Genomic DNA, 84,716 nt, shown 5'->3' with positions numbered 1-84,716 from the left:
CGAGCGCGTCGAAGCGCGCGCGGTCCGCCGCCTCCAGCGCATCGAGGTCCAGCACCGTGCCGTAGCCCAGCACGTCCGGGTCCTGGGCGTGCGCCTGCGCCCGCGGCGACAGGACGATGTTCGCCACGACCATGGCCCCTTCCTTCGCGGACGCGTTGTAGGGGATGGCCAGGAAGCTGGCATTGCCTATGGTCCCGCCGTCGAGGACGTAGGTGCGCACCGTTTCGGGCAGTTGGAAGTTGGCGATGGCGGTGCTGGCTTCGCCGGGCGAGAAGCTGAACGCGAGGTCGGCCTCGCCGTCGTTGATCAACTGCAGCATGCGGGGCCCCGTTTCCGGATAGGCGCGGCCCCCCCGCCACAGGAGCGGCGTCAGCTCGTCCAGGAACGCCCAGAGCGGTTCGGTCACGGCGGCGTAGTCGTCGCCCGCGGGGTCCTGCAGGATCGCCGGGTCGGGGACCAGCTCGATCAGCATCTGCTTGAGGAACGTGGTGCCCAGGAAGTCGGGCGGCTGCGGATGGGTGAACCGCCCCGGGTTTTCGCGGGCCCAGTCCAGGAGGGCCACGGCGCTGCGCGGCGGGTCGGACAGGCGGGCGGCGTCGTGGACCATGACCAGCTGGGCCATGGCCCAGGGGGATTCGTAGCCTTCGGTCGGTATGGTGAAGTCGGTCGTGACCCCCTTGCCGTCCACGTCCACGTAGCGCCAGTTCGGCAGGGATTCCGCCCAAGGACCGAACAGAAGCCCTTCGGCCTTCATGGACGCGAAGTTGGCGCCATTGATCCAGATCAGGTCGACGGAGCCGCCCGCGTCGCGGCCCGCCTGGCGTTCGGTCAGCACCGCGCCGACGGCGTCGGCGGTGTCGGCCAGCTTGACGTGCTGCAGGGTCACGCCGCGTTCGGCCGCCCGTTCGGCGATCCAGGCGATGAAGTCGTTCGTAGCCCCCGAGCCGCCCCAGGCGTGCCAATAGACGGTCTGCCCTTCGGCCGCCCGGGCGACGGCGTCCCAGTCGGACGGGTCGGGGTCCCCCTGCGCGGCGGCGGGCCCGCCGAGGGCGGTCAGGAGGGCGAGGGTCGTGAGCAGTCGCATGGGGCGGGTCCGGGTCGATGGCGTGCGGGCGGACACAGACCACACCCGCGCCGGCGGGGGAAGCGCCCCGCACGCAAGCGTGACGCGCCCGCGAGCGGGGACGTCATCGCCCGTCGGGCAGGATCGCGCCCGGGGCGGCCACCACGCGGCAGGCCAGGTCGTGGCCCGCCTGCATCGCGGCGTCGGGCCCTTCGCCGCGCACGATCGCGGCCAGGTACCCGGCGGCGAAGCTGTCGCCCGCGGCGGTGGTGTCCACGACGCGCACGGGCGCGCCCGTGGCGCGGTAGGGGCTGCCGCCCAGGTCGCGCGGTCCGTCCGCCCCCCGCTTCAGCGCGCCTCGGCGCACGCCCGCCCCGCGCAGGCGGGCCAGCACCGTCGCCTCGTCCGGATCGCCGTGGAGCGCCATCTCGTCGTCGAGGGACGGCAGGGCGATGTCGGCCACGGTCCAGGCCCGGTCGTTGGCGGCGCGCGCGGCGGCCGCGTCCTCCCACAAGCGGGGGCGGTGGTTGCTGTCGTAGGAGATCGTGGCCCCCCCGCGGCCCAGCCGGTCCAGCGCGTCCAGCAGGTCCGTTCGCACGGCGGGCGGCAGGATGGCCAGCGTGATGCCCGACAGGTGGATCAGGTCGAACCCGTCCAGCGCGCGGCCCACCCCGTCCGCGAACAGCGTCCGCGCCGCGCTGTCGGACCGCCAATAGCTGAACGTCCGCTCGCCTTTGGCGTCGATGTCGATGGCGTAGAGGCCGGGCATCCCGCCGTCGCGTCGCACGATCGCGTCCGTGCCGATCCCGTGGCCCCGGGCGGCGTCCAGGATGCGGTCGGAATAAGGGTCCGTCCCCAGCGCGGTGACGTAGTCGACGGAGACCCCCGTGCCCCGCAGCGCGCGGGCGAGATAGACCGCGGTGTTGAAGGTGTCGCCGGCCACGCCGAGCGACGGGGCGCCGCCCGCGGTGGACAGCTCGATCATCACCTCGCCGATGGCGGCGATGCGGCGAATGAGGCGCTTCGTCATGGCGGTCCCTGCGGGTTCGGTCGGCGCGATCCAACCGCGTCCGGCGCCGGAAGGCCAGACCCGGGCGGACGGACGGCGGACGGGGTCCCTGGGCATCGGGGGTCGGACGCGCTTATCCTTCGGGGCGGGAGGACGGACCGGATGCGGAACGGCGAAACGAGACCGGCCACGTGGTCGAGGGCGTGCGCGCCCTCGCACGACGGGGGCGAGGGGGACCGGAACCGATGCGGCTGACCTGGTTCGGGCAGGCGGCGTGCAAGCTGCAGGGGCGGGATGTCGGCGTCATCACGGACCCCTACACCCCCGACGTCCTGGGGTATCGGGCGATCGAGGAGACGGCGGACGTCGTCCTGACCTCGTCGGACGACGACGACGCGCATTGCCGCAGCGACCTGATCCCGGGCGACCCGATCACGTGCAACACGCTCGACATCGCGGGCGAGGGGCAGGGGGAGGCCGTCGTGGGCCCCCTGCGGGTCCGGGCCATCGCCGCGGAGGAGTGGGAGCACCATCCCCGCGGGACGGCGAACCAGAATGCGATGTACCGGTTCGAGATCGACGGGATCCGCATCGGCCACATGGGCGACGTGGGCAACGCGCTGAATGCTGCGCAGACCGATTTCCTGCGCGACCTGGACGTGCTGCTGGCGCTGGCGGGCGGCCCGCCGACCATCGCGCTGCCCGACCTGATGCGGGCGATCCACGTCACGGCGCCCCGGATCGTCGTGCCGATCCACTTCCGCACGCTGGCCTACCGGCCCGCGAACATCCTGTGGATCGGGGACTTCCTGCGCCACTTCAACGAGGGCGACGTCGACTTCGCCTTCGGCCCCCATGCCGACATCGACCCGCACGCCCTGCCCGACCGCACCCGCGTGCTGGTGCTGGACCACCTCCGCTAGGCCATGCGGCGTGGGGCGGGGCGGCCCGTTCCCCCCGGGCCGGACCGCTTCGATCTTGCCGGTCCGCCGCCCTGTGGTAGTTCCGGACGCGGCGGGGCGTCCGACGCGATCCGACCGGAGCGCGCCGCGCCGCGTCGACCCGAGCAACGAACGAGCGCCGTCCTTGACCGACCCCGTCACCGTCCCCGTCGATCCCTTCGCCGATGCCCGCGCGGCGGGCGACGCTCCCGCCCCGACCTTCGAGGGCGAGGCGATCCCCCTGCTGCTGGGCTGGCGGCAGGTGCGCAAGGCGGCGGCGGATCCGGGGACCTTCTCCTCCGACGCGCCCGGGCGCGTCCCCATCCCCGCGGAGGACGGCATCCGACCGTTCCGGCAATATCCCATCGAGGTCGATCCCCCCGAGCACGGGGCCTGGCGGGACATCGTCCAGCCCTATTTCCGCCGCCCCACGCAGGACGGCCCCCGGGCCCGGATCGAGGGGCTGGTGGACGACGCGCTCGACCGCGCCCTGGCCTCCGACGGCATCGACGCGGTGTCCGACCTGGCCCTTCCGCTGCAATCCGCCGCGCTCGCCGTCATGCTGGACGTGCCGCGATCGGTCGCGGACGAATGGCGGGGGTGGGGGCTGCACGCCCTGCGCACCGACAACGCCATCGACCCGGCCAAGGCGCGGCGGTTCCTGGACTTCATCGACCGAATGATCGCGCGGGGCAGGGCGGAGCCCGACTTTGGATACTTCTCCCACCTGGACCGGGCCCGGATCGACGGGCGCCCGCTGACCGACGACGAGCGGCGCGGCATCGTCCACCTGACGCTGGCGGGCGGGCGCGACACGGTGATCGCCGCGCTGTCGGGCGCGGTCGCGTGGCTGGCCGACGCGCCGGGGATGCTGGACCGCCTGCGGGCGGATCCCGCGCTGGTGGACAGGGCTGCGGAGGAATTGTTCCGCGTCCTGTCGCCCCTGCCCCTGATCGGCCGGGTCTGCCCGGCGGGGCACGCGGCGGCGGGGATCGCGCCGGGCGACCGGGCGGGCCTGGCCTGGGCGTCCGCGAACCGCGACGCCGCGATCTTCGAGGCGCCGGAGGCGATCCGCCCCGACCGGTCGCCCAACCCCCACGTCGCCTTCGGGGCGGGCGCGCATAGCTGCCTGGGCTCGCCCCTGGCGCGGTTGCTCCTGCGACGGTTGCTGTCCGGCCTCGCCCTGCGCGCGAGCGCCGTCGCGGTCACGGCGTCGAGCCCGGTCGAGACGCCCTTCGGCACCCCCTATCTGTTCGACGCGCTGCACGTGCGGCTGACCCCCCGCGGGCCGGCCGCCCCCGGCCGGTCCGCCTGACCGGGGAGGGCCGGCCCGCGGACGGTGCGCGACCGGCGCCCCCGGTCGCCCGGCGGACCCTAGCGCAGGTCCGCGGGCAGCAGCGCGTCCGGCATGTCCTGATAGCAGACCGGCCGCACGAAGCGGCGGATGGCGAGCGTGCCGACGGAGGTTGCGCCGAAGTTCGTGCTGGCTGGATAGGGGCCGCCATGGACCATCGCGTCCGCGACCTCGACCCCCGTGGGAAAACCATTGACGAGAATCCGGCCCGCCTTGCGTTCCAGGACCGGCACGAAGGGCGCCGCCGCGTCGTGGTCGGATTCCTCCAGGTGCAGGGTGGCGGTCAGTTGGCCCTGCAGCGCGCGGGCCACGTCCAGCATCCCGTCCACGCCGTCGGCGGCGACGACGATGCCCATGGGGCCGAACACCTCGTGCGACAGGCCCTCGTCCGCGAGCCACTGGGCGGCGGTGGTGCGGAAGATCGCGGGCGCGCCGTTGCGCCCCGCGCAATCGCCCCGCAGCGCCGGCGCCGTGCCGTCCGCCCCCGCCACCGCGTCCACCCCGCGACGATAGGCGTCCGCGATGCCCTGCGTCAGCATGGGCGTGCCGCCGGCCTCCCCCAGCGCGTCGGTCGCGGCCGCCACGAAGGCGTCGAGCGCGTCGCCCGCGGGCCCCACCACGACGCCCGGATTGGTGCAGAACTGCCCCACGCCCATCGTCAGCGATCCGGCCCAGCCCTCGCCCATCGCGTCGGCGCGGCGGTCCAGCGCGCCGGGCATCAGGAAGACGGGGTTGATCGAGCCCAGCTCGCCGTAGAAGGGGATCGGCTCGGGCCGGGCCGCGCACAGGTCGAACAAGGCGCGTCCGGCGCCCAGCGAGCCGGTGAAGCCCACGGCCCGGATCAGCGGATGGCGCACCAGCGCCTCGCCCAGGTCGTGCGTCGTGCCCTGGATCAGCGCGAAGGTGCCGGGCGGCATGCCCGTGGCCTCGATCGCGGCATGGATCGCGTCGGCCACGATCTCGCCCGTCGCGGGGTGGGCCGGGTGGCCCTTGACCACGACGGGGCATCCGGCCGCCAGGGCCGAGGCCGTGTCCCCGCCCGCGGTCGAGAAGGCGAGCGGGAAGTTCGACGCGCCGAACACCGCCACGGGTCCCAGGGGCCGCTGCACCATCTTCAGGTCGGGGCGCGGCAGGGGCGCGCGGTCGGGCATCGCGGCATCGTGCCGGCGGTCGAGGTAGTCGCCCTTGCGGATGTGGTCCGCGAACAGCCGCAACTGGCCGCAGGTGCGCCCGCGCTCGCCCTGCAAGCGGGCCTCCGGCAGGCCGGTCTCCGCCACGCCCAGGCGGGTGACGTCGTCGCCGCGGGCGTCGATCTCGTCGGCGATGCGTTCCAGGAAGGCGGCGCGGTCCTCGCGCGACGCGTGGCCATAGGTGGCGAACGCCGCCTCCGCGGCCCGGGCGGCGCGGTCCACCTCGTCCGGGCCCCCTTCCGCGACCGGGAACCCGTCGCCGGTGACGGGCTGGGACGCGAAGGTGGCGTTCCCCCCGACCCATGCGCCGTCGATCAGATGCTTGCCGTGCGGTTCGTAGGCCATGGACGATCCTTCATGTTCCCCAGCGAAGCGCCAACACGTCGGCGTCGCGGGCCAGTTGCAGCAGGCGGTCGCGGGTGCGCGGCGCCATCGGCGTCAGCGGGTGGCGGACGTGGTCCGACCCGATGACGCCGCCTTCCTTCATCACGACCTTGGTGGCGCGCAACCCGCATTGCCGGTTTTCGTGGTTGATGAGCGGCAGGCAGGCCGTCCAGCGCTCCAGCGCCGATGCCGCGTCGCCCGCCAGATGGTCCGTCACGATGGGCCGGATCCGTTCGGGCTGCAGCGCGGACGTCATGGTCCCCGTGCACCCGGCATCGAGGTCGGCCAGCAGCGTCGCGGCCTCCTCGCCGTCGAAGGGGCCCAGGACGTGTTCGCCCCCCGCCTCGATCAGGGCGGCCAGCTTGTCCGCGGCGAAGGGCATCTCCAGCTTGAAGTAGCCCACATGCTCGATCTCGGCGGCCATGCGGGCCAGCAGGGGCACGGGCAGGGCCACGCCGGACAGGGGCGCGTCCTGCACCATGATGGGGATGCCGCCCGCGTCGGACGCCGCCCGGAAGTGCTCGAACACGCCGTCGGGCGACGGGGCCAGGCCCACCCCGTGATAGGGCGGCATCATCATCAGCATGGACGCGCCCATCGCCGCCGCCTCCCGCGCGCGGTCGCACACGATCCGGGTCGAGAAGTGGCTGACCGTGACGATCACGGGGACGCGGCCGGCCGCATGCTCCAGCGCCAGGCGGGTCAGGTCGGCGCGTTCGCCGTCCGACAGGACGAACTGCTCGGAATAGTTGGCCAGCACGCAGATCGCGTCGACGCCCTGATCGATCATGCAATCGATCACCCGGCGCATGCCGTCCTCGTCCACGCGCCCGTCGTCGTGGAACGGCGTCGGCGCCACGGGCAGGATGCCGGAAAGGGGGGTCTTCATCGGGTCAGTCCTCGAACGGTGCCACGGCTACGCGGCGGCCCAGCGTCATCGCGTCGGCCACGAGGGTCATGGGGCGCAGGTCCATGTCGACGGCCTTCGCCGCCACCAGATCCGCCAGCCGTGCGTAGAGTCGCGGATACTCGCCCGCCAGCGCGTCCGCCTCGCCCGCCGCCGCCGTCCCGTCCACCGCCATCCGCGCGCCGCCGTCGTCGAGCGTCAGGGTGCCGTCGTCGGTCTCGGCCTCGATGCGCCAGGTCTGGTCCCCTTCGTGGCGCCAGTCGAAGACGGCCGTGACGGCGGCCGTGGGGTGGTGGAACGCGACGTCGGCGGCGATGGGCGTTTGGCGCCCCTCGGGCACCTCCAGCACCGCCGACGTGACGTGGATCGGGTCGGCCACGATCTCGGTCACGATGGACAGGGCGTTGATGCCCGGGTCGAACACGCCCATGCCGCCCGGCTCCCAGATCCAGGCCTGACCGGGATGCCAGCGGCGGACGTCCTCCTTCCAGGTGACGTGCAGGCGGCGCAGCGTCCGGTGCGCCAGCCACGCCTTCGCGGCGGGCACCATGTCGGCGTGCCGGCTGTGCCACGTGGCATGGAGCGTCAGGTCCCGCTCGCGGGCCGTGGCCTCCAACGCATGACATTCGGCCAGCGTCGCACCCGGCGGCTTTTCGAGCATCACGTGGCGTCCCGCCCGGAGCGCGCGCATCGCGTGGGCGAAGCGCGGCACCGGCGGCAGGCACAGCGACACGACGGGGATGTCCGGCCGCGCGTCGAGCATCGCCTCGATGTCGGTGAACGCCTCGACCCCCGGCACGCTGCCGTTCCGGCTGATCGTAGCGGCCAGATCCCAGTCGGGGCTGGCGGCGATGGCGGGCACGTGCTGGTCGACGGCGATCTTGCCGATGCCCATCAGGGCGATTGGGGTCATGGACCTCAGACCTTCTTCTTGTTGTAGACGTCGAAGATCACGGCGGCGAGCAGGACCAGCCCCTTGATCATCTGCTGATAGTCGATGCCGATTCCCATGATCGACATGCCGTTGTTCAGGACCCCCATCAGGAACGCGCCCACGACCGCGCCCACGATCTTGCCCACGCCGCCCGACATCGACGCGCCGCCGATGAACACGGCCGCGATCACGTCCAGCTCCAGCGCGAAGCCGGCCTTGGGCGTAGCGGTGTTCAGGCGCGCGGCGAAGACGAGGCCCGCGACCGCGGCCAGCACGCCCATGTTGACGAAGGCCAGGAAGGTCAGGCGCTCGGTCTTGATGCCCGACAGCTTGGCCGCCTTCTCGTTGCCGCCCAGCGCATAGACGCGGCGGCCCAGCGTCGTGCTCTCGGTCACGAAGGCGTAGATGACGGTCAGCACGCCCATCGTGATCAGGACGTTGGGCATGCCGCGGAAGGTCGCCAGCGAATACAGGATGAAGACCAGCACGGCGGCGATCAGGCCCACGCGGATCAGGAAGAAGGCCCGCGGCTCGTCCTCGATCCCGTAGGCGCGGTTCTGCGCCCGCTTGCGCAGGCCCGACCACACCACGTAACCCGCCGCCAGGAGCCCCACGACGAAGGCCAGGACGTTGAAGTTGCGCACCCCCAGCATGTCGGCCAGCGCGGCCCCGCCGGGAAGGACGTCGGGCACGAAGCCCGTGGCGATGACCTGGAACTCGCGCGGGAAGGGGCCGACGGACTGCCCCTCGAGCAGCCACAGCGACAGGCCGCGGAAGACCAGCATGCCCGCCAGCGTGACGATGAAGGACGGGATCCGCCAATACGCGATCCAATAGCCCTGCGCCGCGCCGATCAGGCCGCCCGTGGCGATGCAGACCAGGGCCGCCAGCCAGATCGACAGCTCCATGTTGACGATCATCACGGCGGCCAGCGCGCCGATGAAGCCCATGACGGACCCCACCGACAGGTCGATGTGCCCCGCCACGATGACGATCAGCATCCCCAGCGCCATGATGATGATGTAGCTGTTCTGCAGCAAAAGGTTGGTCACGTTGATGGGCCGCAGCAGCGTGCCGCCGGTGACGACCTGGAAGAAGCCCATCACTGCGAACAGCGCGATCAGCAGGCCGTATTCCCGCAGGTTCGACGCCAGATAGGCGCCGACGCCCGCCGCGGGGCGCGCCGCGGTCGCGGCGGTGTCGTCGATGGCGGACATCCCGGTCCCCTTCCTATTCCCTGACGATGAGCGACATGATCCGCTCCTGGCTGGCCTGGTGGCTGGGCATCTCGCCGACGAAGGCGCCCTCGTTCATCACGTAGATGCGGTCGGACATGCCCAGCAGTTCGGGCATCTCGGACGAGATCACGACCACGCCCTTCCCCTGCGCCGCCAGCTCGTTGATGAGGCCGTAGATCTCGTACTTGGCGCCGACGTCGATGCCGCGCGTCGGCTCGTCCAGGATCAGCACCTCCGGGCCCGCGAACAGCCACTTGGACAGGACGACCTTCTGCTGGTTGCCGCCCGACAGGTTCACGACCTGCTGGAAGACCCCCGGCGTGCGGATCCCCAGGTCGGCGCGGTAGCCTTCGGCCACCTCCGCCTCGCGCCGCTCGTCCAGCACGGCGCCGCGGGACACGGCCGGCAGGTTCGCCAGGGTGATGTTGCGGGTGACCGAATCCTCCAGGATCAGGCCCAGGCTCTTGCGGTCCTCCGGCACGTAGGCGAGGCCCGCCGCGATGGCGCGGCTGACGGTGCTGGTATCGACCGCCCGTCCGTGCATCTCCACCGTGCCGGTGATGCCCTGCCCCCAGGACCGCCCGAAGATCGACATGGCCAGCTCGGTCCGGCCCGCGCCCATCAGCCCGGCGATGCCCACCACCTCGCCCGCGCGGACGTCGAAGGACACGCGCCGGATCACCTGGCGGTCGGCGTGCTCCGGGTGGTGGACGCACCAGTCGCGCACCGACATCAGCGTTTGGCCGATCCGGGGCGTGCGCGGGGGATAGCGGTTCTCGATGGACCGGCCGACCATGTCGCGCACGATCGCGTCCTCCGTGATGCCGCCGCCCGCGTCGATCGTGCTGACCGACTGCCCGTCGCGGATGACGGTGACGGTGTCGGCCACGCGACGCACCTCGTTGAGCTTGTGGGAGATGATGATCTGCGTGACGCCCTGGGCCTTCAGCTCCAGCATCAGGTCCAGCAGCGCCTGGCTGTCGCCTTCGGACAGGGCCGAGGTCGGCTCGTCCAGGATCAACAGGCGGACGTCCTTGGCCAGCGCCTTCGCGATCTCGACCAGTTGCTGCTTGCCGACGCCCAGCTTCTCGACCCGGGTCGTGGCCGGATCGCGCAGGCCCACCTTGCGCAGCAGGTCCTGCGCCCGCCGGTTCGTTTCGCGCCAGTCGATCACGCCCGCGCGGGCGTTCTCGTTGCCCAGGAACAGGTTCTCGGCGATCGACAGCAGCGGCACGAGCGCCAGCTCCTGGTGGATGATGATGATGCCGCTGCGTTCGCTGTCGGCGATGTCGCGGAACTGCGCCAGGGCCCCGTCGTAGTGGATCTCGCCCTCGTAGCTGCCCGCCGGATACACGCCCGACAGCACCTTCATCAGCGTGGACTTGCCCGCGCCGTTCTCGCCGCAGATGGCGTGGATCTCGCCGCGCCGCACGGCGAGGGTGACGTCGTCCAGCGCGCGCACGCCGGGAAACGTCTTGGTGATGGCGCGCATCTCCAGCAGCGTGTCCTGCATGGGCACCCGGTATCCTGCCGTTGGGGGACGGGCCCGCGACGGCGCGCGGGCCCGAAGGGTCAGCCGATCACTCGATCTGGTCGGCGGTGTAGTAGCCGGTGTCGACCAGACGCTCGCGCCAATCGGCGGCGGTGACCTTCAGCGGCTCCAGCAGATAGGACGGCACGACCTTCATCCCGTTGTCGTAGGTTTCGGTGTCGTTGATCTCCGGCTCGCCGCCCTTCAGCAGCGCGTCGACCATGCCGACGGTCACGCGGGCCAGCTCGCGCGTGTCCTTGAAGATGGTGGAATACTGCTCGCCCGCCAGGATCGACTTGACCGACGGCACCTCGGCGTCCTGGCCGGTGACGATGGGCATGGGCGTGTCGCCCGACCCATAGCCCACGCCCTTCAGCGACGACAGGATGCCGATGGACAGCCCGTCATAGGGCGACAGCACGCCGTGGACCTCCGCGTCCGTGTAGTTGGCCGAAAGCAGGTTATCCATCCGCGCCTGCGCCACCGCGCCGTCCCAGCGCAGGGTGCCCACGGTGTCCATGCCTTCCTGGCCGGACAGGACGTTCACCCGCCCCTCGTCGATCAGCGGCTGCAGGACGGACATCGCCCCGTCGTAGAAGAAGTAGGCGTTGTTGTCGTCGGGCGAGCCGCCGAACAGCTCGACGTTCCAGGGCTCCACGTCGGGGAAGCGTTCCTCCAGCCCCGCGACCAGGGTCTCCGCCTGCTGGACGCCGACCTTGAAGTTGTCGAACGTCGCGTAATAGCTGACATGCTCGCTGTCGCGGATCAGGCGGTCGTAGGCGATGACCTCGATGCCGGCGAAATGCGCGTTCTCCAGGGCGTTGGACAGGGTCGTGCCGTCGATGGCGGCGATCACCAGGGCGTCCACGCCGTTGGTGATCATGTTCTCGATCTGCGCCAGCTGGTTGGGGATGTCGTCCTCGGCGTATTGCAGGATCGTGTCGTAGCCCGCGGCCTCGAACTGCTCGACCATCGACTCGCCGTCCGAGATCCAGCGGGCCGAGGACTTCGTGGGCATCGCGATCCCCACCAGCCCTTCGGCCAGGGCGCCGGTGGCCATCGTGGCGGCCAGCGCGGCGCCGATCAGTGTCGTCTTCAACGTCATGTCGTATCCTCCCATGCGGCGCGCGTCGGCGCCTCCCGGAAAACGTTAGCCACCGCGCGGAGGTCGCGCCAGCCCGATTTCCGGGGCCCCGGGCACCGCGCGCGCCGGCCCTACTTCACGCCCGTCTCGACGGAGGCGGACACGAAGAACCGCTGCGCCAGGGCGAACAGGATCAGGACCGGCAGGACGCTGACCGCCAGGGCGGCCTGCTGCAGGGACTTCTGGTCGAGGTCGTTGAACGTGTTCTCCAGCAGGAAGATGCCCACGGGCAGGGTCTGCAGCTCGGGCGCGGTGCGGGTGATCGTCATCGTCCAGATGAACTCGTTCCAATGATACACGAAGGCGAAGACAGCCAGCGTGGCCAGGGCCGGCTTGACCAGGGGCAGGGCGATGCGCCGGAAGATCAGCCATTCGGACGCCCCGTCCAGGCGCGCGGCCTCCAGCAGCTCCTCCGGGATCGTGGTGAAGAACTGCCGCATCAGGAACACGCCGTACCACGTCACCGCGAAGGGCAGGACCAGGGCGGCATAGGTGCCCAGCAGGCCGCTGCCGCCCTGGCCCATCAGGTCGTTGCCGCCCGCCAGGGGCGCATAGCGCAGAAGGAAGAAGATTGGGATGATGAGCAGGAAGAAGGGGAACATCTGCGCCCCCACCACCAGGCGGAACACGTTCGCGCGCCCCGGGAACTCGTAACGCGCCAGCGCCCAGCCCGCCATGGCCGACGTCACCAGCTGCACCAGCGTGATCGTCGTCGTCACGAGCACGGAGTTGAGGATCCACCGCCCCATCGGCAGCTCGTCGAAGACCCGGCCATAGACGCCCCATTGCGGATCGGCCGGGAAGTAGCGCGGCGGCGTGGCGAAGACGTCCGCCGGGCCCCGCAGCGCGCCCACGAACATGTCCGCGAAGGGCAGCACCATCAGGAGCGCGCCCAGGGTCAGCAGCACGTACTTCACCGCCGCGCCCACCTTCGGGCCGGTCCGGCGCCGGGGGCCAGGCGCGCCGGTGGCGGCGCGCGCGTCGGCCGCGACCGACAGGCCCAGGTCGGGCGCGGCGGTCACGCCTTGCGCTCCCGCAGCAGGCGGAACTGCAGGACCGTCAGCACCGCGATGATCGCGAACAGGATCAGCGCGCCCGCCGACGCCCGGCCCATGCGCAGGTCCTGGAACGCCATCTCGTACAGATACAGCGCCGTCACCTCGGTCGCGCCGCGCGGCCCGCCCCCCGTCATCGCCAGGATCAGCGCGAAGAACCCCATGCCGGAGATGAAGGACGTCACCGTGACGAAGACCACCGCGGGCCGGATGATCGGCACCGTGATGCGGCTGAACTGGATCCAGGCGGACGCGCCGTCCAGCTCCGCCGCCTCGTACAGGTCCTTGGACACGTTCTCGATGGCGGCGGAGAAGACCACCATGTTCTTGCCCACGTCGTACCAGACCATGACCATCACGATGCTGACCATCGCCATGGTGGGGTCGGTCAGCCAGTCGAAGCCCCGGAACCCCAGCAGGCCCAGCAGGCGGTTCGCCAGCCCGTACCGGTCGTCGAGCACGAACTGCCAGATATAGGCGATGGCCACGAAGGACGTGATCTGCGGCAGGTAGTAGATCGCCCGCCACGCCGCCTTGCCCCGCGCGCGGCTGAACACGAAGGCCAGCCCCAGGGCCAGCGGCACGCCGATGACGACCAGCGCGCCCGCGAAGACGAAGGTGTTCGACAGCGTGGCCCAGAACGTGTCGTCGCGCGTCAGCAGGTACTCGAACTGGCGCGTGCCCACCCAGCGCGGCTCCCCCAGGGGGTTCCAGCGGGTGAACGCCAGGTACACGCTGAACCCCAGGGGCAGGACGAGGAACAGCCCCGTGAACGCGAAGAGGGGTGCGAGGAACCAATAGGGCGCGTTGCCGCCCGGCCGCCCGAGCGCGCGCCCCGCCATCAGCGGCGGCCCCGCGCGGGGCGGCGGGGATCCGCGCCGCGACGGCCCCGCAGGCCGCCGCGCGCGTTCAGGGGCGTGCGTCGCATCAGTAGAACTCGAACAGGACGTCCTCCACCGCGCGGTCCAGGTCGCCCATCGCGGCCTCCGCGTCGGCATCGCCCGCGATCACGGAATCGATGGCGTCGGCCATCATCCCCTCGATCTCGGCGGCCTGCATGACGTTGGGCTGGCTGACCGTGCGCCCGTCGGCCAGAGCGTCCAGGAACGGCTGGGTGAAGGCGTCCGCCTCGCCCATCGCGGCGTTGTCCGACGCGTTCGCCGTCAGCGCGCCGATGGACGACAGCATCCGTCCCATGCAGGACACGCCGCTGTCGTCGGCGCTGTCGGCCGAGTTGAGCCAGCGCACGGCCTCCCACGCGGCGTCCCCGTTCGGGCTGTCGCTGTCCACGCCCATGAAGAAGGCGTATTGCAGCGTCTTCCAGTCGTCGCCGGCCGGGATGGGCGACACGACCACGTCGTCCAGGCTGCCCAGCCCATCCTCGATGGCGGACTTGTACCAGTTGGCCATGACCATCATGCCCGCGCCGCCCGCCGGGAACGCGTCGTAGGCGTCGACCGACTTCTCGGTGATCCCGTCGTCCACCAGCGTCGCCAGGTCGCGTGCGGCGGCGACGGCCTCGGGGCTGTCGAGGTTCGCTTCCGCGAAGCCGTCGGCATAGACGTCCATCCCCCGGGACGCGAGCAGGGCGTAGAACGGATGCACCACCCCGGCGCCGGAGCTAGACTCGGCGAAGGCGAAGCCCGCCGTCTCGACCCGGCCCTGGTCGTTGCGCGTGGTGATGGCCTCCGCGATCTCGCGCAGCTCGTCCCAGGTGGCGGGCGGCGCGTCGTATCCCGCGTCGCGCAGCAGCGCCATGTTCGACACCAGCATGTAGACGGACACCTCCGTCGGCACGCCGTAGAGCGTGCCGTCGATGGTCGCGGCGTCCGCGGTGGTGCCGTATTCGGCGCGGATGAAGTCGGCCAGCGCGGCGGGCGGCTCGGCCAGCACGCCGTTGTCGGCCATCTGCGCGCCCCAGATCGAGTACAGGTGATAGATGTCGGGCTGCGTCCCCCCGATGCGGCCCGTCAGGACGGTCTGCAGGTACTCGCCATAGCTGACCTGCTGGTACTCCACCGCCTGCCCCGTTTCCGCCTCGTAGTCGGCGAGGCATTCCAGCAGCGGCGCGGCCTGGTCCTGGTTGTAGTGCATCGCCATCGTCAGGGGCGCGGCGTGGCCGTCGGCGAGGGCCGCGACGGGAAGGACGAGGGCCAGGGCGGTGGTGGCGAGACGGGACATGGGCAACGTTCCTGCGGTGTCGATTTGGTTAATCCTAGGCAAGACGTCCCTTCGCTGTCCATGCCGTCCGGGCGGCGCGGTCGCCTTTGCCGCATCTCCGCCGGTCGTGACGCGGGGGCATCTGGACTTCCGGCGCGGGGGCGGTTCACTGGGGCCATGACCCGGATCGAGGACGTCCACGCCCGGTTGTTCCACGTGCCGCTGGACCGCGTGCTGGTCGACGCCAGGCACGGGGACCACACCTATTTCGAACTGGTCACCTGCACGATCCGCCTGTCCGACGGGTCGGAGGGGACCGGCTATACCTATACCGGGGGCAAGGGGGGGCACGCGATCCTGGCCGCCCTGCGCCACGACCTGTCGCCGTTCCTGCTGGGCCGCGACGGTGCGGACGTCGAGGGGCTGTTCGACGCGATGCTGTGGCACGTCCATTACGTCGGTCGGGGCGGGATCATGTCGTTCGCCATCTCGGCGGTCGACATCGCGCTGTGGGACGCGCGCGGGCAGCGCCGCGGGCGGTCGCTGCGGGCCATGGCGGGGGGTGCTGCAGCCGATTGCCGCGCGTATTGCGGCGGCATCGACCTGGGCTTCGACCGGGACGAGCTCTTGGACAGCGTCCGCGGCTACGTCGCGGCGGGGGCGGGCGGCGTGAAGATCAAGGTGGGGCGCCCGGACCTGTCCGACGACGCCGCGCGGGTGGCGGCGGTGCGCGACCTGATCGGGCCGGACCTGCCCTTCATGGTGGACGCGAACTATGCGTTCGACGTCCCGCGCGCCATCGAGGCCGCCCGCGCCTTCGCCCCCGCCCGCCCCACGTGGTTCGAGGAGCCGATCATCCCCGACGACTACGACGGGTACGCCGCGGTGGCGCTGGCGACGGGTATGCCGCTGGCGATGGGCGAGAACCTGCACGTCCTGGAGGAATTCGACCACGCCTTCGCCCGTGCCACGCTGTCCTTCGTTCAGCCGGACGGGTCGAATTGCGGCGGGATCACCGGGTTCCTGCGGGTCGCGGAACGCGCCCGCCGCCACGGGGTGACCCTGTGCAGCCACGGGATGCAGGAACTCCACGTCAGCCTGATCGCGGGCCTGCCCGGGGACGGGTGGATCGAGGTGCACTCGTTCCCCATCGACCGCTACACGACGCGGCCCCTGGCGATGGCGGACGGACGGGCCCGGGCGCCCGACGCGCCGGGAACGGGCGTGACGTTCGACTGGGACCGGCTGGCGGAGGCGGACCTGCTGCGCGGCGCCATGGCCCCGGCCCGTTCGACGGCCTGAGGGCGCCCGTGCTTCGCGGACCGCTCGCGGGTCGCCTTCGGCACCGATGCCCCCGCCGTCACCGAACCGCGCGATTCGTCCGACGCGGCGCAGACGCCCGGCAGACGCGGAGCAGACCGGCGCCTCACGCCCCGTTCCGCCCGTCCGTCGCACCCCGAAAGGGCGCGGACCGCCACGCGGACCCCTGCATGCGTTGGAAGAACGCCGCCGCTTGCGCCGCCTCCCGCTCGAACCCACACTCCACCCGTCGGCACCCACCCCATCGACCGGAACGGGACGACGTTACGCCGCAGCGCAGCGAACGGTTTACGGATCGTTCACCGTTCGTCGGCCTGACCCGTCGCCTCCAGCCGCTCGCGGGTCAGGGGGTCGCGCGCCAGTCGCTCCTCCTCCAACGCGTCCATGATGGCCAGCGCCGGTCCTTCGCGGCCCCAGGATCGCAGCAGCGCGCGCCGCCACGCCTTGCGGGCGGAGGCCGGGGACCATTGCAGGCGGGCATTGGCGAGCCAGCGGCGCAGGGCGGGGGGCAGGCGGTCGAACTCCGCCATGTTGTCGCGGCTCGCCGGTGACAGCGGCAGCCCGGTGCGCTGGTTTCCCCGTCCCATCCCCCGAAGATGGCGCGGGGGGCGGTCATTGACCAGTGGGGCGGAACCGGCCCCGCGCTGCGGCGTTCCGTTCCAGCACTTCCACCGCACACGGAGAGAACGACATGGCGGGCATCGGCTGGATCGGCAGCATCATCCTAGGCGCCCTGGCAGGCTGGATCGCCGAGAAGATCATGAAGGCCGACATGGGCCTCCTGATGAACATCGTCCTGGGCATCGTCGGCGCCCTGGTCGCCAATTTCATCCTGTCCCTGGTCCTGGGCAGCACGCTGGGCGAGGGCAGCTGGCTGATCCAGCTGATCGTCGCCGTCGTCGGCGCCTGCGCGCTGATCGGCATCGTCCGGGCCATCCGGCGATAGATTGACAAGGTCCGGGCGGGGACCCATCCCCGCCCCATGACCGAGACGAAGACCCCCAAGCCGAAGCGCGTCCACCATGCCTTCACCTTGCTGGTGGAGGTCGGCCGCAAGACCGGCGACGGCCTCCCCGACGACGCCACGGGGGCCGCGCTGATGTGCTATGCCGGGGGCGTCGACGAGGACGAGGCCGTGCGCGAAACGGTCAACGTCCTCAAGCAGGCGGACATGAACGTGCTGGAGGTGTCGGGCTACGGCACCCTCGAGGAACGGCTCGCCGAAGGCCACGACATCGCGGACGACGAACGCGCGCTGATGCGGCGGGCGCTGGACGACAACGCCGTGATCGTGGCGCAGACCACGGTGTTCCGTGATTGATCCCGTCGACCTGACCGTCCGTCTGGTCCGCTGTCCGTCCGTGACCCCGGCGGAGGGCGGCGCGCTGGTGCTGCTGCGGGACGTGCTGGAGGGTGCGGGCTTCGCCTGCACCCGCGTGGACCGCGGCGGCGTGTCCAACCTGTTCGCCCGCTGGGGCGCCAAGGGCCATCCCCGCAGCTTCGGCTTCAACGGCCATACCGACGTCGTGCCCGTGGGCGACCGGGACGCCTGGACCCACGACCCGTTCGGCGCGGCGGTGGAGGACGGGTGGCTGTACGGCCGGGGCGCAACCGACATGAAGTCGGGCGTCGCCGCCTTCGTGGCGGCGGCCTGCGACCTGGTGCGCGACGCCCCGCCCGACGGCGCGGTCCTTCTGGCCATCACCGGCGACGAGGAGGGGGATGCCCGGGACGGCACCACGGCGTTGCTCGACTGGATGGCGGCCCAGGGCGAGGCGATGGACGTCTGCCTGGTGGGCGAGCCGACCTGCCCCGAGCACATGGGCGAGATGATGAAGATCGGACGGCGCGGGTCGCTGACGGCCTGGTTCACGGTCCACGGCGTGCAGGGCCATTCGGCCTATCCCGACCGTGCGCTGAACCCCGTCCACGCCTGCGTCGCGCTGGCGTCGCGCCTGCTGGCGGAACCGCTGGACGAGGGGTCGGACCACTTCGACGCGTCCACGGTGCAGGTCGTGTCGATCGAGACGGGCAACGCCGCCACGAACGTCGTGCCCGCCATCTGCCGCGCCACGGTCAACGTCCGGTTCAACGACCTCCATTCCGGCGCGTCGGTCACGGACTGGCTGCGGGGCCATGCCGATGCGGTCCAGGACGCGACCGGCGCGCGCGTGACGATGGACGTGAAGGTGTCCGGCGAATCATTCTTGACGCCGCCGGGCGCTCTGTCCGACATCGTGGCGCAGGCCGTGGCGGTGGAAACGAACCGCACCCCCGTCCTGTCCACGTCGGGGGGGACGTCGGACGCGCGGTTCGTGAAGGACCACTGCCCGGTGGTGGAATTCGGCTTGGTGGGCCACCGGATGCACGCCGTGGACGAACGCGTCCGGGTCGACCAGGTCGAGACGCTGAAGCGGGTGTATGGCCGGGTGCTGCGGGATTACTTCGCATCGGCGTAGTCGATGCGCCCCGGGCCTGACCCGGGGTCCCGATGATCTTGGTGATGCCCAACCTGTCGAGGCCCCGGCTCGAGGACGGGGTGCAGGGTTGGCCCGCCTTAGCGGACCAGCCCCACGATGTCGTATGTCCGTTCCAGGATCGGCGTGGCGATGCCGCGCGCGCGGTCCGCGCCGCGGGCGAGGACGCGGTCGATCTCCGCCGGGTCGGCGGTCAGGCGGCGCATCTCGGCGCTGATGGGCGACAGCTTCGCCACCGCCAGGTCCGCCAGCGCCACCTTGAAGTGCCCGAACATCTCCCCGCCATGGTCGCGCAGCACCGATTCCGCGTCCACGTCCGACAGGGCGGCATAGATGTTCACGAGGTTGCGTGCCTCCGCCCGCCCCTCCAGGCCCGCCACCTCGGACGGCAGGGGGTCCGGGTCGGTCTTGGCCTTGCGGAACTTCCTGGCGATCGTGTCGGCGTCGTCTGTCATGTTGATCCGCGTGGCGTCGACGGTGTCGGACTTGGACATCTTCCGCGACCCGTCGCGCAGGTTCATCACGCGGGCCGCCACGGACTCGATCACGGGCTCCGCGAGGGGGAAGAAGTCGACGCCGTAATCGTGGTTGAACTTGGCGGCGATGTCGCGCGTCAGTTCGACGTGCTGCTTCTGGTCCTCGCCGATGGGGACGTGCGTGGCGTGGTACAGCAGGATGTCGGCGGCCATCAGCGCAGGGTACGCGAACAGGCCCAGGGATTCGGCCTCGGCGTTCCTGCCCGCCTTGTCCTTCCACTGCGTCATGCGGTTCATCCAGCCCATCCGGGCCACGCAGTTGAAGATCCATCCCAGTTGCGCGTGTTCCGGCACGCGGGACTGGTTGAACAGAACCGACCGTTCGGGGTCGATGCCGCTGGCGATGAAGAAGGCGCAGATCTCGCGCGTGGCGCGGGTCAGATCCGCGGGGTCCTGCCAGACGGTGATCGCGTGCAGGTCCACCATGCAATAGATGCATTCGTGGGTGCCGCGATCCTGCCAGTCCACGAACCGCTTCACCGCGCCGAGGTAGTTGCCCAGGGTCAGCCCCCCCGACGGCTTGATCCCGGAGAAGACGCGGGGCGTGAAGTCGGCCATGGTGTCCCCCTTCGCGTGCAGGCTGGTGCGGATGCGGGGCTTCCCGTATGCGCGCACGGCATCCGCGTCAATTCCGGGGGACCCCCGTCCGATGTACGACCCTCGTAACGAATCCCCCTTCAACGCCCTGCCGCCCGCCGTGGTCGCCCTGGCGTTCGTCATCGCGGCGGTGGAGGTGCTGTTCCAGTTCGGCGCGGCCGGGCTGGCGGGGGCCGAGGGGGGGGCGTGGCGCGGTGCGGCGGTGCGGGACTGGTCCGTGTTCCCGCCGGTGCTGGAATGGATGGTGGCCAACCGGTCGGTGCCCTGGGACTTCGCGGCGCGGTTCGTCACCTATCCGTTCATCCATTTCGGCCTGATCCATGCGGGTTTCGTGGCGGTGTTCGTCCTGGCGCTGGGCAACGCCGTCGCGCCGGTCTTCCCGGGATGGCGGCCGGTCGCGTTCTTCGTGCTGCCCGCCGTGGCCGGGGGGCTGGTCTACGCAGCGGCCTTTCCCGGGGCGGGTCCCCTGATCGGCGGCTATCCGGGGGCGTACGGCCTGATCGGGGCCTTCACGCTGCTGACGCGGCGCGGACTGACGCGCGTGCCGCCGGACCGCGCGTTCCTGCTGATCGGCCTGTTGCTGGCGATCCAGCCGATCTTCGGGCTGGCCGCGGGAGCGGGGTTCGCGTGGTTCCCCGACTTCGTGGCCGAGGTGGTGGGCGCTGCGGCGGGCTATGGGCTGGCGGCGGCGATGTTCCCCGGGGCGGCGCGGCGGTTCCGCGACCGGATGCGGCGGCGCTAGGGTCCGGCGCGGCGCAGGGCGCCCCGCAGGTCGGACGGGCGCGCGGCCCCGGTGGCGGCGGCCAGCACGGCATAGGCGGCGATCCCCACGCCGATCAGCGCCGCCAGCGCGGGGACGGCCGTGGCGCCGTCCAGAGCGGGACCCAGGAGCACGGACGCGACCCACAGGACGACGCCCAGGCCGATGCAGGCCAGCACGGTCCGCCAGGCCCGGCTGCGGGCCCGGTCGTCCAGCCGGCCCACGGGGCCCATGCGGCGCACCCCCATCCACAGCAGCAGGACCATCGCCCAGGCCGCCAGCGTCGTTCCCAGCGCGGCGGCGGCGAAGCCGATCACGGGCGCCAGCCCGATGGCGACGGCGGCGTTCACCCCCATCGAGACCAGGGCATAGCGCAGAGGCGTGCGGGTGTCCTCGCGCGCGAAGAACAGCGGCTGCAGGACCTTCTGCAGGACGAAGGCCGGCAGGCCCAGGGCATAGACGATCAGCGCCACGGCGGTCGACGCGCTGTCGTCTGGACCGAAGGTGCCGCGCTCGAACAGGGTGGTCACGATCGGCAGGGGGATGACCGCAAGCGCCACCGCGGCGGGCAGCGTCAGGAGGAGCGAGAACTCCGCCGCTCGGGAATAGGCCGCGCGCTGGCCTTCCGCGTCCGCCGCGCGCACGCGACGGGACAGGTCGGGCAGCAGCACGATGCCGATGGCGATGCCCACCACGCCCAGCGGCAGCTGGTACAGCCGGTCGGCATAGTTCAGCCAGGCCACCGCGCCGTCGAAGTAGCTGGCGACCTGCCGGCCCACCAGGAGGTTCACCTGCACGACGCCGCCCGCCAGCGCCGCGGGCGCCGCGATCACGGTCAGACGCCGCAATTCGGGCGTCAGGCGCGGGCGGCGCCGGGGCCACAGCCGGTGGCCCGCGCGGTGGGCGGCGATCCACACCAGGCCCAGTTGCGCTAGGCCGCCCAGGGGCACGGAGGCGATCAGCAGCCAGCCCACGGCGCGGGTGTGGGTCGGGGCCTGGAGCCACGCCATCACGTCGCCGGGCGCCAGGGCCGCGACGGTCATCGCCGCGATGAACACGACGTTCAGCAGGGCGGGCGCCGCGGCGGCGGCCAGGAACCGGCCGTTCGCGTTCAAGACGCCCGACACCAGGGCGGCGAGGCTGATGAGCGCGATGTAGGGGAACGCCACGCGGCCATACTCCACCGTCAGGGCGAAGCGCTCGTCCTCCGCGAAGCCCGACGCCATGGCGAAGACCAGGGCGGGCATGAGGATCACGCCCAGCACGGACACGGCGGTCAGGATCAGCACCATCCCCGCCACGGCGTCCCGGGCGAAGGCGTCGGCGTCCGCCATGCCCTCGCCTTCCAGCTTCTTGGCGTAGAGCGGGACGAACGCCATGTTGAACGCTCCTTCCGCGAAGAAGCGTCGGAACATGTTAGGCAGGCTGAAGGCGATGAAGAACGCCTCCGCCGCCGCCGACGTGCCCAGGAACCGTGCGATCAGGATGTCGCGCGCGAAGCCGATCACGCGCGACAGCAGGGTCCAGCCGCCGACGGTCAGGAAGCCGCGGATCAGGCGGGGCGCCACCGGGTCAGGCGCCCGCGCGTCGGGCGGCGCGGCCGACCGCGTCGCGCAGGCGGCGTTCCAGGGCCTGCTGCTTGCCCTTGCTCCAGAACTTCAGACCGAACAGGTCCTTGACGTAGAACACGTCCACGACCTGCGCGCCGTAGGTGGCGATGACCGCCTGGCTGATCTGGACGTTCGCCGCCGCAAGCGCCTGCGTCAGGTCGTAGAGCAGGCCTGGCCGGTCGCGGGTATCGACCTCGATGATGGTGTAGATCTCGGACCCGTCGTTGTCGAAGGCGACCGTGGTGGGCACCTTGATGGGACGCTCGCGCTTGCGGATCTCGCGCCCCTCCAGCGCCTTCCGGGTCACGACCTCGCCCCCCAGGATGCGTTCGATCATGGACTTCAGCCGCGCCAGCCGCGCGGGCGCATAGGGGTGGCCCTCGCCGTCCTGCAACCAGAACGTGCTGGTGGCGTAACCGTCCTTCGACGTGTAGGTCCGGGCGTCCACGATGTTGGCCCCCACAAGCGAGCATGCCCCGGCCAGGCGGCTGAAGATGCCCGGATGATCCTGACCCGCGAATAGGACGCGCGTGGCGTCGCGGTCCTCGTCGGCTTCCAGTTCGACCTTGATCTCGCCGTTGTCGATGTCCCCCAGCATATGGGCGAAACGGACCTGGGCCGCCGTCGGAATGCCCTGCCAATAGGGGCCGTAATGGCGCCCGATCTCGGCGCGCAGTTGCGCTTCCGTCCAGTCGGGCAGGGCGCCGCGGAACAGTCGCTTGGCCTTCGCCTCGCGCGTGGTGCGCGTCAGGTCCTCCAGCCCGTTCTCCAGGGCGTCCGCGGTGGCGCGGTGCAGGGCGCGCAGCATCTGGGCCTTCCAGTTGTTCCACACGCCGGGCCCCACGCCGCGGATGTCGCAGACCGTCACGAGGGTCAGCAGGTCCAGCCGTTCGCGCGTGCCCACCGCCTTGGCGAAGCCCCGCAGGGTGCGGGGGTCGGTGACGTCGCGCTTCTGGGCCACGTCCGACATCAGCAGATGGTGGCGGACCAGCCATTCCACCGTCTCGCATTCGGCGGGCTTCAGACCCAGGCGGGGGGCCACGTCGCGCGCGATGCGGGCGCCCAGGATCGAATGGTCCTCCGACCGGCCCTTGCCGATGTCGTGCACCAGCAGCGCGACATAGAGGACGCGGCGGTTGATCCCGCCCGCGACGATGGCCGAGGCCAGGGGCAGGTCGGCCTTCAGGTCGCCGCGCTCGATCTCGGCCAGGGTCGAGATCACCTGGATCGTGTGCTCGTCCACCGTGTAGCTGTGATACATGTTGAACTGCATCATCGCGACGATGGGCGCGAATTCCGGGATGAACGCGGACAGGACCTCCAACTCGTTCATGCGGCGCAGCGCGCGTTCGGGGTTCCCGTACTTCAGCAGCAGCGACAGGAAGATGCGGTTGGCCTCCGGGTCGTCGCGCACGGCGCGGTCGACGAGGTGGCGGTTGGCCTTCAGGAGGCGCATGGCGTGTGGGTGCAGCAGAAGGCCGGTGCGCAGGGCCTCCGCGAAGATGCGCAGGATGTTCAGCCGGTCGGACAGGAACGCATCCGCGTCGATCACGTCCAGGCGGCCCTGACGGACCTCGTAGGGGGGGGCGACCTTGCGGCGCCGCTTCAGGAAGCCCAGCAGGCCCGGTTCGGACTTCGCGTTCTCGGCCTCCAGGGCGGTCAGCAGGATGCGCGTCAGGTCGCCCACCGCGGTCGCGTGCCGGAAATAGGACTGCATGAAGTGCTCGACGCCCAGACGCCCGCCGCCGTCGGCGTACCCCATCCGCTCCGCCACCTCGACCTGCATGTCGAAGGTCAGCATGTCGGCGGCGCGGCCGGCGATCAGGTGAAGGTGGCAGCGGACGCACCACAGGAAGCGGTCCGCAGCCTCGAAGGCGGCGAACTCGTCCGGCAGGAAGACGCCCAGGGGCACCAGGTCGGCGGCGTCGCGCACGCCATAGCGGTACTTGGCGATCCAATACAGGCATTGCAGGTCGCGCAGGCCGCCCTTCGCTTCCTTCACGTTGGGTTCCAACACGTAGCGGGCGCCGCCCTGCTTGCGGTGGCGGGCGTCGCGTTCCCCCAGCTTGGCCTCGATGAATTCGGGGGCGGTGCGGGTGAACAGCTCCGACCACAGCGTGTCGCGCAGGGTGGCCGACAGGGCCGCCTCGCCGCAGACGTGGCGCTGCTCCAGCATGGCGGTGCGGATGGTCATGTCCTCGCGCCCCAGCGCCAGGCATTCGCGGACCGTGCGGGTGGCGTGGCCGACCTTCAGCTTCAGGTCCCACAGCATGTAGAGGATCGATTCCACCACCGATTCGATCCAGGGCGTGACCTTCGTGGGCGTCAGGAACAGAAGGTCCACGTCCGAGAAGGGCGCCATTTCCGCCCGGCCATAGCCGCCGACCCCCAGGATCGCGAACCGCTCGCCCTCCGTCGGGTTGGGGCAGGGATGCAGGCGGGTGACGGCCGTGTGGTGGACCGTCCGGACCAGGTTGTCCGTTAGATAGGCATAGGCCCGCGTGACGATGCGGGCGCGGCCGGGGCGGTCGGAGAAGCCCGCGGCGATGGCGTCGCGGCCGCGGGCCAGGGCCGTCCGCAGGACGCCCACCGTCGCGCGTCGCAGCGCCATCGCGTCGCCCGGCCCCATCCCGTCGGTCGCCCGGGCCAGCGCGGCGGCCACGGCGTCGGCGTCGAAGATCGCCCCGGCGGGGGCGATCAGCTCGTCGACCGATTGGTCGAGCGGATCGGAGGGGGCGGTGCGGGGTTCGCTAGAAGCCGGCGCCGCGGAGGCTGCTGGGGGCAGGGCTGACCACCTGTGCTGTTCGGTTCACGACCTGGGCGACCGCCAGCGCCCGCTGGTTCGTGCCGTCGCCCAGCAAGCGGAATACGCCGCCCGTCCCCGCGAAGCCACCCCCCGCGGTCAGCGTGGACCGGCCCACCGTCTGGCCGCGCGCCGCGATGGCGCCGACGGCGGCGATGCCGTCATAGGCCAGCCCTGCGAGCGGATGCGGCCCCCCGCCGTAGTTCGCGGCATAGCGGGATCGGAACTGCGCGGTCGCGTTCGGGTCGGGCAGGGTGAAGTATCCCCCCTGCAGGCTGGACAGTTCCAGCGCCTCGCTGGGCACGTCCCACCGGGTCAGCCCGAGATAGCGGAACGCCTCGCCCCCGATGCCCGTTTCTGACAGGAGTTGCGAGATGACGGGCAGGTCGCCCGCCGTGTTCCCCGTCAGGAAGACGGCGTTGGCGTTCGAACCGCGCGCCGCCTCCGCGATGGTGGGCACGGCGGCGGAGATGCCCGCCTGCGACAGGCCATAGCCGACCGTGCCGGTGATCTGTGCCCCCGTGCGCGCGCCCGCCTGCAGCACCGCGTCGCGGGCCACCGCGCCCGCGGCGGTGTCGGCATGGGTCAGGACCACGCGGTCCCGGCCCTGGCTGGCGGCGAAGGCCAGGATCCGGCTCGCGGTGTTCTGGAACGTGTTGCCCAGGACCCAGACGTTGCCCCCCGCGATGTCCGTGTTGTTCGAGAACGACAGGACCGGGATGCCGGATCCGGCCGCCGCCACGCCCGCCGCGGCCGCATTCTCGGCATAGAGCGGGCCCAGGATGACCTGCGCGCCCCCCGCGATGGCCTGCTGGGCCGCGGCCTGCGCGCCCCCCGGGGTGCCCTGCGTCGGGAACACGGCCAGGTTGACCGCGCCCGGGCCCAGATCGGCCACCGCTAGGCGGGCCGCGTTCTCCAGCGACCGGGCGACGGTTCCGTCCGAGCCGCGCGCCGAGCCATAAGGCACCAGCAGCGCCACCTGGACGGGTCCGTCGCCGCCGACGCCCGCGCCGCCCACCGTCCCGCGGGGCGATGGGACCTCGCAGGCCGCGACGCCCCCCAGGACCAGGACGGCCAGGGCGGCCCGGCGGAGGCGGGCCAGGAACGGTGTCCCGGCGCTGGTGGTGCGGTGCGGCATGTGCGTCTCTCCCGAACGTGATAGGGGCGAAGCTAGGCCGCCCCCGGGGCGGAGTAAACGACCCCGATCGAAAGGGCGCGCGATGACGGAAACCGGCCGATCCGCCCCCGCCGTGGAGGCCGCGCTGCACCTGGTGGCCGTGCCCATCGGCGCGGCCCGCGACATCACGCTGCGCGCGCTGGACCTGCTGGCGGGTGCCGACGTCCTGGCGGCGGAGGACACGCGCGCCCTGCGCCGGCTCATGGACATCCACGGCATCGCCCTGGGGGACCGGCCGCTCGTGGCCTATCACGACCACAACGGCGAACGGGTGCGCCCCCGGCTGCTGGGCGCTCTAGCCGAGGGGAAGTCCGTCGCCTACGCCTCGGAGGCCGGGACCCCGCTGGTGGCCGATCCGGGGTTCCGCTTGGCGGTCGACGCGCGGGCGCGGGGTGCCGCGGTGCGCGCCGCGCCGGGGGCGAGCGCGGTCCTCGCGGCGCTCTGCGTGGCTGGGCTGCCGACCGACCGGTTCCTATTCGCGGGCTTCCTGCCGCCGAAGGCGCAGGCGCGTCGCACGGCCCTGGCGGAACTGGGCACCGTGCCCGCGACGCTGGTCCTCTACGAAAGCCCCAAGCGCGTGGCGGCGATGCTGACCGACGCCGCCGCCGTGCTGGGCTCGCGGGACGCTCGCCTGTGCCGCGAGCTGACGAAGCGGTTCGAGGACGTCTGGTCCGGCGACCTGCCCACCCTGGCCGCGCGCGCGGATGCCGAGCCCCCCAAGGGCGAGATCGTGGTCCTGATCGACCGGGCCGCCCCCGCCGCCGCCACGGACGACGACCTGCGCGCGATGCTGGTTGACCGCCTGGCCACCGAGGGGACGAAGGCCGCGGTGCAGGCCGTGACCGAGGCCACCGGCGTGCCCCGCAAGCGCGTCTATGCGCTGGCGCTGGAGATGAAGGGGTGACGAAGGGGGTGAACCATCACGCCGGCCTAGCGGCGGAGGGGTCGGTCGGGCGCTGGTACGAGGCGCGTGGCCACGTCGTCCTGGCCCGACGCTGGCGCGGCAAGGGGGGCGAGATCGACCTGATCGTCGATTGCGGCGCGGAGATCGTCTTCGTCGAGGTCAAGGCGTCCGCCACCCACCATGCCGCGGCGCAGCGGATCCGTCCCGCGCAGGTCGCGCGCCTGCAGGTCAGCGCGCAGGACTGGCTCGACCGCAACGGGCGGGACGCCCTGACGCCCATGCGCTTCGACGTCGCCCTGGTGGATGGCCAGGGCATCGTGGACGTGATCGAGAACGCGCTGATGTGATGCGCGCGGATGCACGCCCGCGGGCGTGGACACGGCCCCCGCCGCGCGCCATCTAGGCCACGCAGCTCGGCGGAGGTCCCATGCCCCAATCCCTGAAGGTCGCGTTCCAGATGGACCCGATGCCGGGCGTCGACATCGACGCCGACAGCACGTTCCGCATCGCCCTGGAAGCGCAGGCGCGGGGCCATGCGCTGTTCCACTATACCCCTGATTCCATTGCCTACGTCGAGGGGCGCATCCTGGCGCGCGGGCAAGATATGGAGTTGCGGCGCGAACGGGGGAACCACGTCACGTTCGGACCCGTGCGGGAGGTAGACCTGGCGGACATGGACGTCGTGTGGCTGCGCCAGGACCCGCCCTTCGACATGGCCTACATCACCACCACGCACCTTCTGGACCGGATCCACCCCGCCACGCTGGTCGTCAACGACCCGACCTGGGTCCGCGGCTGGCCCGAGAAGCTGATGGTGCTGGACTTCCCCGACCTGACGCCGCCCACGGCCGTCGCGCGAAGCCTGGCCCTGCTGAAGGAGTTCCGCGCGCGCCATGGCGACGTCATCCTGAAGCCGCTCTATGGCAACGGGGGGGCGGGGGTGTTCCGCCTGACGCCGGAGGACCGTAACCTCGATTCGCTGCACGAGCTGTTCGCCGTGATGAATCGCGAGCCCCTGATCATGCAGAAGTTCCTGCCCGCCGTGTCGAAGGGCGACAAGCGTGTGATCCTGGTGAACGGGGAGCCGGTGGGTGCGATCAACCGCATCCCCGCCGAGGGTCAGACGCGGTCCAACATGCATGTGGGCGGGCGCCCCGAGAAGGTCGCGCTGACCGACCGCGACCGCGAGATCTGCGCCTGGATCGGTCCGCGCCTGCGCGAGCACGGGCAGGTCTTCGTGGGCATCGACGTGATCGGCGACTGGCTGACGGAGATCAACCTCACCTCGCCCACCGGACTGCAGGAACTCGAGCGGTTCGACGGCACGAACGCCGCCGCCGCCATCTGGGAGGCGGTCGAGCGGCGGGTCGGTTGAGGCGCGCAACGTCCACCGTACATACGAGGATCGCCGCTTAAGTTCGACGTGCTGTGATGCAGGACCGTTCCGAACGGGGCGTCGGGCCTAGGCCGCGCTGCCCACTACGAGGCGGTAGCTCAGCGCCTCCGCCACGTGGGCGCGGCCTATGTCGCCGGAGCTGTCGAGGTCCGCGATGGTGCGCGCAACCTTTAGCACCCGATGATAGCCGCGCGCCGACAGCTTCATGCGCGCAACGGCGCCGTCCAGCAGGTCCCGCGCGGCCGCGTCGGGCGCGGCCAGGTCCGTCAGGCGGTCGCCCGACAGGTCCGCGTTGACGCGCACGTCGTCCATCCCGGCATAGCGTTCGGCCTGCACCTCGCGCGCGTCGGCCACGCGGGCGGCCACCCGTTCGGACGTCTCGCCCGTGGGCGGCAGCGTCAGGTCGGAGACGGGAACGGCCGGTACCTCCAGCCGCAGGTCGAAGCGGTCCATCAAGGGCCCCGAGATCTTTGCCAGGTACTCCTCGCCGCAGCCGGGTGCGCGGGAGCAGGCGGCGTCGGCGTCGAACAACATCCCGCAGCGGCACGGGTTCGCGGCGGCGATCAAGAGGAACCGGCAGGGATAGCGGACATGCGCGTTGGCCCGCGCGATCACGACCTCCCCGGTCTCGATGGGCTGGCGCAGCGTCTCCAGCACGGGGCGCGGGAACTCCGGGAACTCGTCCATGAAGAGCACGCCGTTATGGGCTAGGCTGATCTGGCCAGGCCCCGCGCGGCGGCCCCCGCCCGCGATGGCGGCCACCGACGCGGTGTGGTGGGGTTCCTGGAACGGGCGGGCCTGTAGGACGCCGCCTTCGGGCAGGGTGCCAGCGAGGCTGTGGATCATCGACGTTTCGAGCGATTCGGCGGCCGTCAGCGGCGGCAGGATCGTGGGCAGGCGGGCGGCGAGCATGGACTTGCCCGACCCCGGCGGGCCGACGAGGAACAGGTGGTGGCGGCCTGCGGCCGCGATCTCTAGCGCGCGCTTGGCGCGTTCCTGACCGCGGACCTCGCGCAGATCGGCGCGCGGGGGCGGCGCGGGCAGGCGGGCGCTGGCAGCGGGCTGCAAAGGCATCCGCCCCGTCAGGTGGTCGATCAGCGCGCCCAGGGACGGGGCGGGCAGGACGTTGTCGGGATCGACCCAGGCGGCCTCCGGCCCGCAGGCGGCGGGACAAAGGAGCAGGCGACCCAGATCCTTCGCGGCCACCGCGGCAGGCAGGGCGCCGGCGACCGCCTCCAACGCGCCGTCGAGCGACATCCCCCCGATGGACAGGGCGTCGGCCACCGCATCGGCCGGCACGACGTCGAGCGCAGCGAGCAGCGATAGCGCGATGGGCAGGTCGAAATGCGCGCCTTCCTTCGGCAGGTCGGCAGGCGACAGGTTCACGATGATGCGCCGCGCGGGCAGGGCGATGCCCAGCTCCGCCAGCGCGGTCCGGATGCGGTCCTTCGCTTCCGACACGGCCTTGTCGGGCAGTCCCACGATCCCGAGATACGGCAGCCCCGGCGTGACCGCGCATTGCACGTCCACGGGCCGGGCCTCCAACCCTTCGAAGGCGACGGTGGTGGTGCGGGCGAGGGTCATGCCGGGAGGGATGGCATGGGGGGTGTTAGGGTGGGGTAAAGGGGGTGAGCCTGCGATGGGCGCGTCTGTGTCGAAACCGGGCGAATGGCTCCCGCCCTCCGCTGCTCGTCGGATGCGAAGGCATCGCGGCAGGTCCCGAAGGCGGCGTGCTCGACGGTCCAGCTCGTGAGGTATCGTCGAAGAGAACCTGTTTGACCGAAACTTCGGTGTCGGTGCTTCACTTAGGCGGTCTCGGTGTAGGCGCACACCAGCGAGCCGCGCTCAACTGCATACATGAGGGGTCGGTTCCGCTATCGTGTCTTTCGATGGCGATTGACTCAGCGAACGGGTCCACAATTCGGGAACGCGACCGACGGCTTGCCGCCGACATCGCGGAAAGGATGCTCGTCGCCGCCTCTCCGGATGACAGGTGGACGGCAATCCAGCGAACGTTGGAGGGACTGGGTGCGACAGCCGTGAACGCCGCAGCCATTTGCGAGCAGGAAGGCCGATCCTTTTGGTTTCGAAGCACGTTGGCAGAGGCGACGTTGGAAACCTACGTCGACGAGGAGTTCCATGCGTCGGACTTCATCGTCAAGCACGCCGCATGGAGCCGGCATCCTCTACGATGGCGGACTGCGGATCGTAGCATCTACGAGACGATTCCCCAGCACGGGTCTTTCGCGGGTTTCGTCCGTGATTCGGGGGAGCGTTCGATCGTGTGCCTGACCGCACGACCGACGCCGAGTTCGGGGGCGAACACGATCACCTATTGCTCGAAGCTCGAACCATCCGAGGTCATGGACACGGAGAACCTCCATCGAATAGAAACCGCGATCCGATTGCTCCTGCCGTGGCTCGACTGGCCCGAAAGTGCGTCGGCGACCGATCTCCTGCCAATCCGCAGGCGCGAACTATCGGTGCGGGAAGCCCAGGCGCTTCGGTTGCTGGCGGGCGGGATGATGAACGCGCGGATCGCCGACGCGATGGGGATCAGCGAGGCGATGGTGACGAAGCATCTGCGATCGGCACGCTGGAAGCTGAACGCGAAGACCCGAGAGGAGGCGGTCGCGAAAGCTGTCCGAGCGGCGCGAATCGGCCCGTAAAGGTATCGATTTCACGACGTAGGCGGCACGGTCACGAACGCCCATTCTAAAGCTCTGCAAACGGAGATGACGATGGGCTGCTTGTACGACGGCGAGGAATACAGCGAAGGCGCCGAGATCTGTAGGTTCGGCTCCCTCTTGCGATGCCGGAACGACGGCTGGGTGGCGGTCGGAACGTGTGCCGCCAGCGGCGAGGCACCGATCCTGCCGGTTCTGTCGATGGTCAGTCGCTACGTCAACAAGTCGCCGGAGGAAGCGTCGGCGTTCAAGGCCGATCCGACCGGCTATCTCTCGGCAAGGCTGGAAGATGTAGGCATTCCCATCCCCGATGGCTTCCACGCTCATTATGTCGATACCGACGGCGGGGACCTTTCACCTCCCGAGGATGCCGAGATCCCCGAGGGACGAGAGGTCTTCGAGATCTCGGACGGGCAGGTCTCCCTGGTGGAGCAGCGCGGCATCCGGGCGGCCTGCCAGAGATGCTATGGCATCTGCATCGTGCTCCCCCTCTGAGACGTCGGACATCGCGTCCCCGAGCGAAGGAAGTCCCCCGATGGGCATTCACGGCGGCAATTGGTCATTCGGCAGATACGATGTCGAGAGGCTCGTCGAATTCGCCCAGCAGAAGAAGCGGCGAAGGCGGCGGCGAAGCGTCTGCGCGAAGACGGCGGACGGAGCAAGACGATCCCCCGGCCCTTCAAACGCCGAACGATCCTGGACATGACGTTCAGTTCCGGGATCAGAATAAAGATGCTGGTCACCGTCCGTGCGACCGACGCGGATGGTCAGCCGCTCGACATGACGCGTATCTGGGTAACGAAGAACGGCAGGAACCGCGATATCCACCGACCCCACAAGGGCAAGGGCGAGTATGGGAACTTCGGGCCCTACTCGTTCGAGTACAAGCCCGCTTCCAGCGGACTTACGAAGCTGAAGATCCAGACCGGGGGCGATAGGCCATCGATCATCTTCTATACGGTTAAGCAGATCGGCTAACGATACGCGCGCCGGCCACGGACGCGGTCCGGAACCATTCGTGACCAATGGGTATGGTCGTGCGCCGGCAGAGTCGGCCATGACCAAAGGGTTCTCCGCTCGCGCCGTACCGATCCCGTTTCCTGCCGGGGTCCGCCGGATGGACCGGGTGGCCGAACCCGGCTGGACGCCCCCGCCTCATGCCCCCATCGGGAACGGCTTCGTCAGCAGCCCCATGTCGTAGACGTCGAGCGTGCGGTCCGCGGCTTCGCCCTCCGCGCGCCATTCGCGCAGGGGGGCGTGGGCGAGGTGGGCGTCGACGTAGGATCGCATGGTGGGGGTGGCGGGCAGGTCGTAGCCTGCGATGCGCATGGCGACGGGGGCGTAGAAGGCATCCGCGGCCGTGTAGGCGCCGAAGAGCCAGGGGCCGTCGTCCGTCGCGGTTTCCCGCGCCAGGCCCCACAGGCGGTCCAGGCGGTCGAGGTCGGCTCGCACCGCGTCGTCAGGCACGAACCCGTCCCAGGCCACGCGGAGGTTCATGGGGCAGGCGGCGCGCAGGGCCGTGAAGCCGCTGTGCATCTCGGCCACCAGCGACCGGGCCAGGGCGCGGGGGCGGGGGTCGCGGGGCCAGTGGCCGGCGTCCGGGTGCGCTTCAGCCAGGCCTTCGGCGATGGCGATGCTGTCGGTCCACACGGCGCCGTCCGGCATGCGCACGGTGGGCACCGTTCGGGCGGGGGCATAGTCGCGCAAGGCCAGCACGAAGCCCGGGTCGTACATCCGCGCCAGATGGGTGCGGACGGGAAGGTCGAAGGCGGCGAACAAAAGCCAGCCGCGCAGGGACCAGGAGGAGTAGGATCGGTCGCCGATCAACAGGTCGTAGGTCATGGCCCGTCCATGCCCCACCGCCCCCCGCGGAGGAAATCAGGATTCCGCGGCTAGGTCATCACGGAACGGCATCGACCGAGTGGGCCAAGGGGTCCGCGCCCCAGTCGATGCGCGTCAGCGATAGGGGGCGGACGCCCTGGGCCACGGCGTCGTTCGGCGGGATGCGGGCGGCTTCGGCCCACAGGCACAGGATCACGCCGAAATGGCAGACCACGATCAGGTCGTCGTGACGCGCGTAGCGGTCCAATGCCGCCGTCACGCGGGCCAGGACGTCGTGCCACGATTCGCCTCCGGGCGGGCGGACGTCGCCGGGCCGGTCGAAGAAGGCGCGCAGCAGGGGCCCGTCGATCCGCTCGAAAGGGCGATCCTCCCACGCGCCGTAGTGGAACTCGCGGAAGGCGGGCTCGTCGGGCAGGCGGGGGCGGCCGTCCTGGATGGCGTCGGCGGTGGCGCGGGTGCGGGACAGGTCGCTGCTGACGATCGCGACGCGGGGGAGGGCGGCGGACAGGCGGGCCAGAGCGTCGGTGTCCGACAGGTCGGCGGGGCGGTCGGTGTGGCCCAGCATCGTCTTGGCATGGGTCGGTCCATGACGGACGAGCCAGAGACGGGTCATTTTAGGACCTGCCCCAGGCCCGCGGTCACCAGCACGACCCGGTCGCAGGCGGCCGCCAGACGCTGGTTCAGCGCGCCCTGTTCGCGCTGGAACCGGCGGGCCAAGGCATTATCCGGCGTGATCCCCCCACCTACGTCATTTGACACAACAAGAAACCGCGCTTGCGCGGTCGTCATAGCCTCAACCATTCGGGTCAGGGATGGTTCCCATGGGGCATCGTCCATCATCGTGTTGGTCAGCCACATGGTCATGCAGTCGATCAGCACAATGCCCGTCGCCGCGGCGCAGGGGGTGGCCAGATCGGCGGGCGCCTCCACCAGGGTCCAGTCGGCGTCGCGGCGCGCGGCGTGCCGTGCCACCTTGGCCGCCATCTCGTCGTCCCCCACCCGCGCGGTGGCGACGTACGTGACCGGGCCACCTGCGCGGCGGGCCACCCGTTCGGCCCAGACTGACTTGCCGGACGCCGCGTGACCCAGGACCAGGGTGGTTTTGGAAGTATCGGACATCGCTGCGATTTTTTTCTGATCCAATCCCCACCCCTGCGCGTAACACCCCTATGAGGCCGGAACTCCGGCCCGCACGAGAAGCCGTCCCGGGGGGTGCATTATGGCGCTAGACTTCAATTCCGACAACTCGCTGTCGCGTCGCGCCATGAAGGCGGAACTGCTGGATGCGGAGACGGAACTTCGCCTCGCCTATGCCTGGCGGGACGACCGCTGCGAGGAAAGCCTGCATCGTCTGATCACCGCGTACATGCGATTGGCGATCTCCATGGCGGCGAAGTTCAAGCGCTACGGCGCGCCGATGAACGACCTGATCCAGGAGGCCGGGCTGGGCCTGATGAAGGCCGCCGAGAAGTTCGATCCCGACCGTGGGGTACGTTTTAGTACATACGCCGTGTGGTGGATCAAGGCGTCGATCCAGGACTACGTCATGCGCAACTGGTCGATGGTCCGCACCGGATCCACGTCGAGCCAGAAGTCGCTGTTCTTCAACCTGCGCCGTGTGCAGGCCCGGCTGGAGCGGGAGGCCCTGGCCGAAGGCGTCGTGCTGGACCGCCAGACCATGCGGGAGCGCATCGCCACCGAGGTCGGCGTGCCGCTCCACGACGTCGAGATGATGGAGGGCCGGCTGTCTGGGTCCGACTTCAGCCTGAACGCCACGCAATCCTCCGACGAGGACGGGCGCGAATGGATCGACACGCTGGAGGACGGCGCCGATCAGGCCGATTCCTCCGTCGAGCTGAAGCACGACACCGCGATGCTGCGCGAGTGGCTGCTGACCGCCATGAGCGCATTGAACGACCGCGAGCGTTTCATCGTGCGCGAGCGCAAGCTGCGTCCCGAGCCTCGCACGCTGGAATCGCTGGGCAACGAGTTGAAGCTGTCTAAGGAGCGCGTCCGCCAGCTGGAGGCCGCGGCCTTCGCCAAGATGCGCAAGTCGCTGGACAACCAGTCGCGGGAGGTGCGCGGGTTCCTCCTGTGATCCGCGCTGCTCTGGCGCTGGCCCTCGTGGCCGGCGCCGCCGCCGCGTCCCCCGAGATTCCCCCCGACACGCAGGTCGTCTGGCTGGGCGAGATCCACGACAACCCCGGGCACCACGACACCCAAGCCACGCTGACGGCGAAGTTTGCACCCGATGCGCTGGTGTTCGAGATGTTGTCGCCAGGACAGGTGAAAGATGCCGCGGGCGTGGACCGCACGGATGCCGACGCGCTGGAGGAGGCCTTCGCCTGGGCGGACGGCGGCTGGCCCGACTTCGCGATGTACGCCCCGATCTTCGCCGCCGTCCCGGATGCCGCGCTGTACGGTTCGGCCCGACCCCCCGCCGCCACGTCGCGTGCCGTGCAGGTGGGCGCGCTGGCGGTGTTCGGGGCGGATGGGGCGCGGTTCGGGCTGGACGCGTCCCTGCCGCCAGACGAGCGGGCCGCACGGGAGGCGGGGCAGGCGGCCGCCCATTGCGATGCGCTGCCCCCGGACCTCCTGCCCGGCATGGTCGAGGCGCAGCGCCTGCGCGACGCCGACCTGGCCGCCGCCGCCCTGCGGGCGCTGGACGACGGCGCCGACAGGGTCGTCGTGATCGCGGGCAGCGGCCATGTTCGCCCCGACCACGGCGCGCCCACATTGCTGGCCCTGGCGGATCCGGACGTCCGGCAGGCCGTCGTGTGGCAGGGGGAGGACGGGGCCGCCCCGCCCGATTGGGACGCCGCCATCCCCGTGAGCACCATATCCGCCCCCGCGCCGGAGCGTGGCGACCCCTGCGCCGCGTTCCGCTGACGCTGGACGTCCTCGTCCCCGCCCCCTAGCGTGGAGGCAATGCAGGGCAGGCGCATCCTTCTGATCGTCGGCGGCGGGATCGCCGCGTTCAAGGCGCTGGACCTGATCCGCCGCCTGCGGGACCATGGCGCGACCGTCACCCCCGTCCTGACCCGCGCGGCGGAAGCGTTCGTCACCCCCCTGTCGGTGTCCGCGCTGGCGGCATCGAAGGTCTATCGCGACCTGTTCGACCTGACCGACGAGGCGGAGATGGGCCATATCGAGTTGTCGCGCGCCGCCGACCTGGTCGTGGTCGCGCCCGCCACGGCGAACTTGATGGGCAAGATGGCGCAGGGATTGGCCGACGACCTGGCGACCACGCTGCTGATTGCGACGGACAAGCCCGTGCTGATCGCGCCCGCGATGAACGTCCGCATGTGGGAGCACCCCGCCACGGTCAGGAACCTGGCCACACTGCGGGGCGACGGGATCGGCGTGATCGGTCCCGTGGAGGGTGCGATGGCCTGCGGCGAGTACGGATACGGCCGATTCGCCGAGGTGCCCGACATCGTCGCCGCGATCGCCGCAGGCCTGTCCGACGGGCCGCTGCGGGGGCGGCACGTGCTGGTGACGTCGGGCCCCACGCACGAGCCCATCGACCCCGTCCGCTACATCGCCAACCGGTCGTCCGGTGCGCAGGGAACGGCCATCGCCGCCGCATTGCGCGACCTGGGCGCACGCGTCACCTTCGTTTCGGGCCCCGCCGACGTGGCCCCGCCCGGGGGCGTGGACGTGGTGGCGGTCACGACCGCCCGGCAGATGGCCGACGCGGTCGTGACTGCGCTGCCCGCGGACGCCGCGGTGATGGCCGCCGCGGTGGCGGACTGGCACGTCGTCAACGCGACCGACAGCAAGATGAAGAAGACGGCGGGCGGTCTGCCCGAACTGCGCTTCGCCGAGAACCCGGACATCCTGGCCGACCTGTCACGTCGCGCCGACCGCCCCCGGCTGGTCGTGGGCTTCGCGGCGGAGACCGATGACGTGATCGCCCACGCCACCGCCAAGCGGGCGCGCAAGGGCTGCGACTGGATCGTCGCCAACGACGTGTCGCCCGCCACCGGCATCATGGGCGGAGCGGAGAACGCCGTGACGGTGATCGACGCGAACGGGGCGGAGGCCTGGCCGCGCATGTCCAAGGCCGACACCGCCCGCAGGCTGGCACGCCGGATCGCGGACGCCCTGGCCGATGGCTGACGCGGTCCTGTTCCGCCGCACGGACGCCAACCCGGACCTGCCCTTGCCCGCATACGCGACGGCGGGCGCGGCCGGCCTCGACCTGCGCGCCTGCCTGCCGGACGGGCCTCTGGATCTGCCCCCCGGCGGACAGGTCCTGGTCCCCACCGGCTTTTACGTCGCCCTGCCGCCCGGCACGGAGATGCAGGTCAGGCCGCGCTCGGGCCTGTCGTTGCGGCATCGCATCCTGGTGCCCAACGCGCCGGGCACGGTGGACGCGGATTATCGCGGCGAGGTGATGGTCGGCCTGTGGAACGCGGGCGACGCCCCGTTCCGCGTCGAACACGGCGACCGCATCGCGCAGGCGGTGATCGCGCCCGTGCTGCGCCCGCCCGTGCGGGAGGCCGATGCCCTGCCCCCGACCGCGCGGGGCGCGTCGGGCTTCGGCTCCACCGGGCGGCGCTGACCCGCGACCGGGCGCCGCTTGCCGCCCGACCCCCGCCCCTTATCTCCCCCGTGGGACCGGAAGGGGAATGCCGCGTGACACGACCGGACGCCGCGACGCGATGCTGATCGTCATCCTGATGGCCGTGGGCCTGTGGCTGCTGGGCCGGTTCATGGGCACGCCCGTGCAGGCCCGCCTGATCATGATCGCCCTGCTCTACGTGGCGGTCCTGTTCCTTCAGTTCGCCCTCGCCCCCGGGCACCCCCTGCGCGAGCAGTTGGGCGGCGGGCCGGCGCCCTGGCTGATCCTGGGCGCCGTGGGCTTGGCGGTCCTGGCCTATTGGCGGCTGCTGGGTCGGGTGCGGGGCCGCGCCGCCACGCTGGAGGCCGCGCGCGATGCGGGCGACGGGCGGGCTGCGCAGGACGGTCCCTTCAGCGACGTCGAGCTGGAACGCTATGCCCGTCACATCACCCTGCGGGAGATCGGCGGCCTGGGCCAGCGTCGCCTGAAGGAGGCGCGCGTCCTCGTGGTCGGGGCGGGGGGGCTGGGATCGCCCGTCCTGTTGTACCTGGCCGCGGCGGGGGTGGGGACGCTGGGCGTCGTGGACGACGACGCCGTGGACCTATCCAACCTGCAACGCCAGGTGATCCATACCGACGCCCGCGGCGGCATGCCCAAGGTGTTCAGCGCGCAGGCCGCCGTCGCCGCCCTGAACCCCCATGTCGCGGTCCGCCCGTACCACCGCCGCCTGACCGAGGACATCGCGGAGGCGATGGTCGCGGATTACGACCTGATCGTGGACGGGTCGGACAGCTTCGACACGCGCGACGTCGTCAACCGCGCCGCCGTCGCCTCCGGGCGCCCCGTAATCGGCGGGGCCATCACGCAGTGGGAGGGGCAGGTCACGGTCTACGATCCCGCGGGCGGCGCGCCCTGCATGGCCTGCCTGTTCCCTCGCGCCCCCCGCCCCGGCCAGGCCCCCACCTGCGCGGAGGCCGGCGTGGTCGGCGCCCTGCCGGGGCTGATCGGCAGCCTGATGGCGCTGGAGGCGATCAAGGAGATCACGGGCGCGGGCACCCCCCTGCGCGGCCGCCTGCTGATCTGGGACGCCCTGGACGCCGAGACCCGCACCGTGCGCGTCAAGCGCCGCGCCGACTGCGCCGTGTGCGGGGACATCTGACCCACTGGACCCCGGCCCCCGCCGGGCGCATCATGCGGACCGATCCGAAGGGGAGACACCTATGATCCGCACCGCCCTGTCCGCCGCCGTCGCCACCGTCGCGTTGGTCCTGCCCGCCGCGACCGCCGCCCTCGCCGACGGCCACCTGCCCGACCTAGGCGGCCGCACGGTCGTCGTCGCGACCGAGGACGCGTATCCGCCGCTGCAGTTCAAGGAACCCGGGTCGGGGGATGCCATCGGCTGGGAATACGACGCGATGGCCGCCATCGCGGAGCGGATCAACATCACGCCCGAATACGAGAAGATCAGCTGGGACGGCATGATCCCCGCCGTCAGCCGGGGCGAGTTCGACCTGGGCATGACCGGCATCACCATCCGCGAGGACCGCGCCGAGGTGGTCGACTTCTCCGCGCCCTACATGACCAGCCAGATGATGATGATCGTGCGCGGCGACGAGGACCGGTTCGAGGACGCGGCAGGCTTCGCGGCGGACGACGACCTGCTGATGGCGGCCCAGCCCGGCACGACGCCGTTCTATGTCGGCGTGTACGACGTGCTGGACGGGGACGAGGCGAACCCCCGCGTCAAGCTGTTCGAAACGTTCGGCGCCGGCCTGCAGGCGCTGCGCGCGGGCGACGTGGACTTGGCGCTGTCCGATTCCACCGCCGCCAACGGCGTGGTCGCCGCCAGCGACGGCGCGCTCAAGATCGTGGGCGAGCCGCTGGGCACGGAGGATTTCGGCTTCATCCTGCCCAAGGGGTCCGACCTGGTCGAGCCGATCAATGCCGCGCTGGAGGACATGCGCGCCGACGGCACCCTGGAAGCGCTGAACACGAAGTGGTTCCTGGAATACGCGTTCCCGGAGTGACCGGGCGGATCGGGCGTCCGTGAGGCGCCGCCGCAGGGGCGCGTCCGACGCCCCAGACTTCCCCTGGTGGCTGGTCGCCATCGGGGTCCTGATCGGTGGGTCGTACGTCGTGATCGCCCTGGACGACGGGGCGCGGCAGGTGCTGTCGACGCTGCGGCGCGGGCTGTGGATCACCGTGCTGGTCACGGCCACGGCCTTCGCGGGGGCCTGCCTGATCGGGCTGGGCGTGGCGCTGATGGCGGTTTCGGGCAGCCGCGTGGCACGGCAGCTGGCGCGGTTCTATACCGAGTTGCTGCGCGGCATCCCGATCCTGGTGCTGCTGCTCTACGTCGCGTTCGTGCTGGTGCCGGGGCTGGTCGCGGGGTGGAACTGGGTCGCGGACGCGACCGGCCTGCCGATGGCGCGGACGCGGGACTTTCCGCTGCTGTGGCGGGCGGTGCTGGCGCTGGTCCTGGCCTATTCGTCGTTCATCGCCGAAGTGTTCCGCGCGGGCCTGGAATCGGTCGACGAGGGCCAGATCGAGGCGGCGGAGGCCCTGGGCTTGTCGCGGGGCCGCATCTTCCGCCACATCGTCCTGCCGCAGGCGTTCCGCACGATCCTGCCGCCCTTGGGCAACGATCTGGTGGCCATGGTGAAGGACAGCAGCCTGGTCAGCGTGGTGGGCGTGCTGGACATCGCGCAGCTGGGCAAGGTCACGGCGGCGGGCAACTTCCGGTACTTCGAGACGTACAACGTCGTCACGCTGCTGTACCTGACGATGACCGTGGCGCTAAGCCTGGCCCTCCGGCGTTTGGAGCGTCGCCTGGACGCGCGGCAGTCGCAGTGACGTGATGAGGTCGCGCACCTCTTGCCGGGCGGCGACGTTGGACAGGTTCAGGCTGCCGACGCCGATGTCCTTCAGGTCGAGCAGGGTCATGCCGCGGGGGAACAGTTCGCGGAAGATCACGCGTTCGGTGAAGCCGGGGGACACGCGGAAGCCGATGCGCTTGGACAGGTCGTCGAGCGCTGCGCCGACCTTGCGCTTGTTGTGCATCTCGGTGGTGCCCAGGCGGTTGCGCAGGACGATCCAGTCCATCGGCTTCGACCCGGCCTCCGCACGGGCCTGGCGGGCGTTCCACACCATTTCGGAATACACGCTCGGCCCGACGACGCGGCCCGATCCGGGGTCGATGCGCGCCAGCATGTCGAAGTCCACAAAGCTGTCGTTGAGCGGCGTGACCAGCGTGTCGGCGAGGCTGTGGGCGACTTGGCTGAACCGGGTGTGGCTGCCGGGGCAGTCGATCAGCACGAAGTCGCATTCCGCGTCCAGGCCCTGTACGGCGAGGGTCAGCGACCGGTCGAACGGGTTCTCGCCCGGGGCGACATCGTCCTGGCCGACCTTGGGCAAGCGACCGACCGTGGGAGTGGGGAGGGCCACGTCCTGATGGCGCGAGAATTCCACCCGGTTCTCGATGTAGCGCTCGAAGCTGCGCTGGCGGAGGTCGAGGTCGATGGCGCCCACGCGGGCCCCCTGGCGGGCCAGGGCGGTGGCCACGTGCATGGCGGTGGTGGACTTGCCGGACCCACCCTTCTCGTTTCCGAAGACGATGATATGCGCCATGCCGCCCCTGCCCGTAGCCTGCCCGGGCGCATCGCTACCGGGTCGGCGGGGGCTTGCCCAGAGGGGGTGGTCGATGCGGGCCCGATCGTTGTCGGCGGCATCAGGCCAGGGCGGCCCGGACCTCCGGGATCTCGCGCAGGGGACTGTCGGACAGGACGCGGCGCAGGGCGGCGTCGACGATGGCGGGGTCCAGGGCGTCGGCGTGCTTCTTGGCGAACAACGTGTTGCGCATGCCCGCGATCGCCTCCTCCGTGGCGGGGCCCAGGGGAAGGCCCGCGAATCCGTAGAGCATCCGCGCCGCGGCGCGGGGGTCGGCGTCGATCGTGCCGTACCCGATGCGGCACACGCGATCCGGGCCGCCCGGAAGGGTCTGGTGCAGCTCGTTGATGTGGCGCCAGCGCCAGACTTCCACCTCGACCATGTTGGGCAGCGTGGGCTCGCGCAGGTCGTCCGCCGCGGCGGCGGGTCGTCCGAAGTGCGACAGGATGCGGGGGACGTCTGCGAAGTTTGACCGGAAGTCGGCCGTCTGCGCGCCGCCCTTGAGGAAGCGGTTGTACCACGATGCAAGGTAGCCGCGCGGCTCGCGGATGTTGTGGACGACGCGCGCCCCGGGATGGTCGCACAGGAGCGCGCGGGCCCAGACGGGGGCGGCGTTGATCTTCAGCACCAGCGTCGCGGCGTCCAGCGCGGCCCGGTCGAACGTGGCGGGGGGCAGGGTCCATTCCGCGGCGTCGCGCATGACACCGGCCCGGACGGCCAGCCGCCGTGCGCGCGACCTTGCCATCAGCGGCACCGCCGCGCGGGCGGCGGGGCGGAAGAACGCCTTGCCCAGCTTGTCGAAATGGTCGCGTTCGCTGCGGCGCCTGCGCGCGCGGGCGATAGCACGTCGCAGGCGGTCGGACAGGTCGGGCGGCGCGTCGTCCGCAAACAGCGTGCCGCCGATGCCGACGAAGTCGCCCGCGCCGATCGCGTTCACCTCGCTCCGGCAAACGGTGCGGTCGCTTTCGTCGAACATGTCGAGCAGACGGTTCGACCCGGACCGGCCGTTTCCCGAGATCAAGACAACGTCTGGCATCGCCGCTCCGTCGGTTCGTGTCCCGCGACGAAGAACGCCGCCCCCGGGGGCGGCGTCAACCTCGGACGGCGGCGGGGGTTCAGAAGCCCAGGCCGGCGTACTTGTTCTTGAACTTCGACACGCGGCCGCCGGTGTCCATCAGGCGGGCGCCGCCGCCGGTCCAAGCGGGGTGGACGGAGGGGTCGATGTCGAGGGACATCTGCTTGCCCTCCTCGCCCCAGGTGGAGCGCATCTGGACCACGGTGCCGTCGACCAGCTTAACGTCGATGGCGTGATAGTCGGGGTGAAGGTTCTTCTTCATGGGATCACGCCTCCGCGGTGGTCGTCTTGGGACGGTAGTTGGTCTGCTCCTTGATCCGCGCGGACTTGCCGCGACGATCGCGCAGGTAGTACAGCTTCGAGCGGCGGACGCGGCCGCGTCGCACGACCTCGATGCTGTCGATGTTGGTGCTGTGCAGCGGGAACACGCGCTCCACGCCCTCGCCGAAGCTGATCTTGCGGACCGTGAACGAGCCGGCGATGCCTTCGCCGTTCTTGCGCGCGATGCAGACGCCTTCGTAGTTCTGCACCCGGGTGCGCGTGCCTTCGGTCACCTTGAAGCCGACGCGGACGGTGTCGCCGGCCTTGAAGTCGGGGATCTGCCTGGCGAGCGCAGCGACCTGCTCCGCCTCGATCTGTGCGATCAGGTCCATCGGACCGCTCCTTTCGTTACGCGCGGTTTGCCCGCGGATGATTCTTCTTCGCTGTGTCCCCGCGGTGGGGAAGGCCGCCGTCTAGTCCCGATCGCCCTTGCGCGCAAGGTGCCTGGCCCAAAGGTCCGGGCGGCGGTCGCGGGTCAGGGCGTGGGCCTGCGCCCGCCGCCATTCCGCGACCCTGGCATGGTCGCCGGAGGTGAGGACGGGGGGCACGGCTTGGCCCCGCCATTCGGCGGGCTTGGTGTAGTGGGGGTGCTCCAGCAGGCCCTCGGAATGGCTTTCGTCCCTGATGCTGTCGGGGTTGCCCAAGACGCCCGGCAGCAGGCGGATCGTGGCGTCCAGCACGATCTGCGCGGCCAGCTCGCCCCCCGTCAGGACGTAGTCGCCCACGGAGATCTCGGTGACGTCGTGATCGTCCAGCACGCGTTGGTCCACACCCTCGAACCGCCCGCAGAGCAGGGTCGCGCCGGGGCCCGCAGCGAGGGTGCGGGCTGTGGCCTGGTCGAAGGGGCGGCCGCGGGGCGACAGGTAGAGGACGGGGCCGGGACCCCGGGCGGCGTCGAGCGCGGGGCCCACGACGTCCGGGCGCAGCACGAGTCCCGCGCCTCCGCCCGCGGGCGGTGCGTCCACCTGCCGGTGCCGGCCCAGCCCGTGCGCGCGCAGGTCGGTGACGGACAGGTGCCACAGGCCCGCGCGGCGTGCCTGGCCGGTCAGGGACAGGTCCAGCACGCCGGGGAAGGCGTCGGGGAACAGGGTCACGACGCGGGCCTGCCAGGCGGTGCGCGCGGGCTCGTCCAGCAGGTCGCGGGGCGTCGTGGAGGCGCGGATGGAGCGCGTGCCGTGGGAGCGGGCGGGGCCGGACATGACCCATCGCCTAGCCCATCGGCCCGCGCCCCGGAAGGCGTCAGACGATGGCGAAGAGGCCCAGCGCCACCAGGACGAGGATGACCAGCGCGATCACGATCAGGATCTTGGCCCCCGTCAGGGCGACCCCGGAAACGCGGTTCATTCCGAGGAGCGCGGCGATGGCCGCGACGGCGAGTAGTGCGATGATCCAGCCGAGCATGGTCGTCCTTCCAATATCAGAGCTGTACCAACATCAGGGCACGTCGTCCGGTTCCACGTCGTCCTGGCCGGGCAGGGTGCCGTGGGGCGGATCGACGATCACGCGGCGGGCGCCCAGGTCGACGGTCGGAACGGCCGCTTTCGTGAACGGGATCAACAGGTTGCCGTGCGGGCCGCCGCGCAGTTCCAGCAGGTCGCCGGCGCCGTGGTCGTGGACGGCTGCGACCCGGCCCAGCGGTTCGCCGCCGACGTCGAGCGCGTCCAGACCGATCAGATCGGCGTGATAGTATTCGTCGTCCTCCGCATCTGGCAGGGCGCCGCGGGGGACCCACAGGCGCTGTCCGCGCAGGGCGTCGGCGGCTTCCTTGGCCGCCACTCCGGACAGGCGCACGGCATAGCCGTTCTTGATCGGGCGCAGGACGGTCAGCCGGTAGGTCCGGCCGTCGTCCGACGTCAGCGGGCCGTAATCGCCGATCGCCGACGGGTCGGCGCAGAACGACTTCACGCGGACGTCCCCCCGCACGCCATGCGCGCCGGTGATCGCGCCGAGGCAGACATGGTCCTTCATGACGGGCGGTCCGTAGGAGTTCCGTTGGACCGGGGCCGCGGCGAATCCGCGACGGCCCCGGATGTCGGGCGGAGCGGGCACGCGGTCAAGCGTGCGCCGCGGTCACTCCGCCTTTTCCTCGGCGGGGGCGGCGTCCTCGGCTGGGGCTTCGGCGGGCGCTTCGGCGGCTTCCCTGGCGGCGGCGGCCTTCTCCTCGCGCTCCTTCGCGCGCTCCTGGGCCTTCTTGCCCGGCGTGCCCTTCTTGGGGTTCGAGCGCTCGGACCGGGGCGTCACGCCGGCGGCTTCGAGCATCCGCGCGATGCGGTCCGTGGGCTGCGCGCCCTGGTCGAGCCAGTGCTGGATCCGTTCCAGATCCATCTTGACGCGGTCCTCGGAATCCTTCGGCAGCAAGGGGTTGTAGGTGCCCAGCTTCTCGAGGAAGCGGCCGTCGCGGGGGTTGCGGCCGTCGGCGGCGACGATGCGATAGAAGGGGCGCTTCTTGGAGCCGCCGCGGGCGAGCCTGATCTTCATGGCCATGATAAAGTCCTTACTTGTCAGCGTGTTGCTTGTGGTGACGGATGACTTCCTCGATAACGAAGCCGAGGAACTTCTTGGCGAAGGCGGGGTCGAGCCCCGCCTCCCGCGCCAGGCCCTCCAGCCTGGCGATCTGCGCGCCCTCCCGCTCCGGGTCGGAGGGGGGCAAGTCGTTGTCGGCCTTGAGCTTTCCCACGGCCTGCGTGTGGGCGAAGCGTTCGGCCAGCGTATAGATCAGGACCGCGTCGAGGCGGTCGATGGAGGCGCGATGGTCCGCCAGGATGGCGGCCGCGCGGGTCGTGTCCGTATCGGTCATGGGCGCACCGTCCCACCGCGCAACGGCGCCGGATCGTGCGGAAATGCCGATGCACCCCCCGTACACCCCCCGTACACCCCCCGTACATACGCAAAGGCACCGTCCGGACCGGCGGCCGGTGAACCGGAACCGTCCCGATCGGGGCGCGGTGTCCAACGGTCCGCCCGGGCGGGCCGCGCCGCGGGCCCCGGTCCGATCGCCGGGATCGGGCCGTCCGCGCGGGACCGGTCCGTCGCCCGCGATCCGGACGGGCGGCGGAAGGGTCGGATTCGGGCGGGGTCAGTCAACGGGCGCTCCTTCCGGCTGGAGGGCGGGGTCGGCGTGGTGCGCGATTTCGCGGTCGATGGCCCAGGCGAGCCGGGTGTCGGCGAGGGCCGCGGGGGACGGGTGGCGATAGCAGGCGTCGCTGCCGTCCACCGACGGCGCGTCGGGATCGAGCACCGCGCCCAGGCGGTCGCACAGGAGACGGGATTCGTAGTTCTTCGGATCGACGTAGGACACCGCCCCGTCCCAGCCCGTGCGGTATAGATGCCCGCGCACCGCGTGGACCGCCTCCAACGCGTAGCCCTGGCCCGACGCGCCGGGAAAGACGATCCAGGCCAGTTCGCGTTCCGGCCAGCCCGCGGGCTGCCAGCCGCCCGCCATGCCCAAGGTGCGGTCGTCGTCGGCGGCGTGGATCATCCACATGCCGAAGCCCCGGATCTCCCAATGGCCGATCTCCGCGGCGTAGAGCATCCAAGCCTCGTAGGGGTTCAACGGCCCCCCCATGAAGCGGGAGCGATAGGACGTGAACGTCGCCTTGAAGTCGGGATAGTCCGACGGCTCCGGGGCGCGCAGGACCAGGCGGCGCGTCCGGATCACGGGGATGTCGCGGTGTCCCATGCGGTGGCCCCCTACAGAACGGCCGCGGGGCCGGGGTGGCGCCAGATCTGGGCCCCGCCGAAGCGGCCCTCGACGTCGGCCTCGTGCAGGCAGCCCAACCGGGCGGCCACGCGGGCGGAGGCGCCGTTGCCGTGCGAAACGAGGCTGATCGCCGTGCGCCAGCCCGCGGCATCGTAAGCCCAGCGCCGCGCCGCGGCCGCGGCCTCCGTAGCGTAGCCCCGGCCCTCGTGGCCGTCGAACAGGTCCCAGCCCAGCTCGGGCTCCGGCCACCCTTCGGGGTTCCAGCAGCCGACGATGCCGACGCAGGCGCCGGTCGCCGCGACGTCGACGCCCCAGCGGCCATAGCCCCGCAGCGTCCAGTGCCCGATCTCGGCGGCCAGCTGACGCCACGTGTCGGCGCGGTCCTTCGGACCGCCGACATGCCGCGACCGGTCGGAGGCGTAGAACGCGGCCAAAGCCTCGAAGTCGTCCGCGGACAGGGGGCGCAGGACCAGGCGGTCGGTGGTCAGGACGGGGGGCGTCATGCGGTGGCCCCCAGGGGCGACGGGGCCCAGCGGAACGTGCGGGCGCCGGGCATCGACGCCGGCGGGGCGGCGTCCCCGTCCTCCGCCAGGCCAAGGCGGGCGGCGACGCGCAGCGACGCGGCGTTGTCGCGGTCGACGCGGACCACCAGCGGCCCGCCGCGCCACGCGGCCAGCACGGCGCGCGCCGCTTCGGTGGCGTAGCCGTGGCCTTCGCAGGCGGCGTCCCACAGGGTCCACGTCATCTCGACCGGGTCGGCTTCGGCCACCTGCATCATGCCGACATGGCCGAAGGCGGGACCGTCCTGCGCGATGGCATAGCGTCCGAACCCGCGGACGGCCCATTGCCCCGCCATCGCCAGGAACCGTTCCGCGGCCACCCGGGGCGGCCTGGGTCCGCCCACGCCGGTGGTCCGCGGCCCGGTGTAGTAGGCGACGTAGGGCGCCATGTCCCGCGCCTGGAACGGGCGCAGGGTCAGACGGTCGGTCGTCAGGGTCGGGGGCAGCGGGGACGTCATGCGGCGCTCCGTTGGGAACCCTCGTCCTCCTCCGGCGCGGGCGGGAGGTGACGCCACACGGTCACGCGGTCGTCGTGCATCAGGCCGTCGGCATCCGCGCCCATGCGGTGCATCAGGCGCTCGGCGCGGTCGTTGCCCACCGCGACGTAGCTGACGAGCGACGGCAGGCGCAGGGTGGACCAGGCCCAGTGGCGCGCGGCGGTGGCGGCTTCCTCCGCCAGGCCCTGCCCTTCGTGGGCGGCGGTGAACAGGAAGCCCAGCTCGTGCTCCAGGTCGTCGGGTTCGGTCGAGATCTGGACGAAGCCCGCGACCTGGCCGTCCGTGGTCTCGACGGTCCACAGGCCGTGGCCGCGCAGGAGCCAGGTGGCGGTGGCGCCCGCGAAGTCGTGCCAGGTGTCCGCCGGGCCGTTGGGGCCGCCCGCATGGATCCCGCGCGACGACGACATGATGGCGTGGAGCGTGTCGAAGTCGGTCAGATGCGGCGCGCGCAGGCGGGTGCGCGCCGTTTCCAGCACGGGGATGCCACGCGACAGGGTGGCGGCCAGGGTCGCGGCGGGCGCCGTGACGGGGATGTCGCGGGGATGGGTCATGTCGTCACCAATGCCTCCAACACAGGTCGCCGTCCTCGGGGGTGGGGGCGCCGGCGTCCAGGGTCGCGCCCAGGCGGCGCGCCACGGCGATGGACGCCGCGTTGTCCGGGTCGGTGTAGCTGACCAGCGTCGGGGGACGGTGGTTCGCGGCTAACCAATCCAGCACGGCGCGGGCCGCTTCGGTGGCGTAGCCCTGCCCTTCGTGGCCGTCATAGACCATCCAGCCTAGTTCGGGTTCGGGGAAGTAGGGCAGGTCGTTCAACGACACCTCGCCCACGGTGTCGTCGCCGTGGCGGATGGCGAGCGATCCCGCGCCGCCCAACGACCAGCCCGCATGGTCGGAGCAGAACCAACCCCAGGCTTCCGGCAGGTCCAGCGGACCGCCCATGTGCTTCGCCCGGGGGCCCGTCATCAGGTCGTGGTAGGCGGGCCAGTCGTCGCGGGTCAGGCCGTCGAGCCGCAGGCGGTCGGTCGTGATGACGGGCGCCGCGCGGGGCGGACCGAAGCGGCCGATGGGGACCGGGGTGGTCGACGTGAATGCGTGGGCGGTCATGCCGCGACCTCCGCGGGGGCGGGGTGGCGCCAGATGGGCATGGTTCCGTAGCCGGGGTGGTCGAACGTGCCGTCGGGCGTGCAGCCCAGACGCTTCGCCAGGGCGACGGTGCGGGGGTTGTCGGCCTCGCATACGCTGATGGCGGTGGGCCAGCCCAGATCGTCGTAGACGTGGCGGCGGACGGCGATCGCGGCCTCGAACGCGATGCCTTGGCCTTCGGCGGGGGCATAGACGGACCAGGCGAGTTCGGCTTCGGGCCATTCGACCGGGTGATAGGGTCCGATCAGTCCCAGGGGCTCGTCGTCCGCGCCCGTGCGGGTGACGGTGAAGCGGGTGTAGCCGCGCAGGGCGAAGTGGCCCCAGAGTTGCGCGAAGCTGCGCCAGGCCTGCCATCGGGGGTGGGGGCCGCCGACGCCGGTTGCGCGGTCGCTGGCAGCGAAGTTGGCATAGGCGTCGAAGTCCGCGGGGCGGGGTGCGCGCAGGGTCAGGCGGTCCGTCGTAAGCGTCGGCATGTGGTCGGCAAGGTCGATCATGCCGCGACCTCCGCCGGGGCGGGGTGAATCCATGCGCTGCCCTTGGGGTAGTGGGCGAGCGGCGCGCCGTCGGTGGTGCAGCCCATGCGGCGGGCCAGTGCGATGGACGCGTCGTTGCCGAAGGCGATGTTGCTGGACAGGCGGCGATTGCCCCGTTCGTGCCACCAGGCGCGGGCGGCGGTGGCGGCCTCCAGTGCATAGCCCCGGCGCTGGGCCGAGGGATAGATCACCCAGCCCAGTTCGGGTTCGGGGTGGGTGGGCGGATAGTGGACGCCGCAGAAGCCCACGGCCCCCGTGCCGTCGTCCACCATCCACCAGCCGAAATCGCGGAGGATCCAGTGGCCCGCGATGGCCGTGAAGTAGCGCCAGGCCGCGCGCCGGTCGGCGGGCGTGTCGAGCGTGCGCGCCGCGTCCGACAGGTAGAAGCGGGCATAGCCGTCGAAATCGGCCAGGGCGGGCGCGCGCAGGGTCAGGCGGGTGGTGGCGAGGGTGGGGATCACGACAGATGCTCCCACACGTTGCAGGTCGCGCTGTGGTCGGACGCGGTGCCGGTATCGGCCGCGCCGATCTTGCGGGCCACGGCTTCGGAGGCGGCGTTGCCCCGGGTGATGTAGCTGACCAGCCTGGTGTCGCCGCCGATCAGGCCGCGGCCCCATTCCAGCACGCGAGTCGCGGCTTCGGGGGCGTAGCCCTTGCCGCGGGCTGCGGCGAAGGTGTTCCACCCGATCTCCACGTCCGCGTGTTGGGGCGGGTGGTGGATGCCGCAGGCGCCGACCGCGCCGGTGCCGTCGTCGAGGATGAGCCAGCCGAAGCCGTGCAGGGCCCAATGGCCGATGTCGCTTGCGAACAGGGTCCAGGCGCGGCGGGGGTCGAAGTCTTCGCCGTCGGCCGCGGCTTGCTCGCGGTAGAAGTCGCGGTAGGAGGGCCAGTCGGCCATGGTCTGGGCGCGGAGCGTCAGGCGGGGGGTGGTGAGGGTGGGGATCATGCGGATGGGCCCCCAATGCGCTGAGCAGGGCCAGCGGCGGACCGGGGGATGGCGCCGAAACGGTTGTGGCTTGATCGTTTATGGCGCCGCGTGCATCCGAACCCCTGTGCGGGTGTGCAACGTCGCAGAAGCGCCAGACCGCGGGACGGTCCGGCGCTGGCCCTGCGTGCCTGCGGCACGCGCACCGGGCCATTGCCTCTAATCATTGCGTCACGCTTCGGCGGCAACGTCGTACCGAGTGGCGGGAGGCCCCGGGTCGGGCCCGGGCTGCGTATGCCTATGGCATACGTCACTTCTTCTTCATCCCCCCGAAGCCCGCGGGCAGGGTGACGCCGCCGGGGCCGCCCAGGCCGGGCATCTTCAGGCTGCCCATCTGGCGGGCCGCGGCCTCCAACTGGGCGGGGTCCATCTGGGACGGGTCCATGCCGGCGGCGCCCTTGCCGCCCATCATGGCCATGGCCTTCTTGAGCATCCCGCCCTTGCCCATCTTCTTCATCATGTCGCCCATCTGGCGCTGCATCTTCACGAGCTGGTTCAGCTCCTGCACGGAGAGGCCCGCGCCGGCGGCGATGCGCTTCTTGCGGCTGGCCTGCAGGATCGCGGGGTTCGCACGCTCCTTCTTCGTCATGGAATCGATCAGGGCGATCTGGCGGGCCAGGATGCGGTCGTCGATGCCCGACCCGTCCATCGCCTTCCGCATCTTTCCCATGCCGGGCATCATGGACATCATGCCTTCCATGCCGCCCATCTTCTGCATCTGCTGCAGCTGGCCCTTCAGGTCGTTCATATTGAACAGACCCTTGCCGAACCGCTTCATCATGCGTTCCTGGGCCTCGACCTCCAAGGTCGCCTGGGCCTTCTCGACCAGGGCCACGATGTCGCCCATGCCCAGGATGCGGCCCGCGATGCGGCTGGGGTCGAACTCCTCCAGGGCGTCCATCTTCTCGCCCAGGCCCACGAAGCGGATGGGCTTGCCGGTCACGGCGCGCATGGACAGGGCCGCGCCGCCGCGGCCGTCGCCGTCCATGCGGGTCAGCACGACGCCGGAAACGCCCACGCGGGCGTCGAACTCCTGCGCGACCTCCACGGCGACCTGGCCGGTCAGGCCGTCGACCACGAGCAGCGTTTCGCGCGGCTGGGCCACGTCGCGGACCTGCTCCACCTCGTCCATCAGCGTTTGGTCGATCTGAAGGCGCCCGGCGGTGTCCAGGAACAGGACGTCGTAGCCGCCCAGGGCGGCCTGCTGCTTGGCGCGCTTGGCGATGTCGACGGGGCGCTGGCCCATCACGATGGGCAGCGTGTCCACGCCGATCTGGGTGCCCAGGATGGCGAGCTGCTCCATCGCCGCGGGGCGGTTCACGTCGAGCGAGGCCATCAGGACCTTCTTGCCGTCGCGGTCCTTCAGGCGCTTCGCGATCTTGGCGGTCGTCGTCGTCTTGCCGCCCCCTTGCAGGCCGACCATCAGGATGGGGGCGGGGGGATTGTCGATCTTCAGGCGGCCCGGGTCGTCGTCGCCGGTCAGGATCGCCTGCAACTCGTCGTGGACGATCTTGACGACCTGCTGGCCCGGCGTGATCGACTTGGTGACGGCGGCGCCGGTGGCCTTCGCGGTGACCTTCTTCACGAAGTCGCGGGCCACGGGCAGCGAGACGTCGGCTTCCAGAAGCGCCACCCGGACCTCGCGCATGGCCGTCCGGACGTCGTCCTCGGACAGCGCGCCCTGCTTGGTCAGGCGGTCGAAGACGCCGCCGAGACGGTCGGAGAGGGTCTCGAACATGGGTCGCATCCTTTCCTTCGGTGGCCCCGATATGGGGGTCGACGTCGCCTGCCCCAAACCGAAGCGGCCCCCGCGGGCGCGACGCGCTGGCGGAGGGCGATCCCGGCATGGGGCCTGGGACCGGAAAGCGCGGGGCTTCCGGGGTGTCGGGCGCGGCCTTACGGCGCGCGGGAGGGTGCTGTCAAGGAAAGGGGCCGGACCGGGGGCGGGGAGGTGGGGAACCCGCCCCCGGCGGCGTCGTGCCCGCCTTGCCCCGCGCTCATTCGGCGGGGTGTTCGTTGGCGGGCAACATCTGGTCCAGCGATCGCGGCGCCTGGCCGGTGGCCTGCTCGGCCACGTCGGCCCCGGCGTCGGCGAAGGCCGCGTGGATGTCGGGGGCGGGTTCCGCGGGCGCGGCGATGGCGTCGGCGGCGGTCAGCGTGCCGTCGATCGCGCGCAGGTCGGCCAGGTCCGCGTCCGTCGCGACGGGGTCGTCGTCCGCGACGGTGGGACCGGCATCGGTCATGGCAGGGTCCCCCCCGGCCTCGGACGCCGCGTCGGGTGCGGGCGGCTCGACGGGGGGCCGCGTCTGGGCGGGGGTCGGGGCCATCGGCGTGGTCCAGGCGGTCCAGACGTCGAGGGCGGCCTTCGCGTTGCTCGCGGCGACGGAGGCGAGGCGCGCGGACGTCTCGGCCATCAGCGCGGCGGGCAGGAGGGCGGCGGCGGTGGCGTGACGGGTCTGGTCGAACGGCGAGTGGGGCATGGCATCGTTCCTGTGACGGGGGTGTCCGTGCGGATCGGGGGACCAACGCGGGACGGGGGCGGCGGCGTTCCGTGCGCGTGGGTAAAAATCGCGGTCCATCGCGTGACGTCGGGTGGGGGCCGTCGGCGATGCGGCCCCGACCTGTCGAACGAAGCGAGCGGCGATGCCCCTTCCGCGCGTCGCGGCATGCCGCGCGGCAGGGGCGATGCGAGGCTCCGGGAGGGCGGCGCGACGTCCCGCCGCGCCGAAGCGCGCCCCGGCGCGTGACCGGCTCAGCCGCGCCGGCGGGCGCCGGCGGCCAACGCCCCCAGGCCCGCCAGCAGCAGCCATGACGCCGCGGGCAGCGGTATCACCACCGAGGCGGGGGAGGCGAAGGAGACGTCGTAGAAGTCGCCCGTGTCGCCGTCCTGGAAGGCGATGCTGCCCAACGAGATGGTGGTTCCCGTCGAATCGATCGCATCGCGCAGGGCGCCCAGGGTGGCGGGCCTGGATGCCTGCGGCTGGCCGAACTCGATCCGGAAGCCGCCGAACTGATCGCCAGGGAAGGTCAGGACCGTTCCGGGATCGAGCAGGTCCGCGAAACCGAAGCCCGATAGGGACAACCCCGTCCCGGACAGACCGAACCCGCCGCTGGATCCGAACGGATCGGGCGAGAACGTACCGGAGGTCACGGCGGGCCCCAATCCGATACCGAAGGACAGGAAGTTCGTGGGGACGGGATCGAGCGGATAATCGTCCGGCAAAGGCGCGGATGGATCGAACGGATTGGCGAGCGAGAACCCGACGGAGCCCGTAGCGCCGACCGGCGGAAACACGGCATTGCCGGGCGCGGCCTGGGGGCTGCCGGTGACGACGACATCGAACGAGCGGACGATGTCGGCCTGCGCGGCGATCGGCAGGACGGCGAGCACCGAGACGGCGAGGAACGATCTGACCATGGGAAACCCTTTCGTTGACGCAGCGTAGGGTCAACCACGATCGACGACGGGTCAATCGGGTCCGCGCCCCTCGCATCCGGGGGGGCGCGGACCTCGCCGGACCTCACAGGGCCAAGGCTTCGATCTGTTCCTTCGCGCGGGCCATGGCGGCGTCGGCGTCCTGGCTCTGCCCGTCGGCGGCGACGATCTGGACGTCGGTGATGCCGATAAAGTTCATGATGTGCGACAGGTACGGCGACGCATAGTCCACCGGCCCGCCCTTCGCCGTGCCGCCCGAGGCCATCGCGATGACGGCGCGCTTGCCTTCGAGCAGGCCGATCGGTCCGTTCTCGGTGTACTTGAAGGTGACGCCCGCCCGGCAGATGAGGTCGATCCACGCCTTCAACGCAGCAGGCACCGTGAAGTTATAGACCGGCAGCGCGATCAGAAGGGTGTCGGCGGCCTGGATCTCCGCGATCAGGGCATCCGATTCCGCCAAAGCCTTCTTCTGGTCCTCCGTCCGCTTCTCGGCGGGGGTGAAGTTCGACGACACCCAGGTTCCGGTGATGACGGGCAGGGGGTTGTCGCCGACATCGCGGCGGGTGACGTCGCCGTCCAGGCGCGCCTCGATCAGATCGAGCAGTTGCGACGAGACGGATCCTTCCGTCTTCGCGGAGCTGTCGATGCGTAGGATGGCCATTGTGTCGTTTCCTGTTTGCTTCGTAGTCGCAGCGGAACCTAGCCATCCGCCGGCTGGGGACCACTCGCGCCGTCGAACGGGGCCTGTGCGCTGGTGCGGCGCGTGGCTGCGTCACGGTGCGCGCACGCAGGCGTTGTAAGACGCGGCCCACCCGTCTATCAGGGCGGCCGGAACGGGGGGTCATGAGCCTGGGGATCGGCGATGGCCTTCAACGATTGGGACGAAGTGCGGACGGCCTATCAGGTCGCCCGGCTGGGCACCGTGTCGGGCGCGGCGCAGGCGCTGGGCGTCCACCACGCCACCGTCATCCGGCATATCGATTCGCTGGAAGGAAAGCTGGGCGCGAAGCTGTTCCAGCGCCACGCCCGCGGCTATACGGCCACGGAAGCCGGTCAGGACCTGCTGAGCGTGGCCAAGCGCACCGACGACCAGCTGAGCCAGCTGGCCAGCCGCATCAAGGGGCGCGGCGACCAGGTGACGGGCGAGCTGACCGTGACGTCGCTTGCGGTGCTGGCCCCGCTGCTGACCCCCGCCCTGGCGGCCTTTCGGAAGGCGCATCCCGAGATCAGCATGAAGTTCCTGACGGACGAGCGGGTGCTGCGGCTGGAATACGGCGAGGCGCATCTGGCGATCCGCGCGGGCGCGCCGCCCGAACAGCCCGACAACGTGGTGCAGAAGTTCTATCGCCAGGGCTTCGCGCTCTACGCGTCGCGCGGGTACGTGGAAGCGCACGGGATGCCCCTTTCGCTGGAGGACGTGGGCGACCACCACTTCATCGGCTCCACGGAGGAGGCGCCGCGCGCGCCCTTCTTCCGGTGGCTGAACGAGAACGTGCCGGCGCGGAACATCACCTTCCGCGTCAACCAGATCGTGTCGGCCCGCCCCGCGATCCACGCGGGCCTGGGAATCGGCTTCTCGACCACCTGGGTCGAGGACGGGCACGACGACGTGGTCCAGGTGTTCGGCCCGCGGGACGAATGGAACAGCCAACTGTGGCTCGTGACCCACGTGGACCTGCACCGCACGGCGAAGGTCCAGACGATCACCGCCTTCCTGAAGGACTGGGCCCAGCGCTGGCCGGCGGCATGACCGCCGCCCCGCCGGGGTCCCGCCCGGCCTAGCCCGCGAAGGGCGCGGCGTCGCCCCAGACCGCGCGCACGCGCTGGTCGCGTCCGCAGCGGTCGCGGTAACGTTCGTAGGCCACGCTCTTGGGCACGGCGAGGCCTACGGACGAGAACGCGATGCGCTCGTCGGACTTGTAGTAGTCCTGATGATACTCGTCGACGGGATAGAAGCGGCTGGCGTCGAGCACGGGGGTCACGATGGATCGGCCCAGATCGGCCTCCGCCCGGGCGACCGCGTCGCGTGCGATGCTGGCCTGTTCAGGCGTCGTGGCGAAGATCGCGGTGGTGTATTCCCGCCCGCGGTCGCAGAACTGCCCGCCCGCGTCGAGCGGGTCGATGGAGCGTAGGAACATGTGGACCAGCTGCGCATAGTCGACGGTCCCCTCGTCGAACGGGATGCGCACGGCCTCAATGTGGTCGCCCGAGTCGCGATAGACCGGGTCCGGCGTCGTGCCGCCCGTGAAGCCCGACACGGCGTCGCCGACGCCGGGGACCTTCTCGAAGTCGGCTTCGACGCACCAGAAGCAGCCGCCCGCGAAGATCGCTTCGGCGGCGTGCGTGGCAGGGGCGGCTGTCAGCAGCGCCGCGGCGAGGGCGGGGAGGAGGCGTTTGGTGTCCATGCCCCCTAGATGGTGCGCGGCGGGCCGGATCGCCAGTGACGATCGTTCACGGGGGCGTGGGCGGCCCGGGCGGCGGTCCCCGCAGCCAGCGGAACACCAGCGGCGCGCAGGTGATGACCAGCACGATGCGCAGGACGTGGTGCGCGACCACGTAGGCCACGTCGGCGCCCGCGACGATGGCCATGACCGCCATCTCGGCTTGCCCGCCGGGCGAGAAGGCCAGGATCGCGTCGAGCGGCCGGGCCAGGCCCAGGAGGACCGCGGCCTCCGCGAAGATCGCGGCCAGGACGGCCAGGATGGCGCCGTGACCCAGCCCCGCCAGCAGGACCCTCCGCATCTCGGCCACGGTGATGCCGGTGTACTTCACGCCCACCACGATGCCGATGAAGAACTGCGCGGCCTGGATCGCCTCCGCCGGGGGCCGCTGCTGGACGACGCCCCCCAGGGACAGGGCGCCGGTCACGATCATGGGCCCCAGGATCGACGCCCCGAACAGGCCCGCGCGCCGGGCGACGCGCCACCCCGCCAGGCCCGCGGCGGCCATGATCGCCAGTTGCGCGGGCGCCACGTCGCGGGCGGGTGCGCCCGGCGCCTGCGTCAGGTCGATCGCATAGGCGGTGGCCAGGATGGCGGGCACGATGCTGACGATCAGCAGGACGCGCGTGGCGTGCAGGAGCGACAGGGCGCGCGCGTCGCCCCCGGCCTCCTGCCCGAAGAGCAGCATGTCCTGCAGCCCGCCCGGCATCGCCGCGTAGAAGGCCGTGGCGGGATCGAACCCGCACACCCGGCGGAGATAGGGATAGCCCGCCACCCCCGCGGCCACGAGGAACAGCGCGGACAGGGTCAGCGACAGCGCCATCGACGGCAGCTGCTCCAGGAGCGCGGGCGTGAAGGACGCGCCGATCGCGACGCCCAGGATCGTGCGCATCGCGTCGGTCAGCGGGCCCCAGGCGCCCAGCTTCAGGCCCGCGAGGGCGGCCAGCAGGCAACCGAACAGGGGCCCCAGAAGGAACGGCAGCGGCAGGGCCAGCGCGACGAAGGCCGCCGTTCCGGCGGCGCCCACGGCGAAGGTCAGCGCGATGGGGGCGATGCGGCGCAGGGGACGGCCTTTCGACGGGGCTTCGGCGGCATGGTCCGGGGCGGGGGCGCCGGGGTCAAGGCGGGCGGTGCGGTCGCGCCGCCCCGATGGGGGTGTCGGGCCGGCCCCGTCCCGCGATCGCGGGACCCTAGCGCCGGATGGCGTCGCGCAGGTCGCGGGCGCGTTCGCTGCTGGCGGGGTGGGTGGACCACCAGCCGCCGCCGTCGCCGTAGCGGTCCGCGATGTCGTCGAGGAACCGCGCCAGGCCGTCCGGATCGTAGCCCGCGGCGCGCAGGATCGGCACGGCGCCGGCATCCGCGTCCCGCTCGGCGGCGCGGGTGCCGGCCAGCTGCAGCAGGGTGTTCCCTTCGAGCAGGAGGCTGTCGAGGACCGGTCCGGGATCGCCCACCAGGAGCGACAGCATCGCATAGATCCCCAGCGCCCGGTACAGCCCGTGCAGGCCGTGGCGTTCGCGGACATGGGCCAACTCGTGCGCGATGACGCCCGCCAGGGCGTCTGGGTCGTCGCGCAGCGCGTCGACCAGGCCGTCGGTCACGACGACGGTGCCGCCGGGCAGGGCGAAGGCGTTGGGCGTGCCCCCCATGTCCCGGAACAGCAGGACGTCGCGCGCGCCCCGCGGCGGGGGCGGGGCCGCCGCGCGCAGGTCGTCAAAGAGGGCCGACACCCAGGCGCGGTCGTCCGCCGGCAGCCGGGTGTCGTCCATCATCAGCGCATCGATCGCCTGCAGCGATCCCGCGTCCAGCTGGCGGACCAGCGCGGGCGGGGTCAGCCAGACGGCCAGCGTCACGAGCACGGGCACCGCCACCCGCAGGAGCACCGCGGTCGCCACGAGCGTGCCCAAGGCCACGGCCAGCAGGCGCGGCCCGCGCAGCGATTCCAGCAGGTGCAGGAGCCCCCCGTCGTCGTCGAAGGCATGGGCCAGGCCGGGGTCGCGGGTCAGGAACAGCGTCCCGTCGGGCAGGCGGATGGTCCGCTCCGTCCGGCCCAGGGCCGGTTCCAGGACGATCCCGGTCCGGGGCGCCGTCCGCAGCACCGTCCCGGCCGCGTCCTCCAACCGGACGGCGTCGCCGTCCAGGATTAGGCGGGCCGGCGTCTCGTGCGCGTGGTCGGGCGGATAGGCCCGCCCGTCCAGCGCGCGGAGGTCAGATTCCGACGCCACCGATGTCCAGCCCCTCGATGTCGGAATAGGCGTCGCCGATCGCGCGGTTGTCTTCCTCGATCCGGCCGGCGATGTCGTCGAAGGCGCCGTTCGGGTGGACCGTCGTACAACGCGCCAGATAGGCCGTCATGCGGATCCGCGCCCAGGGCAGGGCCAGCCCCAGGGTCAGGACGACGGCCACCGCGTTCGACACCGCGATCCAGACCAGCCGGGCCGGGCGGACCCGGGATTCGAAGCGGTGACCGTCCTGCAGGGTCGTGCCGTCGTACATCAGGTTGCGCGCCATCGCGCGGTACACCATCGCGACGGGCGTGCCGATCAGGAAGAGCGCCAGGTAGATGCCGAAGATCTCGATCACCGGCTCCTCCGTTCCCCCGTCGGCCATGCGGTCGAACGTGGCGGTCAGGGCGCCGCCGAAGAGGATCGTGAACGCGACCATGCCGATCACCGCGATGCCCGCGGCGATCAGGAACGCCAGGTAGTATCCGCCGATCCCCTTCTCGAACGCGAAGGCCCGGTCGCCCAGCCGGTGGTTCTCGACGAAGAAGCGCTGACGGGCCCGGGTCAGGAACGGCCAGGCCGTGTAGAGCGACAGCGCGACCAGGATCGGGATGCCGATATACACCCGCATCGCGCCGCCATAGCTGCCCTGGAAGTCGAAGCGGACGTTGGACCAGCTGGTGTTGCGCGCGTTGAACTTGAGCGCGCGGACGATCAGCAAGGGGAAAACGAAGATCGCCGCCACGTAGAACAGCAGGATCGCCAGCGGCACCGCGGCCGTGAGGATCGAGATCGCGACGAGCGCGCCGACGACGATCAGCCGCCCCTTCAGGATCTGCCCGCCCGTGGCGTGATAGTCGAAGCGGCGCCCCCCGATGGAGGTGTTCCGAAGAATGTACGTCTGGGTGCGCACCTTCGCCCAGGCCGAATAGATCCCCAGCGTCACGACCGACAGGAGCAGGTTCACGATCCAGATGCCGAAGTATTCCCGCGCGGTCCCGTCGAAGCGGACGGCCTCCACGGCCCCCCTGTCGTCTGCCGCGGCCTTGTCGCGCGCCCGCGCGACGTAGTCTGTCGCCATCGTCACCCTCCTGGCCCCCGTCCGGACCTTTACGCTTCCTTCGAGCGGTCCGCATGCGGCACAAGCGCGACATCTTCGTGGCGGCAGGCGATCGGCGGGAATAGGCCGATCGTCCCGCGCCGGCCGAAGGCCCGCCATGCCAAGGAAAACAGGGATCGAAGATGATCCCGGTGGTCCGGAACGGGCCGCGTTGTCGCAGGGCGGCGAACTCTTCTGGAAGGAAAATCGCCACCGCCTAACTGGTTAACGGCCGTGGGGGGACCGGCTTCCGGTTGCTCCGTGACGTCGTCAATCGAGATGGAGATCGATATGAGAACGCAAATCCTGACCGCCGCCTGCGCCATCGGCGTGGCGTTCGCAGGCCCCGCCTTTGCCCAGGACATCCCCGAGGAAGTCGGAACCGCCGTCGACGCCGCCGAGACCGCCGGCGTGGTGGAGACGCTCGTTTCGGGTGGCCCCGTCACGGTCTTCGTGCCGACGAACGACGCCGTCTCGGGCGTACCGGAGGACGCGCTGAACGAGTTGCTGGGCGACACCGAGCGCCTTGCGAGCGTGATCCAGGGCTACGCCGTGACCGGCACCCTGATGGCGGCCGACGTGATCGAGCTGGCCGAGTCCGAAGGTGGTTCGACCCAGGTCGAGACGCTGGGCGGCGGCATGCTGACGGTCATGGTCGAAGGCGACACCGTCACGGTCGGCCCGTCGGAAGACGCGATGGCGACCGTCGTGACGCCCGACCTGACGTTGGGCAACATCACCGTCCACGTGATCGACACGGCCTTCCTGCCGATGTGATCGTGCATGGCGCGGCCCCATCCGGGCCGGGCCGTCATCCCCCCGACCCGACGCGCTTGTTGCGGTTCGCCACCAGCTTCAGGCGCAAGGCGTTGAGGTGGATGAACCCCTTCGCGTCCGCCTGGTCGTAGGCGCCGGCGTCGTCCTCGAACGTGACGTGGGCCTCGGAATAGAGGCTATGATCGGACCACCGCGCCACCACGCGGGCGGAGCCCTTGTAGAGCTTCAGGCGCACCGTCCCAGTTACGTGCTCCTGGCTCTTGTCGATCAGGGCCTGCAGCATCTCGCGCTCCGGCGAGAACCAGAACCCGTTATAGATCAGCTCCGCATAGCGGGGCATGATGCTGTCCTTCAGGTGGCCCGCGCCGGAATCGAGCGTGATCTGCTCGATCCCCCGATGGGCTTCCAGAAGGATCGTGCCGCCCGGCGTCTCATAGATGCCGCGCGACTTCATGCCGACGAAGCGGTTCTCGACCAGATCCAGGATGCCGATGCCGTGCGTGGCGCCAAGTTCGTTCAGCCGCGTCAGGATCGCGGCGGGGGACATCGCCTCGCCGTCGATGGCGGTCGCGTCGCCGCGCTCGAACGTCACCTCGACCATCCGCGCCTCGTCGGGCGCGTCCTCGGGGCGGGTGATGCGCTGCAGGACGTAGTCGGGCGCCTCCTGCGACGGATCCTCCAGCACCTTGCCTTCGGACGACGTGTGCAGGAGGTTCGCGTCCACGCTGAACGGCGCTTCCCCGCGCTTGTCCTTGGCGATGGGGATCTGATTCTTCTCGGCGAAGTCGATCAGCTTCGTGCGGCTGGACAGGTCCCATTCCCGCCAGGGCGCGATCACGCGGATGTCGGGGTCGAGCGCATAGGCGGCCAACTCGAACCGGACCTGATCGTTGCCCTTGCCCGTGGCCCCGTGCGCCACGGCGTCCGCGCCTTCGGCGGCCGCGATCTCGACCAGCCGCTTCGAGATCAGGGGGCGCGCGATCGACGTGCCCAACAGGTACAATCCTTCGTACAGCGCGTTCGCGCGGAACATCGGGAACACGAAGTCGCGCACGAACTCCTCGCGCAGATCCTCGATGTAGACGGCCTTGGCGCCCATCATCTCGGCCTTCCGGCGCGCGGGCTCCAACTCCTCGCCCTGGCCCAGATCGGCGGTGAAGGTCACGACCTCGCAGTCGTATTCTGTTTGCAGCCACTTCAGGATGATCGAGGTGTCGAGCCCGCCGGAATAGGCGAGCACGACCGTCTTGGGCGCGTCCATGGGGGCCTCCGTCATGTCGCCCGCCGCGTTAGGACAACCGGCGGAGGCCCGCAAGGCGGGGCCGCGTCAGGCGCGGCGGCGCATCGCGGCCAGGCCGCCCAGGCCGGCCAGCAGCAGCCAGCCCGCGGCGGGCAGGGGGATGACGGGCGTGTCGTCGGTCTGGACCGCAGCGAGGTCCAGGCTGACGGACGTCGTCAGAGTGAACGTCGCATCGACCGTGCCGCCCGGAGGGGCGACGCCGAGGATCGTGCTGAAGCGGATGTCGCTATCGGACTTACCGTTGCCGTTGGGATCGGACAGGTTCAGTTCGATCGTGTCCGAGAAGATATCCCCGCTCGGGCCGGTCAGCGTGGCGACTGCCGTCGCCATGCCCTGCGTGGTTCCCAAGCCGATGCCCGCCAAGACCGCATCGACGGAATAGGACGCGCGAAAGAATGCCTCGATCGAATCTGTGCCGACGTCGTCGCGGCTGATCGTCAACGTCTGGACCACGCTCGCGGAGGATGAGACGCTGCCGAAGCGGGGATCGAAATCGCGGTCCGGTGGGATCTCGCCCGCCCGTCCGTCGATCCGGAGGTCGCCTACGAGCCGGTCCGGATTGGCGGCATCGGTTTCGATCCGGAAGGTCGAGACATCGGCGTCGCCACCGAAGAAGTTGTCCGCGTCGAACGACGTCTCCTGCTTCGTGACCGAAACGAAGCCTCCGGTCGCGTTCAGGAAAACGACCTCGCCGAAAGCCGATGCGCTGCCGGTCACGGCATGCGCGGCGGCAGGCAGCAACCCGGTGGCGAGCGTGGCGACCAAAGTGAACGTTTTCATGAGCCTATCTCCGTCGGTTGCAATGCTTTCACATTAACGCACGGTAACCGTCGTCGATCAATGGCATCGATGCGGTCGGGATTACCCCCCGTCCGGTCCCGTCACCTCCGGCGCGGCCTCCAGGTCCGCGAGGGTGGCGTTCAGGCCCAGGACGAAGTCCGCCCCGTCCGTGGCGTCGGCGGCGGGAATCAGGGCGGACCAGGCGACGGCGACCTCCTTCTCGCGCAGCCCGAGGAAGCCGCCGACATCGACGACCACCGCCGTCAGCGTGCCGTCGGCGCCGATCATCACGTCCCCGATCTCGCCGATGTCGTCCCATGTCCGGATGCCTTCGGCGGTCACGGCGTCCGCATCGACCAGGGGGGCCGGCGGGACGTGGACGCGCACGCCCATCAGATCGGACGCGCGGTACTGCTGCCCATGGGCGAAATCCACGTCGGGAAACGGTGTCGCCTCGCCGTCCGCCAACGCGGGCGGCGCGATCAGCAGAATGGCGCAGGCGAGGGGGGCGAGCCTTGGCATGGCGGGGCCTTTCGGGGGGATAGGGCCGTCCCCAACGCCGATGCGCGCGGGATGGTTCGCCCCCGCCCGCCCCGCCCGGTCGCGTCAGTCGACGGGCGTGCGTTCCAGTTCGGGCGCGGCTTCCAGCATCGCCTGCGTGGCGTTCATGCCCAGGAAGTATTCCTGCGGGTCGTCGTCCTCGCGCACACCGACCAGGCTGGACCACTGGACCGCGACCTCCTTCTCGCCCAGTCCCAGGAAGCCGCCCACGTCGATCACCACGGCCTGCAGGCTGCCGTCCACGCCGACGATCAGGTCGCCGATCTCGCCGATGTCGTCCCATTCCGCGACCGTGCCCGCGGGATAGGGGGTGCGCGGATCGAGCGTGTCCTCCGTGACGTGGACGCGGGTGCCGATCAGCGTCGTGGCCAGATAGCTTTCCCCGTATTGCAGGTCGACGGGCGCGAAGGGATCCGCGGCATGCGCGTCGGCCAGCGCGGCGGCGGGCAGCGACAGCGTCAGGGCCAGCGTGGCGGTGCGGAGCGCGTGATGGGGCATGGTCGTTCCTTCCTGGGTTGCCTCCTCCGAACGTCGGCGACGGGGTTCGGGTTCAGACCCCATCGCGTTGACCTGCGGCGCGGCCCCGCCTAGGCCTGCGCTGTCCTCCGGAGGTGCCCCATGCTGGGTTGGAAGCTGTTCGTCCGCGCCCTGAACCTGCTGATCGAGAACCTCGGCGCCGCCCTTCGGGTCAGCGCGCTGCCGTATCTCGTCCTGGCCGGCCTGTCCGCCTGGCTGACGTCCGCCTATCCGACGGTGACGATGACGGGCCTGGCCACGCCCGACCAGCCCCTTCCGACCGACCCGTCGCAGACCACCCTGGATCCGGAGGTCGTGGCGCAGATGGCCGAGGGGTCGATGTGGATGCTGCTGCTGGCTCTCGTGAACGTCTTCTTCGTCCTGTGGGTCGCGGTGGCCTGGCACCGCTACGTCCTGCTGGGGGAGGAGCCGCGGGGCGTCGTGCCCCCGCTGCACGGGCGCGCGACGGTGGGCTATCTGGGCCGGTCGATCCTGGTGGGCATCCTGGCCGTGCTGACGGCGGCGGCGGTGGGCACGATGGCGGCCGTGCTGGTCCTGCCGATCATCGGGGCGTCGGGCTATGCCATCGTCTATGCGGTGATGCTGTTCGTCGCGATGCTGGTCTTCTACCGCCTGGCGCTGGTGCTGCCGGCCACGGCCATCGACACGCCGATGACGCTGCAGGACTCGCTTCTGGCGACGCGGGGCCATTCGGGCACCGTGGTGGTCCTGGCGCTGGTGACGACGGCCTTCACGCTGGCCCTGCAGGTCCCCACGATCCTGGACGGCGGCGGGATGGGGCCGGTGACGTTCCTGTACCAGACGGTTGTGCAGTGGATCGGCCTGATGCTGGGGGTCGGCACGTTGACGGCCTTGTACGGCCATCTGGTCGAAGGGCGCCCGGTTGAGTGACGTCGTCGCCGCCGCGCGGGCCGCCGCGGCGGCGATGCGCGACGTGTTCCCGCCCACGCCGCTTTTGCGCAACGAGTACCTGTCGGACCTGCACCGCGGCGACGTGTGGCTGAAGCGCGAGGATCTGACGCCCGTGCGGTCCTACAAGCTGCGTGGCGCGTTCAACGCGATGCGCAAGCTGGACGGGCAGGACGTTGCCTGCGCCAGCGCGGGCAACCACGCGCAGGGCGTGGCCTGGATGTGCCGCCACCTGGGCACGCGGGGCACGATCTTCATGCCCGTCACGACGCCGGGGCAGAAGATCGACAAGACCCGCGCCTTCGGCGGCGACGCGGTCGAGATCCGGCTCTCGGGCGACTTCTTCGACGACACGCTGGGGGCGGCGCAGGCGTTCTGCGCCGAGACGGGGGCGCATTTCCTGTCGCCCTTCGACGACGGGGACGTAATCGAGGGTCAGGCCGCCGTGGCCGTCGAGATGCTCGAGCAGCTGGACGGCCCGCCCGACCTCCTGGTGATGCCCGTGGGCGGGGGCGGGCTGTCGTCGGGCATCCTGTCCTATCTGCGCGCGGCGGGGCAGGTGCCCGAGATCCGCTACGTCGAGCCCGCCGGCGGGGCCAGCCTGACGGCGGCGCTGGCGGCGGGGCATCCCGTCACGATCCCGGACCTGGACAACTTCGTGGACGGGGCGGCGGTGGCCCGCATCGGGGCGCGCAACTTCGACATCCTGCGCCAGGTGCCGCCCCAGCACGTCCTGCGCGTGCCCGAGGGACGGCTGTGCATCACGATCCAGCAGATGCTGAACGTCGAGGGGATCGTGCTGGAGCCGGCGGGCGCCCTGGCGGTCGACGCGTTGCGCGACCTGGGTCCGGAGGTGGCGGGCAAGCGCGTGGTCTGCATCACCACGGGCGGCAACTTCGACTTCGAACGCCTGCCCGACGTCAAGGAACGCGCGATGCGCTGGGCCGGCACGAAGAAGTACTACGTCCTGCGGATGCCGCAGCGGCCCGGCGCGCTGCGGGACTTCCTGGGCGTCCTGGGGCCGGGCGACGACATCGCGCGGTTCGAGTACCTCAAGAAGTCGGCGCGCAACTTCGGATCCGTGCTGATCGGGATCGAGGGGGCCGACCCGTCCACCTTCGCGGGGTTGGAGGATCGGATGGCCGGCCTGGGCCTGTCGTTCCGCGACATCACCGCCGACCCGATGCTGGGCGAGTTCGTGATCTAAGGACCGATCCGCCCGCCCGCCCTCAGGCCACGGCCGACCCATCCAGCCTGGCCTTGCGTTCGCCGATCACCAGGCGCGTCTCCTGCAGGGTCCAGCGCAGGGCCTCGCCCGCGGCGTCCCGTCCGTCGCCGTCGACCTCGCGCGCGGCCATGGCCGCCTGACGCGCCAGGCCGGACAGGCCCAGGTTCAGCGCCCCGGACCGGACGAAATGCGTGGCCTTGTCATAGGCGCCGTCGTCCAGCGCCCCGGAGATGCCGTCGATCGTGGCCGATGCCTCGTCCAGGAACATCGACAGCACGTCGAGCGTGTCGCCCTCGCCCAGTTCGCAGGTAAGTTCGCAAAGGCGGTCCGGGTCTATGATCGCGGTGTCCATGCCCCCGCCTTGCCCCGCCCGTCCTCAACGGATCGCTAACGGGGCGCCGGCGGCGGGGAAAAAGACGCATCGCTTTCGATCCTTCACCCTTTCTTAGCCCGGCGTCGCCATGTCCGCATGCCATGGACGGATCCCATCCCACCCCGATCGCGGTGCCCCCGCCCCCGCCGCCCGCCGCGGGGATGAAGGTGCTGGTGGTCGACGACAGCGCGGCCCAGCGGCGCATGATGGGCGTCATGCTGGACCGGATGGGCCTGAGCGTCGTGACCGCCGCAGGCCCGCTGGAGGCCTTGGACCTGTGCCGCGGCCCCGAGGGCGCGCAGATCGGAATGGTCGTGTCGGACTGGCAGATGCCGGGCATGGACGGCCCGGACTTCTGCCGCGCGTTCCGCGCCATCGCGGGGGACCGCTACGCCTATTTCATCCTTATCACCGCGGGCGGCGAGAAGGCGGGCGGCCTGGAGGCCGGCGCCGACGACTACGTCCAGCGGCCCGTCGACTTCGCCGAACTGCGCGCGCGCGTCCGCGCGGGCCTGCGCATGCTGGCCATGCAGGAGAAGCTGCTCCATCGGAACCACGAGGTCGCCACCACGCTGCACGATCTGCAGGTGCTCCAGGATCTGCTGAGCCAGGACCTGGTGGAGGCCCGCAAGCTGCAACGATCCTTCCTGCCCGCCGCGACGGGCACCTATGGCGGCAGCCCGCTGGCGACCCGCCTGATCACGCAAGGCCAGGTGGGGGGCGACCTGGTGGGGCACTTCGCGCTGCCGGACGACCGCCTGGCGCTGTATTCCTTCGACGTATCGGGGCACGGGGTCGCATCGGCGCTGATGACCGGACGTCTGGCCGGCCTCTATTCGACGTGGAAGCCGCGCCACAACATCGTGTTCCCCGATCCCGGCGCGGCGCCCGATCCGCCGGAGGTCGTCGTCGCGCGCACGAACGAGTTCATGCTGCGCTCGCTGGGCAGCGACATCTACGTCACGGTGGCCCTGGCCTATGTCGACCTAGCCACCGGCGTGGTCGAGTTCTGCCAGGCCGGGCATCCCCATCCCATGATCCGGCGCGCGGACGGCGCGGTGGCGCTGGTCGGCGAGGGCGGCCCCCCGGTCGGGCTGGTCGAGGGCATGGGCTTCGAGCGGACCACCTGCACCCTGGCGCCCGGGGATTCGCTGCTGCTCTACTCGGACGGCCTGACCGAATGCACCGACACCTGGGGCGACATGCTGGAGGAGGAGGGCCTCGTGGACGTCGTGCGCGGCGCGGGACCGGACCCCGTCGCCGCCCTGGACCACATCGAGACGGGATTGCGCGACTTCACCGGCATCGCGGGCTTCGACGACGACGTATCGATGGTCTACTTCACCTTCCGCCCCGACGGCAGCCGACCCGACAGATAGCTCCGCAGCACGGCCGCGTCGCCGTCGCTCCACAGCAGGCCGACCGCGTCGCCCGGATCCGCCCAGATCGCGCGGTGCCCCGGCTCCGTCGGCGGTCCCCGGCGCGGACCGGGACGGCCCAGGAAGACGTGGCAGACCTTCTCCGCGTGGATCGCATAGTCGGGCATCCACACGAACCTGCGATAGGTGGCCAGATGGCGGATCGGGGCGGCGCCGTGACCCGTCTCCTCCATCACCTCGCGCAGCAGCGCGGGGCGCGGGCTCTCGCCGGGGTCGATCCCGCCACCGGGAAGCTGGACGTCCAACCCGCTCGCCGTGTCCTGCCCCGTCAGGAGGATCCGCCCGTCGCGGATCAAGATCGCATAGGCGCCGGGGCGCATCGCGTGGCGCAGCCCGGGCCGCGGCCGGGCGCCGTGGCGGCGGATCATGGGCGGGGTTCCGGGCTCGGCATCGCGTGCCTATATGGCCCCCGGACCCGCCGCGGGCCAGCCCCGCGGACGCGAGAAGGAAACCCATCATGACGGACACGATGACCCATATCTGGGACGACACGGTGCTGCCGTTCCAACTGGACCACAGCGACATCCGCGGCCGCGTCGCGCGCCTGGACGGCGTGCTGGACGCGGTGCTGTCGCAGCACGACTACCCCCCGCAGGTGGAGGAACTGGTGGCCGAGATGGCGCTCCTGACGGCGCTGATCGGTCAGACGATAAAGGTGCGCTGGAAGCTGTCGCTGCAGGTGCGTGGCGACGGGCCCGCGCGCCTGATCGCCACCGACTATTACGGCCCGTCGGAGGACGGGGCGCCGGGCCGCGTGCGCGCCTATGCGTCGTTCGACCGGGACCGCATGGCGGCACACGTGCAGGCGAAGCCGTTCGACCTGATCGGCAAGGGCTACTTCGCGATCCTGATCGACCAGGGACGGGACATGGCGCCCTATCAGGGGATCACGCCCATCGCGGGCGGGTCGCTGTCGTCCTGCGCCGAGACCTACTTCGCCCAGTCCGAGCAGATCCCCACGCGCTTCGCCATGGCCTTCGGCAAGGACGCCGCGACGGGCGGCTGGCGCGCGGGCGGCGTGATGGTGCAGCACATGCCCAAGGCGTCGCCCTTCGCCGCGGACGGGCAGGGCGGATCGGGCGAGGGTGGGCTTCTGACCGCCAACGACATCCTGGACGCCGACGCCGTGGAGGATTGGACCCGCGTGAACCTGCTGCTCGACACCTCGGAGGAAGGCGAGCTGATCGGGCCGCAGATAGCCCCCACAGATCTGCTGGTCCGCCTGTTCCACGAGGAGAAGCCCCGCGTCTTCGACCCGCAGCCGGTGCGCTTCGGCTGCACCTGCTCGGCCGACCGCGTGCGGGAATCGCTGTCGATCTATTCGGCCAAGGACATCGGGCACATGACGACCGACGACGGGATCGTCACCGCGGACTGCCAGTTCTGCGGCGCGCATTACGAGTTCGATCCTGCCACCCTGGGGTTCGAGGCCACGAAGGAGGCGGGGTGAACGCCCGTGTGATCGACTTCGGATCGATCGAGGCGGCGGCGCGGTCCTCTGGGGTCGCGTCGTCGGACTTCGACCTGAACCCCGACGTCATCCTGCCGGGCCGCCGCGTGCTGCGCGACGCCGCCGTGCTGGTGGGGTTCGGGGATGGCCCCGACGGCCCCCGCCTGCTGCTGACCAAGCGATCCAGCCGGTTGAGGCACCATCCCGGTCAGATCGCCTTTCCCGGCGGCAAGCTGGAGGCGGGGGAGGCGCCGGAGGACGCCGCCCTGCGCGAGGCGGCCGAGGAGGTCGGCCTTCCCCGCGACCGGGCCCGCGTCGTCTGCCGCCTGCCCAGCCACGAGACGGTGACCGGCTTCACCGTGACCCCCGTGCTGGCGCGGCTGCAACCCTTCGACCCCGTACCCGAACCCGGCGAGGTCGCGGAAATCTTCACCGTGCCGGCCGCGCATGTCCTGGACCCCGACCGGTACACCGTCGAAGGACGGCGCTGGCGGGGGCAGCGGCGGCACTATTATGCGGTTCCGTGGGGGCCGTACTACATCTGGGGCGCGACCGCGCGGATCCTGCGGGGACTGGCGGGGGCGATGGCGTGAAGGTCGGGGGCGACTGGTTGGAGGCCGCGCCGACGCAGGCGGTGTTCGCCCTCTTGACGGATGCCGGACATCAGGCGCTGGCGGTCGGCGGCTGCGTCCGCAACGCGGCCCTGGATGCGGCCGTCACCGACATCGACTTGGCCACCGACGCCCGGCCCGACCGGGTCGTCGCCCTGGCCGACGCGGCGGGGATCAGGGCGGTCCCCACGGGCATCGACCATGGCACGATCACGCTGATCGTGGACGGCGTCCCGCACGAGGTCACGACCTTCCGCGCCGACGTGGAAACCGACGGGCGGCATGCCGTGGTCGCGTTCTCCGACGACGTCGCCACCGACGCGGCGCGGCGGGACTTCACGATGAACGCGCTCTACGCGCGGGCGGACGGAACGGTGGTGGATCCGCTCGACGGATTGCCCGACCTGCGGGCGCGGCGGGTCCGGTTCATCGGCGACCCCCATGCCCGCATCCGCGAGGATTACCTGCGCATCCTGCGCTTCTTCCGCTTCACCGCGTGGTACGGCGACCCGGGCCTAGGCATCGACGCGGACGGCCTGGCCGCCTGCGCGGAGCTGGCGGACGGGCTGGACGGCCTGTCGCGCGAACGCGTGGGGCAGGAGGTCCGCAAGCTCTTGTCCGCCCCCGACCCCGCACCGATGGTCGCGACGATGGAACGGTCCGGCATCCTGGCCCGCATCCTGCCCGGTGCCGAGGCCGCGCCCCTGTCGGTGCTGGTGCATCTGGAAGACGGCATCGAACCTGCCTGGATCCGTCGCCTGGCCCTGCTGGGCGGCGAGGCGGACGACCTGCGCCTGTCGAAGGCCGAAGCGCGTACCACGCAGATTTTGGCCAAAACGGGCCGTGGTGACGTTCGGCCGTTTGTATTCGGAAATCTCCTTGGGCCGAGCCTCGGGCGGGACGCGCTCCTGATCCACTCGGCTTTGACGGGGCATCCAGTCGCGGCGGAGGATCTTGAGCTCGTCGCCCGCGGCGCGGTGGCCAAATTTCCCCTGGCAGCGGCGGACCTGATGCCCGCGCTGACCGGCCCCTCTTTGGGAGAAGCGCTCGACGATGCGCTGCAGGCTTGGCTTTTATCGGACGGGGCCCTCACGAAAGACGACCTGCTCCGCCGCGTGTCCAACCACCGCCACTAAGGCACCGAGCGGGGCGCATTTCGACCCCGTCCCCCGCCGATCCGCTGACCGGTGCATGCCCCATGCACGGGGGCGAAGGACCGGTTGCGCAGCGACGGGACGGTCCGGGGGACCGTTCCGAGGTCCGCAGCGCGGGCCGCCCGGGCGGCCCGCCGGACCACCCCCCGCACGGAACGCCGCCGCGACGCAACCCCGGCGCAACGTACGCTGCCGATATGCCCATGTGTATGTACGGGGGGTGTACGGGGGGTGCATGCGACGACCTGCCGCGATCCGGATGCCGCGAAGTCTAACCATCGCCGCGACATCGTTGAAATCGCAGGGCGATTTCCGGTGCATCCAATCCTATCGATTTTCCCCGCACCTCCTCCCGGCGCTCCCCCCTATACCTCCCTCCCGATCCCGTTGCGCCCACCCACTTGCCCGCGCCACATGCGGCCCATGATCGACCCGCTCTACCTGTTCGTCTTCGCGGGCCTGTTCACGCCCGGACCGAACGTCATCCTGCTGACCGCGTCGGGCGCGCGGTTCGGCTTCGCCCCGACCGTGCCGCACGTGCTGGGGGTCGCCTTGGGCGTGGGCTTCGTGGCGGGCGCGATGGCGCTGGGCGTGGGCGCGGTGCTGCTGGCCCTGCCGGGGCTGAAGCTGGCGATGCAGGTCCTGGCCGTCGCCTGGATCCTGTGGATGGCCTGGAAGCTGCTGCGCGCCGCGGGCGGCGCGGCGGGCGGGGGCCGCGACCGGCCGTTCACCTTCGCGGAGGCGGTGCTGTTCCAGTGGGTGAACCCCAAGATCTGGATCGTCGCCCTGGCCGCGGCGTCGGGCTATGCCAGCGGCCTTCCGCCGGGCTGGGAAGCGTTGCGCATCGGCACCGCGTTCAGCGGCATCAACCTGTTCGTGTGCCTGTTCTGGACGGTCGCGGGCACGCTGCTGGCCTACCTGCTGACGACGCCGCTGGCCTGGCGGGTCTTCACGACCGTGATGGCCACGGCCCTGGCGGCCAGCGGGATCATGGTCTTCGCGGCCTGACGCGCTAGGGTATGTCGGCCGCAGTCGGAGGGCGGCGCCGATGTTCCGCACGTTCGAAAACCTGGTCGACCCTTACGTCGCGCATGCCGAAGACGACGTGCCGCCGTCGAAGCTGTGGCCGTTCCTGTGGAACTATTCGCAGCCCTTCAAGCGACTGTTCCTGGCGACCGCGATCGTCGGCGTGGTGGTGGCCACGGTGGAGATCTGGCTGATCTCGTACATGGGGCGGCTGGTCGATCTGCTGTCGAATGCCACGCCCGCGACCTTCGTGGCGGACCACGGGTGGGAGCTGACGCTCGTCGCGATCTTCGTGCTCGCCGTCCGGCCCCTGCTGCAGGCGCTGGACGTCCTGCTGCTGAACAACGCCATCCTGCCCAACTACGGCACGCTGATCCGCTGGCGCGCGCACAAGCACGTGCTGCGCCAGTCGATCGGCTGGTTCGAGAACGACTTCGCGGGCCGTATCGCCAACCGCATCATGCAGGCCCCGCCCGCGGCGGGGGAGGCGATCTTCCAGGTATTCGACGCGATCACCTTCGCGCTGGCCTACATGGTCGGCGCCGCGATCCTGCTATGGGCGGCCGACCCCCGCCTGATCCTCCCGCTGCTCGTCTGGCTGGGCCTCTATGCCCTGCTGGTCCGCTGGACCGTCCGGCGCGTCGGGCCCGCGTCCAAGGCCAGCAGCGATGCGCGGTCCATGACCACGGGCCGCGTCGTGGACGCCTACACCAACATCCATTCGGTCAAGCTGTTCGCCCACGAATCGCGCGAACTGGACTATGCCAAGTCCGCCATCGAGGAGACGCGCGCCACCTTCCAGCGCGAGATGCGGATCTTCACCGTCATGGACGTGGCGCTGGTCTGCCTGAACGGCCTGCTGATCGTGGGCGTCGTCGGCTGGGGCGTGCTGCTGTGGGTCCAGGGCAGCGCGTCGGTCGGCATCGTCGCGGCGGCCACGGCGCTGGTCCTGCGGCTGAACGCGATGACCGGCTGGATCATGTGGGCGGTGACGTCGTTCTTCCGTTCGCTCGGCGTGGTGGAGGAGGGGATGGAGACGATCGCCCAGCCCATCGCCCTGACCGACACGCCGGGCGCTGCGCCCTTGCGCCTGACGGAAGGGCGGATCGACTACGACCGCGTCACCCACCATTACGGCGGCGGGCAGGGCGGCGTCACCGACCTGACGCTGTCCATCGCCCCGGGCGAGAAGGTGGGCGTCATCGGCCGGTCGGGGGCGGGCAAGTCCACCCTGGTCAAGCTGCTCCTGCGCTTCTACGACCCCGAACGGGGGCGCATCCTGATCGACCGGCAGGACGTCACCCGCGTCACGCAGGCCAGCCTGCGGCACGCCATCGGGATGGTGCAGCAGGACAGCAGCCTGATGCACCGTTCGGTCTTCGACAACATCGCCTATGGCCGGTCCGACGCCACGCTGGACCAGGTGCGCGCGGCGGCGGAGAAGGCGCAGGCGGACGGGTTCATCGCGGACCTCGCCGATCCGGAAGGGCGGCGGGGCTACGACGCCCATGTCGGCGAACGCGGCGTGAAGCTGTCGGGCGGCCAGCGCCAGCGCATCGCGCTGGCCCGCGTCATCCTGAAGGACGCCCCCATCCTGGTGCTGGACGAGGCGACGTCGGCCTTGGACAGCGAGGTCGAGGCGGCGATCCAGGACACGCTGTATGGGATGATGGAAGGCAAGACCGTGATCGCCATCGCCCACCGCCTGTCCACCATCGCGCATATGGACCGCATCGTCGTCATCGACGACGGCCGCATCGTGGAACAGGGCACCCACGACGCCCTGCTGGCCGCCGAAGGATTGTACGCGCGGTTCTGGGCCCGCCAATCGGGCGGCTTCATCGCCACCGCGGAGGTGGAGGCGGCGGAATAGCGCGACACGGCCCCGCCCCGCGCCCCTTCGTCACCGGAAGCGGACCTCATACAGGTGTGTCCCCGACAGCGATCTTCAAGAATGGCATCGCGGGGCTCGGCGGCCTATGTCGTGGGGCCCCACCCGGAAAGACCGCTTCATGTTGCGTGCCCTGGCCGACCGTTTCGCCGCCCTCGTCCCCGCCTTCGCGCGTGCCGACGGGCCGCCGCCCGACACGCTGGGGCGGTTCTTCGCGTGGTGCCTGTCGGGGGCCTGGGGCCCGCTGATCGTGGCCTTCGCGGCCTCCGCGCTCGCCGGCACCACGGAGATCGCGACCGCGTTCTTCCTGGGCGCCGTCATCGACAGCGTGGCGGACCCGTCGGGGGGCTACCTGGCGCGCAACGCCGTGCTGCTGGCGCTGTTCGTGGGCTTCTATGCGCTGGCCCGTCCGCTGATCTTCGGCACGTCGGCTGCCTTCAACTCCATCGCCGTGATGCCCAACGTGTATCCGCTCGTGCAGTCGCGGCTGCACCGCTGGACGATGGGGCAGGCGGTGACGTTCTTCGACGACGACTTCGCCGGGCGCATCGCGGCAAAGCAGATGCAGACCGCGCGCGCCGTCACGGACGTCACGTCGGAGTTCATCAACGTCGTGGCCTTCGCCAGCGCGTCCCTGATCGGGTCGGCCATCCTGATGCTGGCGATCGACTGGCGGATCGCGCTGGCGCTGACCGTCTGGCTGGTGCTGTACCTGGGGCTGTTCCGCTGGTTCATGCCGCGCATCCGCACCCGGTCGAAGGCGCGCGCCGCGGCCCGCGCGATGGTGACGGGGCAGGTCGTGGACACGATCACCAACATCAAGACCGTGAAGCTGTTCGGCCATACCGACCACGAGGATCGCGCCGCGTTGGATTCGATGGCGAAGCTGCGGGACCGGACGCTGGCCTTCGGACGGCTGTCGACGGGGTTCCGCTTCGCCTTGATGTTCTGCGCGGGCCTGCTGCCGCTGCTGATGATCGGGGGGTCGCTGATCCTGTGGAACGCGGGCCAGGCCAGCCCGGGCGACATCGCGGCGGCGGGCGCGATCTCGTTCCGCCTGTCGCAGATGACGGGATGGGTCAGCTTCACGCTGATGGCGCTCTACTCCAACGTGGGCGAGGTGGAGGACGGGATGCGGACCCTGACCCCGCGCTGGACCCTGCGCGACGCGCCCGACGCCGTGGACCTGACGGACGTCCGCGGCGCGGTCGCGTTCGAGGACGTGACCTTCGGCTATGGCCGCGCGGATGGGGGCGGCGTGCGGGACGTGACCCTGTCGTTGGATCCGGGCGAACGGTTGGGCGTCGTCGGTGCGTCGGGGGCGGGCAAGTCGACCTTGGTATCGCTCCTGCTGCGGCTCTACGATCCCGAAGGGGGGCGGGTCACGGTGGACGGGCACGACCTGCGCGACGTGACGCAGGATTCCTTGCGCCGTCGGATCGGGATGGTCACGCAGGAGACGGCGATGTTCAACCGCTCCGCCCGCGACAACATCCGCTATGGCAAGCCGGACGCGACGGACGCCGAGGTGGAGGCGGCCGCGCGGCGCGCGGAGGCGCACGACTTCATCCAGTCCTTGCGCGACCACAAGGGGAACGAGGGCTACGACGCGACCCTGGGCGAACGCGGCGTGAAGCTGTCGGGCGGCCAGCGGCAACGCATCGCCCTGGCCCGCGCCATCCTGAAGGACGCGCCGATCCTGGTGCTGGACGAGGCGACGTCGGCCTTGGACAGCGAGGTGGAGGCCGCGATCCAGGACGCCCTGACCGAGGTGATGGAGGGCAAGACCGTAATCGCCATCGCGCACCGCCTGTCCACCATCGCGCGCATGGACCGCATCGTCGTGATGGCGGACGGGCGCATCGTGGAGGCGGGCGGCCACGCGGAGCTGCTGGCGCAGGACGGGACCTATGCCCGGTACTGGCGGCGGCAGTCGGGCGGCTTCATCGGGGTCGAGGACGTCGCCGCCGAATGACCGACGGCCTGACGATCGCACGCCTGGACGCGCGGGGCGACGGGGTCGCGGGGGACGGCACCCGCGCGCCCCGCGTCCTGCCGGGCGAGGTCGTCGCGGGCGCCGTCACGGATGGGCGCATCGAGGCGCCGCGCATCCTGACCCCGTCGCCGGACCGCGTCGCGGCGCCCTGCGCGCACTTCCGGCGGTGCGGCGGATGCAGCCTGCAGCACGCGTCCGACGCCTTCGCGTCCGGGTGGAAGCGCGACCGGGTGGCCACGGCCCTGAACCGCGTCCGGCTGGCGGCGGAGGTGGGGATGGTCCACGTCTCGCCCCCGCGCAGCCGCAGGCGGGCGGCATTGAAGGGGCGCAAGACCAAGAAGGGCGCCGTGGTCGGCCTTCACGCGCCCGGCACGCACGATCTGGTCGCGATCCCGGACTGCCACCTGCTTCACCCCGACCTGATGGCCGCCCTTCCCGCCCTGGAGGGGATCACCCGCCTCGCCGCCCCCCGCGGGGCGGAGATCGGTCTGCACCTTACCCGCACCGCCACCGGGCTGGACCTGGCGCTGCATGGTGCGAAGGCCGTGGACCCCTCGGACCTGGCCCCCCATGCGCCCCCCTTCGCCCGCATCACCGCGGATGGCGAACCCCTGCTGCAGTCGGACCGCCCACGGGTCGCGTTGGGCGGCACCCACGTCGTGCCCCCGCCCGGGGCGTTCCTGCAGGCGACGGAGGATGGGGAAAGGGTCCTGACCGCGATCGTGATCGACGCGCTGCGGGGTGCCGCCCGCATCGCGGACCTGTTCTGCGGGCTGGGAACGTTCACCTTTCCCGCCGCCCGCATCGCACCCGTCGATGCCTGGGATGGAGACGCCCCCGCGGTCGCGGCACTGCGCGACGGCGCGCGGCGCGCAACCGGTTGCAAGCCCATCCGCGCTTCCCTGCGCAACCTGTTCCGCGACCCCCTGACGCCGGACGACCTGTCGGGCTTCGACGCCGTGATCCTGGATCCGCCGCGGGCGGGATGCGCCGCCCAGGTCCAGGCACTGGCGGCGTCGGACGTGGCGCGCGTCGTCCACGTGTCCTGCAATCCGGAAAGCTTCGCGCGCGATGCCGCGACGTTGGGGGACGGGGGGTACGCGATGGGCCCGGTCGCGCTGGTGGATCAGTTCCGCTGGTCCACCCACGTGGAGTTGGTGGCCGTGTTCCGGCGGGCGTGACGCCCGTTCAGGCCCGCTTGTCCAGCATCCCCACGTCCAGCGCGGCGAGGACCGTCGCCTCGATGTCGGACGCGACGAGCGCCGCCGCGGCGTACATCTGCCCCGGCCCGCCCTGGTCGATGAACCGGTCGGGCAGTGTCATGTTGCGGAACCGCAGGCCGCGGTCGAACACCCCCTCCTGCGCCAGCAGGTGCGCGACGTGGCTGCCGAAGCCGCCGACCGCCCCTTCCTCGATCGTCAGGAGGACGTCGTGGTCCCTTGCCAGCGTCAGGATCAGGTCGCGATCGAGCGGCTTGGCGAAGCGCGCATCGGCCACGGTCGGGGTCAATCCTCGCGCCATCAGGCGTTCGCGCGCGGCCCCCACCTCGCTCATCCGGGTGCCGTAGGACAGGATGGCCACGCGCTCGCCTTCGTGCACGATGCGGCCGCGGCCGATCTCCAGCACTTCGCCGCGGTCGGGCATCTCGACGCCCGCGCCTTCGCCGCGGGGGAAGCGGAACGCGATGGGCCCGTCGTCATGGGCGGCGGCGGTGGCCACCATGTGCCGCAACTCCGCCTCGTCGCTCGGGGCCATGACGACCATGTTGGGCAGATTCGCCAGGTACGCGATGTCGTAGCTGCCCGCATGGGTGGCCCCGTCGGCCCCCACGAGACCGGCACGGTCGATGGCGAAGCGGACGGGCAGGTTCTGCAACGCGACGTCGTGGACGATCTGGTCGTAGCCCCGCTGCAGGAAGGTGGAATAGATCGCGCAGAACGGCTTCATGCCGGACGCCGCCAGCCCCGCGCAGAAGGTGACGCCGTGCTGCTCGGCTATCCCGACGTCGAAGGTCCGCGCCGGAAAGCGCTCGCCGAACAGGTCGAGCCCCGTCCCGTCCGGCATGGCGGCGGTGATGGCGACGATCCGGTCGTCGCGTTCGGCCTCCTGGATCAGGGACTGCGCGAACACCTTGGTATAGCTGGGCGCGTTGGACTTCGCCTTCCGCTGCTCGCCCGTGCTGGGGTCGAACTTCGACGTCGCGTGGCCCCGGTCGGCGCGATGCTCCGCAAAGCCCTTGCCCTTCTTGGTGATGGCGTGGATCAGGATCGGCCCCGTCGCGCGGATCTTCACGGTGCGCAGCACGGCCAGCAGCGTCTCCATGTCGTGGCCGTCGATGGGCCCCAGATAGTCGAAGCCCAGCTCGTCGAAGAAGGTCCCGCCCATGACGGTGCCCTTGATGATGTCCTTCGCGCGCTTGGCCCCTTCCTGGAAGGGCGAGGGCAGCAGCGACACGGCGTTCTTGGCGGCCGACTTCAGATCCTGGAACGGCGCGCCCGCATAGAGGCGCGACAGATAGGACGACATCGCGCCCACCGGGGGGGCGATCGACATCTCGTTGTCGTTCAGGATCACGATCAGGCGCTTGCCCAGATGGCCCGCGTGGTTCAGCGCCTCGTAGGCCATGCCGCCGGTCAGCGCGCCGTCGCCGATCACCGCGATGGCGTCGCCATTGCCCGGCGCGCCCAGCTCGCGCCCCATGGCGAAGCCGAGCGCCGCGCTGATCGAGGTGGAGGCGTGCGCCGCGCCGAACGGGTCGTAGGGGGACTCGGTCCGCTTGGTGAAGCCCGACAGGCCGTCCTGCTGGCGCAGCGTCGGCATCCGGTCGCGACGCCCGGTCAGGATCTTGTGCGGATAGCATTGGTGGCTGACGTCCCAGATCAGCCTGTCGCGCGGCGTGTCGAACACGGCGTGCAGCGCCACCGTCAACTCCACCACGCCCAAACCGGCGCCCAGATGACCGCCCGTCTGGCTGACGTTCCAGATTGTCTCCGCGCGCAGTTCGTCGGCCAGCTTGGTCAGGTCGCGGTCCGGCAGGGCGCGCAGGTCGGGTGGCCCGGCCACCCGGTCCAGGAGGGGGGTGGCGGGGCGGCTGGCGGCGTCGGTCATGTGATCCCCCTCAACGGTCGCGGGTCACCACGTAGCGGGCGACCTCCACCAGGATAGCCGCCTTGGACCCGTATGGCAAAAGGGCCGCCTCCGCCGATCGGACGAGGTCGTGCGCCCGCGCCCGCGCGGCATCCGCCCCCAACAGCGACACGAACGTCGCCTTGCCGGCCCGCGCGTCCTTGCGGAGCGCCTTTCCCGCCACGTCGGCGTCCCCCTCGACGTCCAGCAGGTCGTCGGCGATCTGGAACGCCAGCCCCAGATCGGCCGCATAGCGCAGGACCGGCGCGGAATCGGCCCCCGCCAGGATCGCGCCCGCCCGGCAGGGCCATTCCAGCAGGCGACCGGTCTTCAGCCGCTGCAGCGCGCCCACGTCGTCCAGGGTCAAGGGGGCGGCGGCGGTCTCGGCGGCGATGTCCATGGCCTGTCCGCCGACCATGCCCGCGACCCCCGCCGCCCGCGCCAGGGTCAGGACCAGATCGGCGCGCACGGCGCCGTCCGGATGGGTGGCGGGGTCGGCCAGGATCTCCATCGCGGCCGTCTGCAGCGCGTCGCCGGCCAGCACGGCGGTCGCCTCCGACCACCGTTTGTGGACGGTGGGCCGACCGCGCCGCAGGTCGTCGTCGTCCATGCAGGGCAGATCGTCGTGGACCAGCGAATAGGCGTGGACGCATTCGATGGCCGCCGCGATCCGCAGCGCGCGGTCCCGGGGCACGTCCCACAGCCCCGCCGCCTCCAGGGCCAGGAACCCGCGCAGACGCTTGCCCCCTTCGGTGGCGTAGCGCATCGCGTCGGCCACGTCGCCGCCATGGGGGGACAGCAGCGTGTCGATGGTCCGCCCGATGTCGTCCTGCGCCGATTCCAGCGCGTCGCGGAAGCTCACGATGCGGCGGGGCGGGTGCCCTTGGCGTTGCCCTGCGCGTCGGTCGTGATCTCCTCGACCCGTTCCTCCGCGGCCTTCAGCTTCGCCTCGCAATGGTCGCGCAGGACGGCGCCGCGTTCGTAGAGCGCGATGGATTCGTCCAGCGGCACGTCGCCGGAATCGAGCTTCGTGACCACCTGCTCCAGTTCGGCCATCGCGGCCTCGAAGGTCATACCCGATACGTCGTCGGCCATCGTCACGCCCCCCCGCGCAGTGAATCGACATGGCGCCGGACGGACCGGCCCAGCGCCGCGAGGTCATAGCCGCCTTCCAGGCACGACACCACCCGCCCGTCGGCGTGGTCGCGCGCCACTTCCACCAGGCGATCGGTGATCCATGCGAAGTCGTCGTCCGTCCAGCGGAGGTTGGCCAGCGGGTCGTCCACATGCGCGTCGAACCCCGCCGACACGATCACCAGCTCCGGCGCGAAGGCGTCCAGCCGTGGCAGGACCTCGCGTTCGTAGAGGGCGCGCATCTCGCGCGTGCCGGAGTTCGGGTCGAGCGTGCGGTTCATCACCTGCCCGTGCGCGCCGTCCTCCCCCGGCATGCCGGTTCCGGGCCACAGCGGGGATTGGTGGGTGGATACGAACAGGGCGCGATCCTCGTCCCACAGCAGGTCCTGGGTCCCGTTGCCGTGGTGGACGTCGAAATCCACCACCGCCACGCGGGCCAAGCCATGGGCGTCCATCGCATGCTTGGCGGCGATGGCGACGTTGCCCAGCAGGCAGAAGCCCATCGGCTTCGCCGTTTCGGCGTGGTGGCCGGGCGGGCGCATCGCGCAGAAGGCGGTCGCGTCGGCGCCACCCAGCACGGCGTCCACGGCCTGCACCGCGGCGCCCGCGCCGCGCCAGGCGGCGTCCAGCGTGCCGGGGGACATGTGCGTGTCGGCATCCAGGGCCACGAGTCCGCGCAGGGGCGCGGCCCGCTCGAGCGCGTCCAGATAGGTCTGGGGATGGCAACGCATCACGGCGTCGGGCGATGCGGGTTCGGCCGACCGGCGGTCCAGCGTCAGGTCGGCCAGGACGTCGTGGACGCGGCTTAGGCGGGCGACCTGCTCGGGGTGGCCCTGCGGCATGACGTGGCCCAGCCCCGCCTCGTGGGTGAACAGCAGCATCAATCGGGCGCCAACATATAGCCCTCGCCCCGCACGGTCTGCAGGTAGCGGGGTCGCTTCGGATCGGATTCCAGCTTGCGGCGCAGCCGCGTGACCTGCACGTCGACCGCCCGTTCCGACGTGGCCTCGCCGTCGGCGCTGCGGCCCAGACGCTCGATCAGGGCGGTGCGGGTGACGGCTTCGTGCGGGGCGGCGGCGAGGATGCGCATGAGCGTCGTCTCCGTCGCGGTCAGCCGGACGGGCGCATCGCCCTGCCACAACTCACCCCGTTCGAGGTCGTAGCGCCGCGGACCGAGTTGCAGCATCTTGGGCGTGGCCCCGCCCGCGGCGGGCGCGCGTCGCAGCACGGCCTTCATGCGCAGGAGCAACTCCCGCGGCTCGAACGGCTTGGGCAGATAGTCGTCGGCCCCCGCCTCCAGCCCCGTGATGCGGTCGGACGTGCCGCCCTTGGCGGTCAGCAACAGGATCGGCAGGTCGGCGAAGCGTGCCCGCAGCTCGGCGCACAGGGTCACGCCGTCGTCGCCGGGCATCATGACGTCCAGGATGGCGATGTCGAAGTCCAGTCCCAGCAGCAGGCGGCGGGCATGGTCCGCATCCCGTGCCGCCGTGACGAGGTATCCGTTGCGCATCAGGAACTTCTGCAGCAGCTGGCGGATCCGTTCGTCGTCATCGACCATCAGGACATGGGCCTGATGACCCAGGGTGGGGGCCTCGTCGTCGGTCATCGCTCCTCCCGCTCCCGCATGGCGGCGAACTGCCGTTGCAGCGCGGGGTCCATCATATGCTCCAACACGGCGCGGAAGCCAGCCACGGCTTGCGGTCCCGCCTTGCGGAACGCGGCGCGCATCCGCGCCTGCTGCGCATCGGCCAGGTCACGTTCCAAGGCCCGGCCCTCCGGCGTCAGGGTCAGACGCCGCTCGCGTCGGTCGCGCTCGCCGATGCGCACCTCGACCAGATCGTCGGCGATCAGCGTGCGCAGGATGCGGTTCAACGACTGCTTGGTGACGCCCAGGATATCCAACAGGTTGGTGACCGTCGTGCCGGGCATGCGTCCGACGAAATGGATCGCGCGATGATGCGCACGCCCATAGCCACGGAGCGCCAGGATGCGGTCGGGATCCTCGGTGAACCCACGATAGGCGAAGAACATCGCCTCGATCCCCCGCCGCAGTTGCGCATCCGTCAGGAACAGGAGCGCGTCGCTGTCTGAATCACTCATGCGCCGTAAAATACGTCAGCCTTGTTGACATTCCAACCGTCCTTCGGATACCGCCCCGACACTATGCGCAACATTATGTCCGCAGTGGACGCTTTCACGCAATGAACCAGGGAGACGATGACATGGCGGGGTCCTATGCCGAACTGGATGGGCAGATCTGGATGGACGGCACCCTGGTGCCCTGGCAGCAAGCGAACGTCCACCTGCTGACGCATGCCATGCACTATGCTTCCAGCGTGTTCGAAGGGGAACGGGCCTATGGGGGCACTATATTCGAGGGCCGGAAGCATTCCGAGCGACTGATCGCGTCGGGCCGCCACCTGGACATGGAGATCCCCTGGACCGTCGACGAGATCGAGGCCGCCAAATACGAGACGTTGGAGGCGAACGGCCTGACCGACGCCTATGTCCGGGCGCTGGCCTGGCGTGGCGCGGGCGAGGACATGGGCGTCAGCAGCGCGCGCAATCCCGTCCGGCTGGCGGTCGCGGCTTGGGCATGGGGCGATTACTACGGCGACGCGAAGACCCGCGGCGCCAAGTTGGACATTGCCAAGTGGAAGCGCCCTTCGCCCGAAACGGCCCCGTACCAGGCGAAGGCCGCGGGCCTCTACATGATCGCGACGATGTCGAAGCATGCCGCGGAGGCGAAGGGCTGTTCGGACGCGCTGATGTTCGATTATCGCGGCTACGTTGCGGAAGCGACGGGCGCCAACGTCTTCTTCGTGAAGGACGGCGAGGTGCACACCCCCGACCCCGACTGCTTCCTGAACGGCATCACGCGCCAGACCGTGCTGGGCATGCTCCGCGATCGACAGATCAAGGTCCATGAACGCCACATCATGCCGGAGGAGTTGGAAGGGTTCGAGCAATGCTGGCTGACGGGCACCGCGGCGGAGGTGACGCCCGTGGGCCGCATCGGGGATTATAGCTTCGAGGTGGGGGCGATGGCTCGCGACGTCGCCTCCGCGTACGAGGCCCTGGTCAGGGCCTGATCCCGAACGCGCGATGGCCCCGCAATACGCGCGGGGCCATCGGCACTCGTCACCGACGCCACTCGTTACGCAAAGCCAGGCCCGGATGCGGCGCGAGATGGGGGCAGGGTGCGCCGCCTCCGGGCCCGGGGGCCAAGTGACCCCATGGGACGGTGATGCCGGCCGCCCTGGGCGCCGTCGCGGTCGCGGATGGCCGCGCGAGGGGTCATTGCGTGGCGCTGCGGTGGCGTGGCTAGCAGCAGGTTAATGGGGCGGGGTGCTTGAATCCCGTGCGGCCCCGGTCAATCTTCGGTCCATGAGCATCCAAGCCTCGTCCGCCGCGCCGGACGTCGTCCACTTCCAGCGGGCCGAACTGAACGTCATCCTGTCGCTCTATGGCCGGATGGTCGCCGCGGGCGAATGGCGCGACTACGGCATCAGCGCCTTGCGCGACGTCGCGGTCTTCAGCGTGTTCCGCCGCACCGCCGAACAGCCGATGTACCGCATCGAGAAGCGTCCCCGGCTGGCCGGGCGTCAGGGGATGTATGCGGTGATCGGCATGGACGGCCGGATCCTGCGTCGCGGCCATGACCTGCGGACCGTCCTGCGCGTGCTGGAGCGCAAGTTGATCCGCGTGGTGGAATGACGACCTGCGTCCTCAGTCGAGGCGCTTGATCGCCACGACCTCGCCCGACCCGGTCCCGTCGTTCGACGCCGCCGCGGCGATGCGCGCGCGGGCCTCCTCCAACGGCTCGTAGGCGGCGGCCATGTGGTGGGCGTTGGCGTGCAGCAGCATCGCGTCCGACGCCATGATGCCCACATGGCCGTCCCAGAACACCAGGTCCCCCCGGGCGGGCGCTTCGTCCTCCGCCAGCGGGCGGCCTATGGTGGCCAGCTGCTGGTCGCTGTCGCGGGGGCAGTCGCGACCGCAGGCGACCAGGGCGGCCTGCACCAGACCGGAGCAATCGATCCCCCAACGCGACGACCCCCCCCAGAGATAGGGCGTCCCCAGGAACAGGTCGGCCACGCCCACGGGGTCGCCGAACCGGGCGCGGACGGGTTGCAGGTGTGCCGCGGGAACGAAGTGGCCGGTCGACACGCGCATGAAGTCGCCCAGGTCGCTGACGACGCGGACCTGGCTTCCGAAGAAGACCGCGACCTCGGGCGGGGCCTTCAGCTGCGCCTTCGGGTACAGATGCGTCGCGGGGGCGGCGACCCAATGCGTCGCGGCCTCGTGCCGGTCCAGTGCGGCGGACAGGACCCACCCGCAATAGCCGTCGCGCAGGGTCTGGCCGAACGCGAAGCCGTCGCGTTCGTCGATGACCCGGAACGCTTCGCCGTACAGGAGCTGGCTGGCGCGGGGGCCGCGGGGCTTCATCGACAGGTTGACCAGCGGTTGACGCACCGATCGGATCGTGCCCCGGACATACCGCGCGGCCTCCACCACGCCGCGCAGCTCGGACGCGGCGGCGTGTCCGTTGGCGGGGGTCTCCCGCGGATCGGGGGCGGCCTCGGTCACAGGTCCAGGACCCCCGGCATGGCGTCGAACAGCGCACGCGCGCCCTGACCCACGCCGCCCTTGGGCCGGGCGGGCGCCGCATTGGGGTTCCAGCCGTAGATGTCGAAGTGAACGAATCGCGGCGCCCTCGCGGCGAAGCGGTCGAGGAACAGCGCCGCGGTGACGCTGCCCGCGAACCCGCCCGAGGGCGCGTTGTCCAGTCGCGCCACCGCGGGCTCGATCATCGCCTCGTAGGGGCGGTGCAGCGGCATCCGCCAGACGGGATCGCGCACGCGGGACCCGGCATGGGACAGCGCCAGGGCCAACGCGTCGTCGTCGGTATAGAAGGGTGCCAGGTCGGGGCCCACCGCCACGCGCGCCGCACCCGTCAGCGTGGCCATGCAGACCAGGAGGTCGGGCATCGCGTCTTCGGTCGCCACGGTCAACGCGTCGGCGAGTACCAGGCGTCCTTCGGCGTCGGTGTTGTTGATCTCGACCGAGGTGCCGTCGCGCGCGGTCAGCACGTCGCCGGGACGGAACGCGTTGCCCGCGACCGCATTCTCGACGGCGGGGATCAACACGCGCAGGCGG

At 71.0% G+C, this 84,716-nt stretch carries 93 protein-coding genes; 34 read left to right on the top strand and 59 right to left on the bottom strand.

Annotated features, from left to right (window positions below):
• A partial coding sequence (locus tag P0084_RS15290; protein WP_308917740.1) for an ABC transporter substrate-binding protein occupies positions 1-1,084 on the bottom strand: 1,084 nt, incomplete at its 3' end.
• 103 nt (positions 1,085-1,187) lie between these two features.
• The gene (locus tag P0084_RS15285) at positions 1,188-2,093 is read right to left on the bottom strand and encodes a sugar kinase (protein ID WP_308917739.1); all 906 of its coding nucleotides are present in this window, start codon (positions 2,091-2,093) and stop codon (positions 1,188-1,190) included.
• A gap of 224 nt (positions 2,094-2,317) precedes the next feature.
• Between P0084_RS15285 and P0084_RS15280 the strand changes: the two genes are divergently transcribed.
• Together P0084_RS15280 and P0084_RS15275 are read left to right on the top strand one after the other, a co-directional pair.
• Positions 2,318-2,995, top strand: coding sequence for an MBL fold metallo-hydrolase (locus tag P0084_RS15280; protein WP_308917738.1), 678 nt, complete (start codon positions 2,318-2,320; stop codon positions 2,993-2,995).
• Between the two features lie 163 nt (positions 2,996-3,158).
• Entirely contained in the window at positions 3,159-4,328 is a 1,170-nt protein-coding gene (locus tag P0084_RS15275) for a cytochrome P450 (protein WP_308917737.1), read from the top strand.
• A 59-nt stretch (positions 4,329-4,387) separates the two neighbouring features.
• Here P0084_RS15275 and P0084_RS15270 read toward each other — a convergent pair whose 3' ends face one another.
• The 9 genes from P0084_RS15270 to P0084_RS15230 form a co-directional block, all read right to left on the bottom strand.
• A complete protein-coding gene (locus P0084_RS15270) occupies positions 4,388-5,902 on the bottom strand; it encodes an aldehyde dehydrogenase (NADP(+)) (protein ID WP_308917736.1) in 1,515 nt (504 codons plus the stop codon).
• Positions 5,903-5,912: 10 nt separating this feature from the next.
• Positions 5,913-6,830 carry a dihydrodipicolinate synthase family protein gene (locus tag P0084_RS15265; protein ID WP_308917735.1) on the bottom strand — a complete coding sequence of 306 codons (918 nt, stop codon included), beginning with the start codon at positions 6,828-6,830 and terminating at the stop codon, positions 5,913-5,915.
• Between the two features lie 4 nt (positions 6,831-6,834).
• Complete coding sequence (locus P0084_RS15260; RefSeq protein WP_308917734.1) at positions 6,835-7,761, bottom strand: Gfo/Idh/MocA family protein; 927 nt, start codon at positions 7,759-7,761, stop codon at positions 6,835-6,837.
• Positions 7,762-7,766: 5 nt separating this feature from the next.
• Positions 7,767-8,999, bottom strand: coding sequence for a multiple monosaccharide ABC transporter permease (mmsB, locus tag P0084_RS15255; RefSeq protein WP_308917733.1), 1,233 nt, complete (start codon positions 8,997-8,999; stop codon positions 7,767-7,769).
• A 13-nt stretch (positions 9,000-9,012) separates the two neighbouring features.
• The gene (mmsA, locus tag P0084_RS15250) at positions 9,013-10,533 is read right to left on the bottom strand and encodes a multiple monosaccharide ABC transporter ATP-binding protein (RefSeq protein WP_308917732.1); all 1,521 of its coding nucleotides are present in this window, start codon (positions 10,531-10,533) and stop codon (positions 9,013-9,015) included.
• Between the two features lie 67 nt (positions 10,534-10,600).
• A complete protein-coding gene (gene chvE, locus P0084_RS15245; RefSeq protein ID WP_308917731.1) occupies positions 10,601-11,656 on the bottom strand; it encodes a multiple monosaccharide ABC transporter substrate-binding protein in 1,056 nt (351 codons plus the stop codon).
• A 110-nt stretch (positions 11,657-11,766) separates the two neighbouring features.
• Entirely contained in the window at positions 11,767-12,717 is a 951-nt protein-coding gene (locus P0084_RS15240; protein ID WP_308917730.1) for a carbohydrate ABC transporter permease, read from the bottom strand.
• Complete coding sequence (locus P0084_RS15235) at positions 12,714-13,592, bottom strand: carbohydrate ABC transporter permease (protein ID WP_308917729.1); 879 nt, start codon at positions 13,590-13,592, stop codon at positions 12,714-12,716. The genes P0084_RS15240 and P0084_RS15235 overlap by 4 nt, the downstream gene beginning before the upstream one ends.
• A gap of 85 nt (positions 13,593-13,677) precedes the next feature.
• A complete protein-coding gene (locus P0084_RS15230) occupies positions 13,678-14,931 on the bottom strand; it encodes an extracellular solute-binding protein (protein WP_308917728.1) in 1,254 nt (417 codons plus the stop codon).
• A 156-nt stretch (positions 14,932-15,087) separates the two neighbouring features.
• Here P0084_RS15230 and P0084_RS15225 point away from each other — a divergent pair, with 156 nt between their 5' ends.
• Positions 15,088-16,212 (top strand): mandelate racemase/muconate lactonizing enzyme family protein, encoded by a 1,125-nt coding sequence (locus P0084_RS15225; RefSeq protein ID WP_308917727.1) that lies wholly within the window; start codon positions 15,088-15,090, stop codon positions 16,210-16,212.
• Between the two features lie 317 nt (positions 16,213-16,529).
• Here the strand turns inward: P0084_RS15225 and P0084_RS15220 are convergent, their stop codons facing one another.
• Positions 16,530-16,817, bottom strand: a complete 288-nt coding sequence (locus tag P0084_RS15220; RefSeq protein WP_308917726.1) for a DUF6525 family protein — start codon at positions 16,815-16,817, stop codon at positions 16,530-16,532.
• Positions 16,818-16,921: 104 nt separating this feature from the next.
• On the opposite strand from P0084_RS15220, the gene P0084_RS15215 reads away from it, so the two are divergent.
• From P0084_RS15215 to dapE, 3 genes are read left to right on the top strand one after another with little or no spacing between them, the layout of a single operon-like run.
• On the top strand, positions 16,922-17,176 hold the full coding sequence (locus P0084_RS15215; RefSeq protein ID WP_308917725.1) for a GlsB/YeaQ/YmgE family stress response membrane protein: 255 nt from the start codon (positions 16,922-16,924) through the stop codon (positions 17,174-17,176).
• Between the two features lie 36 nt (positions 17,177-17,212).
• A complete protein-coding gene (locus P0084_RS15210; RefSeq protein ID WP_308917724.1) occupies positions 17,213-17,551 on the top strand; it encodes a hypothetical protein in 339 nt (112 codons plus the stop codon).
• Complete coding sequence (gene dapE / locus P0084_RS15205; protein WP_308917723.1) at positions 17,544-18,689, top strand: succinyl-diaminopimelate desuccinylase; 1,146 nt, start codon at positions 17,544-17,546, stop codon at positions 18,687-18,689. The genes P0084_RS15210 and dapE overlap by 8 nt, the downstream gene beginning before the upstream one ends.
• Positions 18,690-18,787: 98 nt before the next feature.
• Here dapE and trpS read toward each other — a convergent pair whose 3' ends face one another.
• Positions 18,788-19,801 (bottom strand): tryptophan--tRNA ligase, encoded by a 1,014-nt coding sequence (gene trpS, locus P0084_RS15200; protein ID WP_308917722.1) that lies wholly within the window; start codon positions 19,799-19,801, stop codon positions 18,788-18,790.
• A 91-nt stretch (positions 19,802-19,892) separates the two neighbouring features.
• Between trpS and P0084_RS15195 the strand changes: the two genes are divergently transcribed.
• Positions 19,893-20,582, top strand: coding sequence for a rhomboid family intramembrane serine protease (locus tag P0084_RS15195; protein ID WP_308917721.1), 690 nt, complete (start codon positions 19,893-19,895; stop codon positions 20,580-20,582).
• Here P0084_RS15195 and murJ read toward each other — a convergent pair.
• The 3 genes from murJ to P0084_RS15180 are packed head-to-tail and all read right to left on the bottom strand — an operon-like array spanning position 20,579 to position 26,151.
• Complete coding sequence (murJ, locus tag P0084_RS15190) at positions 20,579-22,168, bottom strand: murein biosynthesis integral membrane protein MurJ (RefSeq protein WP_308917720.1); 1,590 nt, start codon at positions 22,166-22,168, stop codon at positions 20,579-20,581. The genes P0084_RS15195 and murJ overlap by 4 nt on opposite strands.
• Before the next feature lie 4 nt (positions 22,169-22,172).
• On the bottom strand, positions 22,173-24,995 hold the full coding sequence (locus P0084_RS15185; protein ID WP_374213682.1) for a [protein-PII] uridylyltransferase: 2,823 nt from the start codon (positions 24,993-24,995) through the stop codon (positions 22,173-22,175).
• Positions 24,961-26,151 (bottom strand): ABC transporter substrate-binding protein, encoded by a 1,191-nt coding sequence (locus tag P0084_RS15180; protein WP_308917719.1) that lies wholly within the window; start codon positions 26,149-26,151, stop codon positions 24,961-24,963. Before P0084_RS15180 ends, P0084_RS15185 begins: the two co-directional genes overlap by 35 nt.
• An 82-nt stretch (positions 26,152-26,233) precedes the next feature.
• Here P0084_RS15180 and rsmI point away from each other — a divergent pair, with 82 nt between their 5' ends.
• From rsmI to gshB, 3 genes are all read left to right on the top strand, one after another.
• The gene (gene rsmI, locus P0084_RS15175) at positions 26,234-27,094 is read left to right on the top strand and encodes a 16S rRNA (cytidine(1402)-2'-O)-methyltransferase (RefSeq protein WP_308917718.1); all 861 of its coding nucleotides are present in this window, start codon (positions 26,234-26,236) and stop codon (positions 27,092-27,094) included.
• Positions 27,091-27,441 carry a YraN family protein gene (locus tag P0084_RS15170; RefSeq protein WP_308917717.1) on the top strand — a complete coding sequence of 117 codons (351 nt, stop codon included), beginning with the start codon at positions 27,091-27,093 and terminating at the stop codon, positions 27,439-27,441. Before rsmI ends, P0084_RS15170 begins: the two co-directional genes overlap by 4 nt.
• Before the next feature lie 80 nt (positions 27,442-27,521).
• A complete protein-coding gene (gene gshB, locus P0084_RS15165; protein WP_308917716.1) occupies positions 27,522-28,469 on the top strand; it encodes a glutathione synthase in 948 nt (315 codons plus the stop codon).
• Positions 28,470-28,556: 87 nt separating this feature from the next.
• Here the strand turns inward: gshB and P0084_RS15160 are convergent, their stop codons facing one another.
• Positions 28,557-30,074: a YifB family Mg chelatase-like AAA ATPase gene (locus tag P0084_RS15160; protein ID WP_308917715.1), complete on the bottom strand. Its 1,518-nt coding sequence runs from the start codon at positions 30,072-30,074 to the stop codon at positions 28,557-28,559.
• 305 nt (positions 30,075-30,379) lie between these two features.
• On the opposite strand from P0084_RS15160, the gene P0084_RS15155 reads away from it, so the two are divergent.
• The 3 genes from P0084_RS15155 to P0084_RS15145 all read left to right on the top strand — a co-directional run bounded on the left by P0084_RS15155 (position 30,380) and on the right by P0084_RS15145 (position 32,155).
• The gene (locus P0084_RS15155; protein WP_308917714.1) at positions 30,380-31,159 is read left to right on the top strand and encodes a helix-turn-helix transcriptional regulator; all 780 of its coding nucleotides are present in this window, start codon (positions 30,380-30,382) and stop codon (positions 31,157-31,159) included.
• Positions 31,160-31,231: 72 nt separating this feature from the next.
• The gene (locus tag P0084_RS15150; protein ID WP_308917713.1) at positions 31,232-31,672 is read left to right on the top strand and encodes a hypothetical protein; all 441 of its coding nucleotides are present in this window, start codon (positions 31,232-31,234) and stop codon (positions 31,670-31,672) included.
• Between the two features lie 207 nt (positions 31,673-31,879).
• Positions 31,880-32,155 carry a hypothetical protein gene (locus P0084_RS15145; protein ID WP_308917712.1) on the top strand — a complete coding sequence of 92 codons (276 nt, stop codon included), beginning with the start codon at positions 31,880-31,882 and terminating at the stop codon, positions 32,153-32,155.
• A 177-nt stretch (positions 32,156-32,332) separates the two neighbouring features.
• Here P0084_RS15145 and P0084_RS15140 read toward each other — a convergent pair whose 3' ends face one another.
• Genes P0084_RS15140 through cobU form a run of 3 tightly spaced genes read right to left on the bottom strand, consistent with a single transcriptional unit; the run spans position 32,333 to position 34,138 of the window.
• Positions 32,333-33,019, bottom strand: coding sequence for a glutathione S-transferase (locus tag P0084_RS15140; RefSeq protein ID WP_308917711.1), 687 nt, complete (start codon positions 33,017-33,019; stop codon positions 32,333-32,335).
• 58 nt (positions 33,020-33,077) lie between these two features.
• Positions 33,078-33,632, bottom strand: a complete 555-nt coding sequence (locus P0084_RS15135) for a histidine phosphatase family protein (protein ID WP_308917710.1) — start codon at positions 33,630-33,632, stop codon at positions 33,078-33,080.
• Positions 33,629-34,138, bottom strand: a complete 510-nt coding sequence (gene cobU, locus P0084_RS15130; RefSeq protein ID WP_308917709.1) for a bifunctional adenosylcobinamide kinase/adenosylcobinamide-phosphate guanylyltransferase — start codon at positions 34,136-34,138, stop codon at positions 33,629-33,631. Before cobU ends, P0084_RS15135 begins: the two co-directional genes overlap by 4 nt.
• Before the next feature lie 100 nt (positions 34,139-34,238).
• Between cobU and P0084_RS15125 the strand changes: the two genes are divergently transcribed.
• From P0084_RS15125 to P0084_RS15095, 7 genes are all read left to right on the top strand, one after another.
• Positions 34,239-35,117 (top strand): RNA polymerase factor sigma-32, encoded by an 879-nt coding sequence (locus P0084_RS15125; protein ID WP_308917708.1) that lies wholly within the window; start codon positions 34,239-34,241, stop codon positions 35,115-35,117.
• The gene (locus P0084_RS15120) at positions 35,114-35,908 is read left to right on the top strand and encodes a ChaN family lipoprotein (RefSeq protein ID WP_308917707.1); all 795 of its coding nucleotides are present in this window, start codon (positions 35,114-35,116) and stop codon (positions 35,906-35,908) included. The genes P0084_RS15125 and P0084_RS15120 overlap by 4 nt, the downstream gene beginning before the upstream one ends.
• 39 nt (positions 35,909-35,947) lie before the next feature.
• Positions 35,948-37,141: a bifunctional phosphopantothenoylcysteine decarboxylase/phosphopantothenate--cysteine ligase CoaBC gene (gene coaBC, locus P0084_RS15115; protein WP_308917706.1), complete on the top strand. Its 1,194-nt coding sequence runs from the start codon at positions 35,948-35,950 to the stop codon at positions 37,139-37,141.
• Positions 37,134-37,586: a dUTP diphosphatase gene (gene dut / locus P0084_RS15110; protein ID WP_308917705.1), complete on the top strand. Its 453-nt coding sequence runs from the start codon at positions 37,134-37,136 to the stop codon at positions 37,584-37,586. Before coaBC ends, dut begins: the two co-directional genes overlap by 8 nt.
• Before the next feature lie 100 nt (positions 37,587-37,686).
• Complete coding sequence (locus P0084_RS15105) at positions 37,687-38,745, top strand: HesA/MoeB/ThiF family protein (RefSeq protein WP_308917743.1); 1,059 nt, start codon at positions 37,687-37,689, stop codon at positions 38,743-38,745.
• A gap of 61 nt (positions 38,746-38,806) precedes the next feature.
• Entirely contained in the window at positions 38,807-39,613 is an 807-nt protein-coding gene (locus P0084_RS15100) for a transporter substrate-binding domain-containing protein (protein WP_308917704.1), read from the top strand.
• Between the two features lie 19 nt (positions 39,614-39,632).
• The gene (locus P0084_RS15095; protein ID WP_308917703.1) at positions 39,633-40,439 is read left to right on the top strand and encodes an amino acid ABC transporter permease; all 807 of its coding nucleotides are present in this window, start codon (positions 39,633-39,635) and stop codon (positions 40,437-40,439) included.
• Here the strand turns inward: P0084_RS15095 and P0084_RS15090 are convergent.
• The 21 genes from P0084_RS15090 to P0084_RS14990 form a co-directional block, all read right to left on the bottom strand.
• Complete coding sequence (locus P0084_RS15090; RefSeq protein WP_308917702.1) at positions 40,383-41,213, bottom strand: division plane positioning ATPase MipZ; 831 nt, start codon at positions 41,211-41,213, stop codon at positions 40,383-40,385. The two genes, P0084_RS15095 and P0084_RS15090, sit on opposite strands and share 57 nt — an antisense overlap.
• Before the next feature lie 100 nt (positions 41,214-41,313).
• Positions 41,314-42,288: a sulfotransferase gene (locus tag P0084_RS15085; RefSeq protein ID WP_308917701.1), complete on the bottom strand. Its 975-nt coding sequence runs from the start codon at positions 42,286-42,288 to the stop codon at positions 41,314-41,316.
• Positions 42,289-42,367: 79 nt separating this feature from the next.
• The gene (rpmE, locus tag P0084_RS15080) at positions 42,368-42,589 is read right to left on the bottom strand and encodes a 50S ribosomal protein L31 (protein WP_308917700.1); all 222 of its coding nucleotides are present in this window, start codon (positions 42,587-42,589) and stop codon (positions 42,368-42,370) included.
• 4 nt (positions 42,590-42,593) lie between these two features.
• Positions 42,594-42,980: a 50S ribosomal protein L19 gene (rplS, locus tag P0084_RS15075; protein WP_308917699.1), complete on the bottom strand. Its 387-nt coding sequence runs from the start codon at positions 42,978-42,980 to the stop codon at positions 42,594-42,596.
• Positions 42,981-43,061: 81 nt separating this feature from the next.
• Positions 43,062-43,847 carry a tRNA (guanosine(37)-N1)-methyltransferase TrmD gene (gene trmD, locus P0084_RS15070; protein ID WP_308917698.1) on the bottom strand — a complete coding sequence of 262 codons (786 nt, stop codon included), beginning with the start codon at positions 43,845-43,847 and terminating at the stop codon, positions 43,062-43,064.
• Between the two features lie 40 nt (positions 43,848-43,887).
• On the bottom strand, positions 43,888-44,049 hold the full coding sequence (locus P0084_RS15065; protein ID WP_308917697.1) for a DUF1328 family protein: 162 nt from the start codon (positions 44,047-44,049) through the stop codon (positions 43,888-43,890).
• 33 nt (positions 44,050-44,082) lie between these two features.
• Positions 44,083-44,616 (bottom strand): ribosome maturation factor RimM, encoded by a 534-nt coding sequence (gene rimM / locus P0084_RS15060; protein WP_308917696.1) that lies wholly within the window; start codon positions 44,614-44,616, stop codon positions 44,083-44,085.
• A gap of 102 nt (positions 44,617-44,718) precedes the next feature.
• Positions 44,719-45,132, bottom strand: a complete 414-nt coding sequence (gene rpsP, locus P0084_RS15055; RefSeq protein ID WP_308917695.1) for a 30S ribosomal protein S16 — start codon at positions 45,130-45,132, stop codon at positions 44,719-44,721.
• A gap of 10 nt (positions 45,133-45,142) precedes the next feature.
• The gene (locus P0084_RS15050) at positions 45,143-45,445 is read right to left on the bottom strand and encodes a chorismate mutase (protein ID WP_308917694.1); all 303 of its coding nucleotides are present in this window, start codon (positions 45,443-45,445) and stop codon (positions 45,143-45,145) included.
• A 279-nt stretch (positions 45,446-45,724) separates the two neighbouring features.
• A complete protein-coding gene (locus tag P0084_RS15045; protein WP_308917693.1) occupies positions 45,725-46,327 on the bottom strand; it encodes a GNAT family N-acetyltransferase in 603 nt (200 codons plus the stop codon).
• Between the two features lie 11 nt (positions 46,328-46,338).
• Positions 46,339-46,851, bottom strand: a complete 513-nt coding sequence (locus P0084_RS15040) for a GNAT family N-acetyltransferase (protein WP_308917692.1) — start codon at positions 46,849-46,851, stop codon at positions 46,339-46,341.
• Complete coding sequence (locus P0084_RS15035; RefSeq protein WP_308917691.1) at positions 46,848-47,366, bottom strand: GNAT family N-acetyltransferase; 519 nt, start codon at positions 47,364-47,366, stop codon at positions 46,848-46,850. The genes P0084_RS15040 and P0084_RS15035 overlap by 4 nt, the downstream gene beginning before the upstream one ends.
• The gene (locus tag P0084_RS15030; RefSeq protein WP_308917690.1) at positions 47,363-47,956 is read right to left on the bottom strand and encodes a GNAT family N-acetyltransferase; all 594 of its coding nucleotides are present in this window, start codon (positions 47,954-47,956) and stop codon (positions 47,363-47,365) included. The genes P0084_RS15035 and P0084_RS15030 overlap by 4 nt, the downstream gene beginning before the upstream one ends.
• 4 nt (positions 47,957-47,960) lie before the next feature.
• A complete protein-coding gene (locus P0084_RS15025) occupies positions 47,961-48,509 on the bottom strand; it encodes a GNAT family N-acetyltransferase (RefSeq protein WP_308917689.1) in 549 nt (182 codons plus the stop codon).
• On the bottom strand, positions 48,506-49,042 hold the full coding sequence (locus P0084_RS15020; RefSeq protein ID WP_308917688.1) for a GNAT family N-acetyltransferase: 537 nt from the start codon (positions 49,040-49,042) through the stop codon (positions 48,506-48,508). Before P0084_RS15020 ends, P0084_RS15025 begins: the two co-directional genes overlap by 4 nt.
• Positions 49,039-49,542, bottom strand: a complete 504-nt coding sequence (locus P0084_RS15015) for a GNAT family N-acetyltransferase (protein WP_308917687.1) — start codon at positions 49,540-49,542, stop codon at positions 49,039-49,041. Before P0084_RS15015 ends, P0084_RS15020 begins: the two co-directional genes overlap by 4 nt.
• The gene (locus tag P0084_RS15010) at positions 49,539-50,027 is read right to left on the bottom strand and encodes a GNAT family N-acetyltransferase (protein ID WP_308917686.1); all 489 of its coding nucleotides are present in this window, start codon (positions 50,025-50,027) and stop codon (positions 49,539-49,541) included. The genes P0084_RS15015 and P0084_RS15010 overlap by 4 nt, the downstream gene beginning before the upstream one ends.
• Positions 50,028-50,316: 289 nt before the next feature.
• Positions 50,317-51,804: a signal recognition particle protein gene (gene ffh, locus P0084_RS15005; protein WP_308917685.1), complete on the bottom strand. Its 1,488-nt coding sequence runs from the start codon at positions 51,802-51,804 to the stop codon at positions 50,317-50,319.
• A 259-nt stretch (positions 51,805-52,063) separates the two neighbouring features.
• Positions 52,064-52,546: a hypothetical protein gene (locus P0084_RS15000; protein WP_308917684.1), complete on the bottom strand. Its 483-nt coding sequence runs from the start codon at positions 52,544-52,546 to the stop codon at positions 52,064-52,066.
• 272 nt (positions 52,547-52,818) lie between these two features.
• The gene (locus tag P0084_RS14995; RefSeq protein WP_308917683.1) at positions 52,819-53,484 is read right to left on the bottom strand and encodes a VPLPA-CTERM sorting domain-containing protein; all 666 of its coding nucleotides are present in this window, start codon (positions 53,482-53,484) and stop codon (positions 52,819-52,821) included.
• A gap of 103 nt (positions 53,485-53,587) precedes the next feature.
• Positions 53,588-54,163, bottom strand: coding sequence for an FMN-dependent NADH-azoreductase (locus tag P0084_RS14990; RefSeq protein ID WP_308917682.1), 576 nt, complete (start codon positions 54,161-54,163; stop codon positions 53,588-53,590).
• A 201-nt stretch (positions 54,164-54,364) separates the two neighbouring features.
• Between P0084_RS14990 and P0084_RS14985 the strand changes: the two genes are divergently transcribed.
• Entirely contained in the window at positions 54,365-55,252 is an 888-nt protein-coding gene (locus P0084_RS14985) for a LysR family transcriptional regulator (protein ID WP_308917681.1), read from the top strand.
• Between the two features lie 28 nt (positions 55,253-55,280).
• On the opposite strand, the gene msrA is transcribed toward P0084_RS14985, so the two are convergent.
• The 4 genes from msrA to P0084_RS14965 all read right to left on the bottom strand — a co-directional run bounded on the left by msrA (position 55,281) and on the right by P0084_RS14965 (position 59,246).
• Positions 55,281-55,907 (bottom strand): peptide-methionine (S)-S-oxide reductase MsrA, encoded by a 627-nt coding sequence (gene msrA, locus P0084_RS14980; RefSeq protein WP_308917680.1) that lies wholly within the window; start codon positions 55,905-55,907, stop codon positions 55,281-55,283.
• Positions 55,908-55,953: 46 nt separating this feature from the next.
• On the bottom strand, positions 55,954-56,970 hold the full coding sequence (locus P0084_RS14975; protein WP_308917679.1) for an AbrB family transcriptional regulator: 1,017 nt from the start codon (positions 56,968-56,970) through the stop codon (positions 55,954-55,956).
• Between the two features lie 163 nt (positions 56,971-57,133).
• Positions 57,134-58,165: a M48 family metallopeptidase gene (locus P0084_RS14970; protein WP_308917678.1), complete on the bottom strand. Its 1,032-nt coding sequence runs from the start codon at positions 58,163-58,165 to the stop codon at positions 57,134-57,136.
• The gene (locus P0084_RS14965; protein ID WP_308917677.1) at positions 58,149-59,246 is read right to left on the bottom strand and encodes a YjgN family protein; all 1,098 of its coding nucleotides are present in this window, start codon (positions 59,244-59,246) and stop codon (positions 58,149-58,151) included. Before P0084_RS14965 ends, P0084_RS14970 begins: the two co-directional genes overlap by 17 nt.
• A 309-nt stretch (positions 59,247-59,555) precedes the next feature.
• Between P0084_RS14965 and P0084_RS14960 the strand changes: the two genes are divergently transcribed.
• Entirely contained in the window at positions 59,556-60,041 is a 486-nt protein-coding gene (locus tag P0084_RS14960; RefSeq protein ID WP_308917676.1) for a fasciclin domain-containing protein, read from the top strand.
• Between the two features lie 34 nt (positions 60,042-60,075).
• Here the strand turns inward: P0084_RS14960 and P0084_RS14955 are convergent, their stop codons facing one another.
• The 4 genes from P0084_RS14955 to P0084_RS14940 all read right to left on the bottom strand — a co-directional run bounded on the left by P0084_RS14955 (position 60,076) and on the right by P0084_RS14940 (position 63,180).
• Positions 60,076-61,302 carry an argininosuccinate synthase gene (locus P0084_RS14955; RefSeq protein ID WP_308917675.1) on the bottom strand — a complete coding sequence of 409 codons (1,227 nt, stop codon included), beginning with the start codon at positions 61,300-61,302 and terminating at the stop codon, positions 60,076-60,078.
• A gap of 66 nt (positions 61,303-61,368) precedes the next feature.
• Positions 61,369-62,121, bottom strand: a complete 753-nt coding sequence (locus P0084_RS14950) for a VPLPA-CTERM sorting domain-containing protein (RefSeq protein ID WP_308917674.1) — start codon at positions 62,119-62,121, stop codon at positions 61,369-61,371.
• A gap of 81 nt (positions 62,122-62,202) precedes the next feature.
• A complete protein-coding gene (locus tag P0084_RS14945; RefSeq protein WP_308917673.1) occupies positions 62,203-62,643 on the bottom strand; it encodes a PRC-barrel domain-containing protein in 441 nt (146 codons plus the stop codon).
• A gap of 84 nt (positions 62,644-62,727) precedes the next feature.
• Positions 62,728-63,180: a PRC-barrel domain-containing protein gene (locus tag P0084_RS14940; protein WP_308917672.1), complete on the bottom strand. Its 453-nt coding sequence runs from the start codon at positions 63,178-63,180 to the stop codon at positions 62,728-62,730.
• Between the two features lie 120 nt (positions 63,181-63,300).
• On the opposite strand from P0084_RS14940, the gene P0084_RS14935 reads away from it, so the two are divergent.
• Positions 63,301-64,110, top strand: coding sequence for a hypothetical protein (locus P0084_RS14935; RefSeq protein WP_308917671.1), 810 nt, complete (start codon positions 63,301-63,303; stop codon positions 64,108-64,110).
• On the top strand, positions 64,103-65,335 hold the full coding sequence (ilvA, locus tag P0084_RS14930; protein WP_308917670.1) for a threonine ammonia-lyase IlvA: 1,233 nt from the start codon (positions 64,103-64,105) through the stop codon (positions 65,333-65,335). Before P0084_RS14935 ends, ilvA begins: the two co-directional genes overlap by 8 nt.
• A gap of 22 nt (positions 65,336-65,357) precedes the next feature.
• On the opposite strand, the gene P0084_RS14925 is transcribed toward ilvA, so the two are convergent.
• Entirely contained in the window at positions 65,358-65,708 is a 351-nt protein-coding gene (locus P0084_RS14925) for a hypothetical protein (protein WP_308917669.1), read from the bottom strand.
• Between the two features lie 122 nt (positions 65,709-65,830).
• On the opposite strand from P0084_RS14925, the gene P0084_RS14920 reads away from it, so the two are divergent.
• Positions 65,831-67,108 carry a PP2C family protein-serine/threonine phosphatase gene (locus P0084_RS14920; RefSeq protein ID WP_308917668.1) on the top strand — a complete coding sequence of 426 codons (1,278 nt, stop codon included), beginning with the start codon at positions 65,831-65,833 and terminating at the stop codon, positions 67,106-67,108.
• On the opposite strand, the gene P0084_RS14915 is transcribed toward P0084_RS14920, so the two are convergent.
• Positions 67,066-67,536, bottom strand: coding sequence for an NUDIX domain-containing protein (locus P0084_RS14915; RefSeq protein WP_308917667.1), 471 nt, complete (start codon positions 67,534-67,536; stop codon positions 67,066-67,068). The two genes, P0084_RS14920 and P0084_RS14915, sit on opposite strands and share 43 nt — an antisense overlap.
• A gap of 89 nt (positions 67,537-67,625) precedes the next feature.
• On the opposite strand from P0084_RS14915, the gene hslO reads away from it, so the two are divergent.
• From hslO to P0084_RS14880, 7 genes are all read left to right on the top strand, one after another.
• The gene (hslO, locus tag P0084_RS14910) at positions 67,626-68,618 is read left to right on the top strand and encodes an Hsp33 family molecular chaperone HslO (RefSeq protein WP_308917666.1); all 993 of its coding nucleotides are present in this window, start codon (positions 67,626-67,628) and stop codon (positions 68,616-68,618) included.
• A complete protein-coding gene (locus P0084_RS14905; protein WP_374213679.1) occupies positions 68,615-69,211 on the top strand; it encodes an NUDIX hydrolase in 597 nt (198 codons plus the stop codon). The genes hslO and P0084_RS14905 overlap by 4 nt, the downstream gene beginning before the upstream one ends.
• On the top strand, positions 69,208-70,365 hold the full coding sequence (locus P0084_RS14900) for a CCA tRNA nucleotidyltransferase (RefSeq protein ID WP_308917665.1): 1,158 nt from the start codon (positions 69,208-69,210) through the stop codon (positions 70,363-70,365). Before P0084_RS14905 ends, P0084_RS14900 begins: the two co-directional genes overlap by 4 nt.
• A gap of 441 nt (positions 70,366-70,806) precedes the next feature.
• Positions 70,807-71,391 carry a LysE family translocator gene (locus P0084_RS14895; protein WP_308917664.1) on the top strand — a complete coding sequence of 195 codons (585 nt, stop codon included), beginning with the start codon at positions 70,807-70,809 and terminating at the stop codon, positions 71,389-71,391.
• A 40-nt stretch (positions 71,392-71,431) separates the two neighbouring features.
• The gene (locus P0084_RS14890; RefSeq protein ID WP_308917663.1) at positions 71,432-73,282 is read left to right on the top strand and encodes an ABC transporter ATP-binding protein; all 1,851 of its coding nucleotides are present in this window, start codon (positions 71,432-71,434) and stop codon (positions 73,280-73,282) included.
• Between the two features lie 139 nt (positions 73,283-73,421).
• A complete protein-coding gene (locus P0084_RS14885; protein ID WP_308917662.1) occupies positions 73,422-75,275 on the top strand; it encodes an ABC transporter ATP-binding protein in 1,854 nt (617 codons plus the stop codon).
• Positions 75,272-76,477: a class I SAM-dependent RNA methyltransferase gene (locus tag P0084_RS14880; RefSeq protein WP_308917661.1), complete on the top strand. Its 1,206-nt coding sequence runs from the start codon at positions 75,272-75,274 to the stop codon at positions 76,475-76,477. The genes P0084_RS14885 and P0084_RS14880 overlap by 4 nt, the downstream gene beginning before the upstream one ends.
• Before the next feature lie 7 nt (positions 76,478-76,484).
• On the opposite strand, the gene dxs is transcribed toward P0084_RS14880, so the two are convergent.
• Genes dxs through P0084_RS14850 form a run of 6 tightly spaced genes read right to left on the bottom strand, consistent with a single transcriptional unit; the run spans position 76,485 to position 81,656 of the window.
• Positions 76,485-78,404, bottom strand: coding sequence for a 1-deoxy-D-xylulose-5-phosphate synthase (dxs, locus tag P0084_RS14875; RefSeq protein ID WP_308917660.1), 1,920 nt, complete (start codon positions 78,402-78,404; stop codon positions 76,485-76,487).
• Positions 78,405-78,414: 10 nt separating this feature from the next.
• Entirely contained in the window at positions 78,415-79,284 is an 870-nt protein-coding gene (locus P0084_RS14870) for a polyprenyl synthetase family protein (RefSeq protein ID WP_374213678.1), read from the bottom strand.
• The gene (locus P0084_RS14865) at positions 79,281-79,517 is read right to left on the bottom strand and encodes an exodeoxyribonuclease VII small subunit (RefSeq protein WP_308917659.1); all 237 of its coding nucleotides are present in this window, start codon (positions 79,515-79,517) and stop codon (positions 79,281-79,283) included. The genes P0084_RS14870 and P0084_RS14865 overlap by 4 nt, the downstream gene beginning before the upstream one ends.
• 2 nt (positions 79,518-79,519) lie before the next feature.
• Positions 79,520-80,437 (bottom strand): histone deacetylase family protein, encoded by a 918-nt coding sequence (locus tag P0084_RS14860; protein WP_308917658.1) that lies wholly within the window; start codon positions 80,435-80,437, stop codon positions 79,520-79,522.
• Entirely contained in the window at positions 80,437-81,162 is a 726-nt protein-coding gene (locus tag P0084_RS14855; RefSeq protein WP_308917657.1) for a response regulator, read from the bottom strand. Before P0084_RS14855 ends, P0084_RS14860 begins: the two co-directional genes overlap by 1 nt.
• A complete protein-coding gene (locus P0084_RS14850) occupies positions 81,159-81,656 on the bottom strand; it encodes a MarR family winged helix-turn-helix transcriptional regulator (RefSeq protein ID WP_308917656.1) in 498 nt (165 codons plus the stop codon). Before P0084_RS14850 ends, P0084_RS14855 begins: the two co-directional genes overlap by 4 nt.
• A gap of 122 nt (positions 81,657-81,778) precedes the next feature.
• Between P0084_RS14850 and P0084_RS14845 the strand changes: the two genes are divergently transcribed.
• Positions 81,779-82,648, top strand: coding sequence for a branched-chain amino acid aminotransferase (locus P0084_RS14845; protein WP_308917655.1), 870 nt, complete (start codon positions 81,779-81,781; stop codon positions 82,646-82,648).
• Between the two features lie 295 nt (positions 82,649-82,943).
• On the top strand, positions 82,944-83,273 hold the full coding sequence (locus P0084_RS14840) for a DUF2794 domain-containing protein (protein WP_308917654.1): 330 nt from the start codon (positions 82,944-82,946) through the stop codon (positions 83,271-83,273).
• 12 nt (positions 83,274-83,285) lie between these two features.
• Here the strand turns inward: P0084_RS14840 and P0084_RS14835 are convergent, their stop codons facing one another.
• Together P0084_RS14835 and P0084_RS14830 are read right to left on the bottom strand one after the other, a co-directional pair.
• On the bottom strand, positions 83,286-84,146 hold the full coding sequence (locus tag P0084_RS14835; RefSeq protein WP_308917653.1) for a C40 family peptidase: 861 nt from the start codon (positions 84,144-84,146) through the stop codon (positions 83,286-83,288).
• Positions 84,143-84,716 (bottom strand): leucyl aminopeptidase family protein (locus P0084_RS14830; protein ID WP_374213676.1); only part of this gene is annotated, 574 nt, incomplete at its 5' end. The genes P0084_RS14835 and P0084_RS14830, both read right to left, overlap by 4 nt.

It is taken from the genome of Jannaschia maritima, assembly GCF_030973515.1.
Classification (GTDB): domain Bacteria; phylum Pseudomonadota; class Alphaproteobacteria; order Rhodobacterales; family Rhodobacteraceae; genus Jannaschia; species Jannaschia maritima.
Note: the sequence above shows the minus strand (reverse complement) of the source record. Positions and strands in the feature narration are given on the sequence as shown.

Excerpts from the sequence above, each read along its gene's own strand:
- cobU (WP_308917709.1), bottom strand. The coding sequence starts at position 34,138 with ATGTCCGATACTTCCAAAACCACCCTGGTCCTGGGTCACGCGGCGTCC.
- rpsP (WP_308917695.1), bottom strand. The coding sequence starts at position 45,132 with ATGGCCATGAAGATCAGGCTCGCCCGCGGCGGCTCCAAGAAGCGCCCC.
- rimM (WP_308917696.1), bottom strand. The coding sequence starts at position 44,616 with ATGAAGGACCATGTCTGCCTCGGCGCGATCACCGGCGCGCATGGCGTG.
- ffh (WP_308917685.1), bottom strand. The coding sequence starts at position 51,804 with ATGTTCGAGACCCTCTCCGACCGTCTCGGCGGCGTCTTCGACCGCCTG.
- P0084_RS15100 (WP_308917704.1), top strand. The coding sequence starts at position 38,807 with ATGATCCGCACCGCCCTGTCCGCCGCCGTCGCCACCGTCGCGTTGGTC.
- P0084_RS15220 (WP_308917726.1), bottom strand. The coding sequence starts at position 16,817 with ATGGGACGGGGAAACCAGCGCACCGGGCTGCCGCTGTCACCGGCGAGC.
- gshB (WP_308917716.1), top strand. The coding sequence starts at position 27,522 with ATGCCCCAATCCCTGAAGGTCGCGTTCCAGATGGACCCGATGCCGGGC.
- P0084_RS15065 (WP_308917697.1), bottom strand. The coding sequence starts at position 44,049 with ATGCTCGGCTGGATCATCGCACTACTCGCCGTCGCGGCCATCGCCGCG.
- P0084_RS15020 (WP_308917688.1), bottom strand. The coding sequence starts at position 49,042 with ATGATCGACCTTGCCGACCACATGCCGACGCTTACGACGGACCGCCTG.
- P0084_RS15045 (WP_308917693.1), bottom strand. The coding sequence starts at position 46,327 with ATGGGACACCGCGACATCCCCGTGATCCGGACGCGCCGCCTGGTCCTG.
- P0084_RS15235 (WP_308917729.1), bottom strand. The coding sequence starts at position 13,592 with ATGGCGGGGCGCGCGCTCGGGCGGCCGGGCGGCAACGCGCCCTATTGG.
- P0084_RS15000 (WP_308917684.1), bottom strand. The coding sequence starts at position 52,546 with ATGCCCCACTCGCCGTTCGACCAGACCCGTCACGCCACCGCCGCCGCC.
- P0084_RS14890 (WP_308917663.1), top strand. The coding sequence starts at position 71,432 with ATGTTCCGCACGTTCGAAAACCTGGTCGACCCTTACGTCGCGCATGCC.
- P0084_RS14985 (WP_308917681.1), top strand. The coding sequence starts at position 54,365 with ATGGCCTTCAACGATTGGGACGAAGTGCGGACGGCCTATCAGGTCGCC.
- P0084_RS15125 (WP_308917708.1), top strand. The coding sequence starts at position 34,239 with ATGGCGCTAGACTTCAATTCCGACAACTCGCTGTCGCGTCGCGCCATG.
- P0084_RS15050 (WP_308917694.1), bottom strand. The coding sequence starts at position 45,445 with ATGACCGATACGGACACGACCCGCGCGGCCGCCATCCTGGCGGACCAT.
- P0084_RS15155 (WP_308917714.1), top strand. The coding sequence starts at position 30,380 with ATGGCGATTGACTCAGCGAACGGGTCCACAATTCGGGAACGCGACCGA.
- P0084_RS15090 (WP_308917702.1), bottom strand. The coding sequence starts at position 41,213 with ATGGCGCATATCATCGTCTTCGGAAACGAGAAGGGTGGGTCCGGCAAG.
- P0084_RS15040 (WP_308917692.1), bottom strand. The coding sequence starts at position 46,851 with ATGACGCCCCCCGTCCTGACCACCGACCGCCTGGTCCTGCGCCCCCTG.
- P0084_RS14995 (WP_308917683.1), bottom strand. The coding sequence starts at position 53,484 with ATGGTCAGATCGTTCCTCGCCGTCTCGGTGCTCGCCGTCCTGCCGATC.
- P0084_RS14960 (WP_308917676.1), top strand. The coding sequence starts at position 59,556 with ATGAGAACGCAAATCCTGACCGCCGCCTGCGCCATCGGCGTGGCGTTC.
- P0084_RS14850 (WP_308917656.1), bottom strand. The coding sequence starts at position 81,656 with ATGAGTGATTCAGACAGCGACGCGCTCCTGTTCCTGACGGATGCGCAA.
- P0084_RS15260 (WP_308917734.1), bottom strand. The coding sequence starts at position 7,761 with ATGACCCCAATCGCCCTGATGGGCATCGGCAAGATCGCCGTCGACCAG.
- P0084_RS15160 (WP_308917715.1), bottom strand. The coding sequence starts at position 30,074 with ATGACCCTCGCCCGCACCACCACCGTCGCCTTCGAAGGGTTGGAGGCC.
- P0084_RS15140 (WP_308917711.1), bottom strand. The coding sequence starts at position 33,019 with ATGACCTACGACCTGTTGATCGGCGACCGATCCTACTCCTCCTGGTCC.
- P0084_RS15035 (WP_308917691.1), bottom strand. The coding sequence starts at position 47,366 with ATGACGTCCCCGCTGCCCCCGACCCTGACGACCGACCGTCTGACCCTG.
- P0084_RS14860 (WP_308917658.1), bottom strand. The coding sequence starts at position 80,437 with ATGCTGCTGTTCACCCACGAGGCGGGGCTGGGCCACGTCATGCCGCAG.
- P0084_RS15145 (WP_308917712.1), top strand. The coding sequence starts at position 31,880 with ATGACGTTCAGTTCCGGGATCAGAATAAAGATGCTGGTCACCGTCCGT.
- P0084_RS15270 (WP_308917736.1), bottom strand. The coding sequence starts at position 5,902 with ATGGCCTACGAACCGCACGGCAAGCATCTGATCGACGGCGCATGGGTC.
- P0084_RS14945 (WP_308917673.1), bottom strand. The coding sequence starts at position 62,643 with ATGCCAAGGCTCGCCCCCCTCGCCTGCGCCATTCTGCTGATCGCGCCG.
- P0084_RS15215 (WP_308917725.1), top strand. The coding sequence starts at position 16,922 with ATGGCGGGCATCGGCTGGATCGGCAGCATCATCCTAGGCGCCCTGGCA.
- P0084_RS15285 (WP_308917739.1), bottom strand. The coding sequence starts at position 2,093 with ATGACGAAGCGCCTCATTCGCCGCATCGCCGCCATCGGCGAGGTGATG.
- P0084_RS14885 (WP_308917662.1), top strand. The coding sequence starts at position 73,422 with ATGTTGCGTGCCCTGGCCGACCGTTTCGCCGCCCTCGTCCCCGCCTTC.
- mmsA (WP_308917732.1), bottom strand. The coding sequence starts at position 10,533 with ATGCAGGACACGCTGCTGGAGATGCGCGCCATCACCAAGACGTTTCCC.
- dxs (WP_308917660.1), bottom strand. The coding sequence starts at position 78,404 with ATGACCGACGCCGCCAGCCGCCCCGCCACCCCCCTCCTGGACCGGGTG.
- P0084_RS15150 (WP_308917713.1), top strand. The coding sequence starts at position 31,232 with ATGGGCTGCTTGTACGACGGCGAGGAATACAGCGAAGGCGCCGAGATC.
- rplS (WP_308917699.1), bottom strand. The coding sequence starts at position 42,980 with ATGGACCTGATCGCACAGATCGAGGCGGAGCAGGTCGCTGCGCTCGCC.
- mmsB (WP_308917733.1), bottom strand. The coding sequence starts at position 8,999 with ATGTCCGCCATCGACGACACCGCCGCGACCGCGGCGCGCCCCGCGGCG.
- P0084_RS14865 (WP_308917659.1), bottom strand. The coding sequence starts at position 79,517 with ATGGCCGACGACGTATCGGGTATGACCTTCGAGGCCGCGATGGCCGAA.
- hslO (WP_308917666.1), top strand. The coding sequence starts at position 67,626 with ATGACGGACACGATGACCCATATCTGGGACGACACGGTGCTGCCGTTC.
- P0084_RS14955 (WP_308917675.1), bottom strand. The coding sequence starts at position 61,302 with ATGGACGCGCCCAAGACGGTCGTGCTCGCCTATTCCGGCGGGCTCGAC.
- rsmI (WP_308917718.1), top strand. The coding sequence starts at position 26,234 with ATGACGGAAACCGGCCGATCCGCCCCCGCCGTGGAGGCCGCGCTGCAC.
- P0084_RS14845 (WP_308917655.1), top strand. The coding sequence starts at position 81,779 with ATGGCGGGGTCCTATGCCGAACTGGATGGGCAGATCTGGATGGACGGC.
- P0084_RS15280 (WP_308917738.1), top strand. The coding sequence starts at position 2,318 with ATGCGGCTGACCTGGTTCGGGCAGGCGGCGTGCAAGCTGCAGGGGCGG.
- P0084_RS14925 (WP_308917669.1), bottom strand. The coding sequence starts at position 65,708 with ATGGACACCGCGATCATAGACCCGGACCGCCTTTGCGAACTTACCTGC.
- P0084_RS15030 (WP_308917690.1), bottom strand. The coding sequence starts at position 47,956 with ATGACCCATCCCCGCGACATCCCCGTCACGGCGCCCGCCGCGACCCTG.
- P0084_RS15180 (WP_308917719.1), bottom strand. The coding sequence starts at position 26,151 with ATGCCGCACCGCACCACCAGCGCCGGGACACCGTTCCTGGCCCGCCTC.
- P0084_RS14840 (WP_308917654.1), top strand. The coding sequence starts at position 82,944 with ATGAGCATCCAAGCCTCGTCCGCCGCGCCGGACGTCGTCCACTTCCAG.
- P0084_RS14935 (WP_308917671.1), top strand. The coding sequence starts at position 63,301 with ATGCTGGGTTGGAAGCTGTTCGTCCGCGCCCTGAACCTGCTGATCGAG.
- P0084_RS15265 (WP_308917735.1), bottom strand. The coding sequence starts at position 6,830 with ATGAAGACCCCCCTTTCCGGCATCCTGCCCGTGGCGCCGACGCCGTTC.
- msrA (WP_308917680.1), bottom strand. The coding sequence starts at position 55,907 with ATGGACACCAAACGCCTCCTCCCCGCCCTCGCCGCGGCGCTGCTGACA.
- P0084_RS15225 (WP_308917727.1), top strand. The coding sequence starts at position 15,088 with ATGACCCGGATCGAGGACGTCCACGCCCGGTTGTTCCACGTGCCGCTG.
- P0084_RS14895 (WP_308917664.1), top strand. The coding sequence starts at position 70,807 with ATGATCGACCCGCTCTACCTGTTCGTCTTCGCGGGCCTGTTCACGCCC.
- P0084_RS15085 (WP_308917701.1), bottom strand. The coding sequence starts at position 42,288 with ATGCCAGACGTTGTCTTGATCTCGGGAAACGGCCGGTCCGGGTCGAAC.
- P0084_RS14920 (WP_308917668.1), top strand. The coding sequence starts at position 65,831 with ATGGACGGATCCCATCCCACCCCGATCGCGGTGCCCCCGCCCCCGCCG.
- P0084_RS15105 (WP_308917743.1), top strand. The coding sequence starts at position 37,687 with ATGCTGATCGTCATCCTGATGGCCGTGGGCCTGTGGCTGCTGGGCCGG.
- P0084_RS14880 (WP_308917661.1), top strand. The coding sequence starts at position 75,272 with ATGACCGACGGCCTGACGATCGCACGCCTGGACGCGCGGGGCGACGGG.
- P0084_RS14990 (WP_308917682.1), bottom strand. The coding sequence starts at position 54,163 with ATGGCCATCCTACGCATCGACAGCTCCGCGAAGACGGAAGGATCCGTC.
- P0084_RS14855 (WP_308917657.1), bottom strand. The coding sequence starts at position 81,162 with ATGACCGACGACGAGGCCCCCACCCTGGGTCATCAGGCCCATGTCCTG.
- chvE (WP_308917731.1), bottom strand. The coding sequence starts at position 11,656 with ATGACGTTGAAGACGACACTGATCGGCGCCGCGCTGGCCGCCACGATG.
- dut (WP_308917705.1), top strand. The coding sequence starts at position 37,134 with ATGGCTGACGCGGTCCTGTTCCGCCGCACGGACGCCAACCCGGACCTG.
- P0084_RS15025 (WP_308917689.1), bottom strand. The coding sequence starts at position 48,509 with ATGACCGCCCACGCATTCACGTCGACCACCCCGGTCCCCATCGGCCGC.
- P0084_RS14965 (WP_308917677.1), bottom strand. The coding sequence starts at position 59,246 with ATGGCGACAGACTACGTCGCGCGGGCGCGCGACAAGGCCGCGGCAGAC.
- P0084_RS14915 (WP_308917667.1), bottom strand. The coding sequence starts at position 67,536 with ATGATCCGCCGCCACGGCGCCCGGCCGCGGCCCGGGCTGCGCCACGCG.
- coaBC (WP_308917706.1), top strand. The coding sequence starts at position 35,948 with ATGCAGGGCAGGCGCATCCTTCTGATCGTCGGCGGCGGGATCGCCGCG.
- trmD (WP_308917698.1), bottom strand. The coding sequence starts at position 43,847 with ATGTCCGGCCCCGCCCGCTCCCACGGCACGCGCTCCATCCGCGCCTCC.
- P0084_RS15230 (WP_308917728.1), bottom strand. The coding sequence starts at position 14,931 with ATGTCCCGTCTCGCCACCACCGCCCTGGCCCTCGTCCTTCCCGTCGCG.
- P0084_RS14950 (WP_308917674.1), bottom strand. The coding sequence starts at position 62,121 with ATGAAAACGTTCACTTTGGTCGCCACGCTCGCCACCGGGTTGCTGCCT.
- trpS (WP_308917722.1), bottom strand. The coding sequence starts at position 19,801 with ATGGCCGACTTCACGCCCCGCGTCTTCTCCGGGATCAAGCCGTCGGGG.
- P0084_RS15010 (WP_308917686.1), bottom strand. The coding sequence starts at position 50,027 with ATGATCCCCACCCTCACCACCCCCCGCCTGACGCTCCGCGCCCAGACC.
- P0084_RS14940 (WP_308917672.1), bottom strand. The coding sequence starts at position 63,180 with ATGCCCCATCACGCGCTCCGCACCGCCACGCTGGCCCTGACGCTGTCG.
- P0084_RS15135 (WP_308917710.1), bottom strand. The coding sequence starts at position 33,632 with ATGACCCGTCTCTGGCTCGTCCGTCATGGACCGACCCATGCCAAGACG.
- rpmE (WP_308917700.1), bottom strand. The coding sequence starts at position 42,589 with ATGAAGAAGAACCTTCACCCCGACTATCACGCCATCGACGTTAAGCTG.
- P0084_RS15195 (WP_308917721.1), top strand. The coding sequence starts at position 19,893 with ATGTACGACCCTCGTAACGAATCCCCCTTCAACGCCCTGCCGCCCGCC.
- P0084_RS15210 (WP_308917724.1), top strand. The coding sequence starts at position 17,213 with ATGACCGAGACGAAGACCCCCAAGCCGAAGCGCGTCCACCATGCCTTC.